Annotated in this window: 110 protein-coding genes (2 of these 110 cut by a window edge); 38 read left to right on the top strand and 72 right to left on the bottom strand. The window is 33.0% G+C overall.

All coding sequences use genetic code 11. From position 1 onward, the window contains the following. From thrC to thrA, 3 genes are all read right to left on the bottom strand, one after another. Window positions 1-255 carry the 5' portion of a threonine synthase gene (gene thrC / locus ABD859_RS12235; protein ID WP_345144661.1) on the bottom strand. The gene continues 1035 nt to the left of window position 1, outside the view, so the window shows 255 of its 1290 coding nt (coding positions 1-255); it begins with the start codon at window positions 253-255; its stop codon lies off the left edge, out of view. A gap of 409 nt (window positions 256-664) precedes the next feature. Beyond that, window positions 665-1585, bottom strand: a complete 921-nt coding sequence (locus ABD859_RS12230) for a homoserine kinase (RefSeq protein WP_345144659.1) — start codon at window positions 1583-1585, stop codon at window positions 665-667. A 175-nt stretch (window positions 1586-1760) separates the two neighbouring features. Next, window positions 1761-4208 (bottom strand): bifunctional aspartate kinase/homoserine dehydrogenase I, encoded by a 2448-nt coding sequence (gene thrA, locus ABD859_RS12225; protein WP_345144655.1) that lies wholly within the window; start codon window positions 4206-4208, stop codon window positions 1761-1763. A gap of 641 nt (window positions 4209-4849) precedes the next feature. Between thrA and hutH the strand changes: the two genes are divergently transcribed. The 5 genes from hutH (at window position 4850) to ABD859_RS12200 (ending at window position 10622) form a co-directional block, all read left to right on the top strand. Then, entirely contained in the window at window positions 4850-6364 is a 1515-nt protein-coding gene (gene hutH / locus ABD859_RS12220; protein ID WP_345144653.1) for a histidine ammonia-lyase, read from the top strand. 49 nt (window positions 6365-6413) lie between these two features. Then, complete coding sequence (locus ABD859_RS12215) at window positions 6414-7058, top strand: DUF47 domain-containing protein (RefSeq protein ID WP_345144652.1); 645 nt, start codon at window positions 6414-6416, stop codon at window positions 7056-7058. Between the two features lie 30 nt (window positions 7059-7088). Beyond that, window positions 7089-8420: an inorganic phosphate transporter gene (locus tag ABD859_RS12210; protein ID WP_345144650.1), complete on the top strand. Its 1332-nt coding sequence runs from the start codon at window positions 7089-7091 to the stop codon at window positions 8418-8420. A 213-nt stretch (window positions 8421-8633) separates the two neighbouring features. Further along, window positions 8634-9152, top strand: coding sequence for a hypothetical protein (locus ABD859_RS12205; RefSeq protein ID WP_345144648.1), 519 nt, complete (start codon window positions 8634-8636; stop codon window positions 9150-9152). Between the two features lie 99 nt (window positions 9153-9251). Next, entirely contained in the window at window positions 9252-10622 is a 1371-nt protein-coding gene (locus tag ABD859_RS12200) for an SMI1/KNR4 family protein (RefSeq protein WP_345144646.1), read from the top strand. Window positions 10623-10673: 51 nt separating this feature from the next. On the opposite strand, the gene ABD859_RS12195 is transcribed toward ABD859_RS12200, so the two are convergent. Then, window positions 10674-10991 (bottom strand): YetF domain-containing protein, encoded by a 318-nt coding sequence (locus ABD859_RS12195; RefSeq protein WP_345144644.1) that lies wholly within the window; start codon window positions 10989-10991, stop codon window positions 10674-10676. 248 nt (window positions 10992-11239) lie between these two features. Here ABD859_RS12195 and ABD859_RS12190 point away from each other — a divergent pair, with 248 nt between their 5' ends. Further along, the gene (locus ABD859_RS12190; RefSeq protein WP_345144642.1) at window positions 11240-12610 is read left to right on the top strand and encodes an SMI1/KNR4 family protein; all 1371 of its coding nucleotides are present in this window, start codon (window positions 11240-11242) and stop codon (window positions 12608-12610) included. Window positions 12611-12654: 44 nt separating this feature from the next. Here ABD859_RS12190 and ABD859_RS12185 read toward each other — a convergent pair whose 3' ends face one another. The 3 genes from ABD859_RS12185 to ABD859_RS12175 all read right to left on the bottom strand — a co-directional run bounded on the left by ABD859_RS12185 (window position 12655) and on the right by ABD859_RS12175 (window position 17328). Then, window positions 12655-13173 carry a DUF421 domain-containing protein gene (locus ABD859_RS12185; RefSeq protein ID WP_345144640.1) on the bottom strand — a complete coding sequence of 173 codons (519 nt, stop codon included), beginning with the start codon at window positions 13171-13173 and terminating at the stop codon, window positions 12655-12657. Window positions 13174-13273: 100 nt separating this feature from the next. Beyond that, on the bottom strand, window positions 13274-14641 hold the full coding sequence (gene rimK / locus ABD859_RS12180) for a 30S ribosomal protein S6--L-glutamate ligase (protein ID WP_345144638.1): 1368 nt from the start codon (window positions 14639-14641) through the stop codon (window positions 13274-13276). 140 nt (window positions 14642-14781) lie between these two features. Next, window positions 14782-17328 (bottom strand): ATP-dependent Clp protease ATP-binding subunit, encoded by a 2547-nt coding sequence (locus ABD859_RS12175; RefSeq protein ID WP_345144636.1) that lies wholly within the window; start codon window positions 17326-17328, stop codon window positions 14782-14784. A 258-nt stretch (window positions 17329-17586) separates the two neighbouring features. Here ABD859_RS12175 and gyrA point away from each other — a divergent pair, with 258 nt between their 5' ends. Continuing rightward, entirely contained in the window at window positions 17587-20229 is a 2643-nt protein-coding gene (gene gyrA / locus ABD859_RS12170) for a DNA gyrase subunit A (protein WP_345144634.1), read from the top strand. A gap of 45 nt (window positions 20230-20274) precedes the next feature. Next, complete coding sequence (locus tag ABD859_RS12165) at window positions 20275-21549, top strand: tetratricopeptide repeat protein (protein WP_345144632.1); 1275 nt, start codon at window positions 20275-20277, stop codon at window positions 21547-21549. Between the two features lie 67 nt (window positions 21550-21616). On the opposite strand, the gene ABD859_RS12160 is transcribed toward ABD859_RS12165, so the two are convergent. The 7 genes from ABD859_RS12160 to ABD859_RS12130 form a co-directional block, all read right to left on the bottom strand. Next, window positions 21617-22033, bottom strand: a complete 417-nt coding sequence (locus tag ABD859_RS12160) for an OsmC family protein (protein WP_345144630.1) — start codon at window positions 22031-22033, stop codon at window positions 21617-21619. 245 nt (window positions 22034-22278) lie between these two features. Continuing rightward, on the bottom strand, window positions 22279-24243 hold the full coding sequence (locus tag ABD859_RS12155; protein ID WP_345144628.1) for a DUF349 domain-containing protein: 1965 nt from the start codon (window positions 24241-24243) through the stop codon (window positions 22279-22281). A gap of 248 nt (window positions 24244-24491) precedes the next feature. Next, entirely contained in the window at window positions 24492-25238 is a 747-nt protein-coding gene (locus tag ABD859_RS12150) for a lipid A phosphoethanolamine transferase (RefSeq protein WP_345144626.1), read from the bottom strand. A 69-nt stretch (window positions 25239-25307) separates the two neighbouring features. Next, entirely contained in the window at window positions 25308-26057 is a 750-nt protein-coding gene (locus ABD859_RS12145) for a shikimate dehydrogenase family protein (RefSeq protein WP_345144624.1), read from the bottom strand. 2 nt (window positions 26058-26059) lie between these two features. Then, a complete protein-coding gene (locus tag ABD859_RS12140) occupies window positions 26060-27454 on the bottom strand; it encodes a tetratricopeptide repeat protein (RefSeq protein WP_345144622.1) in 1395 nt (464 codons plus the stop codon). 166 nt (window positions 27455-27620) lie between these two features. Continuing rightward, entirely contained in the window at window positions 27621-28814 is a 1194-nt protein-coding gene (locus ABD859_RS12135; RefSeq protein WP_345144620.1) for an aspartate aminotransferase family protein, read from the bottom strand. A gap of 111 nt (window positions 28815-28925) precedes the next feature. After that, a complete protein-coding gene (locus ABD859_RS12130; RefSeq protein WP_345144618.1) occupies window positions 28926-30605 on the bottom strand; it encodes an OstA-like protein in 1680 nt (559 codons plus the stop codon). A gap of 276 nt (window positions 30606-30881) precedes the next feature. Here ABD859_RS12130 and ABD859_RS12125 point away from each other — a divergent pair, with 276 nt between their 5' ends. Continuing rightward, entirely contained in the window at window positions 30882-32756 is a 1875-nt protein-coding gene (locus ABD859_RS12125; protein ID WP_345144616.1) for an alpha-amylase family protein, read from the top strand. On the opposite strand, the gene ABD859_RS12120 is transcribed toward ABD859_RS12125, so the two are convergent. The 8 genes from ABD859_RS12120 to rsfS form a co-directional block, all read right to left on the bottom strand. After that, the gene (locus ABD859_RS12120) at window positions 32745-33086 is read right to left on the bottom strand and encodes a hypothetical protein (protein ID WP_345144614.1); all 342 of its coding nucleotides are present in this window, start codon (window positions 33084-33086) and stop codon (window positions 32745-32747) included. The genes ABD859_RS12125 and ABD859_RS12120 overlap by 12 nt on opposite strands. A 12-nt stretch (window positions 33087-33098) precedes the next feature. After that, entirely contained in the window at window positions 33099-33881 is a 783-nt protein-coding gene (locus ABD859_RS12115; RefSeq protein WP_345144613.1) for a superoxide dismutase, read from the bottom strand. A 9-nt stretch (window positions 33882-33890) separates the two neighbouring features. Beyond that, window positions 33891-34160, bottom strand: a complete 270-nt coding sequence (locus ABD859_RS12110) for an acyl-CoA-binding protein (RefSeq protein ID WP_345144611.1) — start codon at window positions 34158-34160, stop codon at window positions 33891-33893. Continuing rightward, entirely contained in the window at window positions 34161-34814 is a 654-nt protein-coding gene (locus ABD859_RS12105; protein ID WP_345144609.1) for a phosphatidylserine decarboxylase family protein, read from the bottom strand. Beyond that, on the bottom strand, window positions 34804-35694 hold the full coding sequence (locus ABD859_RS12100; protein WP_345144607.1) for a phosphatidate cytidylyltransferase: 891 nt from the start codon (window positions 35692-35694) through the stop codon (window positions 34804-34806). Before ABD859_RS12100 ends, ABD859_RS12105 begins: the two co-directional genes overlap by 11 nt. A gap of 1 nt (window position 35695) precedes the next feature. Further along, window positions 35696-36304 carry a lactate utilization protein B/C gene (locus tag ABD859_RS12095; protein WP_345144605.1) on the bottom strand — a complete coding sequence of 203 codons (609 nt, stop codon included), beginning with the start codon at window positions 36302-36304 and terminating at the stop codon, window positions 35696-35698. A gap of 116 nt (window positions 36305-36420) precedes the next feature. Continuing rightward, entirely contained in the window at window positions 36421-38346 is a 1926-nt protein-coding gene (gene ftsH, locus ABD859_RS12090; RefSeq protein ID WP_345144604.1) for an ATP-dependent zinc metalloprotease FtsH, read from the bottom strand. Window positions 38347-38363: 17 nt separating this feature from the next. After that, complete coding sequence (rsfS, locus tag ABD859_RS12085) at window positions 38364-38735, bottom strand: ribosome silencing factor (protein ID WP_055098058.1); 372 nt, start codon at window positions 38733-38735, stop codon at window positions 38364-38366. 92 nt (window positions 38736-38827) lie between these two features. Here rsfS and ABD859_RS12080 point away from each other — a divergent pair, with 92 nt between their 5' ends. Then, window positions 38828-39556 (top strand): biotin--[acetyl-CoA-carboxylase] ligase, encoded by a 729-nt coding sequence (locus tag ABD859_RS12080; RefSeq protein ID WP_345144600.1) that lies wholly within the window; start codon window positions 38828-38830, stop codon window positions 39554-39556. Between the two features lie 185 nt (window positions 39557-39741). On the opposite strand, the gene ABD859_RS12075 is transcribed toward ABD859_RS12080, so the two are convergent. Both ABD859_RS12075 and pyrE read right to left on the bottom strand, forming a co-directional pair. Further along, a complete protein-coding gene (locus tag ABD859_RS12075) occupies window positions 39742-40134 on the bottom strand; it encodes an SRPBCC family protein (protein ID WP_345144598.1) in 393 nt (130 codons plus the stop codon). A gap of 279 nt (window positions 40135-40413) precedes the next feature. Then, window positions 40414-41061, bottom strand: a complete 648-nt coding sequence (gene pyrE / locus ABD859_RS12070) for an orotate phosphoribosyltransferase (protein ID WP_345144595.1) — start codon at window positions 41059-41061, stop codon at window positions 40414-40416. Window positions 41062-41068: 7 nt separating this feature from the next. On the opposite strand from pyrE, the gene ABD859_RS12065 reads away from it, so the two are divergent. After that, complete coding sequence (locus tag ABD859_RS12065; protein ID WP_345144593.1) at window positions 41069-41707, top strand: NUDIX hydrolase; 639 nt, start codon at window positions 41069-41071, stop codon at window positions 41705-41707. A 351-nt stretch (window positions 41708-42058) separates the two neighbouring features. Further along, the gene (locus ABD859_RS12060) at window positions 42059-42466 is read left to right on the top strand and encodes a helix-turn-helix domain-containing protein (protein WP_345144591.1); all 408 of its coding nucleotides are present in this window, start codon (window positions 42059-42061) and stop codon (window positions 42464-42466) included. 272 nt (window positions 42467-42738) lie between these two features. Here the strand turns inward: ABD859_RS12060 and ABD859_RS12055 are convergent, their stop codons facing one another. Continuing rightward, on the bottom strand, window positions 42739-43248 hold the full coding sequence (locus ABD859_RS12055) for a hypothetical protein (RefSeq protein ID WP_345144589.1): 510 nt from the start codon (window positions 43246-43248) through the stop codon (window positions 42739-42741). An 86-nt stretch (window positions 43249-43334) separates the two neighbouring features. Beyond that, window positions 43335-45062 carry a M14 family metallopeptidase gene (locus ABD859_RS12050; RefSeq protein ID WP_345144587.1) on the bottom strand — a complete coding sequence of 576 codons (1728 nt, stop codon included), beginning with the start codon at window positions 45060-45062 and terminating at the stop codon, window positions 43335-43337. Between the two features lie 263 nt (window positions 45063-45325). Here ABD859_RS12050 and ABD859_RS12045 point away from each other — a divergent pair, with 263 nt between their 5' ends. Both ABD859_RS12045 and ABD859_RS12040 read left to right on the top strand, forming a co-directional pair. Further along, complete coding sequence (locus tag ABD859_RS12045; protein ID WP_345144585.1) at window positions 45326-46687, top strand: DEAD/DEAH box helicase; 1362 nt, start codon at window positions 45326-45328, stop codon at window positions 46685-46687. A gap of 176 nt (window positions 46688-46863) precedes the next feature. Next, window positions 46864-47307, top strand: coding sequence for a hypothetical protein (locus ABD859_RS12040; protein ID WP_345144583.1), 444 nt, complete (start codon window positions 46864-46866; stop codon window positions 47305-47307). A 292-nt stretch (window positions 47308-47599) separates the two neighbouring features. On the opposite strand, the gene ABD859_RS12035 is transcribed toward ABD859_RS12040, so the two are convergent. From ABD859_RS12035 to ABD859_RS12020, 4 genes are all read right to left on the bottom strand, one after another. Continuing rightward, the gene (locus ABD859_RS12035; RefSeq protein ID WP_345144581.1) at window positions 47600-48178 is read right to left on the bottom strand and encodes a PhnA domain-containing protein; all 579 of its coding nucleotides are present in this window, start codon (window positions 48176-48178) and stop codon (window positions 47600-47602) included. A 172-nt stretch (window positions 48179-48350) separates the two neighbouring features. Then, window positions 48351-48809 (bottom strand): pantetheine-phosphate adenylyltransferase, encoded by a 459-nt coding sequence (gene coaD, locus ABD859_RS12030; RefSeq protein WP_078008057.1) that lies wholly within the window; start codon window positions 48807-48809, stop codon window positions 48351-48353. A 132-nt stretch (window positions 48810-48941) separates the two neighbouring features. Then, window positions 48942-49634, bottom strand: coding sequence for a DUF421 domain-containing protein (locus ABD859_RS12025; RefSeq protein ID WP_345144578.1), 693 nt, complete (start codon window positions 49632-49634; stop codon window positions 48942-48944). 186 nt (window positions 49635-49820) lie between these two features. Then, window positions 49821-50792, bottom strand: a complete 972-nt coding sequence (locus ABD859_RS12020; RefSeq protein WP_345144576.1) for a D-alanine--D-alanine ligase — start codon at window positions 50790-50792, stop codon at window positions 49821-49823. A gap of 157 nt (window positions 50793-50949) precedes the next feature. On the opposite strand from ABD859_RS12020, the gene ABD859_RS12015 reads away from it, so the two are divergent. After that, a complete protein-coding gene (locus tag ABD859_RS12015) occupies window positions 50950-51567 on the top strand; it encodes a PASTA domain-containing protein (RefSeq protein WP_345144574.1) in 618 nt (205 codons plus the stop codon). After that, entirely contained in the window at window positions 51557-52603 is a 1047-nt protein-coding gene (locus tag ABD859_RS12010) for an RluA family pseudouridine synthase (RefSeq protein ID WP_345144572.1), read from the top strand. The genes ABD859_RS12015 and ABD859_RS12010 overlap by 11 nt, the downstream gene beginning before the upstream one ends. A gap of 125 nt (window positions 52604-52728) precedes the next feature. Here the strand turns inward: ABD859_RS12010 and ABD859_RS12005 are convergent, their stop codons facing one another. The 13 genes from ABD859_RS12005 to ABD859_RS11945 form a co-directional block, all read right to left on the bottom strand. After that, entirely contained in the window at window positions 52729-53340 is a 612-nt protein-coding gene (locus ABD859_RS12005; protein ID WP_345144570.1) for a 3-keto-alpha-glucoside-1,2-lyase-like domain-containing protein, read from the bottom strand. Between the two features lie 7 nt (window positions 53341-53347). Further along, the gene (locus ABD859_RS12000; RefSeq protein WP_345144568.1) at window positions 53348-54589 is read right to left on the bottom strand and encodes an ATP-binding cassette domain-containing protein; all 1242 of its coding nucleotides are present in this window, start codon (window positions 54587-54589) and stop codon (window positions 53348-53350) included. 32 nt (window positions 54590-54621) lie between these two features. After that, window positions 54622-55473, bottom strand: coding sequence for a sulfurtransferase (locus tag ABD859_RS11995; RefSeq protein WP_345144566.1), 852 nt, complete (start codon window positions 55471-55473; stop codon window positions 54622-54624). Between the two features lie 7 nt (window positions 55474-55480). Continuing rightward, a complete protein-coding gene (locus ABD859_RS11990) occupies window positions 55481-56281 on the bottom strand; it encodes a ThuA domain-containing protein (protein ID WP_345144565.1) in 801 nt (266 codons plus the stop codon). 67 nt (window positions 56282-56348) lie between these two features. After that, a complete protein-coding gene (locus tag ABD859_RS11985; protein WP_345144563.1) occupies window positions 56349-56738 on the bottom strand; it encodes a DUF1398 domain-containing protein in 390 nt (129 codons plus the stop codon). A 113-nt stretch (window positions 56739-56851) separates the two neighbouring features. Then, the gene (locus ABD859_RS11980) at window positions 56852-57841 is read right to left on the bottom strand and encodes an alpha/beta fold hydrolase (protein WP_345144561.1); all 990 of its coding nucleotides are present in this window, start codon (window positions 57839-57841) and stop codon (window positions 56852-56854) included. Window positions 57842-57942: 101 nt separating this feature from the next. Then, window positions 57943-58785, bottom strand: a complete 843-nt coding sequence (locus tag ABD859_RS11975; RefSeq protein ID WP_345144559.1) for a maleylpyruvate isomerase N-terminal domain-containing protein — start codon at window positions 58783-58785, stop codon at window positions 57943-57945. A gap of 1 nt (window position 58786) precedes the next feature. Continuing rightward, a complete protein-coding gene (locus ABD859_RS11970) occupies window positions 58787-59173 on the bottom strand; it encodes a hypothetical protein (RefSeq protein ID WP_345144557.1) in 387 nt (128 codons plus the stop codon). Window positions 59174-59186: 13 nt separating this feature from the next. Further along, window positions 59187-59624, bottom strand: coding sequence for an acyl-CoA thioesterase (locus ABD859_RS11965; RefSeq protein ID WP_057122622.1), 438 nt, complete (start codon window positions 59622-59624; stop codon window positions 59187-59189). 107 nt (window positions 59625-59731) lie between these two features. Further along, the gene (locus ABD859_RS11960; RefSeq protein ID WP_345144554.1) at window positions 59732-60349 is read right to left on the bottom strand and encodes a hypothetical protein; all 618 of its coding nucleotides are present in this window, start codon (window positions 60347-60349) and stop codon (window positions 59732-59734) included. Window positions 60350-60563: 214 nt separating this feature from the next. Next, window positions 60564-61832 (bottom strand): Na+/H+ antiporter, encoded by a 1269-nt coding sequence (locus ABD859_RS11955; protein WP_345144552.1) that lies wholly within the window; start codon window positions 61830-61832, stop codon window positions 60564-60566. Window positions 61833-61865: 33 nt separating this feature from the next. Then, entirely contained in the window at window positions 61866-62606 is a 741-nt protein-coding gene (locus ABD859_RS11950; protein WP_345144550.1) for a hypothetical protein, read from the bottom strand. Window positions 62607-62736: 130 nt separating this feature from the next. After that, a complete protein-coding gene (locus ABD859_RS11945) occupies window positions 62737-62859 on the bottom strand; it encodes a hypothetical protein (protein ID WP_345144548.1) in 123 nt (40 codons plus the stop codon). 150 nt (window positions 62860-63009) lie between these two features. Here ABD859_RS11945 and dnaK point away from each other — a divergent pair, with 150 nt between their 5' ends. From dnaK to ABD859_RS11870, 15 genes are all read left to right on the top strand, one after another. Beyond that, window positions 63010-64896, top strand: a complete 1887-nt coding sequence (gene dnaK / locus ABD859_RS11940; RefSeq protein WP_345144546.1) for a molecular chaperone DnaK — start codon at window positions 63010-63012, stop codon at window positions 64894-64896. A gap of 197 nt (window positions 64897-65093) precedes the next feature. Then, the gene (gene corA, locus ABD859_RS11935) at window positions 65094-66167 is read left to right on the top strand and encodes a magnesium/cobalt transporter CorA (RefSeq protein ID WP_345144544.1); all 1074 of its coding nucleotides are present in this window, start codon (window positions 65094-65096) and stop codon (window positions 66165-66167) included. A gap of 66 nt (window positions 66168-66233) precedes the next feature. Further along, window positions 66234-68327, top strand: a complete 2094-nt coding sequence (pta, locus tag ABD859_RS11930) for a phosphate acetyltransferase (RefSeq protein WP_345144543.1) — start codon at window positions 66234-66236, stop codon at window positions 68325-68327. A 61-nt stretch (window positions 68328-68388) separates the two neighbouring features. Beyond that, window positions 68389-69573: an acetate/propionate family kinase gene (locus ABD859_RS11925; protein ID WP_345144541.1), complete on the top strand. Its 1185-nt coding sequence runs from the start codon at window positions 68389-68391 to the stop codon at window positions 69571-69573. Between the two features lie 23 nt (window positions 69574-69596). After that, window positions 69597-70022: a DUF3995 domain-containing protein gene (locus ABD859_RS11920; RefSeq protein WP_345144539.1), complete on the top strand. Its 426-nt coding sequence runs from the start codon at window positions 69597-69599 to the stop codon at window positions 70020-70022. Between the two features lie 69 nt (window positions 70023-70091). Then, window positions 70092-72836: a helix-turn-helix and ligand-binding sensor domain-containing protein gene (locus tag ABD859_RS11915; RefSeq protein WP_345144537.1), complete on the top strand. Its 2745-nt coding sequence runs from the start codon at window positions 70092-70094 to the stop codon at window positions 72834-72836. Between the two features lie 244 nt (window positions 72837-73080). Then, window positions 73081-76104 carry a SusC/RagA family TonB-linked outer membrane protein gene (locus ABD859_RS11910; RefSeq protein WP_345144535.1) on the top strand — a complete coding sequence of 1008 codons (3024 nt, stop codon included), beginning with the start codon at window positions 73081-73083 and terminating at the stop codon, window positions 76102-76104. Window positions 76105-76108: 4 nt separating this feature from the next. Further along, entirely contained in the window at window positions 76109-77563 is a 1455-nt protein-coding gene (locus ABD859_RS11905) for a RagB/SusD family nutrient uptake outer membrane protein (protein WP_345144532.1), read from the top strand. An 18-nt stretch (window positions 77564-77581) separates the two neighbouring features. Next, entirely contained in the window at window positions 77582-78526 is a 945-nt protein-coding gene (locus ABD859_RS11900; protein WP_345144530.1) for a LamG domain-containing protein, read from the top strand. 71 nt (window positions 78527-78597) lie between these two features. Further along, window positions 78598-79986 carry a glucoamylase family protein gene (locus ABD859_RS11895; protein ID WP_345144529.1) on the top strand — a complete coding sequence of 463 codons (1389 nt, stop codon included), beginning with the start codon at window positions 78598-78600 and terminating at the stop codon, window positions 79984-79986. A 98-nt stretch (window positions 79987-80084) separates the two neighbouring features. Then, window positions 80085-80708: a carboxylesterase family protein gene (locus tag ABD859_RS11890; RefSeq protein WP_345144527.1), complete on the top strand. Its 624-nt coding sequence runs from the start codon at window positions 80085-80087 to the stop codon at window positions 80706-80708. A gap of 10 nt (window positions 80709-80718) precedes the next feature. After that, a complete protein-coding gene (bglX, locus tag ABD859_RS11885) occupies window positions 80719-83019 on the top strand; it encodes a beta-glucosidase BglX (RefSeq protein ID WP_345144525.1) in 2301 nt (766 codons plus the stop codon). Between the two features lie 90 nt (window positions 83020-83109). Then, the gene (locus tag ABD859_RS11880; protein ID WP_345144523.1) at window positions 83110-83883 is read left to right on the top strand and encodes a glycerophosphodiester phosphodiesterase family protein; all 774 of its coding nucleotides are present in this window, start codon (window positions 83110-83112) and stop codon (window positions 83881-83883) included. Window positions 83884-83910: 27 nt separating this feature from the next. Continuing rightward, entirely contained in the window at window positions 83911-85833 is a 1923-nt protein-coding gene (locus ABD859_RS11875; protein ID WP_345144521.1) for a discoidin domain-containing protein, read from the top strand. Window positions 85834-86000: 167 nt separating this feature from the next. After that, window positions 86001-87392, top strand: coding sequence for a M20/M25/M40 family metallo-hydrolase (locus ABD859_RS11870; protein WP_345144519.1), 1392 nt, complete (start codon window positions 86001-86003; stop codon window positions 87390-87392). A 125-nt stretch (window positions 87393-87517) separates the two neighbouring features. Here ABD859_RS11870 and ABD859_RS11865 read toward each other — a convergent pair whose 3' ends face one another. The 14 genes from ABD859_RS11865 to prmA form a co-directional block, all read right to left on the bottom strand. After that, a complete protein-coding gene (locus ABD859_RS11865) occupies window positions 87518-88159 on the bottom strand; it encodes a hypothetical protein (protein ID WP_345144517.1) in 642 nt (213 codons plus the stop codon). A 113-nt stretch (window positions 88160-88272) separates the two neighbouring features. Next, window positions 88273-88578 carry a hypothetical protein gene (locus tag ABD859_RS11860; protein ID WP_345144515.1) on the bottom strand — a complete coding sequence of 102 codons (306 nt, stop codon included), beginning with the start codon at window positions 88576-88578 and terminating at the stop codon, window positions 88273-88275. A 5-nt stretch (window positions 88579-88583) separates the two neighbouring features. After that, on the bottom strand, window positions 88584-89036 hold the full coding sequence (locus tag ABD859_RS11855; protein WP_345144513.1) for a hypothetical protein: 453 nt from the start codon (window positions 89034-89036) through the stop codon (window positions 88584-88586). Window positions 89037-89124: 88 nt separating this feature from the next. Next, the gene (locus ABD859_RS11850) at window positions 89125-89808 is read right to left on the bottom strand and encodes a YiiX family permuted papain-like enzyme (protein WP_345144511.1); all 684 of its coding nucleotides are present in this window, start codon (window positions 89806-89808) and stop codon (window positions 89125-89127) included. A 106-nt stretch (window positions 89809-89914) separates the two neighbouring features. Next, entirely contained in the window at window positions 89915-90808 is an 894-nt protein-coding gene (locus ABD859_RS11845; protein WP_345144509.1) for a hypothetical protein, read from the bottom strand. Window positions 90809-90829: 21 nt separating this feature from the next. Further along, entirely contained in the window at window positions 90830-91648 is an 819-nt protein-coding gene (kdsA, locus tag ABD859_RS11840) for a 3-deoxy-8-phosphooctulonate synthase (protein ID WP_132990404.1), read from the bottom strand. Between the two features lie 114 nt (window positions 91649-91762). After that, complete coding sequence (locus ABD859_RS11835; RefSeq protein ID WP_345144506.1) at window positions 91763-92230, bottom strand: Imm26 family immunity protein; 468 nt, start codon at window positions 92228-92230, stop codon at window positions 91763-91765. Window positions 92231-92383: 153 nt separating this feature from the next. Beyond that, on the bottom strand, window positions 92384-92653 hold the full coding sequence (locus tag ABD859_RS11830) for a hypothetical protein (RefSeq protein WP_345144504.1): 270 nt from the start codon (window positions 92651-92653) through the stop codon (window positions 92384-92386). 61 nt (window positions 92654-92714) lie between these two features. Next, window positions 92715-92900 (bottom strand): Imm43 family immunity protein, encoded by a 186-nt coding sequence (locus ABD859_RS24165; protein WP_425554246.1) that lies wholly within the window; start codon window positions 92898-92900, stop codon window positions 92715-92717. Window positions 92901-93048: 148 nt separating this feature from the next. Beyond that, on the bottom strand, window positions 93049-93501 hold the full coding sequence (locus ABD859_RS11825) for a 2-dehydro-3-deoxyphosphooctonate aldolase (RefSeq protein WP_345144502.1): 453 nt from the start codon (window positions 93499-93501) through the stop codon (window positions 93049-93051). 117 nt (window positions 93502-93618) lie between these two features. Next, complete coding sequence (locus tag ABD859_RS11820) at window positions 93619-94302, bottom strand: lysoplasmalogenase (protein ID WP_345144500.1); 684 nt, start codon at window positions 94300-94302, stop codon at window positions 93619-93621. Then, a complete protein-coding gene (locus tag ABD859_RS11815) occupies window positions 94302-95582 on the bottom strand; it encodes a sterol desaturase family protein (protein WP_345144498.1) in 1281 nt (426 codons plus the stop codon). Before ABD859_RS11815 ends, ABD859_RS11820 begins: the two co-directional genes overlap by 1 nt. 65 nt (window positions 95583-95647) lie before the next feature. Next, window positions 95648-95923 (bottom strand): ATP-dependent Clp protease adaptor ClpS, encoded by a 276-nt coding sequence (locus ABD859_RS11810; protein ID WP_012025489.1) that lies wholly within the window; start codon window positions 95921-95923, stop codon window positions 95648-95650. 34 nt (window positions 95924-95957) lie between these two features. After that, window positions 95958-96791 carry a 50S ribosomal protein L11 methyltransferase gene (prmA, locus tag ABD859_RS11805; protein ID WP_345144496.1) on the bottom strand — a complete coding sequence of 278 codons (834 nt, stop codon included), beginning with the start codon at window positions 96789-96791 and terminating at the stop codon, window positions 95958-95960. Window positions 96792-96906: 115 nt separating this feature from the next. On the opposite strand from prmA, the gene ABD859_RS11800 reads away from it, so the two are divergent. Both ABD859_RS11800 and ABD859_RS11795 read left to right on the top strand, forming a co-directional pair. Continuing rightward, window positions 96907-98043 carry a hypothetical protein gene (locus tag ABD859_RS11800; RefSeq protein ID WP_345144494.1) on the top strand — a complete coding sequence of 379 codons (1137 nt, stop codon included), beginning with the start codon at window positions 96907-96909 and terminating at the stop codon, window positions 98041-98043. Continuing rightward, window positions 98003-100327, top strand: a complete 2325-nt coding sequence (locus ABD859_RS11795; protein ID WP_345144492.1) for a hypothetical protein — start codon at window positions 98003-98005, stop codon at window positions 100325-100327. Before ABD859_RS11800 ends, ABD859_RS11795 begins: the two co-directional genes overlap by 41 nt. Before the next feature lie 93 nt (window positions 100328-100420). On the opposite strand, the gene tpiA is transcribed toward ABD859_RS11795, so the two are convergent. From tpiA to ABD859_RS11755, 8 genes are all read right to left on the bottom strand, one after another. After that, window positions 100421-101173 (bottom strand): triose-phosphate isomerase, encoded by a 753-nt coding sequence (tpiA, locus tag ABD859_RS11790; protein ID WP_345144490.1) that lies wholly within the window; start codon window positions 101171-101173, stop codon window positions 100421-100423. Between the two features lie 99 nt (window positions 101174-101272). Next, window positions 101273-101770, bottom strand: coding sequence for a TlpA family protein disulfide reductase (locus tag ABD859_RS11785; protein ID WP_345144488.1), 498 nt, complete (start codon window positions 101768-101770; stop codon window positions 101273-101275). Between the two features lie 332 nt (window positions 101771-102102). Next, window positions 102103-102567 (bottom strand): hypothetical protein, encoded by a 465-nt coding sequence (locus tag ABD859_RS11780; protein WP_345144486.1) that lies wholly within the window; start codon window positions 102565-102567, stop codon window positions 102103-102105. Between the two features lie 79 nt (window positions 102568-102646). Continuing rightward, a complete protein-coding gene (locus ABD859_RS11775) occupies window positions 102647-103315 on the bottom strand; it encodes a dienelactone hydrolase family protein (protein WP_345144484.1) in 669 nt (222 codons plus the stop codon). Between the two features lie 82 nt (window positions 103316-103397). Then, window positions 103398-103550, bottom strand: coding sequence for a hypothetical protein (locus ABD859_RS11770; protein WP_345144482.1), 153 nt, complete (start codon window positions 103548-103550; stop codon window positions 103398-103400). Next, window positions 103547-104020 (bottom strand): DUF6934 family protein, encoded by a 474-nt coding sequence (locus ABD859_RS11765; RefSeq protein ID WP_345144480.1) that lies wholly within the window; start codon window positions 104018-104020, stop codon window positions 103547-103549. The genes ABD859_RS11770 and ABD859_RS11765 overlap by 4 nt, the downstream gene beginning before the upstream one ends. An 88-nt stretch (window positions 104021-104108) precedes the next feature. Further along, window positions 104109-105230, bottom strand: a complete 1122-nt coding sequence (locus ABD859_RS11760; protein ID WP_345144477.1) for a BT_3928 family protein — start codon at window positions 105228-105230, stop codon at window positions 104109-104111. 84 nt (window positions 105231-105314) lie between these two features. After that, window positions 105315-105857 (bottom strand): DUF1599 domain-containing protein, encoded by a 543-nt coding sequence (locus ABD859_RS11755; RefSeq protein WP_345144475.1) that lies wholly within the window; start codon window positions 105855-105857, stop codon window positions 105315-105317. A gap of 148 nt (window positions 105858-106005) precedes the next feature. Here ABD859_RS11755 and folP point away from each other — a divergent pair, with 148 nt between their 5' ends. Next, window positions 106006-106830 (top strand): dihydropteroate synthase, encoded by an 825-nt coding sequence (folP, locus tag ABD859_RS11750; RefSeq protein WP_345144473.1) that lies wholly within the window; start codon window positions 106006-106008, stop codon window positions 106828-106830. 66 nt (window positions 106831-106896) lie between these two features. Beyond that, on the top strand, window positions 106897-107532 hold the full coding sequence (locus ABD859_RS11745) for a hypothetical protein (RefSeq protein ID WP_345144471.1): 636 nt from the start codon (window positions 106897-106899) through the stop codon (window positions 107530-107532). A 16-nt stretch (window positions 107533-107548) separates the two neighbouring features. Here ABD859_RS11745 and rlmH read toward each other — a convergent pair whose 3' ends face one another. The 7 genes from rlmH to ABD859_RS11710 all read right to left on the bottom strand — a co-directional run bounded on the left by rlmH (window position 107549) and on the right by ABD859_RS11710 (window position 113158). Further along, window positions 107549-108022, bottom strand: a complete 474-nt coding sequence (gene rlmH / locus ABD859_RS11740; RefSeq protein ID WP_026729408.1) for a 23S rRNA (pseudouridine(1915)-N(3))-methyltransferase RlmH — start codon at window positions 108020-108022, stop codon at window positions 107549-107551. Between the two features lie 170 nt (window positions 108023-108192). Then, window positions 108193-108495, bottom strand: a complete 303-nt coding sequence (locus tag ABD859_RS11735) for an antibiotic biosynthesis monooxygenase family protein (protein WP_345144469.1) — start codon at window positions 108493-108495, stop codon at window positions 108193-108195. Window positions 108496-108591: 96 nt separating this feature from the next. After that, window positions 108592-110007, bottom strand: a complete 1416-nt coding sequence (locus ABD859_RS11730) for an adenosine deaminase (RefSeq protein ID WP_345144468.1) — start codon at window positions 110005-110007, stop codon at window positions 108592-108594. A gap of 229 nt (window positions 110008-110236) precedes the next feature. Further along, a complete protein-coding gene (locus ABD859_RS11725; protein WP_345144466.1) occupies window positions 110237-110518 on the bottom strand; it encodes a GNAT family N-acetyltransferase in 282 nt (93 codons plus the stop codon). Window positions 110519-110526: 8 nt separating this feature from the next. Further along, entirely contained in the window at window positions 110527-110922 is a 396-nt protein-coding gene (locus ABD859_RS11720; RefSeq protein ID WP_345144464.1) for an OsmC family protein, read from the bottom strand. A 2-nt stretch (window positions 110923-110924) separates the two neighbouring features. Then, window positions 110925-111806, bottom strand: coding sequence for a pirin family protein (locus ABD859_RS11715; protein WP_345144462.1), 882 nt, complete (start codon window positions 111804-111806; stop codon window positions 110925-110927). Between the two features lie 251 nt (window positions 111807-112057). Continuing rightward, window positions 112058-113158, bottom strand: coding sequence for a DNA alkylation repair protein (locus ABD859_RS11710; RefSeq protein ID WP_345144460.1), 1101 nt, complete (start codon window positions 113156-113158; stop codon window positions 112058-112060). 268 nt (window positions 113159-113426) lie between these two features. On the opposite strand from ABD859_RS11710, the gene nadC reads away from it, so the two are divergent. The 3 genes from nadC to ABD859_RS11695 form a co-directional block, all read left to right on the top strand. Continuing rightward, a complete protein-coding gene (gene nadC / locus ABD859_RS11705) occupies window positions 113427-114284 on the top strand; it encodes a carboxylating nicotinate-nucleotide diphosphorylase (RefSeq protein ID WP_345144458.1) in 858 nt (285 codons plus the stop codon). Window positions 114285-114359: 75 nt separating this feature from the next. Beyond that, window positions 114360-115283, top strand: a complete 924-nt coding sequence (locus tag ABD859_RS11700; protein ID WP_345144456.1) for a YihY/virulence factor BrkB family protein — start codon at window positions 114360-114362, stop codon at window positions 115281-115283. Window position 115284: 1 nt separating this feature from the next. Then, window positions 115285-115343 carry the 5' portion of a DUF2147 domain-containing protein gene (locus ABD859_RS11695; RefSeq protein ID WP_345144454.1) on the top strand. The gene runs 370 nt beyond the window's last position, so the window shows 59 of its 429 coding nt (coding positions 1-59); its start codon is at window positions 115285-115287; the stop codon falls past the right edge of the window.

Genomic DNA, 115343 nt, shown 5'->3' with positions numbered 1-115343 from the left:
AGGGAAATCAAAAACCAAAGTTTCGGCAATGATTTCTTTTAGTTTTGCTTCTGGTATTTCGTCGCCAACGAATTGTTTAATCGCTTCAAAAGCAATTTCTTCGTGGCTTAAACTTTCGATTTTATCAAAAAATGAAGCATCAAGAGGCGTAATGTTTTCCGGGAAATATAATCCTTTGTCACTCGCTAATCCTTGTATTACAGCTTCCTGAAAAGAAACTTTTGGGGCATTATGGTTTAAACTGTAGTATTTCATTATTTTAGATTTTTGATTTTTGATTTTAGATTTGAAAAGAAAATTCCAAATTTTAAATCCCAAATTCCAATGGTTTATGTTTTTTAACCGCAAAGAGCGCAAGGTTTTTGTTTCTTTTGAAAACGCAGAGAACGCAAAGCTTTGTGGTACTATTTTTATTTCAATAATTATTTAAACGCATTTTTTGTCATTTCGACGTTAGGAGAAATCTCCACGAGAAGCTCGACAAAGATTGGATTCGCATTGCGGAGTTACTTGCGAAGATTTCTCCTCCGTCGAAATGACAAACTGTACTTGCTATACTTTGCGTCTTCACTTTGCGCGGGCTTCTCCCGAAGTCTCGGGACACTCAGCCTGACAAACGTTACTTTTAAATGAACTTATATTACTTATATGGTTTTATTTTCTTTTATAAAATCCTTACACCATCAGGATTAATCTTCGAAACGTGAATTTCATATGGTAAATTCATTTTTTCGTAGACATCGCTCATGGCTTTGGCGATTTGGTCTGCTGTTTCTTTTCCTTTGCTTAAAGCGAAAATCGACGGACCAGAACCTGAAATTCCAGAACCTAAAGCGCCGTTTTCGTAAGCGGTTTTTTTGATTTGGTCGAAACCTGGAATTAAAACACTTCTAAGTGGTTCTACGATTTCGTCATGAAGCGAACGTCCGATTAATTCGTAATCTTTGGTGTAAAGACCAGCGACTAATCCGCCTACATTTCCCCATTGCGTGATGGCGCTTTTTAGGGAAACATTTTGTTTTAAAACCGAACGAGCATCAGACGTTTTCAATTCAATCTGTGGATGAACCACCGTTGCGAATAATTCTTCCGGACTGTCGATTCTGATAATATCTAGTGGCGCGTAACTTCTTACCAAAGTAAATCCGCCAAGAAGGGCAGGAGCAACGTTGTCGGCGTGGGCATTTCCGCTGGCTAATTTCTCGCCCTGCATCGCAAACTGAACCAAATCTTTACGAGAATAAGGTCTTCCTAATAATTCATTAATTCCGAAAACCGCTCCGGCAGAACTTGCTGCACTGCTTCCGATTCCGCTTCCGGCTTTGATATGTTTGTAAATTTCGATTTCGAAACCAAAATCTAATTCGTCAAGAGTTGCTAACATTGCTAAAGCTGCCACACCAGAAACGTTTTTCTCTGTTTCAAGCGGTAAATCGGCACCAACGATTTTAGTAATTCGAACGCCTTTTTGATCTGATTTTCGAACAATCATTTCATCACCCGCATTGTCTAAGCAAAGTCCCAAAACGTCAAATCCACACGAAAGATTGGCGATAGTTGCTGGGCAAAATAATTTTATTTCCATTTTTTGTTGTTTCAGGTTTCAGGTTTAAAGTTTCAAGTTGCTAAACTTTGTGAGCTTAACCGCAAAGTTCGCAAGGGTTTTTCGCAAAGCACACAAGGAAAAAAAACAAGACTTTGCGAACCTTGCGTAATCCTTTGCGTGCTTTGCGGTTAAAATTTAAACCCGAAACAAAAATTTATATATTTCCTACACGGATCACATCAGCAAAAATTCCTGAAGCGGTTACGGCTGCACCGGCTCCGGCTCCTTTGATTAATAACGGCTGATCTACGTAACGATCGGTGTAGAAAAGCACGATATTATCTTTTCCTTCTAAATTATAGAAAGGATGATCTTTCGGGATGAACTGCAGACCAACGCTTGCTTTTCCGTTTTCGAATTGCGCTACGTATTTCAATCTTGAATCTTTTGCTAAAGCTTCTTTGTAAATATTTTCAAAATGAGAAGCGTGTTTAATTAACGAAGCAAAAAAGTCATCGTTGTTTGTTGTTGCCAGACATTCTGCAGGCAGGAACGATTCGTTTGCAATGGCGTCAATATCCATTTCATAACCACTTTCACGAATTAAAATCAGGATTTTACGCGCAACGTCGATTCCGCTTAAGTCGATTTTTGGATCTGGTTCTGTGAAACCTTGAACTCCCGCTTCTTTTACCACATCGTGGAAAGAATTGTTTTCATCAAAATTGTTGAAAATAAAGTTCAGACTTCCCGATAAAACCGCTTGAATTTTATGCACTTTATCTCCAGATGCAATAAGGTTTTTTACGGTATCTATAATTGGTAATCCCGCACCAACATTCGTTTCAAATAAAAACGGAGCGTTGTACTGACGCGATAAGCTTTTTAGTTTTTTATAATTGTCATAAGCCGATGAACACGCAATTTTATTACACGTTACAACCGCAATACTTTCTTTTAGGAATTTCTCGTACATTTCAGAAACGCTTGCATTTGCTGTAATATCTACGAAAATACTGTTACGTAAATTTAGTTCTTTGGCACGTGCGATAAATTCTGTGGCAACGGCATGTTCTCCTTTTTCAAGAGTCGACTGCCAATCTTTTAAAGAGATTCCGTCTTCATCAAAAACCATTTTTCTTGAATTTGATAAAGCAATTACGCGAACATTAATCTTTAAAACATCTTTCAAGAATTTCTTCTGGCTGTGAATCTGCTCGATGAATTTTTCACCCACATTTCCAACACCCATTACAAATAAATTCAGCTGTTTGGTGTTTTCTTCAAAGAAGTTTTCGTGTAAAGTATTCAACGCTTTCTTAACGTCTCTTTCGTTAATTACAGTCGAAATATTTCTTTCAGAAGCACCTTGTGCAATCGCGCGGATGTTTACGTTGTTTTTTCCTAAAGTACTGAACATTCTTCCGCTTAAACCCTGGTGATTTTTCATGTTTTCGCCAACCAAAGCAATAATGCAAAGGTCTTTTTCTACATAACAAGGATCGATTTTATTCTGCGAAATTTCGATTTCAAAAGCTTTGTTGATTGCAGCTTCGGCATTATCAGCATCAGAATTCAGGATTCCGATACAAATTGAATGTTCAGAAGAAGCCTGAGTAATAAAAATAACGTTGATTTTTTCCTGAGACAATACTTCAAACAAACGTCTTGACGAACCCGCAACACCAATCATTCCCGGACCTTCAAGCGTTAAAAGCGAAATATTATCGATATGGCTGATTCCTTTTACAACTGTATCTTTTGAAGAAGGTTGACTAGAAATCAATGTTCCTTCGGCTTCCGGCTCAAAAGTATTTTTAATTAAAATTGGAATGTTTTTTCTTAAAACCGGCTGAATTGTAGGCGGATATAAAACTTTCGCTCCAAAGTGCGATAATTCCATAGCTTCCTGATATGAAATAGTTGCAATTGGCTGTGCTTGTTTTACGATTTTTGGGTTGGCAGTAAACATTCCGTTTACGTCAGTCCAGATTTCCAATTGTTCCGCATCAAGCGCTCCGGCAATAATTGCTGCAGTATAATCAGAACCACCGCGTCCTAAAGTTGTAGTGATTCCATCTTGAGTCTGAGAAATAAATCCAGGTAAAATATTGATTTGCGCTTCGTTATTTTTGAAATATTCCTGAATTAAATTATTAGAAATTTCAAAGTTTACAACCGCTTTTCCGTAGTTATGGTCTGTTTTAATTAATTCGCGGCTGTCTTTGTAAACCGCATTTTTTTCAATCTGCTGAAATGCCTGTGCGATGATAAATGAAGAAAGTAATTCTCCAAAACTTAAAATAGTATCGGCAGTTCTTGGTGATAATTCGCCTAAAAGGAAACAGCCGTCAAGTAAAGTTTCTAAATGGTTGATGATTCTTTTTACGTGGCTTAAAAGACTGCTTTGCTCGCTTACCGGAATCAGTTCTTTTAAAGTATCAAGGTGTTTTTTCTCGATTTCGGCAACAATTTCTCTAAAGCTTTCGTCGTTTGCTGCTGCTTTTGCCGCTGCCGACTGTAGTAAGTCAGTCACTTTGCTTAAAGCCGAAACTACTACAGCAACTTTATCCTGCTGCGATTTTTGTTTAACAATTTCGAGAACGAGTTTTATATTTTGAGCATTGGCTACAGAAGTTCCGCCAAATTTTAATACTTTCATTTTTTTTGTTTTTAGGTGCAAAGGTTTTGAGTGACAAAGGTTCAAAGTTGATCAACTGTGAACTGAAACTGAAAACTGCGACTTTTTTTTTTCTTCTTTGTAAATGTTTCTATGTATCCATTACCTTTCTTCTTTTGCGAAAAAAGTATAGACAATCAGGATTATATGTAAAAATGTATACCCCTAAGGGGTAGTAGTTGTTGTAGTAGAAATTGTGGTAGCAGCAATTGCAGCTCTTGTTTGAGCTGTAATAATTGTAGATTGATATTTTATGCTGTTACTTTTCATTTTTGATTTTCCAAAAGTACAGCTTTTTATAAAAGTTAAAAACTTCAAAAGCCTTTTTACGAATATTTTAATAATTCAAATCTCAACAATTCAATATTGAGTATTTGTTAAAATTAAATATGTTAAGTTGCCGTTTTAATATATTTATGATTATGATTTATTGACTTTTGCCCAAACAAGGGTTTGATTTTTAAGGGAAATTTGAACTAAAATTACCAGCTGCTCACTTTTTTATGATTGAGAAATAAATAAAAGGCAAGAATCTCTTTTGAAGAAATTTTAATTATTGTGATAAAATGTTGCTTTTTAATATTGATTTGTTGAATTTTGACGTTTTAAAATTTGAAATCATCATGAGAGAAATCCATTATATAAGTACAGATACCATAACTTTAGAAACGCTTCATGAAATTTTGGCAAACAACAAAATGCTCGAATTATCAGAAGAAGCTAAAGTAAACGTTCAAAAATGCCGTGATTATTTAGATAAAAAAATGGCATCGCATACGGCACCTATATATGGAATTAATACTGGTTTTGGATCGCTTTACAGCGTAAAAATCTCAAATGAAAATTTATCTAAGCTTCAGGAAAACTTAGTAAAATCGCATGCCTGCGGAACAGGAGAAGAAGTTCCTGCCGAGATTGTAAAAATGATGCTTTTGCTTAAGATTCAATCTTTAAGCTACGGACATTCTGGAGTTCAGTTAAAAACTCTGGAGCGTTTGGTTGATTTCTATAATAATGATATTCTGCCGATAATTTATACTCAGGGTTCACTTGGAGCTTCTGGAGATTTGGCGCCTCTGGCACATATGTCGTTACCGTTAATAGGTGAGGGAAAGGTGCTTTTTGAAGGAAAACAAATGGCTTCTGCCGATGTTTTAAAACATTTTAACTGGGAACCAATTGTTTTAATGTCAAAAGAAGGTTTGGCTTTATTAAACGGAACTCAGTTTATGAGTGCTTACGGAGCTCATATTTTAATTAAAGCCTATAAATATTCGTATCTGGCGGATTTAATTGGAACGATTTCCTTGGAAGGTTTTGATGGAAGAATCGAACCATTTAACGAATTGATACATTATATACGTCCGCATAAAGGACAAATCGTGACCGCACAGCGTATTACTGAATTTCTAGACGGAAGCGAAATTATCGCGCAGGAAAAGAAACACGTTCAGGATCCGTATTCTTTCCGTTGTATGCCTCAGGTTCACGGTGCTTCAAAAGATGCCATTGATTATGTTCGAAAAGTATTTAAAACCGAAATCAATTCAGTTACTGATAACCCTAATATATTTATAGAAGCTGATCAGATTATTTCTGGCGGAAATTTCCACGGACAGCCTTTGGCTCTTGCTTTAGACTTTTTAGCAATTGCTCTGGCAGAATTAGGAAGTATTTCAGAAAGAAGAACCTATCAGTTAATTTCGGGATTGCGTAATCTTCCTGCATTTTTAGTAGATAATCCGGGATTGAATTCAGGATTTATGATTCCGCAATACACTGCAGCAAGTATTGCCAGCCAAAACAAACAATTGGCAACTCCGGCGAGTATTGATAGTATCGTCTCAAGTAATGGCCAAGAAGATCATGTAAGTATGGGAGCCAACGGAGCGACAAAAGCCTTACGAATTTTAGATAATTTAGAGCGTATTCTGGCTATTGAATTATTGAATGCATCGCAGGCAATTGCTTACAGAGAGCCTTTAAAATCCAGTGATTTTATTGAAATGTTCCTAAGCAGCTACAGAGAAGTTGTGCCTTTGGTTAAAGAAGACAGAATCTTACATAATGACATAGAAAACACAGTGTTATTCTTGAAGAGTTTCCAAATAGAAAACGATTTGTTAACAATGGCTTAACATTGCAAAGTATTAATGGGAGTAATTTTGCACTATCAAAAATAAAAAAATGTCAATAAACAGTATTTTCCAATTTTTAGTGCCGAAAGACAAGAAATTCTTTCCACTTTTTGAAGAAGCTTCAAGCAATTTAATTGAATTAGCTTCTAACCTTCACGAAGCTGTAAACCTTCCATTAAAAGAAAGAGAAGTTCTTTTTCAAAAAATTGACGAATTAGAACAAAAAGGCGAAGACATAACACGTCAGACCAATTTAGAATTAAGCAGAAACTTTATTACTCCATTTGATAGAGAGGATATTCATACATTAATTACGTCTATCGATAACGTTGCTGATTACCTTCACGGTGCAGCAAGCCGTATGAGATTGTATCAGGTTGATAAGATTACAAAATCAATCAGAAAGATGACAGAAATTAACCTTGAAGCTTGTCAAAACATTGACAGTGCTGTAAAAGAGTTAAGAAATTTAAAGAATTTCAAAGTCATTAAAGATGCTTGTGCAAGAATTAATAAGCTTGAGAACAAATCTGATAATGTTTATAATAAAGCAGTTTTTGAAATATTTGAAAACGAAACAGACGCTAAAAGTATTATTAAATACAAAGAAGTGTTATCTGTTTTAGAATCAGCAACAGACAAATGTAAAAGTGTTGCCAACATACTAGAATCTATTTCTGTAAAACATTCTTAATTCAATCTTTCATTCTGAAGTTATAATTTTATGACGCTACTTATATTAATTATAGTACTGGCCTTAATTTTTGATTACATCAATGGTTTTCATGATGCGGCAAATGCTATAGCGACTGTTGTTGCCACAAAGGTTTTGACACCTTTTCAGGCCGTTGTCTGGGCAGCATTTTTTAACTTTTTGGCTTATTGGGTTTTTGGGTTTGGTGTTGCTGATACTGTTGCTAAAACAGCGCACACCATGGAAATAAACCTGGTTGTAATTCTCGCAGGAGTAATTGCAGCAATTTGTTGGAATTTATTGACTTGGTGGTTAGGAATACCTTCAAGTTCTTCACATACTTTAATTGGAGGTTTTGCCGGAGCAGCCGTTGCACACGCAATTGCAGTTCATGGTTTTTCTGGTTATGTTGGAGAAGACGGAGCAACACATTACTGGTACGAAATTGTAAGCTGGTATAAGGCAGGAAAAGACGGGGCGATGCCTTCGGGAGTTCTTATTATTATTGCCTTTATTGTTCTTGCGCCATTATTAGGAGCTTTGGCTTCGTATTTAATTTCTATCTGGTTGTTAAATGCTTCTCGTAAAACAATTGGACCTAAAATTTTTACTGCAGCTTTAATGATCGCTACGATTGTTTTTGTGTATTATCAAATGGTACCTTACGATAAGATCGATAAACCAAGATTTGATTCTCATTTTTGGAGTGTTGCTTTTGAGGCTCACAATATTAAATGGTTTTTAGTTGCTTTTATTATCCTGACAGTTAGTGCATTTTGTTTAATATTCAGTAGTTTAAATCTTCATCAGGCCGATGCTGCTTTAAAGAAAATGCAGTTATTATCTTCTGCGGCATTTAGTTTAGGTCACGGGGGTAACGATTCGCAAAAAGTAATGGGTATTATTGCTGCAGCTGTAGCGGTTTATATCAACACAAATCATGGCGTACATATGGACGAATGGCTCGATGTTGTTTTACCAAATGAAGACTTAGGTATTAAAGGACAAATGCCAAGCTGGATTCCGTTAGCATGTTATTCTGCTATTGCAGCAGGAACATTAAGCGGCGGATGGAAAATCGTAAAAACGATGGGTTCTAAAATTACTAAAGTAAGTTCGTTTGAAGGTGTTGCAGCAGAAACTGCAGGAGCTTTGACACTTTACTTTACAGAGCACTTAAAAATTCCGGTAAGTACAACGCATACTATTACAGGTTCTATTATTGGTGTTGGATTAACAAAACGTGTGTCTGCAGTTCGCTGGGGAGTTACAGTAAGTTTAATCTGGGCTTGGATTTTAACTATTCCAATTTCGGCTATATTGGCAGGTTTGGTTTACTTTATTCTAAGTATTTTTATGTAATAAACTGATGTTTTAAAATGGGAGATAATCACATTTTATCTGCATATAAAAGCCGGTTTCAATTTTGAAATCGGCTTTTTTTATATGTTATTATTGTCTTTTATTGAAAGTTTTATAATTTTTAGGGGATATTTTTTAAATGAAATAATAAGACCTTTGCCGAAAAATGAGCGGTAATTTTTAGCTCAATATGTTTAATTTAAAATAAAAAAAGTGCAAAGATTTAATGGTTATGCAGCAGTAATAATCACTGTATTATTTACAAGTATTACTTTTTATTCATGTAATAGTAAACCTGATGATATGAGAGAGGTTCATTTACAAGAAGATCAAAAAAAAGTTACTGACAATCCGGATCAAAAAACAGATTCTATTTCCTATTTCCTAAAAGACTGTGTAATAAAATCATTAACAGGTATTAAAACAGATGAATTGAAATATTATTCAAAAGAAAAAAACGATACTATAATGATAATCGTAAAAGTAGGAGATATGAAAGGAATTGAAAAATCTTCAAGAAAAGAATTATTATTTGCTGTTGAAGATTGTTTAAAAGCTGTTGACTATTTTGCGAATAAGAAAATTTACATTGATGTTGAAGGAAGGTATAATACCTTATTAGTAAAAACTCCTGTAGAATCTGATTTAGATGGTAAATTTGCTGAAAAAAGCCTTCTTTTGCCGTTTTACGGGAAATCAGTAATACCAAATAAAGAAACTGAAAATCACTAAGTTTATAACATAAACTAAATAGAAAAGAATGGCTGAGAAGCTGTTCTTTTTTATTTTTGAAAAACTATAATTATTGACATTAAAACTATAAGGATTATTATGGACTTTAAGGTAACAAACCAAATAGAAAGAATTAAGAAAAAGCTTATTCTGGCAAAAGAAGCAGATCCTGAATTTAAAGTATTTGGAGCTAGTTCTCATAAATATGAAATTGGACCGCCAGTTACTGTTGACGATATTTTAAAATTTGAAAAAGAATATAATTTAGAATTTCCGGAATGTTATAAAACGTTTCTACTGCATATTGGAAATGGTGGTGTATCGTATCAAAATTCTGCAGCCGGACCTTCTTATGGTATTTATCCTCTTGGAGTAGGTCTCGATGAATTGATTTATGAAAATACCAGAGATTATTTAAAAGAAAGCTGTAAAATATATCCTGAGATGACAAGTGAGTTTTGGGATGATCTTACTCAAAATATCGAAAATGAAAGCAATATTTCTGAGGAAGAATACTATGTTGAATTGGGGAAAATATATTCAGGAATACTTCCCATTGGATCTTTAGGTTGTACGGGATATCAAACTATTTTATTAAATGGAGAATTTAAAGGCAGAATAGTTTATGCTAATAGCGAAGGTTATATGCCTGTGTTTACAATCGAATCTAATTTTTTAGATTGGTATGAAAAATGGCTTGACGAGATAATCCCGGAAAGTATAATAAGTAAAGATCCGGATTTGTTTAATTATACTCTGGCTGGAAACGCTGAGTATATTTTGAATGAATATTTCTCGGTGTCTGAAATTAGAACTAAAATAGAATGTTTGAGAAGTTTACTAAAAAAGGACGCTCTGGATTCAAAAACGCTCGATGTTTTAGAAAAAGATTACATCAAAAGTTCAGAAATGGAGAAAGATTTGATTCTTCAAATATTTACCAAGTTTGATTATAATCGTGCCTTTAATTATTTAATAGAAATATCCAAAGATAATCTGCTTAAAGTTTTTCAGTTTGTATTTTGGTATGCAAAAGATAAAAGTACAGATTGGCTTGAAGTAATTGAGAAAAATGCTTCAAGAATAAATGATCCTAATACTTTTAGTTTCTGCACTTATTTATTGAAAGAAATGAATATTGATTACGCACCAATTATTATTCCGTTTACTTCTCACGCTGATGAAAGTATAAGAGTGAATGCCTATTATTCTTTAGGACTTTTGAAAAACAAAAAAGATTATTTAGAGACTTTTATTATAGGTCTAAATGATAAAGCCAATAAAGTTATTCATATTACTTTACAGGCTTTGGATGGCATCAACGATAAAATGCTATTAAAGTATTATAAAAAAATTGCCGAACAATTTCCTGTAGAACAAGATTACATTTTAATCAATCTTAATCACAGGCTTAAAGAATTTGGATTAACAAATGAAAAAATAAAGAATATTGATCCGGAAAATTATTAAAATCTGAAATATAAAAGACCGAGTTCAAGCGAATTCGGTCTTTTTTGTATGTCAAAACTTCTGCAGATTTTTTCGGTTATGTCTGCGTTTATAATGCGTTTGTTTTAATTTTTTTTGATCCTCAGAAATGATGCTGATTGTTCCGTCGATTTCAAGCATGGCCAGTTTTACGTTTTTGAAAAATTCAATGCCGTGTTCTCTCATGGCTTCTTTTAATTCTTCATCAGAAATGTCAAGCTTGCTTAAAGTTTTGAAATCTAATTTGCCGTCGTGAATTAAAATTTGAGGTTTGTCTAATAGTAAGTCTCCAAAAATCTTATATCTGTGCGTTAATTTTTTAATGATATAATTAATTACAAATAATACCAAAGCAGCGATCTCAGCTATATGGGCAGGTTTGTTTTACTTTATTCTAAGTGTTTTTATGTAATAAATTGATGTTTTAAAATGTGAGATAATCACATTTTGTCTGCATATAAAAGCCGGTTTTCAATTTTGAAATCGGCTTTTTTAATATATTATTATTGTCTTTTATTGAAAGTTTTATAATTTTTAGCGGATATTTTTTTAATGAAATAACGGGATCTTTACATCATATAAGTTTATAAGATTGATAAATGGATGCTCAAATAGCAAATCAAATAGAAAGAATTAAAAAGAAACTTATTCTGGCAAAAGAATCAGATCTTGATTTTAAAGTTTTTGGAGCCAGTTCTCATAAATATGAAATTGGGCCGACTGTTACTACTGATGAAGTTTTAAAATTTGAAAAAGAATACGATTTAGATCTCCCGGAATGTTATAAAGCATTTTTACTGCATATTGGGAATGGCGGAATATCTTATGAAAATTCCGCTGCTGGCCCTTGTTATGGGATATTTCCTTTTGGAGAAAATGTTGATGATCTCATGTATCAAATTACTAAGGAATATCTGAAACAAGATTGTATAATTTATCCAAATATGAGTGATGAATTCTGGTACGAATTAACTAAACATATTGAAGAAAATGAAGATATCGAAGAAGGAGAGTTGTATGAAGAATTAAGTATTCTTTTTTCAGGAATTTTACCTATCAGTTCTCAGGGATGTTCATATTATTATGGACTCGTATTACATGGGTTTTTCAAAGGAAGAATTGTAAATATTGATATAAATGGACAAAAGCCTTATTTTGTTTATGAACAGAATTTTTTAGACTGGTATGAACGTTGGCTTGGCGGTATTATAAATGAAAATATAAAATATGAAAACCCGGATTTGTTTAGCTACACCTTAAGCGGAACTGCAGAACATATTTTAGATATTTATTTCTCAACTGATGATATTGAAACTAAAATAGAATGTTTGAAAGGTTTATTTGGTAAAAAGAATATTGATATAAAGACCTTAGATGCTTTAGCAAACGAATACAATTTAAGTTCTGGAGAGATAAAAAAAAGTATCATTTCTATATTGACAAAGAATGATTATAATTATGCTTTTGATTATTTAGTGGATTATTCAAAAGAAAATCTACTAGATGTTCTTGAATCAGTGTTTTGGTATGCAGAAGATAAAAGTAATGATTGGCTTGAAGTAATTGAAGAAAATGCTTCAAAAATAAATGATGGTGAAAGTTTTAGTTATTTTACTTATTTACTACAAGAAATGAATATTGATTACGCGTCAATTATTATTCCTTTTACTTCTCATCCTGATAAAAACATAAGAGTAAGTGCTTATTATTCTTTAGGACTTTTAAAGAATAAAAAAGATTATCTTGAAACTTTTATTTCAGCATTACATGATAAAGAAAACTGCGTAATTCATACCTCATTGAAAGCTTTACATGGCGTTAACGATAAAAGGCTTTTAAAGCATTATAAAAAAATTGCTGAACAATTTCCTGTAGAACAAGATTATATTTTGGTCAATCTTAATTACAGACTTAAAGAATTTGGATTGACAAATGAAACAATAAAACATATTGATCCGGATAATTATTAAAAAACAAAAGACCGATTTCATTTGAAGTCGGTCTTTTGTTTTTATCAAAACTTCTGCAGATTTTTTCGATTGTGTCTGCGTTTGTAATGTGTCTGTTTTAGTTTTTCCTGATCTTCAGAAATGATACTGATTGTTCCGTCAATTTCAAGCATTGCCAGTTTTACGTTTTTGAAAAATTCAATACCGTGTTCTCTCATGGCTTCTTTTAATTCTTCATCAGAAATGTCAAGCTTGCTTAAAGTTTTGAAATCTAATTTGCCGTCGTGAATTAAAATTTGAGGTTTGTCTAATAGTAAGTCTCCAAAAATCTTATATCTGTGCGTTAATTTTTTAATGATATAATTAATTACAAATAATACCAAAGCAGCGATTAAACCGCCTGTTAAACTGGTATCGGGACCAACCATAGCATTTTGGACAGAATTGCTAATAAGTAAAATTAAAATTACATCGGCAGTATTTAATTGTGAAAGTTCTTTTTTGCCAAATATGCGAAGTGCAATTGTCATGAAAAAATAGACAGCTATACTTCTTAAAACAATATCTAGATACGGAAAAGTCATGTTTTTATTTTAAAGTTAAATAAAAAAGCTTTGCCAAAGTTTTAAAACCTCGACAAAGCTGCTAAAATATTTATCTGTTATTAAGTTTAAATGAACTTAATTATAATTTGAAATTCTTTTCAATCGCTTTAATCATTTCTCCGGCAACATCTTTATTAGTTGCACCTTCGATTCCTTCAAGACCTGGAGAAGAATTAACTTCAAGCAATAAAGGTCCTTTAGAAGAACGAATAATATCTACACCGGCAACTTTTAAATCCATTGCTTTTGCGGCTTTAATAGCGATCTTTTTTTCTTCAGGAGTGACTTTGATTACAGAAGCTGTTCCGCCAAGGTGAATATTAGCTCTAAATTCGCCCGGCATGGCTTCACGCTGAATCGCAGCAACTACTTTTCCGTCAATTACAAAGCAGCGAATATCTTTTCCGTTAGCTTCTTTAATAAATTCCTGAACTAAAATGTTAGCGTTTAAGCTTTTAAAAGCATTAATTACACTTTCTGCGGCTTTTTTGGTTTCGGCTAAAACAACGCCTTTTCCTTGTGTTCCTTCTAATAGTTTTACAATTAAAGGTGAACCGCCTACCATTTTAATTAAATTGTCTGTATCAAGCGGAGAATTGGCAAATCCGGTTGTTGGTATATCTATACCGCTGTTTAAAAGTAGTTGTAAAGAATACAGCTTATCTCTTGATTGTGTAATGGCAGTTGCTGAATTTAAAACAAAAACCTTCAAAGCCTCAAACTGACGTGTTAAGGCACAGCCGTAAAAGGTAATACTCGGACGGATTCTTGGAATAATGGCATCAAATTCGTTTAATATTTTTCCGCCTCTGTAATGGATTTCGGGTTTTTTAGCATCAAGTTTCATGTAGCATTCCTTGATATTAAGGAAATGCATTTCATGGCCGCGCATTTCGCCGGCTTCCATAATACGTTTATTGCTGTATAATTCAGGATTGCTGGCCAAAAGTCCAATGCGTAAACCTGTTGTGGCTTTTTCTGAATTTTGGTATAATTCTTTTAAAGTTTCGGGAGAAGGCTGTCCTAAAAGATACTTTTCTTCAGGATCTACTAATACACGTCCGCTCATGGCTTCGCGCCCTAAAAGCATTCTAAAACCCATCGAATCACGATTGGTTAAAGTCATTTCGATAGGCCATTTTGCATCGCCTATTTTCAAATGAGTTTGAATTACGTAACGATGTTCTCTATAACCGCTTGAACTTTTTACAATTCGTTTGTCAACCAGCGGTGCTTCACAATGAATAATGGTTTTAATGTTATTCTGAATTGGATTAATGTCAAATTTTACCCAATTAGCATCATTTTTTATAAAAGGCGCTATGTTGATTGCGTGCATTGCCGAAGTTTTGGCACCGGAATCTACACGAGCTTTAATTGTCGGGATTCCAAGTTCTGGAAATGAGCACCATTCTTCACTGCCTAAAATGACTTTGTTTTGAAGCATATTTTGTTTTTTTATTATAGAATTTAAATTCAAAAATAGCTATTTGCTTTTACTAAAGATAGTGATTTCTTTAAAAAAAATACCCGTTATGTTATGAAAACGTAACGGGTAAATTATTTTTGTTATAAATTTTGACTAATTTATTGATTAGTCGGCTCTTCGGCTTTATGAATTTCTACTGATAATTCTTGTGAGTCATCTTTTAAATCCATCATGATTTCGTCTCCGGAATGTATTTTTGAAGTAATGATTTCTTCGGCTAACAAATCTTCAACATATTTCTGGATTGCTCTTTTAAGCGGTCTTGCTCCAAATTGTTTGTCGAAACCTTTTTCGGCAATAAATGCTTTTGCTTTATCAGTTAAGCTTAATTTGTAACCTAACTCTGCAATACGAGAATATAGTTTTTTCAATTCGATTTCGATAATCAAATCGATGTCAGCTTTTTCTAATGCGTTAAATACAATTACGTCATCAATTCTGTTTAAGAACTCAGGAGCAAAAGTTTTCTTTAAAGCGTTTTCGATAATGCTTTTTGAGTTTTCATCAGCCTGAGCTGTTCTAGCAGCAGTTCCAAATCCAACGCCTTGTCCGAAATCTTTCAATTGACGTGCACCAACGTTAGATGTCATGATAATAATAGTGTTTTTAAAGTCAATTTTACGACCTAAACTATCTGTTAAATATCCGTCATCTAAAACCTGAAGCATCATGTTAAATACATCTGGGTGTGCTTTTTCGATCTCATCTAAAAGAACCACACAGTAAGGTTTTCTACGAACTTTCTCAGTCAATTGACCACCTTCTTCATACCCGACATATCCAGGAGGCGCTCCAACTAAACGAGAAATCGCAAATTTCTCCATGTATTCACTCATATCGATACGAACTAATGCATCTTCAGAATCAAATAATTCTTTTGCTAATACTTTAGCTAACTGCGTTTTACCAACCCCAGTCTGACCTAAGAAAATGAACGAACCAATTGGTTTGTTTGGATCTTTAAGTCCGGCTCTGTTACGCTGAATAGAACGTGCAATTTTAAGAACAGCTTCATTTTGACCAATTACTTTATTCTGAATTAAATCAGGAAGTTTGGCTAGTTTGTTGCTTTCTGTTTGTGCAATTCTGTTTACAGGAATACCGGTCATCATAGAAACTACATCGGCTACATTATCTTCTGTAACTTCAATTCTGTTGTTTTTAGAATCTTCTTCCCATTGTTCCTGCGCAACAGCTAGATCTTTTTCAATACGTTTTTCATCATCGCGAAGTTTGGCTGCTTCTTCATATTTTTGTTTTTTAACAACCATGTTTTTCATTTCGCGAACTTCTTCTAACTGACGCTCTAAATCTAAAATTTGTTTAGGAACATCAATATTAGTAATGTGTACACGAGATCCGGCTTCGTCAAGAGCATCAATCGCTTTGTCTGGTAAGAAACGCTCAGACATATAACGGTCAGTTAACTTAACGCAGGCTTCAATAGCTTCCGGCGTATAAGTTACATTATGGTGATCTTCGTATTTATCTTTTACATTGTTCAAAATAGCGATTGTTTCTTCAACAGAAGTCGGCTCAACAATTACTTTTTGGAAACGTCTTTCTAAAGCACCGTCTTTTTCAATATATTGTCTGTACTCGTCGAGAGTTGTTGCACCAATACATTGAATTTCACCTCTTGCTAATGCAGGTTTAAACATGTTTGAAGCATCAAGAGATCCTGTTGCTCCTCCGGCACCAACAATAGTATGAATTTCATCAATAAAAAGAATGATATCGTCATTTTTCTCAAGCTCGTTCATAACGGCTTTCATTCTTTCTTCAAATTGTCCTCTGTATTTTGTTCCGGCAACTAAACTTGCCAAATCAAGAGTTACAACTCGTTTGTGAAAAAGAATACGAGATACTTTCTTTTGAATAATGCGCAATGCTAATCCTTCTGCAATTGCAGATTTACCAACTCCGGGTTCTCCAATAAGAAGCGGGTTGTTCTTTTTTCTTCGGCTTAAAATCTGCGAAACACGCTCAATTTCTTTTTCGCGTCCCACAACAGGATCAAGTTTACCTTCCTCAGCCATTTCTGTTAAATCTCTCCCAAAATTATCTAAAACCGGAGTCTTGGATTTTTTGTTTGACTTATTGGCGGGATTATTAAAACTACTTTCCTTTAAACTGTCATCTTGTCCTGAATCGTCATTGTAAGATTCGTTTCTTGGCAAGTTTTCTAAGAATTCTTCTTCGTTTGGCGTCATATTTAAGTATTGTTCTTTAGCTACGTCATAATCTATTTTCAGCTTATTCAGTAACTTGGTTGTTGGATCGTTTTCGTTTCGTAAGATACACAAAAGCAGGTGAGCGGTGCTTATCGACGAACTTTGAAATACTTTAGCTTCAAGAAAAGTGGTCTTCAGGGCTCTTTCGGCCTGTCGGGTAAGATGAAGGTTTTTCTTTTCAGTGTTTATTTCAACGCTGTGATTGGCTGGACTCAGTATTTCTACTTTCCTGCGTAAATGATCTAAATCAACTGCTAGGTTATTAAGTATATGAATAGCTTTTCCGTTACCATCTCTTAAAATGCCTAGCATAAGATGTTCGGTACCAATAAAGTCGTGTCCTAAACGAAGGGCTTCTTCCTTACTGTACGTAATAACATCTTTTACTCTTGGTGAAAAATTATCATCCATAATATATAATTGGTAGTGTAAATTTAATTATTTACTGATTGAAAAACAAAAATCATACCTAGTGAGATCTGCTGTCAGCTAATTGACAAAAAAAATAACAATAAAAGCGTTAAAAAACGCTTAATTTATTAACTAAAAGCGAAAACAAAGTTGTTAATAAATCATTTAAATAAGTGTAAGGAAATAGCTGAAAAAATTTTAAAAAAACGTATCTTGGCACGCTTTGAAACTAATATAATTATTTAAACATAACAACTTATGTCTGAAGGAGAAAAGTTAATTCCTATTAACATTGAAGATGAAATGAAATCTGCTTACATCGATTATTCGATGTCAGTAATTGTATCGAGAGCGCTTCCTGATGTTAGAGATGGCTTGAAACCAGTTCACCGAAGAGTTCTTTACGGAATGTATGATTTAGGTGTAACTTCAAGATCTGCCCACAAAAAATCTGCGAGAATCGTGGGAGAGGTTCTGGGTAAGTATCACCCTCACGGAGATACCTCTGTTTATGATGCAATGGTACGTATGGCGCAGGAATGGAGTATGCGTTATTTATTAGTGGATGGTCAAGGTAACTTTGGGTCTGTTGATGGTGACAGTCCGGCAGCGATGCGTTATACTGAGGCCAGAATGCGAAAAATTTCTGAAGATATTATGGCAGATATCGAAAAAGAGACAGTTGATTTTCAACTTAACTTTGACGATACATTATATGAGCCAAAAGTAATGCCTACAAGAGTTCCTACTTTATTAGTAAACGGAGCTACTGGTATTGCAGTTGGTATGGCGACTAATATGCCGCCACACAATTTAACTGAGGTTATTAATGGTACTTTAGCGTATCTGGATAATAACGATATTGAGGTTGATGAATTAATGACACATATTAAAGCACCTGATTTTCCAACAGGAGGTGTAATATATGGTTATGAAGGAGTTCGTGAAGCTTTTAAAACTGGTAGAGGACGTATTGTCATGCGTGCAAAAGTTGGTTTTGAAGAAGTTGATGGTAGAGAATGTATTATTGTTACTGAAATTCCTTATCAGGTTAACAAAGCCGAAATGATTAAACGTACGGCTGATTTAGTTAACGAGAAAAAAATTGAAGGTATTGCTAATATACGTGATGAGTCGGATAGAAACGGTATGCGTATCGTTTATATTCTGAAACGTGATGCTACACCAAACGTAGTTTTAAATACCTTATATAAGTATACGTCATTACAATCTTCTTTTAGTGTTAATAATATTGCATTAGTGAAAGGTCGTCCGCAAATGTTGAATCTAAAGGATATGATTCACTATTTCATCGAACACCGTCATGAAGTTGTGGTACGAAGAACACAATTTGAATTACGCAAAGCTGAGGAAAGAGCACACATTTTAGAAGGTTTAATTATTGCTTCTGACAATATCGACGAAGTAATTGCGTTAATTAGAGGTTCTAAAAACACAGACGAAGCCAGAGAAAAATTAATCGAAAGGTTTAAATTATCAGATATTCAGGCACGTGCCATTGTAGAAATGCGTCTGCGTCAGTTAACAGGTCTGGAGCAAGATAAGTTAAGAGCTGAGTTTGAAGAATTAATGAAGTTAATTGAGCACTTAAAAGCTTTATTAGCAGACATTAATTTAAGAACAAACTTAATTAAAGAAGAGCTTGTCGAAATTCGCGATAAATATGGCGATGACCGTCGTTCTCAAATTGAATATTCTGGAGGTGATGTTAGTATCGAAGACTTAATTGCCGATGAAAATGTGGTAATCACAATTTCTCATGCTGGTTATATTAAACGTACAAACTTAACAGAATACAAAACTCAAAACAGAGGAGGAGTAGGACAGAAAAGTGCTGGAACAAGAGATCAGGATTTCTTAGAGCATATGTTTGTGGCAACAAACCACCAATATATGATGTTCTTTACACAAAAAGGGAAATGTTTCTGGATGCGTGTTTATGAAATACCGGAAGGAAGCAAAACGGCAAAAGGAAGAGCAATTCAAAACCTTATCAATATCGAAAGCGATGATAAAGTAAAAGCTTTCATTTGTACGCAAGACTTAAAAGACAAAGATTATATCAATACACATAACCTTGTAATGGTAACTAAGCAAGGACAGGTTAAGAAAACTTCTTTAGAGAAATATTCTAAACCTCGTGCAAATGGAGTAGCGGCAATTACAATTAAAGAAGGTGATGAATTACTTGAAGCAAAATTAACCGACGGAGAAAGCCAGATTATCTTGGCGGTTAAGTCAGGAAAATTAGTTCGTTTTGAGGAAACAAAAACACGTCCTATGGGAAGAACAGCTTCTGGAGTTCGTGGTATTACCTTAAAAGATAGTACTGATGAAGTAATTGGTATGGTTACTGTTGCTAAAAATGATATTGCAGATTCTCAAATACTTGTTGTTACTGAAAATGGATACGGTAAACGTACTAAATTAGTTGACGATGACGGAGAAGATGTATACAGAATTACAAACCGTGGAGGTAAAGGTGTTAAAACGCTTAATATTACAGATAAAACAGGAAAACTGATTTCGATCAACGCTGTAACAGATTCTGACGATTTAATGATCATTAACAAGTCTGGATTAACAATTAGAATGGCAATTGAGGATTTACGTGTTATGGGACGTGCAACTCAAGGTGTTAGATTAATTAACCTTAAAGGAAAAGATTCTATCGCTGCTGTTACAAAAGTAATGAAAGATGATGCAGAAGAGGTTGTAGTTGATGAAGATGGTAACGTTGTAGAGTCTGCTATCGAAAGAGTTAAACCGGATATGGAAGTTCTTGAAGACGACGGAACTGTTGAAGAGGACGACGATGACTCTGATGATGTAGTTGAAGACGAAGATGATTCTAGTGACGAAGAAGAGTCTGAGGAATAAAATAGAACCACAAGAAAATTAAATTAAATATACAAATTGAACATTATGAAAAGTAAATATGTTATACTAGCATCAGCATTACTGATTTCTGTAGCTACATTTGCTCAAAAAGATCAAATTAAAAATGCAGAGAAAGCGCTTAAAGGCGGTGATGCACAAGGAGCTCTTGCACAATTAAAAGATGCTGAGAACTTAATTGTGAATGCAAAAGATACTGAACAGGCACAATACTATTTTGTACAAGGAAATGCTTACTTAGACCTTGCAAACAAAAAAGTAGAGGAAAGTAAAAACCTATCTGCAGCTGCTGACAGTTACAAAAAATTAATTGAGGTTGAAAAAACGTCTGGAAAACAAAAATATTCTACTCAGGCTGCAGCTTCAATTACTAACATCAAAGGATTGTTAATTAATTCTGCAATTGCAGATACTCAGGCTAACAAACATTCTGAAGGAGCTAAAAAATTGTATGACGCTTACGCATTAGATAAAAACGATACAATTAACCTTTACTATGCTGCTTCTACAGCTGTAAATGCTCAGGATTTTGATACTGCACTTCCTATGTACGAAGAGTTGAAAAAATTGAACTATTCTGGAAAAGGAACTTTGTATTTAGCGATAAACAAATCAAACGGAAACGAAGATAACTTCGCAAACGCAAAAGAAAGAGATTTAGCTGTAAAATTAGGAACTCACGAAAAACCTAAAACAGAAGCTATTCCTTCTAAAAGAGGTGAGATCTACAAAAACTTAGCTTTAATCTTAGTTCAAAAAGGACGTACAGAAGATGCTAAAAAAGCAATCGCTGACGCTAGAAAAACAAATCCAGATGATTCTTCTTTAATTTTAACAGAAGCAAATCTTTATTTAGAAACTAAAGACTACGATAAATACAAACAATTAGTTGGTGAAGCTTTACAAAAAGATCCAAACAATGCTGATTTAGTATTTAATTTAGGGGTATTAAGTGCTAATGCAAAAAACAATGCAGATGCAGAGAAATACTATTTAAAAGCTATCGAAATCAATCCTAACTATACAAATGCTTACTTAAATCTTGCTGCGTTAAAGTTAGATGCTGAAAAACCAATCATCGACGAGATGAATAAATTAGGTACTTCTGCAAAAGACATGAAACGTTACGATGTATTAAAAGCACAAAGAGAAGATGTTTTTAAAGGTGTTATTCCTTACCTTAAAAAAGCAAATGAGTTAGATCCTAAAAATGAAGATGTTGCAAAAACATTATTAGGAGTTTACAAAGCATTAGAAATGACTGCTGAAGCAAAAGCTCTAAAAGCTACAATGAACCAATAATAATTTGGTAAATGCATAAAAAAACCATCCGCGAAACGGATGGTTTTTTTATGCTTAAAAAATACTTTTAAACTAAAGAAGCTGATAAAGTAATCGTAGTATTTAAAAGCTTAGAAATCGGACAGATTTCTTTTGCTTTTGCAGCTGTTTTTTCAAATTCTTCCGCAGATATTGAAGGTACTTTTCCTTTTAAATCCAAATGAATTAAAGTGATAGAACCGTCTTCAAAAGTTACTGTTGCTTCTGTAGATAAATCATCTGCGGTAAATCCGGCTTCGTTAAGCAAAAAACTTAACTGCATTGTAAAACAGCCCGAATGCGCTGCTGCAACAAGTTCTTCCGGGTTTGTACCTACGCCGTCTGCAAATCTTGTTTTAAAAGATAATTGAGCGTTATCTAAAGTTGTACTCTGTGTACTAATAGTTCCTTTTCCTTCCATACCGGTTCCTTTCCAGTTGGCATTTGCTTTTCTTGTAAATTTCATGATTTGTAGTAATTTAAAATTAAAATTGTATTTTGTTGATTGTCAATAATAAGTGGTTACTCAAATATAAAAAATATTTTCCAGTATTAATTTACGGATTTGTTATTTGAAAGTAAATTCATAAAAAAAAAAGACACAATGAATTGGTATGCGTCTTTTTGAAATGGTAGAAAAAGAAAATTCCAAATCCCAATTGTATGTAATTAATTGGAATTTGGAATTTATAAAATTTGAAACTTTGAAGTTTACTCCTGATTCAAGTTTCTTAATTGTTTTAGTTTATCTTTCCAGACTTCAAGGCTTTCTTTGTGTATTGCAATGTTTTTGCGTACTTCGGTAACAATTGAATTCTCTTTTTTAGCGTTTTTAGTATTGGTAAAGAACTGAATGTTGTTTTCTAACTGGAAAATTTCATTCTGAACCTCTTCAATTTTACGCATAATAAAGATCTTTTCATTGTCTAATTTGCGAGTATCGTTGCTGTCAGATAAAGAATCGATTCTGTTAGTGAAACGCATCATTTCTGATTCTTTTTTACTTAAGCTAAGTTTTTCAAAAAGAGCATCTAAAATTTTATTGAATTTACCTTCAATATGACGTCTCGAAAAAGGAACTTTTCCGTAACCTTTCCAGATTTCAATGTGCTGTTTAATAGCGTCAAGATCAGTTTTATGGTCACCTGTTAATTGGAAAGCTCTTAAAGTTTCTAAATACGCTTTTTTGTTATCAAAAGCGGCAACCTCATCAGCATTTTCTTCTGATTTGTGTTCTTTTAGTTTATCAAAATAATGATTGCAGGCATCTTTAAACTCCTTCCAGATTTTATCTGAATATTTTTTAGGTACGTGTCCAATCTGTTTCCATTCTTCCTGAATTTGTTTCATGACTGGCGTAGTAGCGCTAAAATCAGTGCTTTCCTGTAACTCTTTTGCTTTTGCAACAAGAGCCATTTTTTTGCTTAAATTATCGTTTTGATCTTTTTTAATGTCTTTGTAAAACGAATTTTTAAAAGCATTAAAGTTTCTAACGGCAGTTTTAAAAGAAGCCCAGGTTTCTTCATTTACTTCAGAAGGAACTTTTCCTGCTGCGAAAAATTCATTACGTAAAGCTTCTACTTTTTGAATCTGAACCAGCCATTGCGAATGTGAATTTACTTTTTCAGTTCCTAAAACTTCAATTTTAGCAATAATATCTTTTTTAACTTCAAGATTTTGCTGTTCGTTAGCTCTTTGGCTTTCAAACAAAACTTCTCTTTTATCGTGAATTTTTTTAGTTAATTCACTGAATTTATTCCATATAGTATCACGGTGTTCTTTAGAAACCGGACCAATGTCTTCTTTCCAAAGTCTGTGTAAATCCTGCAATTCACGGAAAGCTTTGTTTACATCATTTTCGTTTACAAGCTCTTCAACTCTTGCAATAATTTTTTGCTTTTGATCCAGATTATGTTTGAAGTCTAAGTCGCGCGCTTCACGGTCTAAATGCAGATAATCATAGAAATTTTCTACATGAAAATGGTAATTATTCCAAACGTGATTGTATTTGTCCTTTGGAATTGCTCCTGCATTTTTCCATCTTTCTCTTAAATCATTAAAATGTTTAAGGGTATCTTTTATATTTTCCTGAGGATTAATAAGTTCTTTTAGTTCCTCAACAATCGCAAGTCTGTTGTCTAAGTTCGCTTTTAGATTGGTTTGTAAATGTTTAAAGTGGGCATTTCTTTTCTCTCTAAAAACATTATAATATTCATCAAATTTAGATTTTAAAGGAGAATGATATTCGAACTCTTCATTTTGATCTTCTTTTGAAGCATTAAATTCTTCTCTTTTTTCATCTATAAGATGATTGTATTGTAGTAAAAATGATTTTTTGATTTCTTCAATATGATCTTTTACAGACATAACTTTGTCTGTATTAATCAGCTTTTTAAGTTCATCAACAAGAGCATCAAGAGAAAAAGTATGATAATCCTTCATAGGAATATCATGACGCTCTTTTAATGTCTCATCTTCGCCTTCTTCAGCATTTGAATTTGTTATGGCATCTAATGCATTTTGATGATCAGCTGTTTCATCTGCTGTATTTTCAACAGTTTCTGCAGTGGTTTCAGAATCTGTATTTTCAATTGCATTGTTTTGCGTAGAATCGCTTATTTCGATTCCTGATTTTCCGTCTGCTTCCTGCAGGTTATCATTCTTTTCTTCTAACATTTTTAAATGTATAAGGTTTTTACTTTAAACAGAGCGAAAGATAGTAAAGGTGTTTCTAAATACAAAATAAATCGTTTGTTTATGCAGTATTTTACGATGAAATTCTTATTTAATCCAGTATTATACAAGTTGTATCGATGTTTTTTTACTTCTTTTTTGAAAGATATAAAAAATTAAAATTATTGTGTTTTTTAGAAAAAAAGGTATAAAATGATGTTTTAGCGGCTAATTCTTATGTTTTACATCAATCAAAACAAAATCAAAATCCCCACTTCTAATCCGTAATTGTATGTTTTTTGACCTCCAAAAGCCACGCTTGGATGAATGTACACTAAATTATCTGGTGTAATTTTTCTTCCAAATTCTAAAAAAGCATTGTTTTGAAATCCTTTAGCGGTATTATTGTATCGAAAGGCTGCATCAGCTCCAATCCAGTTTTTTCCAAAGAACCATAAAATGACATTTTCAAAAGCAGTGGTATTAATATCGTTGCGATTGCTGTCGCCTGCAAAGCTTTTTTGATATTCAAGCGAGGCAATCCATAAATATTTTTTTGATTTTAAATAACGTCCGTAAAAAACGGTTGGAATAAATACCCATTTTCCAGAGCCAAAGGCGGGATCAGAAGCAGCATTAGAAACTACTCTTGCGCGTACAGCAATGGCGTTATGATTTTCCATGTAAGGAATATAACTGATTCCGGCGCTTACATCACCAATACTGGTTTTGTTAACAGAGGTGGTATTTGCCGAAATTAAAGGAAGATCAAAACGAAGATTCCAGGCTTTGTTTCCTATTGGGTAAAGAAAACGTAACTGGGTTGTGTTGTATGATCCATTTTCAGTATCTAAATATTCATTAAAAAGTAAAATAGTTTTTAAAAAATAATGATATCTGGCTTCTGAAAATGGATTATTATATTGAATAGTATCTTGTGCTTTGACAGCATATGAAAAAAGAAAAATTATGCAGATGTAAAAGCGGAAATTTTTCATAACTATCTACAAATGAGTAGACTAATTTATGAAAAAAAAATACTTTAACTTCTTGAAAATCAGTTTTTTTTATTTGTTCCAGATCTTCCAGGCTTTTTCTGCCTGAAAAATCAGCATATCATATCCGTTTTTAATTACGGCGCCTCTTTCTTTTGCATTTTTTAAAAACTGGGTTTCCGCAGGATTGTAAATCAAATCGTAAGCGATGTGTTTTTCTGTAAAAAACTCATAAGGTAAATCAGGACAAGCCTCGATATTTGGACTAGTACCAACCGGAGTACAATTAATGATTATTTGAAAATTATCAAAAGTAGTAGCGTTGATTAAGTTGTAATCAATAATATTTTCTTTTGCTTCTCTAGATACAAAAGTATACGGAATGTCTAATTCATCAAGCGCAAATGCAACCCCTTTTGATGCACCGCCTGTTCCCAGAATCAAAGCTTTTTTATGATGTGGCTCTAATAATGGTTTTAATGATTTTTTAAAGCCGTAATAATCAGTGTTGTAGCCTTTTAGTTTTCCGTTTTTGGTAAATTTAATAGTGTTTACGGCGCCAATTAAAGCAGCTTTTTTTGAAAGTTTATCTAAAAAAGGAATAACTTGTTCTTTATAAGGAATGGTAACATTTAACCCCTTTAAATCCGGATTGTTTTTAAGTAATCCGTTAAAATGGCTGATTTCAGAAATATCGAAGTTTTCGTAGCTGTTGCCGGCAAAAATTTCGTTGTTGAATTTTTCTGTAAAATAACCTTTTGAAAATGAGTAACTAATATTACGGCCTAATAAACCAAATCGTCTTTTTAGAGTATCAATCATTATTATTTTCTGTGTTTTTCTATGTAATTTTTAACTGTTTTTTTAGTCCACACAACCGGAAACAAATCTTCGATAATAATATAATTATCAAAGTTTAAGCGCAAACCATTACTTAAATGGAATTTTGCTTTTGTGTTATCCTGAATCATAAAATACAATCCGGCTAAACGATATTCGATTTCGTTTTCTTCCGGAAAATATTCTGTGGCCTGTAATAAAGTCTGAATGGCGCTTTCAAATTCTCCAAGAAACTGAAGAATATCAACCCAATATAACCAGGTATCCAGAGCATAATCACCAAATTCTACTGCTTTACGATATCCAAATTCTGCTTCTTCAAAAAAGTTCATTTGTTTGTTAATCGTTGCATAGCGTTTCCAGTACATACGATTTTGATTATCGATTGCTAAAGCTTTGTTTACAAAAAATAAAGCTTTCTGGAAGTTTTTCTGGCGAACGTGGAAATCCGTAATAGCAATCCATCCTTTGTCTAAAAGCGGATCTTCGTGTACAGTTTGATTGTAATATTGAAGTGCTTTTACAGCATTTCCTAATTTTTCATAACATTTACCAATACGTAGAAGGGCATAAGAAGTGGCATCGTCCAGTTCAATTGTACGATTGTAGCTTTCAATGGCTTCATTGTATTTTTTAAGACGCTCATAAGCTTTTGCTTTTTCCATAAAAGCGCCTAAAAATTCGTCGTCGATTAATGTTGCATAATCAAAGGCACGAATTGCATTTTCATATTCTTTTACGCCATAGTGAAGACGCCCAAGCTGATGCCAGGCAATCTCGCTGTAAGGGTTTTTGTTTATATAATCGTTTAAATATAAAATAGCTTCCTGATTTTGGTCTAAAAACTCAAAACAATACACTACGTTATATAAGGCAGATTGATCTTCTAAATCTTCTTCAAGACATTTAATGAAGTTTTCTTTTGCCAGTTCAAGACTATCCATAAAAAGATATTCCATTCCAATCAAGTTATACACATCAGCGTAGTCATCTGTATATTGCAAAGCAATTTTAAGTAATTCTACGGCTTTTTCGTGCTGATCTCTTTTAGAACAGATATTGGCTTTTTGGATATAAATTTCCTCGTTGTTCGGTTCAATTGCATACAACTCGTTTAAAAGCTTCTCAGCAATATCAAGTTTGTCTTCGTAAACCAGCATTTCTACTTGTACTAATTTTAAGCCCGTAGATTTTGGATGCTGATCTAATGCAAGTTTTAAGGCCTTTTTTGCTAAATTAGCCTTACCTATATCTAAATAATGAAGAATAATTTCTTCAAATTCTTCAGAATCAAAAAAGAGTACTTTGTTAGTTTTTAACATCGACTCAAATTTTGATAAGGATCGGTTATAATCTTCTTCTTCGTTGCTTAATTGCATACTTTGTTTTATTTGAAATTAGCCTGTTATAAATTTAGGCAACCATATTATTGATGTGGGAAGGTAAATTAATTGTTTTGAACAATTTAATTAACAATATGCACAGGATTTTTTATTCTCTTTTTAAGTTAATAGTTTGATTTTTATACTATTAAATTAAGTTAAATTATGCTTTTTCCTGTTTCATAATTTCGTCCATAACTTCTAAAATTACAGCGCATCCTTCCTTTATTTCTTCTTCAGAAATGGTTAATGGCGGTGTTATTCGGATGGCACATCCTTCAAACAATAACCAGAAAAGTATCAGGCCTTTATCCTGACAATTTAAAATTACCTGATTGGTAATATCTGCCGTTTCGGTCATCGCAGCCAGCATTAAACCTTTTCCTCTAACTTCTTTTATCAAAGGATGTACCAAAAGCGATCTAAAGAGCTTTTCCTTCTCAAGTGCTTCTTCCATTAAATTTGTTTCAGTTAATTCCTGCAAAGTGGCTAAACAGGCTGACGCAATGACAGGGTGGCCACCAAAAGTGGTTATATGTCCCAGTTTTGGGTTTTCTGTTAAAAGATCCATTTTTTCTGCCGAAGCTGTAAAAGCTCCCACAGGCATTCCGCCTCCCATGCCTTTTCCCATTACTACAATATCAGGAACAACATCGTAGTTTTGAAAGCCAAAAAGTTTTCCTGTTCTTCCAAATCCGGGCTGGATTTCATCTACAATCATTAATGCTCCAACTTCATCGCAGCGTTTACGGACTTTTTGCAGAAAGTTATTTTCCGGCTGAATAAATCCTGCACCGCCCTGAATTGTTTCTAAAAGAATAGCAGCAGTTCTTGTTGTGATTTTTTCTAAATCGGCTTCGTTGTTAAAGGTGATAAAGTCTACATCTGGAAGCAGTGGACGAAAAGCCTGCTTGCGTTCTTCGAATCCCATAACACTCATAGAACCCATTGTGTTGCCATGATAAGCGTTATGACATGAAATAAGCTGACTGCGTCCTGTTGTTCTTTTTGCGAGTTTTAAAGCGCCTTCAATTGCTTCTGTACCAGAATTTACTAAATACGTTTTGTTTAGAGAATCAGGCAGGAGAGAAGCCATTAGTTTGCAATATTCTACAGCGGGACTTTGTGAATATTCTCCGTAAACCATTACATGCGAATATTTATCCAGCTGGTCTTTTATGGCCTGATTTACTCTTGGATGCTGATGCCCAAGCGTACAAGCCGAAACTCCGGCAACAAAATCCAGATATTTTTTATTATTTGTGTCGTATATGTAAGATCCAATGGCGTGCGAAACTTCCATTCCTAAAGGATAAGGAGAAGTTTGAGCCTGGTATTTTATAAAATCTGGATTCATTTTTTTAAGGTTCAAAGTGGCAAAGGTACTAAGATTCAAAGGTTTCTACTTTAGCCTTAGGTTAAGATTTATAAACCTTTGAGTGCTGAAAACTGAGATTGCGGCTAAAAACTACTTCTTTTTAGGTTTCGTATCTTCCTTAACAGCAGGTTTTTTCTTATCGTAATTTAAAGTCTCTTTTCTGACTCTCAGCGGTACGTTTTTATTTTTTTCTTCCTGATCTTTGCCTTCTTTAATTAATTTTTCATTGAGTTCATTGTCTTCAGCTGTAAAAATATCATCTTTTGATTTTATTCTTTCATCACCGCGCCAAACAAAGCCTCTCAGCTTGCGTGCGTTTTCAGGCAGATCTGTTTCGGGATAAATATCTCCGTCAACTTTATTGAAGAATGTAATGGTTTCAATTAGATTATTTTCTAAAATCAAATTGATTTTACTACTCACATTTTTATTAATTCCAATAAGTTCATTGTCGTCATTCCGCATAAAATAGACGACTTCCGTATTTTTAATAACGTCTACATCGTGCAGTTTTCCTTCTTTAAATTTCCCGAATAAATTGAGCCCTTTGACCTGATTATATCCCGTGCCGAGGGTATCTTTAGATATGACAAAAGTATTATTGAGGACTTTTAACGAATCTAATTTTTTGGTATTATTATCACCAATTAAGTGCATTACGTCTCCCGTAATCTGGCTGTCTCCATTCCATATAATTGGTTTTCCAATTAATTTGGTCAATGCCGTTTTAGAATTTGAATGTATCGAATCGCATTTACCGCTCATATCGGTTTTATAAAAACGAACGTTATTAAAAGCTCTTAAAATTCTTTCGCCTTCTTTTCCGGTTACCATTAATTTTTTTCCATGAATATAAACTGAATCGTTTTCAACTAAGTTAATTGCAACGGCTCTTTTAGTAACAAACATCGAATCTTTTAGTTTGAAAATTTCGGCATAATGACCTTTTACAATTCCGCGGTTTATAGAATCTGTAATCTTTACATTCCTCGTTGCCGAAGCAAATTCAGTATTTCGGTTGTAATACAGACTATCGCCTTCAATAAGCCTGTCATCATATTTTATATACGATTTCCGTAAAAAATGGGCGAGGTTTTTCTTCGTATCATAAAAACCTCTTTCGGTATAAATATAATTAGCTTTACTTGTAATAGTCGATGGGCCAAGCAGATAAGTGTGTCCAGAATTGCTGTAATAATCTAAATGGTTTGATTTTATAACATATTTTGGATTCGTAATAGTAACTTCTGTCAGGAATTGAAACTTTTTCTCTTCTGCAAAATATCTTCCTGATTTACTTACTAAAGTATTGTCTTTATTAATAATAGTTCCTTTTGTGTTATAATAAGCCTGTTGAATGTTTCGGTCAAAATGAATCGTATCTGTCTGCAAAGTCGCATCTGGAGAAGTCATAACAGCATCTCCGGTTGCAAAAGCTTGTTTTAAATTACCGCTGTATTCAGCATATTTACTGTTTAAAAATAAAGTATCGCCCTGTACCAGTTGTACATTTCCGAACGCTTTAAGATAATTTTCATTTTCAAAAATATAAGCTCTGTTGCAAGTAAGCACAATACCGTCATGATCTACTTTTACATTTCCGCTCAAAAGTACTGCCCCCGGTACTAAAGGTTCATTTCGTTCAAAATTATCGGCATGTTCTACGTGAATCTGTTTTGGGGCTGTTTTTGCTGTTTTTGCCGCTTGCGCAAAAGTTGATTGAACGCTTAAAACAAGCACACAAAATATAAAAAAGAGTGATTTCTTCAAGTGATTAAATTTTTGTCAAATTTATGAAAAAGGAAATAACCTTAGATTGTTATTAGGATTAATTTATAAAATCAAAATTTACATGTTAACGGCGAACAAGTTCCGTTTTAATTTATCAACAAAACTCAGAACTCTCACGTTGTAGTTTATGATTTTACAATGGTAAATAAACAAATCATTACTGCGGTATTCCGGGTTTTAAAAAATAAACTAAATTTAAGAATTGGTTTTGAAATTAAAGTTTCATTTCCATATTGTTAAGTTAGATTAAATAATATGATAAAAAGTAAATTTATTGCCACAGGAATTGCTGTGACAATGTTGTTTTCGGCTTGCAAAACAAAAGATTTAAAAATGAGTGAAGTAAAAGAAGAAAATTCAAAAGAACACAAAGTTGTAGTCTATCAGGTTTTTACCCGTTTATTTGGAAATAAAAACAAAACCAATAAAGCTTGGGGAACTATTGAAGAAAACGGAGTTGGAAAGTTTAATGATTTTACAGATAAAGCACTTCACGAAATTAAAGATTTAGGCGTAACTTATATTTGGTACACTGGCGTTCCTCATCACGCTTTAGTTCGCGATTATACAGCTTACGGAATTTCAAATGACGATCCCGAAGTAGTAAAAGGACGCGCCGGATCGCCTTACGCCGTTAAGGATTATTATAATGTAAATCCTGATCTTGCTGTAAATCCGGCAAACAGACTTCAGGAATTTGAAGATTTAATTGCCCGAACGCATAAAGCAGGATTAAAACTGATTATTGATATTGTTCCCAATCATATTGCTCGTAAATATGAAGGAAAAAATAATCCGCAGGGAGTAAAAGATTTTGGTGCCGATGATGATGTAACAGTTGAATATAAAAGAGACAATAATTTTTATTATATCCCAAAATCACATTTTGAAATTCCGGACGGAGACATTCCTTTAAATGGAGAAAAGAATCCTCTTGTTGATGGTTTTTTTGATGAAAATCCGGCAAAATGGACGGGAAATGGATCTCGTAAAGTAAAACCGGATCAAAATGACTGGTATGAAACGGTAAAAGTAAATTATGGTGTTCGCCCTGATGGAACTAAGGATTTTCCAGAACTTCCGGCTGGTTTTGACCAAAAAACGTATCAGGAACATTTTGCATTCTGGCAGGATAAAGACGTTCCAAATTCTTGGAAAAAATTCAGAGATATTGCTTTGTATTGGACAGCTAAGGGAGTTGACGGATTCCGTTATGATATGGCAGAAATGGTTCCGTATGAATTTTGGAGTTACATGAATTCATCAATTAAAATGAAAAACCCGAACGCATTTTTGCTTGCAGAAGTTTATAACCCAAATGAATACAGAAATTATATTCGTTTAGGAAAAATGGATTATTTGTATGATAAAGTTGAAACGTATGATAAATTAAAAGATGTTATTCGTGGTAAATCTTCTCCAGATGGTTTATCAGATATTCAAAAAGGAATGGCAGATATTGAGCATCACATGCTTCATTTTTTAGATAATCACGACGAACAGCGTTTAGCTTCGCCAGAATTTGCAGGAACTCCGGAAAGAGGAAAACCTTTGATGGTAGTTTCAACAACTTTAAGTACATCGCCGACTATGGTTTATTTTGGACAGGAAGTAGGAGAGGCCGGAAACGAAAATGCCGGTTTTGGAACACATTCCAGAACTTCAATTTTTGATTACATTGGTGTTCCAAATCATCAGAAATGGATGAACGAAGGAAAGTTTGATGGTGGTCAGTTGTCTGATTCAGAAAAAGCTCTCCGTGATTTTTACAAACGATTATTGAATTTCTCTTTAAAAAGTTCTGCTTTAATGGGAAGTTTTCAGGAAATTCAATCAATTAATCGTCAAAGTACGGCAGGTTATGACGAATTGATTTATTCTTATGTGCGCTGGTCAGAAAATCAAAAACTGGTTATAACGGTTAATTTCTCTTCTGAAAAAACAAGTGAATTTGATTTGAAAATACCTTCAGATATTATTTCAAAGTGGAATTTAAAAGACGGAGAATATCAGCTTACGGATCAATTATATAATAAAACCTCTGTGAAACTCATTATAAGTAACGGAGAAGGAACGGCAAGAATTAAACTGCTTCCATCTGAATCGTTTATATTTGAATTAAAAATCTAAATATAAATAATCATCAATTATATTCCCTTCTATATCAACATCAAGGGAATAATATCCTGAACGAAAAGTTTTTATTTTTTCTAAAGATAAATCGTAGGTTGTTCTAATTATTAAATGACCCTCATTATCTGAATCGGGAAATACAATTACAGATTGATTTCTTTTAAAAAACACAAAATCATCTAAAGTAATATTAGATGATTTTGTGTTTATATTATCTCCATTATCTTCAAGATAATTTTCGATGCATTGTATGCCACGATTTTTTGTAAGATTCCAAAGGTCATTTTTTTGTGAAAAATTCTTTAAGATATCTTTTACTGTATTCATTTGTATTTTATTTTAGACTTTCTTGACTTTTTTGAGGGCTTCGACGTAATATTCGTTTACTTTTTCCCAGTTTATATGTTCGTAAAAAGCATCAATATAACTTCCTTTTCTATTTTGGTAATCCAGATAATAAGCATGTTCCCATAAATCAATTCCCATAATTGGAGTTCCGGGAATCAAAGCATTTTTCATTAAAGGATTATCCTGATCTTCTGTTGTTGTAACCTGCAGTTTTCCGTAGCGGTCAACAACTAACCAAACCCAGCCAGAACCAAATTGTTTTTCAGCCTGACCTTTAAACTGAGAGGTTAAATTTTTAAAAGAACCAAATTCTTTATCAATTGAACTCGCAAGAGTATCTTTTGGAGTCTGCTCTTTTGGAGTTAAAATATTAAAATAAAGTGTATGGTTGTAATATCCTCCTGCATTCTGACGAAGTTTAGCATTATTAAGATCTAATTTCTTTAAAATATCCTCAATAGGCATATTTTCAAATTCAGTCGAAACAATCGCTTTATTAAAATTATTCGTGTACGATAAATAATGTTTCGAATAATGCGTTTCCATTGTAAGTGATCGCAATGCAGGACTTAAACCATCATACGCAAAAGGCAGTTTGGTCATTTCAAAAGAACCCGGATCTGCTTTTACATCATTTGGTGATCCAATTACTATTTTTTCCTCTTTAGTAGGCAGAGGAACTTCTACAACTTCGGTCAGCTTATTGTTATCATTACAAGAAAATAATAGTATGAATGAAGGCAAAATGCTGAAAAGAACAATGATTTTCTTCATAATATTAATTTATTTAGATATTAGCGAATTGATAATCTCAATATAATTTTCTTTGGCTTCATCTGTAGATAAATGACTTATCTGCATCCACGCATTTGTTTTGAATGCATTTCTCAAGTCAAAATTCTCTGACTGATTGTAAACGGCAGTCCCAAAAGTGGCCTGTTTGTAAAATGCATAAAGTCTTAGCTGCACATCCTGCGGCAGCGAAGCCTGAGTCATTTTCATTGCATTCTCTACAGCTTCAGAAAAACGTTTGTCTAAATCTTTGTCCGCCATTTAAGCTTTTGTCGCAATAATAGTCTTTCCACCAATTGCTTTTTGTCCTAAAACAACATTAATTGGTGTACCTAAAGGTAAAAATAAATCTACTCTCGATCCAAATTTAATAAAACCTGCATCAGTACCTTGTACAACCTGCATTCCTTCTTTTGCATAATTTACAATTCTGCGTGCAAGAGCTCCTGCAATTTGTCTGTAAAGAATTGCTCCAAAAGTATCATTTTCGATAACTACAGTTGTTCTTTCGTTTTCCTCGCTTGCTTTTGGATGCCACGCTACCAAAAATTTACCAGGATGATATTTACTGAATTTTATAATTCCGTCCATTGCATAACGTGTAACGTGAACGTTAATTGGAGACATAAAAATAGAAACCTGTAAACGTTTATCTTTGAAATATTCACCTTCGTAAACTTCTTCAATTACAACAACTTTTCCGTCAACTGGAGCAAGAACATGCTCGATATTACGAATTGCAATCCTTTTTGGATTTCTAAAAAATTGTAGAATAATAATTAAAATTACCAGTGCTGCTATCTGAACAAGCATTCTCAGCCAATAGATATCAATAAATTTATCGGCTAATAAAACCACAACAACAGTAAAAATTACACCTATTAAAATAGACGGGCCTCCTTCTTTATGAAACATAATATAAAATTTGATAAAATAAAAATATAATTGGTGCTACAAATATAACACTATCTAATCGATCTAAGATACCTCCGTGGCCAGGCATTATTGAACCACTGTCTTTTACGCCTGCAATTCGCTTAAATTTGGATTCAATCAAATCACCGATTGTTCCGAAAAAGCTTACAATAAGAGCAATAATCATCCAGATTAAAATTGATTTGTCGCTGAATTCCGGTTTTGGCTGAATGTAAAATTTTGAAATTAAAAATCCGGCAAAGGCTGCGAAGACCATTCCGCCAACAAAACCTTCAATTGTTTTTTTAGGAGAAACGCGTTCAAAAAGTTTGTGTTTTCCCATTGATTTTCCTACCAGATAAGCAAATGTATCATTGGTCCAGATTAAAACAAATAAACCAATAATAATTTTTGGGTTATAATCATTAGTTCCAAAGGAAATTTTTACAGTAAAAATAAAGGGAAGCGTAATGTATCCTAGTAAATATAAATATTTTGATGAAGTACTGATTTTTTGAACCGAATCATAAAACAGGAAGATGATGCATTTAATAGATACTACAAGCGTAACGGCAAGAAGTACCAAATCTAACTGTTTAATGTTTGCGTTTAAAGTCAGGTTTGAATTAAAAGTATTGTTTAAAAAGAGTTCAGACTGCTTATTATAATGACTGACTAGTATTACTGATGAATATATCAGTACACCAAATAAAATTGAAAAGACTTTATTAAGGTTTACAATATTGCTGAATTCGTAAATGGTAATAATAAGGAAGATACCAAAAAGAATGATGAAGCTCTCAGTAGAAAACAGGATTGAAGTTAACAACAGAGCAATATAAACAGCACCAGAAATGGTTCTCTTAAGCGTTTCGTTCATCTTAAAGATCTTCTAAGAGCAGTAAATAAAGGTTTTTAGCAACACTTCCGTATTGAGTAAAATCTTCTTCTTTTGCTTTTTCGAAATATTTTATTGTGGTGATATTAGTTGGAATATCTCTTTCGTATTTGCGTTTAATGGCGCTTAAGCCATCACTTTTCATTGGGAGAATCTGGCTTGTTGTAGCAAGAATAACAATATTTGCCGGTAAATCGTTTGGTTTGTTTTGTCTGATTTGTTTAGATGAAAACAAAATTGAACCTTCATCTGCAATTAAATTTTCACAGCTTGCCAAAAGAAATTTTGGGTGAGAAGGAGCGATATAAAATAATTTGTTTTCTTCTAATAAAGGGAAAAGTGCCGATTCGTAGCATAAAACTTCATTTTCAAACCAGTCGTTTTCTTCTAATATGTTTTCAAATTGCTCAGCAACCTCGGTTCTATTTTCACAGTATAAAAACTTTCCTCCATTTTTCTTGAAATTGAAAATGAATTGCTCATCTAAAGACAAATGACTATTCGAAGCAGAAGAAGTTCCTGCGTACTCGCTTTCGTGCTCTTCGTCAGAAGCCGATTCGCCGGAACCAAATATTTTTTTGAAAAAATTCATTTTTTATATGAAATACTTTACATGTTAATTGAAAACGTTCAAAGATAAAAAAATCTTAATTCAAAAGGGTGTTTTGAATTAAGATTTTAAAAAATATTACTTATTTACTGAATAATTTACGAAACGACCTCTTCTAAATTTTTATCCCAGGTACGTTTTCCAAAAATTGTTTCAAGGTCATCTTTAAAGATTACTTCTTTTTCGATTAAGATGTCAGCAAGCTGATTTAACTTATCCTTATTTTCTTCAAGAATTTGAATAGCTCTTTGGTATTGGCCTTCAATTAATTCTGAAATCTCAGCATCAATAATTTTTGCTGTTTCGTCAGAATATGGTTTAGAGAAATTATATTCGCTTTGTCCTGTTGAATCGTAATACGTAACGTTTCCAATTTTATCATTTAAACCGTAAATCGTTACCATAGCACGAGCCTGACGTGTTACTTTTTCTAAATCGCTTAATGCACCAGTCGAAATTCTGTCAAAAGTTACTTTTTCAGCAGCTCTTCCTCCCATAGTAGCACACATTTCGTCTAACATTTGATCTGTTCTTACGATTTGTCTTTCTTCTGGTAAATACCATGCAGCTCCTAAACTTTGTCCGCGAGGAACAATAGTTACTTTAATAAGTGGTGCAGCATGCTCTAACATCCAGCTTACAGTAGCGTGACCCGCTTCGTGAATTGCGATTGCTCTTTTTTCTTCTGGAGTAATGATTTTATTTTTCTTTTCAAGACCACCAATGATTCTGTCAACTGCATCAAGGAAATCTTGTCTGTCAACAGCCGGTTTGTTGTTACGGGCAGCGATAAGAGCGGCTTCGTTACAAACGTTTGCAATATCAGCACCAGAGAATCCCGGAGTTTGTTTTGCTAAGAAATCAAGGTCAAGACCTTCAACTTTTTTAATAGGAGCTAAGTGTACTTTAAAGATTTCAGCTCTTTCGCGAATGTCTGGTAAGTCAACAAAAATTTGTCTGTCAAAACGTCCGGCACGCATTAAAGCTTTGTCTAGAACGTCAGCTCTGTTTGTTGCTGCTAAAACAATTACGTTAGAGTTTGTACCAAAACCGTCCATTTCTGTTAGTAATTGGTTCAAAGTGTTTTCTCTTTCGTCGTTTCCGCCAGACATATTGCTTTTTCCTCTTGCTCTACCTACGGCATCAATCTCATCGATGAAAATGATTGCCGGAGATTTTTCTTTTGCCTGTTTGAATAAGTCACGTACACGAGATGCACCAACTCCCACAAACATTTCAACGAAATCAGAACCTGAAAGTGAGAAAAACGGAACTTGTGCTTCTCCTGCAACTGCTTTTGCTAATAATGTTTTACCAGTTCCCGGAGGCCCTACAAGTAAAGCTCCTTTAGGAATTTTACCTCCAAGATTTGTGTATTTTTCTGGGTTTTTAAGGAATTCAACGATTTCCTGAATTTCTTCTTTTGCACCTTCTAAACCAGCAACATCTTTAAAAGTAGTTTTAATATCTGTTTTTTCATCAAACAATTTAGCTTTAGATTTTCCAATGTTGAAAATCTGTCCGCCTCCGCCAGCGCCTCCGCCAGACATTTTACGCATAATGAAAATCCATACACCAATGATAATGATGATAGGAAGAAGACTGATAAGAATATCGCTCCAGTTATTTTTCTGAATGAAATTAAAATCTTTTAATTTTCCTTCATTAACTGCTTTTTCTAGTTTTGTTTGAAAGATCTGGTCATTACCAATTTCTAATGTAAAGTGCGGACCTTTATTTTCTCTGTCAAAAATATCCTTTGAAACTTTTTTATTTGAAGGATCTTTAAGGGCTGCTTTAGTTAAATAAACTTCAGCTTCAGCTTTATTATAAACGATAACTTTTTCAATTTGTCCTTTTTCTAATAAAGTATTGAATTTAGAAGAAGTTAATTGAGCAGGTTCGCTTAAGTTAGATCCACCGGTAGCAAAACTTATAAATAAAAAAACTAAAAGTATTGCGGTATATATTAACCAGGGACTTATTTTAAATTTACTCGGATTTGGATTATTATCTTTAGCCATTTAGAAAAATTTTTCTTTTAGTATTTGTTTTCGATTGTAGTTATTTTGGCGTCACCCCAAAGGCTTTCGATATTATAGTATTCACGAATGTGTTTTTGGAAAACATGTACCACGATATGCACATAATCCATAAGAACCCATTCTGCATTATCGGTTCCTTCTACGTGCCAAGGTTTGTCTTTTAAGTCTTTGGATACTGTTTTTTGAATTGAGTTTACAATGGCGTTAACTTGGGTATTTGAGTTACCGTTGCAAATAACAAAATAGTCGCAAACTGCAGTGTCTATATCTCTTAAGTCAAGAATATCGATATCATTTCCTTTTACTTCCTCAATCCCTTTGATTATGTTCGCCAGTAGAACATCATTATTAATAGTCTTTTTCGCCATGAATTATTTTATATGAATTTGTAAAGTTACCAAATTTTGTGATTATTTTTGAACCTTAACAAAATATTAAATTAAGTTATTTCAATTATTTAATGAAACTAATCAAACTCGATGCCATAGATTCGACAAATGACTTCTTAAAAGCATTATCAAGTCAGGATGAACAGGAGAATTTTACGGTGGTAACGGCTGAAAATCAGACAAAAGGCAAAGGCCAAATGGGAGAGAGATGGAGCTCTGAGGCTGGTAAAAACTTAATTATGAGTGTTTTGGTAAAGGATTTTCTTTTCGATAATGAAAAGGTTTTTGATCTAAGCATTGTAGTTTCTTTATCGGTTATAGAAGTTTTAAAATCGTTAAATATTCCCAACATATGTGTAAAGTGGCCAAACGACATTATGTCATACAATAAAAAACTTGGTGGCATATTAATCGAAAATACCATAAAAAGTGATGGCAGAATCATGTCAGTTGTCGGGATTGGGCTAAATGTTAATCAAACCAACTATACTGATCTGCCAAATGCTTCTTCGCTTGCCGTAATTTCGGGTGAAACTTTTAATAAAAACGAATTGGCGGTTTTAATCGTCGAAAAAATCAAAGAAAAAATTGATTTATGGCAGACTTCGGTTCAAAGTTTCTGGACAGATTACTTTGATTCTCTGTTTAAAAAAGGTGTTCCAATGCCTTTTAGAAACTTAAATAACGAAAACTTTATGGGAATAATTCAGGGCGTTTCTCCAATAGGAAAACTACAGATTTTACTTGAAGATGATTCTGTTGCTGAATTTGATATAAAAGAAGTTAAGATGCTTTATTGAGAGGAGCAAAGTGACAAAGATTCAAAGTTACAAAGGTTCACTTTTGTAAATGAAAATTTTAGTTTGTCATTTCGACGAAGGAGAAATGACAAAAATGTGGTTAAAACTTTGTGATTAAGCAAAAAAAATACCCGGCAAAAGCCAGGCATCTTAATTTATAATTCACAATTTATAATTTACCATTATTAAAGTTTGTGCATATTGTTTGCTAAAGTTTCGATAAACTTGCTGATTGGACCTTTAACCATCATAGCCATCATGGCGTTGAATTCGCCTTCAAAAAATAACTGAACTGCACTTTCTGAATCAGAAACACTATCAATGTTTGAAGTCAGCATAAACGGAAGTTTATCGCTTGCAGCACCCAGAACAATTTTGTTTGGAGCTGTTTTTTCTTTCATTTTTAATTTGATTTCCGGCATCCCTTTCAATCCAAAAATAAAAGCGTCTTCGCCAGTCACTTCAAATTTAGCAATGTTATCCGGCATTAATTTTTCGAAATTCTTTACATCAGTCAGTTGATCGAATAGATCCTGAGCTGATTTCTGAACTGTAACTTTTGGACTTTCTAAGTTCATATGTTTTGTTTTTTATTTAACCGCAAAGTGCGCAAAGTTTTTTTAATATACAAGGTTTTAAAAAGTTCGCAAAGCTAAAACTTTAATAAAATTCCAATTTTTGTAAATCCCAAATTCCAAAAAGAGCGAAGCGATTTTTAGAAAATCTAAAATCTAAAATCTAAAATCTAAAATCTAAAATCTAAAATCTAAAATCTAAAATCTAAAATCTAAAATCTAAAATCTAAAATCTAAAATCTAAAATCTAAAATCTAAAATCTAAAATCTAAAATCTAAAATCTACTCTTCCTGTCCCCAAGTCGATGGGCTTTCGCTCCATTCAAGCAGGGTAGACTGCTGGTCTTCTGTAATATATTGTTTTTGAACAGCTAAGCTAAGAAGGTTTTCGTAGTTGCTTAAAGTGAATAAATCAATATTAGCTTCTTTAAAATTTTCTTCGGCAACACCAAAACCGTAAGTAAAAATAGCGGCCATACCTTTTATGTTAGCGCCTTCGTTACGTAAAGCTTCTACAGCAAGTAAACTGCTTTTTCCGGTGCTGATTAAATCTTCAACCACCACAACATTTTGTCCTTTTTGTAAAAAACCTTCAACCTGGTTTTGTCTTCCGTGTTTTTTTGGCTCCGGACGCACATATACAAACGGAAGTCCTAGACTTTCGGCAACCAGAATACCAACTCCAATGGCGCCAGTAGCAACACCGGCAATGACATCGGGCTTTCCAAATTGTTTTTCGATGTTCTTAGCAAATTCATCACGAACATAGTTTCTGATGCTCGGAAATGAAAGAATTAACCTATTATCGCAATAAATAGGAGATTTCCAACCAGAAGCCCATGTAAAAGGATTTTCGGGATTCAATTTAATTGCATTTATTTGCAAAAGCAATTCGGCTGTTTTTTCGGCAGTATCTTTATTAAAAATCATAGTACAAATGTATAAAGTTTTTGTAAACGACAAACCACTTTTTTTGACAAATGAAATCTCAAAAGAAACAGATTTTCAATTGTTCTTGTTGGAAAGTATTGATATCGAACAGCTTATTATAAAAATTTTTCAAAATAAAATTCAAAAAGCGATTCTGTATCATCCAGATGAAAGTGAGATCATGAAAACCCTTAAAGCCAAGATTCCGGTGAATAAAGCGGGCGGTGGTTTTGTATACAACAAGAAAGGCGAAGTCTTATTTATCTTTAGAAACGGAAAATGGGACCTGCCAAAAGGAGGAATCGAGAAGGGGGAAGACATTGAAGCGACGGCTATGCGTGAGGTAGAGGAGGAGACAGGAGTAAACCAGCTTCGTATTACGAATAAACTTCAAAAAACCTATCATATCTTTAAACGCAACGGAAAGTACAAACTCAAAATCACGCATTGGTTCGAAATGCAGTCTGATTTTGAAGGAACTCCGCACGGACAAATAGAAGAAGGAATTGAGAAAGTAGCGTGGCTAAATCCAGAGCAGATTAAAGAAGCGCTTACAAACTCGTATGAAAACATTAAATTGTTGTTTCAGGAAGAAATTAGCGTTCCAGCAGATTTAAAAGTAAAAAAAGAAAACACACAATCTTAAGAAGCTAAAAACTCAGTATCTTAAAACCTCATCACCTCAGAGTCTTAGAATTATGGCGTGCCACCAATTAAAAAAAGACCCAATAAACTTTGCGTTCATTGGGTCTTTTTTTAATTGCTGTCGGGCTATCCGCGTTACTTCGGTAACTTGCTTCTATCCCTCACGCGAGCAGCACTTTTTTGTAAAAATCTAATTTTATTTTTTTTGAGATTTAAAAATTTTTCGTGTCTCAAAAATCGTACTTTTGTTTAATGTAAAAACAAATTTTTATACTAATGTGATTTGTACGATACAAGTCAAGTTTGTTTTTTACCAGTTACTCGTTAACACCATAAATAGTATTTTTGAATTATGAACACACTTACAAAATCAAACCATATAGGGCGAAAAATAAGCCGAATTCGTGAACTTAGAGACATGAAACAAGAAGCTTTGGCTCAGGCTTTAGGCACAAACCAACAGGCAATTTCTATTTTGGAAAATAGTGAAACCATAGAGGATGAAAAGCTTAAAGATATCGCAAAGGCTTTGGGAGTAAGTGTTGAAGCAATTAAGAATTTTTCAGAAGAAAGTGTGTTTAACTATTTTAATACTTTTACTGATCACAGCGCTGGAACTTTTAATAATAACTGTACTTTCAATCCATTAGATAAGTTAATGGAGTCAGTAGAAGAAAATAAAAAACTTTACGAACGTTTAATTCAGGCTGAAAAAGATAAAGTTGAGTTTTTAGAGAAGATATTGAAGGATAAAAAATAATTTTTTTGTTCTTTCTAGAATATTGAAAAGCCTAATAAAATTTGATGTTTTTATTAGGCTTTTTATTTTCAATTTATGTCGCTGGCGCGAGCGTCCCGCTCGTGGCTCTTTATGTATTGATTTAGATTGCGTTCACAAGCGAGACGCTCGCGCTAGCAAAGTGACTCGCGTTAAATCTGCTTCCTTTTGTTGACCAAATTTTATAATTTAATTCTTCTAAAAAAGTCTTGTTTAGATAATCTTTATACGTTATTTTCCATGTCTTAATTTTTTCATTTCGATGCATTAATAAGTTTTTCAGCATCTTTGATGAATTTATCATTTTCTTTAATCAAAGTTTCAACATCTTTATAAATTGTATCTCCAATATTATCTTTCAGATAAATCAATTTGTATGTGCTATCCGCTTCAAATGAATATTCTGCTAAAATTTTAGCACCGAATTTGTTGTTGCCTCGAAAGGAAAATATTCCTTTATACTTATTTTTATTTAATAAATTATAAAATTGATTTTGTGATTTTAAAAACTCAATTCTTTTTTTTGATTTTGCATTATTTTGATTTTGTAAATTCTCTATTTCTTTTAAATTTTCTGCTGTCATTTGTTTGTTAACGATGTGTTCTACAGAATCTAAATGAAAATAATTGAATTCATAACTACTTGGGTCGTTCAAATTAGTTTTAATTTCATTCTCAATTTCGTTTTTAAGATTTTCTTCTTTACTTTTTTTACAAGAAATTATTATGAAGAAAATACCAAAAAAAAATGTTATTCTTTTCATGCTTACTATATATTTAGATTTAATTCTTCAAAATTAGATACTCAAATTAACAGACATTTACGGAAAACCATATTTCCATAAAAAAACTACAAAACACGATAAACAGGATACTGCATATGCGCCTTTTCATAATAAACAGAATTCTTATAAATCCAATTTAACTGCGCCTCAGCATTTTTAGCAAATTCGCGGTCATTTTGTTTTTTGGTTTCTAATTCTGCTTTTAAGGCTGGATTATCTTTTAGAAGTTTTGCAGCGGTATCTTCAAAAATATATTCAGAATAATGTTCTTTTTGCTGTAAAATAGCATCGAAGAAATTCCAGTTAAAAAACGAATCAACACCTTCCTGTTCAAAAGCTTCAAGAAGATATTTTACGCCTTTTTGATTGGTTGGAACATAATAATCTCCTTTGGCAAAATTTATTTTAACCATTTTAGAAGTTATGTTTGTATTTCGGTGTAAATAATGTCCTTCGTAAGCAGACGGAACGGTTTTAAAATCAGCAATTTTATAGCTTTCGACTTCGATAATTGTGTCATTTTTAAATTGTCTAAACGTGATATTATTGTTTTTTAAAAGATCAATAATATTCCAATAACCTCTTGGAATAATATAAGCCGTTGGAATCACAACTTCTTTAACTGATTTGAATTCTTTAATATAAGGAACGTCTTTTTTGTACGATTTGCTTCGGTCATAATACAAACGATCGCCTGTTGTGGCTTCACTTTTTTTATAACCCGCTTCGTAGCCTAAAAATGTGAATTTTGTTGCTTTTGTGCTGTCCATTTCCCATTTTAAAGTATAGGATTTTTTAGGCTGATACTGCTCTAAGTTTTTTACACGAAATTCTTTGATTTTGAGATAATTGGCATCGGTAAAATCCATTGTCGTTTTCATGTATTCGTACGTCATTTTTACACGTTCGGCATATTTTTTCAGCATGTGTGTTTCGACCACAAAACCAATTGTATTAAACAAAGAAGTATAACCCGTTGTATATCGCGGACTATCGACAAACTGCCCGAAACCTTTATCCGGCGTGTCTTTAAACGAATCGACATAAGGCGTGGTTTCGATTTTCTTTTTTTGAAGATCTTTTACCAAAGCCGGCATCATTTCGTTATTCATAAAATCGCCCAAAACAGTTCCCAATTTGTTGTGCTGTGTCATGATATACGTCAGTTTGTATTGATAATCAGAACCATTGCTTACGTGATTATCGATAAAAACATCAGCATTTATTTTCTGAAAAATCTCGACAAAACTTTTGGTGTTTCTTGTGTCGGATTTCATTAAATCACGGTTTAAATCGTAGTTTCTGGCATTTCCTCTAAAACCGTAAATCTCAGGTCCGTCCTGATTGACGCGCGTTGTCGAATTTCGGTTTAAAGCACCGCCAATATTGTAAACCGGAATAGTAACCAAAACGGTATTTTTTGGCGCTTTCATTTTTCCGGTTGCTAAATCTCTGTAAAACTGCATTGTGGCGTCGATTCCGTCTGGTTCTCCGGCGTGGATTCCGTTATTGACAAACAAAACGGCTTTTGTTTTCTGGATTTTATCAAAATCAAATGTTAAGTCAGGATTAAAAGTAATCATGTGCAAAGGTTCACCAGAATCTGTCAGTCCCATTTCTTTAACTTGAATCGTTGGAAAATCATTTGCCAGCATTTTGAAATAACGAATAGTTTCGTAATAATCTGCTGATTGGTTTCCGTTTCCTTTCTCGAAAAACGTGTCGTATTTTGTGTTGTTCTGCGCGAAAAGGGAGATTGTGAAAAGTGAAATGAAAATGGTAAAAAGTTTCATGGTTTTGGTTTTTATGGAAATCAAATATAGTGTTTTGTTTCAAGTTTCAGGTTTCAAGTTGATATGCTTTGTCTATATTTTCTTAACCGCAAAGTGCGCTAAGGTTTACGCAAAGAACACAAAGTTTTTATTCGTAAAGCTTTGCGTTCTAAACTCAATCAAAAAGCAAAAAAAACTCAGCGTGCTTTGCGGTTAAATCGCCGGTATTCAAACTTGAAACTTGAAACAGGAGAAACTTGAAACCTTTTAATTACTTTTGCAGCATGAAAAATCACCATTCCAATACTATACTTTCGAATTTAGGGATTCAGAACCTCAACGAAATGCAGGAAACCGCACAAGATGCGATTCTGAATGATAATAATGTTTTACTGCTTTCGCCAACCGGATCTGGAAAAACGCTGGCTTTTTTACTGCCGGTTTTAGAATTATTACAGCCCGAAATTTTATCGGTTCAATGTTTGATTTTGGTTCCGTCGCGCGAACTTGGACTTCAGATTGAACAGGTTTGGAAAAAAATGGGAACGCAGTACAAAGTCAATATCTGCTACGGCGGACATTCGATTGATACAGAAATTAAAAATTTAAGCAATCCGCCGGCGGTTTTAATTGGAACTCCGGGAAGAATTGCAGATCATATTGACCGCGAAACTTTTAGAACTGATAAAATTCAGACTTTGATTTTAGATGAGTTTGATAAATCGCTTCAATTAGGATTTCACGAGCAAATGTCTTTTATAATTGGCAGACTTTCTAAAGTGAATAAAAGAGTTTTGGTTTCGGCAACTTCTGATATTGAAATTCCAAAATATACAAAAGTTGTAAATCCTACTGTTTTGGATTTTATTCCGGAAGAAGAGGAAAAAGCGAATCTTTCTATGAAAATGGTGATTTCGCCAACGAAAGATAAACTGCAGAGTTTGTTTAATTTGATTTGTTCGCTGAAATCACAGTCGGCTATTATTTTTTGCAACCATCGCGATGCTGCAGAACGAATCAGCGATACTTTAAATGAAAAAGGCATTTATTCGGTGTATTATCATGGGGGAATGGATCAGGAAGAACGTGAAAGGGCTTTGATTCAGTTTAGAAACGGAAGTATCAGTTATTTAGTTACAACAGATTTGGCAGCGCGAGGTTTGGATATTCCCGAAATGAATCACGTTATTCATTATCATTTACCTTTAAAGGAAGACGAATTTACACACCGTAACGGACGTACAGCGCGTATGCAGGCTTCTGGAACGGCATATATAATTGTTCACGAAAGTGAAAAACAACTGGATTATATTGATTATGAAATGGAAGTTTTAAATGTTGAAGGAAATGTTTCGTTACCAAAACCGCCTCAGTTTCAAACTATTTATATTAGCGGCGGGAAGAAAACAAAATTGAACAAGTTTGATATTGTTGGTTTCTTTTCTCAAAAAGGGAAATTAGAAAAAGACGATTTAGGATTAATTGAGGTAAAGGATTTTGTATCATTTGCTGCCGTAAAATACCACAAGGTAAAAGATTTGCTTAAAAACATTCGGGACGAAAAAATGAAAGGGAAGAAGTTCAAAATCGAGATTGCCCGAAATGTGATTAAAAAAGAAGAAGAAGATAAAAAGGAAAGATATTAGAACTTGTAAGACAAATTTTGGACTTAAATTATTGGTTATTTATTTGAAATTCAAGTGTTTGTAAAATATCAACTAAGTTTAACAAATTTATGTTAAAAAAATAATCAATTGATAGCTGTTTTTTCAATATTTCTGTGTTTTTTTGTGATCGTAAAATTGTAAACCCCAAATTCCATATGAAAAAGATTATTACTCTTGCTGCATTGTTCTTTAGTTTTGTTTCGTTTGCACAGGTTAAGGTTCTTGAAACTGTTCCTGTTGAAAAATTAGGAAAAGTAAATAACAATTACATTCAAAAAATTGGTGACGAATACACTGTGTATTACACTATTGTTCAAAGTGATGATGATTCTACTTTGAGAAAATTTTCATTTAAAAACATCGATAATGCTTACAACTCTTTATACAGCATTATTATGGGTGGATTTACAGCTACTCCATTGTACGATATCAAATTAGAGTTACCTAACAACTACATTTGGTTACACTACACAGGAAATGTTGTTCCAGACAAAGCTACAGTTCAGTTTATGGTTTCTGGTAAAGAAAGAGACGCTGCTACAAACAACGTTTCTGAGCCATTCGTAAAAGATCAAATCAATAAATTATTCCAAAAGTAATTTTTTAGGTTAAAGCTTCTAAGCTACTAAGTTTCTAAGTTTTTAACCTTTATCTATAAATTAAAAAAGCTGTTCTAATCGAACAGCTTTTTTTGTTTTGTGTTTTTTACCGCAAAGCACGCAAAGTTTTTATTTTTTAGAGACTTTATAAAAGCGCAAAGTTCGCAAAGCTTTGTGTAAAAAACTTTGCGAACTTTGCGTAAATCTTTGTGTTCTTTGCGTTTAAACTTTTTAAGCCTTCAAAATAAAAACTTAAAAACTTAGAAACTTAGCAGCTTAGAACCTCAGAAGCTTAAATCTTTTTCACATACTGCGTAATAATCACAATCTGCTGTCCGTCTACTTTTCCTTCTATATATTCAGCATTTTCGTGGTCAAGACGAATGTTTCTAACAGCAGTTCCTTGTTTGGCAACCATGCTTGAACCTTTTACTTTAAGGTCTTTAATTAAAACTACAGAATCTCCGTGTTGTAAAACAACGCCGTTGCTGTCGCGGTGAACCAGTTTGTTTTCATCATCTTCGCCTTCGCCTGTAGCTTTTGCCCATTCAAGAATATCTTCTTCTAAGTACATCATATCAAGTAATTCCTGAGGCCATCCTGCAGAACGCATACGGCTTAACATTCTCCATGCAACAACCTGAACCGGAATATTTTCATTCCACATACTGTCGTTAAGACATCTCCAGTGATTTAAATCTACGTTATCTGGATTTTCAATTTGGTCAATACAAGTGTTACAGGCTAATATAGCTTCATCAAGACCACCTTTTTTGGTTGGCAGTACTTGGTAAACTTTTAAATTTTCTTCGGCACCACAAAGCTCACATTTTGATCCGCTTCGTTTGCTTAATTCTCTTTCGATACTCATTATTGGTTGTTTATTTTAAAAATGCGAAATTACTTATAATTAGTAAGGGTTGCAAATTTATGTATTTGATTGTTGTGTATTGTCATTGCGAGGTACGAAGCAATCTCACGAGGATATGCTTTGTGCAATGTAAATTTGATTACTTCATACCTCGCAATGAGTTTTAGGGTGTTTATTTTTTTACTCTAACAGCATCCGGAACCAGCATTTCATATTCGCCTCCATGACGCAATACATCGCGCACAATACTCGAACTAATAAATGAAGTACTTGCAGCTGTCAATAAGAAAACTGTTTCTATTTTAGAAAGCTTTCTGTTGGTGTGTGCGATTGCTTTTTCAAATTCGAAATCGGCTGGGTTGCGCAGACCTCTTAATATAAAATTGGCTTTTTCTTTTTTGGCAAGATCAATCGTAAGGCCTTCATAGGTAATAACTGAGATTTTTGGCTCGTCTTTAAAAGTTTCTTCAATAAAGCGTTTTCTTTCTTCGAGTGAAAACATGTATTTTTTTTCGGCGTTGACACCAATTGCAATTACAATTTCATCAAATAGAGGTATTCCTCTTTTAATAATGTCTTCGTGCCCAAGTGTAATTGGGTCAAATGATCCCGGAAATATGGCTTTACGCATCTTTTTAAAGTTTCTAAGTTTCTGAGCTGCTAAGCTACTAAGATTTTTTCTTTTAAGGTCAAAAGTTATAAAGATACAAGGAGTAAAGACGTAAAGTTTTAGAATTTGGGATTTGAATACTTGAAATTTAGATTAAGTGATTCTCTTCGTATTGATAGATTCTACCCATTCCTCTTTTTTACATACTTTACATACAGCGGTTCCACTTTTTTGTTCTTGTGTGTGACCGCAGAAAGTACAGGAATAGATACCATCTTTTGGAATGAATTTACTTTTATCATAAAATAAAGAAGGAAGAATAGGGAGGCCATATCCTACTTTTTCATCTTCATAGAAATACACACTAATTTCACCGCTCGTTTCAATATAAGCATGTTTTACCTGTCCTAAATGTTCAATTGACCGAATTCGTAATTCTGCAAAAAATTCGTCCTGCGCTAAACTTTCCTTTTTAAAGGTTGAAACAGAGAACTTCCCGTCGTTGATTAAACATTCGGTTTTGCCTTCAATAAATTCTTCAAATTTTTTACTTTTCCCTGTAAGCCAGGTAACTGATCGGTATAAAACAATAATTACGGTAAATACAATGACAGCAGGAATAATGCCGACATCTTCATAAAACATTGGATCGCCGGCAGCAGATCCCAGAGCAATAATAATAACAGTTTCGAAAATAGATAATTGTTTAACACCGCGTTTTCCTGCCAACTTAAGTGTCAGCAATAGAATAATAAACATGATGGTTGAACGAAAAATAACTTCGAAAATAAAGCTTTCCGGAAGATTGTTAAAAAGTAGTCTTTCCCATTCAAATATTTGTTTCATTTTTTTAAGCTGCTAAGGTTTTGAGATACTAAGATACTAAGTTTTGATGTTTGAGATGTATCTTAATTTCCATGTCAGATCGCAATTTTTAATGTAAATTTTGATAAACTATGATTGAATAACAGATATAAAAAAAGGTGCTAAAATCTTAGAATCTTAGCACCTTAGTATCGTAGAGGCTTTTTATTAGGCTAAGGCCAGCTCAATTGCATTTGTAAATAAATCTTCAAGTGAAATTCCTGCTGCTTTTGCCTGCTGCGGAATCAAACTTTCTGTTGTTAAACCCGGAATTGTGTTCATTTCGAGCATATACGGTTCGTTGTCTACGATAATAAATTCGCTTCTTGAGAAACCTTTCATTTTTAAAACTTCGTAAGCACGTTTTGCTGTTTCACCCACTTTTTGTGTCAGCTCATCAGAGATTCTTGCCGGAGTGATTTCCTGCGATTTTCCTTCATATTTAGCTTCATAATCAAAGAAATCATTGTCTGATACGATTTCTGTAATTGGCAGTACTTTAATTTCGCCTTTGTAATTAATTACACCCACAGAAACTTCAGTTCCGTCAAGGAAACTTTCTATGATAATTTCGTTGTCTTCTTTGTAGGCTACTTCAATAGCAATTGGAAGTTCGGCTTCCGTTTTTACTTTAGAGATTCCAAAACTAGAACCCGCTTTGTTTGGTTTTACGAAACATGGCAGCCCGACTTTTTTAACGATTTCTGCGGTATTAATTTCGTCGCCTTTGTTTAAATAATACGAAATCGCTGTTTTGATTCCGTATGGTTTTAAAACAGATAATAAGTCTCGTTTATTGAAAGTCAAAGCCGATTGGTAATAATCACAAGATGATTGAGGTAATCCAATTAGTTCAAAATAAGCCTGCATTAAACCATCTTCTCCCGGAGTTCCGTGAATAGCGTTGAAAACACAGTCAAAAGTGATTTTTTCGCCGTTTACCGTGACAGAAAAATCGTTTCTGTCTATTGGAAATTCAGCGTCATTGGCGTCTACATAAACCCATTTATCTTTAAGGATATGAATTCTGAATCCGTTGTATTTTGTTTTGTCAAGATATTGATACACAACGTTTCCGCTGATAAGCGAAATTTTGTATTCGCTGGAATATCCGCCCATGATAATGGCAATGTTTTTCATTGACTTTTTTGTTTATTTGTTTAATCGTTAATTTGTTTAGTCGAAAATGGCGAAAGCGGGAAAATGCTGCTGATTATTGGCTTTCTTGTTTTAAACAAAATTATCATTTTTTTTGAAATGAAATACTTTATCTTTGCGTTCATCTAAAAATAAATTTATGAGTTTACGTAAGTATTTAACAAGCCGTGTGTTTTTTTTACAAGTATTGGGTGCCGCTGCTATTATAGCAGTTTTGGGTTATTTGTTTATGCACTGGCTGACGTTTACAACAGATCACGGACACGAAATTGCGGTTCCAAATTTAGCCAGATTAACTGAAGAACAAGTTGAGCAAAAACTGGACGAACTTGACTTAGATTATGTGCTTTTGGACAGTGTTGATTACAGAAGTGAATATCCGAAGTTTAGTGTTGTTGAGCAGGATCCGCTGCCGGGAACTAAAGTTAAAGTAGGAAGAAAAATATATATTAAAATTAATTCATCTGGATTTTCATCAGTTAAAATTCCTGATTTAATTGAAAAAACATATCGTGAAGCGGTTCCAACCTTAAAAGCTTTAGGACTTGAACCGGGAACTATTACTTATATTCCAAATCTTGGAAAAGATATGGTTCTTGAAATGCGTTTAAAAGGCAGAAATTTAAAAGTAGGAGATCGTGTTTTAAAGGCATCTAAAATTGATTTGGTTTTAGGTGACGGAAAAGCGAGTTATGTAGATGACAGCCAGGCAGACAGTACTGCGGTGCCTGTAGAAACCCCACAAGATGAACAATAATATTGAAGAAAATTTAGATCTGGAAGACGAATTATTTGAGCATTACAGATTTGAAGTCCCAAAAGGTCAGGCGTTTTTGCGTATTGACAAATATTTAATGTATTTGATTCCGAATGCCACGCGAAATAAAATTCAGAACGCGGCTACAAACGGAAACATTTTTGTAAATGATATTCCGGTAAAATCAAACTACAAAGTAAAACCTTTTGATGTAATAACGGTTATGTTATCGCATCCGCCGTATGAAAACCATATTCTGCCGGAAGATATTCCGCTGAATATTGTATATGAAGATGATGCTTTACTGCTTATTAATAAAGAGCCGGGAATGGTTGTGCATCCTGGACACGGAAATTATACCGGAACACTGGTAAATGCTTTGGCACATCATTTTGATAATCTGCCAATGAACAGCAGTGAACGACCAGGGTTGGTACATAGAATTGACAAGGACACATCCGGACTGTTGATTATTGCCAAAACCGAAGCTGCAATGACGCATTTAGCAAAACAGTTTGAAGCTAAAACTACTGAACGCGAATATATTGCGCTTGTTTGGGGAAATGTAGCTGCTGATGCGGGAACTATTGAAGGAAACCTTGCTAGACATTTAAAAGATCGCATGCAGATGGCTGTTTTTGCTGATCCTGAAATTGGAAAACCTGCCATTACACATTATAAAGTTTTGGAACGTTTTGGATATGTTACTTTAATTTCATGTAAACTAGAAACAGGAAGAACGCACCAGATTCGTGCGCATATGAAACATATTGGTCATCCGTTATTTAATGATGAGCGTTACGGCGGTCATTTGATTTTAAAGGGAACGACTTTTACAAAATACAAACAGTTTATTGAAAATTGTTTTAAAGCACTGCCACGTCAGGCGCTGCATGCTAAAACGCTTGGATTTGTTCATCCTAATACAGGAGAAATGATGCGTTTTGATACTGAATTACCTCAGGATTTTCAGGATTGTTTAGATAAATGGCGCAATTATTCTAAATCGCATCAGATTGATGAAGAAGAGGATTAATTAGATAATTTTTTATAACCAGAAAGATAATAAGAAAAATAAGTCCTTAGATTTGATTTTCTTTTAAATAGTTAAGAGATTAAGTTAGTTAAGCAGTGCTTAATTTTCTTAATCTCTTAATGGTTTTATAATGTTTTAATAACTAGATTCTTAATTTGTGATTTTCCATTCGTTAAGAAACCAATTTTTCCTTTTTGACTTAGATTTTGTTTTTCCAGTGAACACTCTAAAGACGTATTTTCGTCTACAATAAACTTGAGCTGTTTGTTTTGAACTTGTATTTTGACTTTATGCCACACATTTGAAGAAAAATCAAATGGTTTCTTTAAAACAGTTGGACCGCCCCGTTTGCCATATTCGTCACTATTTTTAATGTAAGTTCCTCTGCCAATTACAATATTCTGGTCGATGTTGTATAAATAGGTTCTAATATAGTTTTGACCTTCAAAATTGAGCATTACTTCAAATAAATTACCGCTTGTAAGGTTAACATCGAAAGTGATTTGATAATTTTCAGGAAGCTGTTTTTTTGATGTAATTGCAGCCCAATGTTCTGCAGAACCCGTTCCGTTAAAGATTTGATTTTCTAACGACCATTCTTTCGTATCGAATTTCCAATCAGATTCTGGTTTAGATTCTTTTGTCAATTGATATTCTTTTTTAGAACTTGAAATAGTGCCGGAGCACGAAATTAAAAACAATTGTAATAGTACAATTGCGGTAACCTTCATTTTCATTTTTTTTTTAATTTAATTCTGAATGGTATTTTATTTTACCAATTGATCCGGTTTCGGCAGGTAAAAGTTCAAAAACAGAAGTAGGAGCAAGGCCTTCTTCAATTCGGTGTGAAACATAAACAATACTAACACTGGTTTCTTGTTTTATGGTATTAATGAGCTGAATTACCAAATCAACATTTTCATCATCTAAACCTTCAACCGGTTCGTCTAAGATTAATAACGGCGGATGTTTTAAAACGGCACGAACGATTAATGCAACTCTTTGCTGTCCAATAGAAAGATCTATGAAACGTTTTTTGCGTAAATGTGTCATTTCAATTACTTCCAGCCATTGTGAAACAATTTGCTGCTGATGAGTAGTTGGTTCGGTATAAAGCCCGATAGAATCAAAAAATCCAGATAAAATCATTTGTTCTAAAGTGTGCCCTTTTTGAAACAAATCAGTCATAGAAGTGGCGAAAATTCCAATTTGTTTTTTGATATCCCAAACGCTTTCTCCGGTTCCTTTTTTTCTTCCAAACAAAAATAAATCCTGTCCAAAACCTTTCGGATTATCTCCTGTGATTAGTGATAAAATAGTACTTTTTCCTGAGCCATTCGGGCCAATTAACTGCCAGAATTCGCCTTGTTTTATAGTCCATGAAATGTTGTTCAGAATTTTTCGTTCTTCATAACTTACAGATACGTTTTCCAGTTTAATTAATACACTTTCGTGGAAGGTATGTGGTTCTAAAGCTTTTGGAATTGCAGCCGTATTTAGCGTTTTAAAGTGGCTTTCAGTTTTTGAAATAGGATGCAGTTCAAATGAGTTGTCTTTGATTTGTGCTTTGTTTGGAACAAATTCCAGGACATCTGTTATTCGGTTTAAAAGCTGAATAATGGCAATGTCTTTCGTTAAATCTTTTAAAGAATCGGCCAATATTACTCTCGAAGCCTGATCTAAATGATCGAACGGATTATCAAAAATGATAAAATCCGGTTTTTGATTGATGCAGTATTTTAAAAACTCTTTTTTACGTTCGCCCGAAGAAAAAGTTCTTAACTGACGGTGAGATTCTGGCGATGCCTCAACACTGTCATATTGAAATTCTTTTTCTATAAATTTTTCAATTGCAATATCAGAGAAAAGAATTCCTTTTTGATTGTTAAAAACGGCTAATTCTCCTTTTATTTCGCCGTTTAGTATATTTTCTATGAAAGCTTTTTTATTTACCTGATTTGAAAGAAGTATGTCCCAATGCTGCATTTTTGGTATTTTAATATTGTTTAGTGTTGTTTTTATTTTATTTTTTTTAAAGCCATTTCGCGGTCATTCCTTGACCATTCGCTCCATGAACCTACATAAAGTTTTGGAATTTCTATTTCGGCATAATCCATTGCCAGTAAAGTATGGCAGGCTGTAACTCCAGAACCGCAATGTACGATTACGGCATTTGATGTTTTGTTTTTTAAAACTTCTTTATATTTCTCATTTAAAATTTCAGGAGATTTAAAAAGTCCGTTTTCATCCAGATTTTCGCTAAACGGAACATTTACAGCACCCGGAATATGTCCGGCAATTAAATCCAGCGGTTCTGTAAGACCATCAAAACGATTTTTATCCCGTACATCAATTACAATGCTTTCATTGTTATTTCTTGCTGTTTCTACATCGTCAATGTAAGCTGTTTTTAATTTCCATTCAGAAACAGGATATTCTGTGTTCTCAAAATTTACGGTTTCAGAACTTACAGGAAAACCTGCTTTTACAGCATCTTGTAAACCACCGTTTAAAACCTGTACCTTTTCATGTCCAATTGAACGAAGCATCCACCAAAATCGCGACGCAGCGTTTGAACCGTTTTTGTCATCATAAACAATAATATGTGATGAAGGAGAAATTCCAAGTTTAGAAAGCACCTCAGAGAATTTAGAAAGTGAAGGCAAAGGGTGTCTGCCACCGTTTGAGGGATCATTTTCGACAGATGCCAAATCTTTATTTAGATCAACATAGCGGGCATTTTTTAAATGCTGCGCTTTATAATTTTCTTCGGCATTTACTCCGGCTCTGGCGTCTATTACTATTATTTCAGATAAATTTAGTTTTAGTAATTCATCTGCATTGATGATAGGAGAAAATTTTGATGCCATTTTGATTTTATTTTTTAGAATTTCCTAACCAAAGCAAACTGTTTATAATTAACTGGCTTTGTGTTTTATTTTTAAATGTATATGAAAGCGTTTTATTAGTGCCGCCTTCGTAATCAATATCATTATGACCCATGTTTACATAGACCATTTTGTAGTTTTTATTTGTCCAAACAACAGGATAATAACCGTTGTGCCATATTTCGTGTGCTTTTGGACCGGTTCCCAGTGGAAAACTGCTTTCGTCTATAGCCAAAAGAATTTTTATATCGGGATTTTTCGTCAGATCATTGCTCCATCTGTACCATTCGTTTGGAGCTGAAGTAAAAGTTTTGGGCAGATTTTTGGTAATCGTATGCTGGTTTTCAACTCTCAATACAGCCGATGTTGGTCTCCATGTATTGCTTCCGTATTCGCCGGAACCTAGAAAAGTGTTATGATACCAGTTCCAGTTTTGCGTATAAGTAGAACCATTTAAGGCAAAGGCAGAAAAATGGAATCCCATAAAGCCGCCCCCTTTTTCCATGTACTTTTGAAAAGCTTCTCTTTGTTCCTGAATTTCCGGTCTTGTGTCTAAAAATAAAACAACCTGATAATCAGCAAGAAATTTAGCATTTAGATTATTCCAATTGCTTGTTGAATCATATACAAAGTGATTTTCTTCGGCTATTTTTGGAAACCATTTATTTGCTTCATGCACAAAACTTATATGAGCCTGATCATTTTTGGCGGTATAAAAAGCTATTACTTTAAATTTAGCTTTTTCTTTTTTATGCTGAGAAAATCCTGTAAAACAAACTAAAAAAAGCATCAAAAAGACACTTTTTTTAGTTGCAAAATTTATTCGATTGGAATTTTTCATTGGTGAAAAAAAACTATTATTCAGGAATTTTCTCGATTAAAATTTCGTTTTGAGAACTATCAAAATAAGTGCAGGTCATTTCGATAATATCTACTCTCCATTTTGCGATACCGCATTGTCCGGCATGATTGCAAAAGGTAATATAATCAGTTTCGCCCTGCTGGTGTTTTACAAGAAATTCAATAAAAAGTTCTTTGTTTACCGTAGAAGCAACAGAAATTGGATTGTATTTTTCGTCTGATGTTACTGAATAACCATTTACACCATAATATTCGACGTGTCCGTCATTTACGAATGTGTCGTATCCTTTTACGCCCAGAATAATTAAGTCTTGTATATAATTTGGAAAATCGGCACCGCTTTTTACTTTAGCATGAGCTTCTTTAATTTGGTCGACTGTAAACATAATATTTATAATTTTAGATTGTTGATTTTAAGTTAATTTAGCAGCGAATTGCACAGATTTTTCTTTAGATTTCAAAAAAATAATTCGTAGAAATTCGCGCCCGTGAAAAAATATTATTTCAAAAATACGATTAATGGTTTTATAAAAGCATCAAAAGATTCAATATGCGGCAAATGTCCTGTATTGGCAATTTCAACTAATTTTGAATTTGGAATTGATTTTTGAGTTTTTTTACCCAGCTCAGCATAATTTCCCATTGTTTTTTGAACTTCTGCAGAAACTAAAGGTTTTCCTAAGGCAGTTTTATCTCTTGTTCCAATAATTAAAAGTGTGGGACTTTTAATATTTTTAAATTCATATAAAACGGGCTGTGTAAAAATCATGTCGTACAAAAGTGCTGAATTCCAGGCTACTCTGTCATAATTAGGAGCCGTTGTCCAGCCCGCTCCAAGTTCTGCCCATTTTTGATAATCAGCATTCCATTTTCCGTCATAATAATTAGCCATTTGGTATTTTTTAATGGCTTCGTAATTTTGTTTTAATTCAGATTCGTACCACCAGTCAACAGATTTGTAAGGAACAATCAGCTTCCAGTCTTCTAAACCAATTGGGTTTTCTAAAATTAATTTTTCGGTTGTTTCAGGATACAGTAATGCGAAACGTGCAGCAAGCATACCGCCCATAGAATGCCCTAAAACCGCTGTTTTTTCGATTCCTAAATGATCTAGAAGTTTTTTTGTGTTTTCTGCTAACTGCTGAAAAGTATATTGAAAATTGTCTGGTTTTGTCGATTTTCCAAAACCAATCTGATCCGGAACTATAACACGAAAACCTTCTTTTGTAAGCGCTTTTATAGTAGATTCCCAATAAGCGCCGTTAAAATTTTTTCCGTGAAGAAGTACAATGTTTTTCTTGTTGTAATTTTCGGGAATAATATCCATATATCCCATTTTTAAATTCTGGCGCTGATTGCTTAGTTCTAAAAATTTTACTGGAAACGGATATTCATAATTCGTTAAATTGATATCTAACTGCTTTATCTTTTCTTCCTGAGAAAAGCAAAGTAACGGTAATATTAGTATGAAGAGTTTTATAAATTTCATTTTGATATGCTTTTTGGGTATGAACTATAAAATTACGTCATGCATTTTGAAAAGCAAGAATTAAACTCTTAAAATTATCAGAAAAAAAGTAAAGCCAATCTTTATGCCATTACAGAAATAATATAAAGAGCCTGTTCGGCAAGAGGTATGTTTCCTGTTATTTCTACTTTTTGTTTTGCTTCTTCCGGCGACATTCCTTTAGAAAATAATAACCAGGCATCATACGGATCGATTTTTAAAACTGCATCAGGTTCTGTTTCAGGAATATCAATAAATTTCCAATTCTCTTTTTCTTTAATAATATGCCATTCACCGCCAATTTCTGTTTTAATAACTAATGTAAAAACACTGTCAGCCGGGGCGTTGATTTTTTTATAAGTATATGGCAGAGCCTGAAGAAAAGTATGAATAAATGGGTGAAATAATTCGCGGGTTAAAAGCGCTTGTTTTCCAACGGCATCTCTTATTTGCTGCTGATGCAGAAATTTTTCGGTGTATTCGCGCGCTATGTGAAAAGAGTTTAACGAAGTTTCTTCTCCGGCCCAAGCCACAGGAAATATGGCATTTTCATTAGGATGTAAAGTTTGCAAATGAGCATAATATTCTTTTCCTGTAATTTCGAGTAAGTTTATAATAACATTTGGACTGAGCCTTTTTGCAGCATTTGTCCATGTCATGTTTAATTGATTCAGAAAATCAACCAAATCCTGATAAGAGTTTATATTTTCTGGCTTTTCTCCAAAATAATGATCTCTGGAAATCGATAATCCTCTTAGATTTCCGTCGAGTAAATGTGATGCAATATCTTTAACAAGCCATTTTTTGCAAACCGTTTGTGCATGCCATTCTTCCTCTGTTAATGATTTTAAAAGATCAATTAATAGCTCGTCTAAAATAGGGAAGAGGTGAACAGTTTCGATTGGTTTGCTTTCTAAAGATTCCATTTTATAATTCTGTAATGGATTGTATCAGCCAAATGTTGTTGGTCTTTTTTAAGCTAAATTCAAATGGCATTGCAATTTCTTGTGATGAAACGATAATTACAGCTGTAGATTGGGTTATTTCTTTTTCAGTATAAACAGCATTTTTTTCTTTATTGAGAAATTCCGCTTTTCGATTATCGGGAATGCTTTTCTCCATCTTTTTTAGTGTTTCCAGAACCATTAGATTTTGGTTGTTTAAAATCAATAATTCCTTTGCTGCATCACTATCAAAACGGTTTGTTGCTGCCAAATAAGCTTCAACAGTTTCTTTTGGAGATAGTGTTTCTTTTGGAGATTTACAGCTTCCTAAAAACGTTAGGATAATCAAAAAAGAAAAAAAATGCTTCATGTTAGTTTATATTTTAAAGTCCGACAAAATCATCACTTTTTGGAAAAATGCTTAAAGCCTGAATTGCAATTTCCGGAGTTGGCGAAGCCAGTTTTCTAAGTTTGGTATCCATCCATGCTCCGTCAACGGTAATTGTGGCGCAAAGCGTGTCATCTTCTCTTCTAAATTCATGAATAATGGACCAGCGCGAAGCATCGGCTTTCATTTTTGAAGTTTTGGTATGAATAAATATTTTGTCTGAAAGTTTTAATTCTTTTCTAAAAACACATTCTTCTCTAAATAAAACCGGACCAAAACCTTGTGTCTGCATTACTTTTAATGTTAAGCCTAATTCTTCTAGAATTTCAATACGATGCTGTGCACCAAAATCGTAATAAGCACTGTGACGAACATGAAAGTTTGGGTCAAGATCTGACCAGCGAAAAGATATTTCTTTTGTAAATGAAGCCATTTTGTAGTTGTAATTTTAATGATAAATCGAAATTACGAATAAAACAAATGTTTACATTAGAAATTCCGAAAATAAGTTTAATTGATTTTAATGTGAAAAATTATTTATCACTTCCCAATTAATACATTATACTCAGCAGGAATTCTTACACCATGAAAATAATTTGTCAAACCCAATATGATTAGTAAAGTGAAAGAAAGTCCACAAAATAAAATGATTTTGGATTGTTGATTAGGAGTTAAATGTAATATTTTGCGTTTCATTTTTTTATAATGAACTCCTGCGATATGCCCAAAAAAAGAAATTATTGCAAGTCCATAATATGGTATGAAAAATATATTGAAAGGAAAAGTGTTTAGTCCGGCTGTTCCGAAATAAAAATTAGTATTAAGATGTAAAATGAATCTTCCGCTTAAAATTGCACTTAAATGTATGATTAGGAAAAGAGCAAGATAAAGTCCTGACCATATATGTATTTTTTCAAAACCCGAAATTACTCCTTTTCTTTTTTTTTTGAAAAGTGTTAGCCCTGAAATAATTTGTATAAAAACAGCAGATATTACAATAGTCTCAATGAAGATATTTCGATAGAAAATTCTTAAAGATTCCATTACAGAAATATGTAAATCCTCTCCAAACAAACTACAAATATGATTAAATAAATGCAGTACTATAAAAATTGTAATAGTTATTCCTGAAATGTAATGAATTTTAGTTGTGCTCATTTTAAATGCAAATATTATTGATTAAGCATTCGTTTAATATTTGTGTAAAAATAAGTTTTCTTTTTATTTTTTATAGGTTTTTTAATGTTAAATATATTTTTTAACCGTCATTTTTAGACTTTATTTTTCTTAGCGATGTATATTTTAAGTCTATTTACCGCCTTCGAGAAAATCAAACTTGTTGAAAAGTATTAATGAAATTTTTTGTTCTTCACTAGTTTTTTTTAATGGCCTCTTTATCATTCAGTTTTTTTACAACCCACGGCAATGTAAGACCTTGCCCAATTAATGTTAATAAAACCACAGCCACAGAAATAAAGATTATAGCATTTCGTTCAGGAAACGGATTTCCATTTTCAAGAACTTTTGGAAGTCCAATTGCAATGGCAAGTGAAACAATACCGCGCATTCCGGACCAGCTTAAAATAATGCTGTTTTTGGTGTCGAGAAGTGCATGTTCGCTGACTTTTCTTTTTCCTCTAGTATTCTGAAAAGCTTTTTGGAGATTAATTTTCTGGAGAAATATCCTGACCATTCTAATTAAAAGTGCGACAATAGTGATAATGAAAGCATAACCAATGTAAGGAAGAATCATTTGATCGTCTATATCTTTTAATACATAACGGAAATTAAGTCCAATTAAAATAAAGATTAATCCGTTTAGGAGGAAAATAATAACATCCCAAAGGTTTCTGGAATTGTTTTTCAGGCTTTCGGGGAAAATTTTATTGCTGAATCTGGCAATAGATAATCCTAAAATAACAACCGCAATAACGCCCGAAACATGCAGATGTTCTGCAACTAGGTAAGCCACAAAAGGCATTAAAAGCATAAAACTAATTGTGACATTTACGTTTTTGTGGACTTTGGTTAATATGAAAGCGAGAATTTTTGCTATTACGAAACCCACTAAAAAACCGCCTCCTAATAAAAACATGAATTCTAAGGTGGCTTTCCAGATTATAAAAGAAGATCCCATAACGGCAGCGACGGCAAATCGGTAAGCGACAAGTGCCGAAGCATCATTAATGAGACTTTCGCCTTCTAAAATGGTTATCGTTTTATGTGATATTTTTAAACCTTTTGTAATGCTTATTGCCGCAACCGCATCTGTTGCAGAAAGTATGGCGCCTAGTACAAAGGCGAGAGGCCAGGTCATACCTGGAATTATGAAATACGCCACAACGGCTATTCCGGCAGCGGTCATGAATACCAGTGAAACGGCTAATGCTCCAATTGTATTTATATTGGTTTTAAAATCCTTTGGAGAAATATTAAAAGAAGCGTCATATAATAGTGGCGGCAGAAAAATCAGGAAAATAATTTCGGGATTAATTTCTATTTCGGTCATTGTTGGAATAAAACCAATAGCAACTCCAACAATCACTAAAAGAATAGGATAGGGTAGTTTTGATTTTTCAGCAAATGCAGAAAGACCTATAACAATTGCCAGAATGAAAATGATGATGGTGTAATTCTCCATTATTGTAAAAGCGAGTTTTTAAGAATGATTCGCCTAATTATAAAAATCAGTAATCGAAGTGTTTTCAAATAAATACTTTTTTGTTTTTGCCTTTGAAGTCTGAGATGTTGTAGGTTCGTCTTCCTTCATTGTATTGGTTTCGGTTTCTGTGATTTCTCCTTTTTCATAATCATAATAAAGTCCAGATCGACCACCAGCACCTCTAAAATATGTTTCCATGTAATAAAGTATAAAATCATTTTCAACATATTTAAATTTACTCAAAAATGTACCGCTGGGTCCGTAACTATATAGGTCAATTGTTAGTTCTCCGTTTTCGATATTGATACTTTCTGTATCATAAAGTTTAAAATCATGATCATTGTATTCAGCTGGCATTACAACATCTGAAAGTTTATCTAAATGATATGATTTGTCTTCGTTTTGCAAAAGAATCAGCATGGGTCTTTTTAAAGTATTGCCTTGTTTGTGTTTCAAAACAGCTGCAATATCAGCCAAACCGTCGTTATTTAAATCTCCCTCAGCCTCATATTGTACTTCGTAAATGTCAAGTTTGGGAAGGAAGTCTGCAATTTTATTTCCTCTCTTTGGAAATGTTACATCGGGTTCAACAGGATCGTTTTCTTCTATTTCTTCGTTCGTTTCTTCAATTTCCTGATGTGGAAGACTGTCTACAACCGTAGTATTGTTTTGGTTTGTTTGCTTCTTGTCGTTACAAGATTGAATTGCTATTGAAAGCAGTATGAATAAAATAAGTGAGATGCTTTTTTTCATTTGAATATGGATTCAGTCCGGAAACTTTTTTTTACTCTTAAAATTAGCGTTTTACAAATGTAATAGAATTCTTTACAAACTTAGAGAAGACTTATAATTCTTTAAAAATAGTAAATCATATATTTTCTTGTCATAACGATTGCTCTAGCCCTGATGGAAGCGGCATCCTTTTTCCTGCTTCTTTAACAGGAAAAAGATATAGCGTACAGCAGGAATCAGCTCCTAAATGACAGCTAAAGTATTGATATGCCATGGTTGTCAGGTTTTAAAAATGTCATGTTGGCAGATTTTTTTGGCATGCCAATAGCAAACTGACAATTTATATTGGTTTTTTATATTGGCATAATGATTGACTTATGCCACATGAGTTTAAAAATTAAATCAAAAATTAAATATATAAAAAATGGGTAAAATAATCGGAATTGACTTAGGTACGACGAACTCTTGTGTTTCTGTAATGGAAGGTAACGAAGCAGTTGTTATCCCTAACGCAGAAGGAAAAAGAACTACTCCTTCTATCATCGCTTTTGTTGAAGGTGGAGAGATTAAAGTAGGTGATCCTGCAAAAAGACAAGCAGTAACGAATCCTACAAAAACGATTGCTTCTATTAAACGTTTTATGGGACACACTTTTGCTGAAACTCAAGAAGAAGCGAAAAGAGTTCCTTACAGTGTTGTAAAAGGTGACAACAATACTCCACGTGTGGATATTGACGGTCGTTTATACACTGCTCAAGAATTGTCTGCTATGACACTTCAAAAAATGAAAAAAACTGCTGAAGACTATTTAGGTCAAACAGTAACTGAGGCAGTTATTACAGTTCCTGCTTACTTTAACGATGCGCAACGTCAAGCTACAAAAGAAGCTGGAGAAATCGCTGGTCTTAAAGTTATGCGTATCATCAACGAGCCAACTGCTGCTGCACTTGCTTACGGATTAGATAAAAAAGGAAATGATCAAAAAATTGCTGTTTACGATTTAGGTGGAGGTACTTTTGATATCTCTGTTCTTGAATTAGGAGATGGTGTATTTGAAGTATTATCTACAAATGGTGATACTCACTTAGGTGGTGATGATTTTGACCAAGTTATTATTGACTGGTTAGCTGACGAATTCAAATCTGAAGAAGGTATTGACTTACGTTTAGACCCAATGTCATTACAGCGTTTGAAAGAAGCTGCTGAGAAAGCTAAGATTGAATTATCTTCTTCTGCAGAAACTGAAATCAACTTACCTTACGTAACTGCTACTGCTTCTGGACCAAAACACTTAGTGAAAAAATTATCTAGAGCTAAATTTGAGCAATTATCTGACGCATTAGTAAAACGTTCTATGGAACCAGTTGCTAAAGCATTAAAAGATGCAGGTTTATCTACATCTGATATCGACGAAGTAATCCTTGTAGGAGGTTCTACTCGTATGCCAAGAATTGCTGACGAAGTTGAAAAATTCTTCGGTAAAAAAGCTTCTAAAGGTGTTAACCCTGATGAGGTTGTTGCTATTGGAGCTGCTATTCAAGGTGGAGTTTTATCTGGAGATGTAAAAGATGTATTGTTACTTGACGTAACACCTCTTTCTTTAGGTATCGAAACTATGGGTGGCGTATTGACTAAATTAATTGAGTCTAACACAACTATCCCAACTAAAAAATCTCAAGTATTCTCTACTGCTGCTGATTCTCAACCATCTGTTGAAATCCACGTATTACAAGGAGAAAGAGCAATGGCAGCTGATAACAAAACTATCGGTCGTTTCCACTTAGATGGTATTCCACCAGCACCAAGAGGAGTTCCTCAAATCGAAGTTACTTTCGATATTGATGCTAACGGTATCATCAAAGTTTCTGCAACTGACAAAGGAACTGGAAAATCTCACGATATTCGTATCGAAGCTTCTTCTGGTTTAACAGCTGAAGAAATCGAAAAAATGAAAAAAGACGCTGAAGCTAACGCTGATGCAGATAGAATCGCTAAAGAAAGAGCTGAGAAATTGAACGAAGCTGATAGTACTATCTTCCAAACTGAATCTCAATTGAAAGAATTAGGAGATAAATTAACAGACGATCAAAAAACAGCTATCGAGTACGCTTTAACTGAATTGAGAATGGCTCACCAATCTCAAGATCTTGACGCTATCCAAAAAGGATTAGACAACGTAAATGCAGCTTGGAAAACAGCTACAGAAGCAATGTATGCTCAAGGTGGTGACCAAGCAGGTCAGCAAGCTGCTCCACAACAAGAGCAGTCTGGAGACAATGTTGAAGACGTTGAATTTGAAGAAGTAAAATAATTCTTTAGTGCTAATTAATTAGTACAAAGTATTAAGATAGAAAACCGAGTCAGAAATGGCTCGGTTTTTTTATGTCCAATTGTTATGAATGCAAAGCCCCATTACAATGCGTCTATTTTAACGATTTTCACAAACTGACAATTGTCATTTCCTGTTCAAATTCTTTTTCGTAATATTACTATTGTAAATTTTTTTGAATGAGAAAGATCAAATACAAAAAGGGACGAAAGCTTCAGCATATTACATTAGAGTACACGGGAACACATAAAGAACATGAAACTGAGATGCAGCTTTTTGTGTATGACGATGCCGATGTTGTTGAATATGATAAATTTACAGTTCTGGCATTGAATTCCTGTTTTGATTATACAAAAAATAACTGGCTCAATATTCATGGCTTAAATGATATTAATTTAATAAAAACAATTGGTGCACATTTTAAGCTGGATGATTTCCTTTTAGCTGATATTTTGAATACAACCAAAAGAACAAAGCTTGAAGAACAGAAAGATGTTCTTTTCTTTAATATAAAATCACTTCTTCCTTCGGAATATTCAGATAATATAAGCGTTGAGCAAATAAGTTTTATTCTGAAAGACGGAATTTTAATCTCTTTTCAGGAAAAACGAAGTGACTTTTTTACACATATTCGTGAAAGGCTGCGTACACATGCGGGAATCGTTAGAACTAAGAGAGTAGATTATTTACTATATCTGCTTTTAGACGCTGTGATGGAGAATTTTTATATCACATTAGAAGATGAAGAAGATAAAGTCGAAGAATTGATTAATCTCACGAAGAAAGACGCTAAGCCCATTATCTTAGAAAAAATTGAGAATCACAGAGATAATTTAAACTTTTTAAAGCGTTCAATTGTACCGCTTAGAGATTCACTTTACTATTTGAAAACGAAGAAAGATGATGATGACGATAATGGCTTAATTCAGAAAGAAACATTCAATTTTTTTATTAGACTTCATCAAAAGAGTTTAGAGCTTTTAGAGCAGATAGAATCAGATATGAGCGCGCTGGAAAGCGCATCCAACTTTTATTTTTCGGAACAAAGCCGAAAAATGAACGAAATCATGAAAACACTGACTATTATTTCAGCCATATTTATTCCGCTTACTTTTATTGTTGGAGTTTACGGAATGAACTTTGAAAACATGCCGGAACTAAAAACACAAAACGGTTATTTTATCGTAATGGGAATCATGTTTTTGCTGGTAATAGCCTTAATCATTTATTTCAAGAAAAGACGCTGGTTTTAACGTTTGTTTGTCTTCGGGAAATTTGATTTTGTATAAATTTGTTATTTAGAATAAATATAAATAATTATGAGTAAAGCAATATATATTGCCACTAGTGATCATAATAGTGGTAAATCAATTATTACGCTGGGTTTAATGAGTATCTTAATTGGTAAAACAGCCAAAGTAGGGTATTTTAGACCTATAATTGAAGATTTTGTTGATGGCGAGGTAGATAATCATATTCAAACCGTTTTGTCGTATTTTAACCTTGATATTCATTTTGACGATGCTTACGCAATTACCAAAAGCAAACTCATCAAGAAAAAGAATAAAGGTAAAATTGGCGAAGTTCTTGATTTAATTATTGAGAAGTACAAAAGACTGGAAGAACGTTTTGATTTTGTATTGGTTGAAGGAACAAGTTTTACCGGAGAAGGAACTTCAATTGAATTAGACTTAAACGTTTTAATAGCTAAAAACCTTGGTATTCCTACTATAATTGTAGGTTCTGGTGTTGGAAAAACTTTAGAAGAGCTTTTAGACAGCTTGTATTTGGTATATGATTCTTTTAAAGTAAAAGAGGTTGAGGTTTTATCAGTCTTTGCTAATAAAGTACAGCCGGAAAATATTGAATTAGTTACAAAAAGCCTGAAAAAAAGTCTGCCTTCAAATGTATTGATCAATACTATTCCACTTATTTCAACTCTGAACAATCCAACGATGCAGGAAATTGTAAATGAGCTTGACGCAAAAGTTCTTTTTGGCGAAAATTATTTAAATAATGAAATTGGTCATTACAGCGTTGGAGCCATGCAGCTTCATAACTATTTGGTGCATTTAAATGACAACGCTTTGGTAATTACGCCTGGAGATCGTTCGGATATTATTTTAGGTGCTTTACAAGCGAATGAGTCGGCTAATTATCCAACCATTTCCGGAATTATCTTAACTGGAAATATTGTTCCTGAGGAAAGCATTTTAAAACTTATAGAAGGGCTTTCGGCAATTGTTCCTATTATTGCTGTTGATGGCGGAACTTATCATATAACCAATAAAATTGGATCGATAAAATCTCAAATTTACGCGAACAATACCCATAAAATTGAAACTTCGATTACAACATTCGAAAAATATGTTGATAACGATGCGCTGTCTGAAAAATTAATCACTTTTGAAGCAGAAGGTATGACGCCGAAAATGTTTCAATACAACATGGTTAAAAGGGCAAAGCAGCATAGAAAACACATTGTTCTTCCGGAAGGAAATGATGATAGAATTATTACAGCGGCTTCGAGATTACTGGATATGGATGTGGTTGATATTTCAATCATTGGAGATAAAAAACAAATTGAAAATAAAGTTGTTGAACTTGGAATTACTTTAGATTTTTCAAAAGTGAATATTATTAATCCTAAAGAATCAGAACTTTATGAAGATTATGCTAATACTTACTACGAGCTTAGAAAAGCTAAAAACGTAAGTATTACCATGGCAAGAGATTTAATGGAAGATGTTTCGTATTTTGGGACTATGATGGTTTATAAAGGCCATGCAGACGGAATGGTTTCTGGAGCAGCGCATACAACACAACATACAATTCTGCCAGCGTTACAATTCATTAAAACAAAACCGAATTCATCTGTAGTTTCATCAGTATTTTTTATGTGTTTAGAAGATAGGGTTTCTGTTTTTGGAGATTGTGCAATTAATCCAAATCCAACAGCAGAACAACTGGCAGAAATCGCGATTTCATCTGCAGAATCTAGTTTGGCTTTCGGAATCGAACCAAAAATAGCGATGCTTTCGTATTCATCAGGATCTTCGGGAAAAGGAGATGAAGTAGACAAAGTAAGAACAGCTACAGCTATTGTAAAAGAGAAAAGACCGGATTTAAAAATTGAAGGACCAATTCAGTACGATGCGGCGGTTGATTTAAGTGTTGGAAAAAGCAAAATGCCAGATTCTGAAGTAGCAGGGCAGGCAAGTGTATTAATTTTTCCTGACTTAAATACCGGAAACAATACTTACAAAGCCGTTCAAAGAGAAACCGGAGCTTTAGCCATTGGTCCAATGCTACAAGGCTTAAACAAACCAGTAAATGACTTAAGCCGAGGATGTACAGTTGATGATATTATCAATACAGTAGTAATTACGGCTATCCAGGCACAGGGAATGTAAATTCAATTAAAATTAAAAATCTAAAAGACTTAGCGTCTTAGTATCTCAGAAACTTAATAAAATGAAAATATTAATTATAAACTCAGGAAGTTCTTCAATTAAATATCAATTAATGGTTATGCCGACAAATGAAGTCATTTGTTCAGGAATGATTGACAGAATTGGCTTAGAAACTTCAAATATTACTTTTAAAACAGCTTCAAATTCATTTGAAGAAATACTGCCAGTCCCAACTCACAAAGTAGGATTACAAAAGGTAGCCGATATGCTTTTGGATCCTGAAACAGGTGTAATCAAAACGACTTCAGAAATTGCAGCAGTTGGACACAGGGTGGTTCACGGAGGAAGTTATTTTTCAAATACAACAGAAATTACCGAAGAAGTAAAAGAGAAAATTAAAGAACTATCAGAACTGGCACCGCTTCATAATCCGGCGCATTTGGTTGGAATTAATGTAGCAGAAGAAATTTTCTCTGAGGCAAAACAAGTAGCCGTTTTTGATACAGCATTTCACCAGACTATTCCGGTTGAAGCACACAAATATGCTATTCCAAATTTTCTTCTAACAGAACATAAAGTTCGTGTATATGGTTTCCACGGAACAAGTCATAAATACGTTTCAGAAAAAGCGATTAGTTATTTACAGAAAAATTCTAAAATAATTACCATTCACTTAGGTAATGGCTGCAGTATGACAGCAGTAAAAGACGGACAAAGTATAGATACCACAATGGGATTCTCGCCTGCAAACGGTTTGGTTATGGGAACCCGTGCAGGAGATATCGATCAGTCGGTTATTTTTTACATGGTTAAAAGCCTTGGGTACACGCCAGATGAAGTGAATTCTATACTGCTGAAACAAAGCGGTATGCTTGGATTAACAGGTTACAGCGATTTAAGAGATATTGAAGCAAAAGCGCAGGAAGGGAACAAAGATTGTCAGCTGGCTTTATTAATGAATGCTTACAGAATCAGGAAAACAATTGGTGCCTATGCTGCGGCTTTAAACGGATTAGATGCCATAGTTTTTACGGCTGGTATTGGCGAAAATTCCTCATTTATGCGTAATTTAATCTGTGCCGATATGGATTATTTTGGGATTGAAATTGATACATCAAAAAATCAAATCCGTTCTAAAGAATTAAGAGAAATCAATTCAGAAAATTCAATTGTAAAAGTTTTGGTTGTTCCTACAGATGAAGAATATGAAATTGCAAATCAGGTTTATCATTTATTAGAAGTATAATTTCTTAAAACATATTCAAACCAATGGCAAAAATCATTGCAGTTGTATTATTTTCGATATTTCTTTTTCTTTCATTAGTTCATTTTTATTGGGCTTTTGGAGGAAAATGGGGAACTGAAGGTGTTTATCCAACTCCGGATTCACAGACTCCACCCAAAAATCCCGGAATAATATCAACATTGATTGTTGCCATTGTGTTATTTACTTTTGCTCTTTTTTATTTAATAAAAGTTAGCATCATTTTATTTGAATTACCTTTTTGGATTCAAAAATACGGTCTTTGGATTTTAACCTCAATATTTGCTGTAAGAGCAATAGGAGATTTTAAATATCTTGGCTTTTTCAAAAAAATAAAAAACACCAAATTTGGGCAGAATGACACTAAATATTTTGCTCCATTGTGTTTGGTGATAAGTATTCTAACTTTTTTTATTATAGTGTCAAACTAAATGACTTCTAGTTTTTTAAAATAGAAAATTAAATATTTGTGAGTATCTTTGGATTTAAATCCGAATATCTTGAAATCGATACTTTTAAAATCAGTTTTCTTCTTTTTCATTGCTTTTCAAATTCAAGCACAAGAATTACTTCCTTTCGTAGAAAATTACAATAAATCAGACTATCAGGGTGACAATCAAATCTGGAATGTTGCTCAGGGTAAAGATAAGGCCATGTATTTTGCCAATAACCATTATTTATTGCGTTATGACGGCGTCGTCTGGGAAAAATATTCTCTGCCAAATAAAACCATTATCCGTTCGATATTAATCGAAGGCGACCGAATTTATTCTGGCTCTTATAAAGAATTTGGTTATTGGTATCGAAAAAATGGAAAAATGCATTATGTTTCAATCACCAAAAAATTGAGACTGTTTGATGAAAAAGATAACGAAGAAATCTGGAAAATTTTTAGATTCAAGGGTTCGCTGTATTTTCAATCTTTTAATGATGTGTTTATTTACAACGGAAAACATATTCAAAAAATAAAGTTTCCGTTTTTAATTTCGTATTGTTTTGTAGTAGACAATCATGTCTATGCGGCATCTGTAGATAAAGGACTTTTTAGAATGGACGGTTCTAAAATTTCAAACCCCAAAGGCTGGGATATTCTCAAAAATACAGTTGTGCATGCCATTGAAAAGTATAAAAATCAAACTTATATTTTTACCCAAAAAAAGGGAATTTTCATAGTCGAAAAAAATGGTCTAAGACCATGGGAAAATCCTTTAAATGAAACTCTCAAATCAAATGGAATCAATGTAGCAAAATTTATTAAAAATAATAAGCTCGTTGTGGGAACAGGAAATAAGGGAGTTTTTATTTATGATTTTAATACTAATACTTATAAAAATATTGATCGAAACAATGTTTTAATGAACAATTCGGTTTTAAGCATTGGTTTTGATAAAGAAGAAGATTTATGGCTTGGACTCGATAACGGAATTGCTCATGTTGAGGTAAATTCACCAATTTCATTTTTTTATGATAATTCAGGAATTTTAGGATCAGTTTATTCTGTTGCGACAATAGATAAAGGATATTTAATTGCTTCAAATCATGGAATCTTTGAATTTGATTCTGGTAATTTTAAAATGATGCCTGGTACACAAGGCCAAGGATGGAATATTACCAAAATAGGAGAGAAGTACGTTATAGGTCATAATGACGGAACATTTTGTTATGAAAATGGTGTTTTGACTAAAACTAACAATGTTAGCGGAGGTTGGAATTTATCTAAAAGTATGATAAATGAAACGTATTTTCAATCAACTTACAGTGGCGTTTTGGTATATAATGATGATTCAAATCTAAAGCAGAGTATTAAAATTAATGATCTCACTAAACCCATAAAGTATGTTGCACAAAATAAGAAAAATGAAATTTGGGCAGCTGATAATTATCGCGGTTTATATCGAGTGCTTTTTGATGACAACTTTAAAACCAAAAAAGTTGAAAATATTACACAGCAAAGTAAAATTACAAATGATTTTGGAGTAAAGGTTTTTGAATTTAGAAATGAAATACTTTTTTTAATTAATAATGTCTGGTACACTTTTAATTCGATTTCTAACAAATTAGAAGAAAATGAATTGTTTAATACCAATTTTAAAAATATTACCGATGTTGTAGCTATTGATAAAGATCATTTCATTGTACTTCAGGATGGAATTTTATATCACATATATTCGCACGACAATAAGTTTGTCTGGAATATGATTCAGGAAAAATATTATAAAGGGAAGCTGATTAATGAAAATTTGAGAATTTTTAGAAGTCACAACCATTATTTGATGAATCTTGATGATGGGTTTATTTCACTTCAGCTGGGTTATGAAAACGAACAAAATAAAGGAGTAAAAGTTGAAGCTTACAATGAAGGCGAATTATTACCAAATGATGGAAAAATAAAACACAACACAGAACTTCGTGTAAACGTTATCTCGGGGATTTACGGGGCCAGCAAGCCTAATTTATTTTATCAAATTAATAAAGGAAAAAACTACATTCCTATTTCAAACGGTTCAGTTGTTTTAAATAATTTAAGCAGCGGATCGCATTCTGTTGTAATCTTTAAAAATGACGGAGCTAATTATGATAAAGTTTCCAGTTTTGATTTTAGAGTTGCACAGCCTTGGTATTTTTCATTTTGGATGATTTTCCTTTATTTTTCAGTAATTGGTGCAGTGCTGTTTTTCTATTATAAATGGAACAAGCTTCGTTACACCCAAAAATTAAAACTTCAGGCTGAAGAATTGAAACATCAGCGCGAAATTCTGGAAATGGAATTGAAAAAAGAAAATGAGTTAAATGTTCAGGAATATGAAAAACATATTCTAGAACTCGAACTTCAGAGTAAATCATCAGAAGTTGCCGGAAAATCATTATCTATAGCCAAACAAAGTGAAATGATTGAGAATATTCAAAACATTCTTAATTCTGAAAAGGATTTCAATAAACTCAAAAGCGAAATCAAAAAAGCAATTAAAATAAACGAAGTAAATAAACACGAATGGGAAATATTTGAAACAAATCTGAATCAAATACATAATGAGTTTATTATTAATCTTTCTAAAAAATACCCTCACTTAACTCCTAAGGACATAAAACTTTGTGTTTACCTTAAAATGAACCTTTCTTCTAAAGAAATTGCCCCTATGATGAATATTTCTTTTAGAGGCGTAGAATTGCATAGATACCGCCTTAGAAAGAAATTAAATCTTACTCAGGACGATAACCTATCAAAGTTTTTATTAAGTCTATAAGATTTGATTTTGTTTTTTACGGAATTTATATTTTTTACCATCAATTTTTACATAATTGTAACACATCATTACTACATCATAACGTTGTGTTAAAGGAATTTATTTAACATTTAATGTATTGATATTCATTAATGTATAGTAAAAAATTAACACAATGATGTAGTTGTGTTGTAGTGGTATTTGATGTACTACAACGTTGTAATTGCTTAATTTGGCTCTACTAACTTAAACGATTACAAACTGTATGAAAAATTTTATTTTTAGCTTATTTGTGCTCTTATTGCTTCCAGCATATATGTCTGGACAGGCACAAGCGATTAAAGGAAAAGTAGTTGACAGCAGTGGAATGGGAATTCCGGGAGCAATTATTGCTTCATCTGATGCCAGAGCTACAGCCGACGCAGATTTCGACGGAAACTTTACAATTAATGCAAAACCAGGAGACATTTTAAAAGTTTCTATGTTAGGCTTTGATGCAGTTTCTGTACCGGCAACTGCCGCACCAATGACTATTACTTTAAAAGAAGCGGGTGATACTGCTTTAAAAGAGGTTGTAGTAATTGGATACGGAACGAGAAAGAAAGTGGATAACACCACAGCAATATCTTCAATTAAATCAGAAGAAATTACGAAAACAAAAGTTTTGAATGCCTCTCAAGCAATTCAAGGTAAAGCTGCAGGTGTTCAGGTGGTTTCTTCAGATGTTCCAGGAAGCACTCCATCTGTTGTTATTAGAGGTTTGGGTACCGCTTTGGGAGGAAGAAATCCTCTTTATATCGTTGATGGTATGCAAACGGAAAACATCAATAATATTAATACAAATGACATTACTTCTTACGAAGTTTTAAAAGATGCATCTGCACTTGCTATTTATGGTACCAGAGCAGCAAATGGGGTTATTATTATTACCACAAAAAAAGGTAAAAGTGGAGCGGTATCTGTTGAAATAGAAAGTTTTGCAGGATTTAGACAGCCATTACAGAAAGTAAAAATGGCAGGAAGTAATAAGTTTTCTTATTATACCAACTCTGCTTTACAGTCAACAACTTATTCACAAGATCAGCCAGTAAATACTGATTGGTTTGATGCTATTACAAGAACGGGGTCTTATACACAAAATAATATTTCTGTTTCAGGAGGTAGTGAAAATATTAAATATTTTTTTAGTTTAGGAAATTATGAAGAGAAAGGAGTTTTAAATGGTTTAGATTACGGTCGTACCACATTTAGAAATAATAATGAATATAAGATTTCTAAAAAACTTACTTTAAACCAAAATTTTAGTTTTACTTCTACAAATTCAACTCCAAAACCTTTAAGTGCTTTTACTACAGCTTACAAGCAATCTTCAATTGTTCCAGTACGTTTTGCAAATGGCCAATACGGAGTAGCAAGAGTTGGAGAAAATGGTTTTGCAAGTACAACTGGTACTGCTATTAATAATGTCGGAAATCCTGTTGCTCAACTAGATCTTTTTGATGAACAACAGAGAAGTGTTACATTACAAGGAGGTCTAAAATTAGATTATGAAATTTTACCTTCTTTAAAGTTTACTTCACAGTTTAATGGAGAGTATTATACTTGGAAACAATACAATTTTTCAGATTCTGAAAGTATTTGGTTAGCTGCTAATCCAGATAAAACAGCTGCTGATTATGATCAAAGAGTAGATAATGAAAAAATACCATACAATTTATTAACAAAAGGAAGAGAAGAATATTTTAATTGGAATTTATCAAATTATTTAACCTTTAATAAAGTATTTAGTAAAATTCATGATGTTGAATTAACTGCTGGTATTGAAACATCGGTAAGAGGTCCTAGACAAAAGCTGACTATTATTAGAAAAAATGCAAATACAGATTCTAATTACTGGTCATTAAAAGATGTAGATTATGTTGCCAATGTGACTAGTTATAAAGACGAAGTATTTAATGAAACAAAATTAGCCTCTTATTTTGGCCGTTTTCAATATAAGTTAATGGACAAATATCTTTTAACAGGTACAATCAGACGAGACGGTTCTTCAAATTTTGCAAGTGACTATCGTTGGGGAACTTTTCCAGCTTTCGGTGCGGGATGGGTTATTAGTAAAGAAAATTTTATGGCCGACGTAAAAGCAATAAACTTATTAAAATTAAGAGGAGGTTGGGGTAAATTAGGTAATCAAAACGTACCTCTTAACAGACAAGGATATGCTTCTGGACTGACTTCATATTTAGGAGGATCTATCTTGTACGAAGGGACAACAATTAGCTCTCAAATTGACCCAAGTTTGTCATGGGAGGTTACAGAAGAGACTTCTGTAGGATTAGATTTTGAATTGTTAGATAATAGATTGAAAGGAACTTTTGATTTATATAATAAAAACACAAACAACGTTATTTTAAACGTAATGCCATATATGGCTTCTGGTATTACTACTGCTTCGCCTGCTCATGTTGGAGAAGTTTCTAACAAAGGATATGAAATTTCGCTTCGTTGGGATGATAAAATCAATGATAATTTATCTTACTGGATTGGTGGTAACTTTTCAAATAACAAAAACGAACTTACAGGTTTAAAAAATGTTGTTCTTTCTCCTATTGAAGGTGGAAGTTTAGGAAATGGTCAAATTACTAAATTTCTAGATAACTCATCAATTGGACAACCATTAGGAAGTTTCTTTTTATATGAATACGCTGGTTTTGACGCGGACAATGGAAAAATGCTTTATTATAAGGCAGATGGCACAAAAGTAACTCAAGATGCTTTAGCTGTTGCAGACAAAAAATATGTAGGTTCAATTCTGCCAAAATCTAATTACGGCGTTACACTTGGAGTTAATTATAAAAACTTCGATTTCTCGGTAGATGGATATGGTACGTCAGGAGCCAAAGTTTACAATGGTAAAAAAGCACAACGTTTTGGAGGTGAAAATATTGAAAATTCAGTTGCAACCGATTTCTGGACACCAAATAATAAGACAGCTTCTAATCCTGGTGCTTTTAATTCAACGCCTATTGCTTCTACATTTTATTTAGAATCGGGTGATTTTTTTAGAATTAATAATATTACGTTAGGTTACAAGCTTCCTTTAGAAGAAAATAGTTTTATCAGCTATTGTAGATTATATGTAAATGCGATTAACCCATTTATTACTCAAAAATTCTCAGGATTTTCACCAGAATTAAATGGAGATGGGAATCCATATGGTACCCAAGGTGTTGAGCTAGATGCTTATCCAACTTTAAGATCATTTGTTATTGGTGCTAATTTAAAATTTTAATAGTATGAAAAAGTTATATATATCAATCTTTGTATTAACAGCATTTTTCTTTGTAGGCTGTGCAGATGATTATTTAGATGTAGACCAAACAGAGTCTATTTCTACCGGTGACATTGAATTATTTAATAATGACGCTGGTGCGACAACATTTGTTACCGCTATTTACAGTAAGTTTTTGGATTGGGACATGACATCTTTTGGATGGATTGGATTAACTAGTATTACCTCAGATGATGCAGATAAAGGATCAACGCCAAGTGATTTAGGTACTGATAAAGATGTATTGGACGCTTTAACTTATAATGCGTCAAATATATCAGTAAGAGACAATTTTAAAGCATATTATGCTGGAATTAACAGATGTAATCAAGCTTTAAATATTATTCCTCAACTAAATAAAGCAAACGCTGGTTTAAGAGAGAGATTAATAGGTGAAGCCAAATTTATGAGAGCTTTTATGCATTTTACTTTGGTAAAACTGTATGGTGGAGTACCAATTGTTGATCACCTGCCAAATCCGTCATCTGCAGAAGATAATGCAATGTTACTTACACGTAAACCGGTTGCAGAGGTTTATTCCTTTATAGAAAAAGATTTAGCAGACGCTATAGCAGCTTTACCATTAAAGTCAGCATATTCGGCTGATGAGAAAGCCCGAGTATCAAAAGGTTCTGCCTATGCACTTTTGGCTAAAGTAAATTTATATCAAAAAAACTGGCAAAAAGTGGTAGATAATTGTAATCTAGTTACAGGTTATAGCCTAGTTCCTGATTATGCCACAATGTTTAGATTAGAAGGAGAAAATGGACCAGAATCTATATTTGAAATTAACGGTGTAGGTTCTGTTCCGGCAAAAGGTATTAGACAATTTTCACAAGTTCAGGCACCGCAAGGAACTGGCGGATGGGGATGGGGTTTTAATACACCATCACAAAGTTTGCTTAATGCCTATGAGCCTGGTGATGTTAGAAAAGCGGCAACAATTATTTTCAGAGGCCAAACTTTATATGATGGAAAATTAGTTCCCACAACAGTAGGAAATGAAAGATATAGTTATAAAGCGTATTCGTCAAACTATAGCGGAGCAGATGATAGTGATGCTAACGTTATTTTCTTAAGATATGCAGAGGTTCTTTTAATGAAAGCGGAAGCATTAAACGAGTTGGGACAAACAAGCGAGGCTATTCCATTGTTAAACCAAATTAGAAACAGAGCAGGATTAGCAAATACAACTTTTACGTCACAAGATGATATTAGAAAGGCTATTTGGAGAGAAAGAAGAGTTGAATTGGCTTTTGAATTTGATAGATTTTTTGACTTAGTGAGAACAGGTCAGGCAAAAGCAGCTTTTGAGGTAGACGGTAAAGTGTTTACTGAAGGAAAAAACGAGTTGTTCCCAATTCCTGAATCATTCTTAAATGAAGCAAAAGGTTTATCTTCTCAAAATCCTGGTTACTAATCTTTAATAATAATTAAAATGAAAACAAATAAATCTATTTTATTACTTTCTTTTGTTTTGGCTTCATCATTTTTGATTAGCTGCGAGGATAGTATTGATAAAGTAAATAGCCCAATTCCATATGAGTCAATCGGCGGATATGAAAGTTCTGATGAAGTTGCAGCTTCACACTTAGTTTCTAAATTTAGTTTTGATGGAAATTTAGAAGATAGTAAAAACAATATTGCAGGCCTAGAAGGTATGAATATCTCATATGCTGATGGTATTAAAGGGAGTGCTTATCAGGGTTCAAGTTCTGTTAGTCGATATGCTGTAGGAAATGCAACTTCGAAAATTACGTCTTTAAATGATTATACAATTTCATTTTGGATGAATACTGCTAACACAGTAGCAGCCGGAGAAAGTCCCGGGCAGGGAAAAGGAGCACAAGGTATTTTTTCAATTGTTAGACCAACTGAGTTTTGGGGCGCTATTAATTTATTTTTAGAAAATCCTGATAGTGCATTTCCAAACAGATTAAGATTAAAACTTTCGGTTGAAAATGGAAGAGAGGGAGTTGTTTGGAGATCACAAAGTATTATCATGAATATTGATCAAGGTATAAACACTTGGGTACATGTAGTTTTAGCGTATGATTCTAAAGCAAGCACTATTTCTTGTTATACAAATGGCGCTGCAAGTACAAATTTAAGTGGTAATACTTTGTGGTATGCCAATGATCCTGGAGGTGCCAATAATCCAAATAATGCACCTAAATATGGAGTGTTTGAAATGACTGGTACAAATGGTAAAGTTGTTTTTGGAAATCATCAGTTCGAAACTACTCCTCCATTAAATAATGGTTCTCAACAAGATTGGGCAACAAGTTATGCAGGATTAATGGATGAATTTAGAATTTATGATGCAGCACTTACAGACAACGAAGTTACGGCTCTTTATAAATTAGAAAAAGATAAGAGATAAAGTTTTTAAACATACACCTGAATTGTATTTCAGGTGTATGTTTTAGTTAATAATTATTAGTAAGAGATAAAATGAAGTTAGGTTTATATATTTTAATGTTTTTAAGCGCTGTTAGCTCTTGTTCTTCATCTTCTCCAGAAGGAGGAAGTAATGGAGGAACCCCATTGCCGACTAATCCGGTAACACCAACCACACCATTGACTGATATTGAGGCGATGGATCAGGTTCAAAAAGATGCAATTAAATATTTTTGGGAATATGCAGAGTCTAATTCAAAATTAGGAAGAGAGCGTTATCATACAGATCAACCTGAATTTGAAGCCAATAAAGTAGCTGTTGGAGGTTCTGGTTTTGGATTAATGTCACTGATTGTTGGAATAGAAAGAGGTTTTATACCAAGAGAAGAAGCTGTCAATCGAATGACTACATCTATGAACTTTCTTGCAAAAGCAGATCGTTTTCATGGAGCATGGTCACATTGGATAGATGGAAATACAGGAAAAGCTATCACTTTTGGAAATAAGGATGATGGTGGAGATATTGTAGAAACGGCTTTTTTATGTCAAGGCTTAATTGCTGTCAGAGAATATTTTAAAAATGGTAACGCCAATGAAAAAGCATTATCTGTAAAAGCTGATGAATTGTGGAAAGGAGTAGAATGGAGCTGGTACACAAACGGTGAAAACGCAATGTATTGGCATTGGTCTCCCACTTATAATTGGGAAATGAAATTCAAATTAGAAGGATATAATGAGTGTTTGATTGCTTATATTCTAGGAGCATCTTCATCAACTTATCCAATTCCTGCGGCTGCTTATCATGAAGGATGGACCCGAAACGGAAATATTACAACTTCAAAAACACAATATGGAATTCCGTTAATATTCAAATACAATACTGTTAGCGGAAATGTTGGACCATTGTTTTGGGCACAATATTCATATCTGGGATTAGATCCTTCTCAATTATCTGATAAATACGCAAATTACTGGGACTTAACTCAAAATCAGGCTAAAATTGTTAATAAATATTGTATTGATAATCCTAAAAAGTGGAAAGGATATTCTGAAAAATGCTGGGGTTTAACTGCTAGCTATTCTAGAAATCCTGATGGAACAATAGGGTATTCTGCTCATGATACTGACAATGATTTGGGCGTAATTACACCAACGGCAGCATTATCATCTTTTCCATATACACCAAAAGAAAGTATGGAGTTTTTGCACTTTTTATATGACGAAAATAAAAATACTTACATTGGAATTGCAGGTCCCTATGACGCTTTTTCACCTCATTATAATTGGGTTGCACCTCGTTATTTGGGAATAGATCAGGGAACTATAGCTCCAATGATCGAAAATTACCGTACGGGATTATTGTGGAAATTATTCATGAATGCACCAGAAGTAAAACAAGGATTAACAAAACTTGGATTTAAATCCGGAAAATACGGAATTTAAGAAGCAGTATGAAATATAAATTATTCCTTCTATCTCTTTTGTTTTCAGTTTTTGGCTTTAGCCAAAGTGAAACAACCGGAAAAATTAATACAGTGATAATGGCAAAGTATGAACTTGGTTATGTTTTGCATAAGCCAGCGAATACAAAAGATAAAAAGCCTTTAATAGTGTTTATTTCCGGAGATGGAGAAAAGGGAACGGATATCGAAAAGGTAAAAATCAACGGTCCTTTAAAATATCTAAAAACGCATCAGTTAGATGCTTATGTTCTGGCACCGCAATGCAAAGAAGACGAAAATTGGGATATAGAATCGATTTATCAGCTGATTCAAAAAATTCAGAAAGAAAATAAAATTGATCCCGACAGAATATATGTTACTGGTTTGAGCTCAGGAGGCTGGGCATCATGGAATTTGGCTTTTGCACATCCGGATCTATTTGCCACAAACGTACCTGTAGCCGGTTTTGTAGATTTAATTCAGTTAGAACACGCTTGTGAAATAGCCAATATTCCAACCAGAATTTACCACGGATTGTTAGATGATGTAGTAAATGTGAATTATGCAATCACAATTTATAAAGAATTGAAGAAATGTAATGCCAAAGATGTAAAGCTCACCATTTTTGATGATGCAAATCACGACAGCTGGACAAGGGTTTATGATAACACAGCAATTTATGACTGGATGTTTCAGCAGAAAAAAACAAATACAAACAAATAAATAAAATAGAATGAAAAACAAATTAGTCTTACTTTTTTTAGGATGCGCTGTTTTGGGTTATGCTCAGAAGAAGACACCTAAAAATACAGTGAAAATTAAACCAAAGTCTGAATTTGTGGCGGAGTTGATGTCAAAAATGACTTTAGACGAGAAATTGGGTCAGTTAAATTTGCCAACATCTGGAGATATTACTACAGGTCAGGCAAACAGCTCAAATGTGGCAAAAAATATTGCTGAAGGAAAAGTGGGTGGTTTGTTTAACATTAAATCAGTTCAAAAAATTAAAGAAGTACAGAAAATTGCGGTTGAGAAAAGCCGTTTAAAAATTCCGTTACTTTTTGGTATGGATGTAATTCACGGTTACGAAACCACATTCCCAATTCCGTTAGGATTATCTTGTACTTGGGATATGGGATTAATCGAAAGAAGCGCGCAGATTGCAGCAAAAGAAGCAAGTGCAGACGGAATCAACTGGACATTCTCTCCAATGGTTGACGTTTCCCGCGACCCAAGATGGGGAAGAGTTTCTGAAGGTTCAGGAGAAGATCCGTACTTAGGAAGCCAGATTGCTAAAGCAATGGTAAACGGTTACCAACAGCACGATCTTTCAAAAAATAATTCAATTTTAGCATGTGTTAAACACTTTGCATTATACGGAGCTCCAGAAGGTGGACGTGATTACAATACTGTAGACATGAGCCACATTAGAATGTTTAATGATTATTTCCCACCATATAAAGCTGCAGTTGATGCCGGAGTAGGTTCTGTTATGGCGTCTTTCAACGAAGTTGACGGAATTCCTGCAACAGGAAACAAATGGTTGATGACAGATGTTTTAAGAAAACAATGGGGATTCAAAGGATTTGTAGTAACCGATTTTACAGGTATTCCTGAAATGATCGAACACGGAATGGGAAATCTTCAGGATGTTTCGGCATTAGCTATGAATGCTGGTGTTGAAATGGATATGGTTGGAGAAGGTTTCTTAACAACTTTGAAAAAATCTTTAGATGAAGGAAGAGTAAAAATCGAAACTATCGACAATGCTGTAAAACTTATTTTAGAAGCAAAATACGATTTAGGTTTATTTCAGGATCCATACAAATACTGTGATGAAAAAAGAGCTAAAACTGAAATCTTTACAACAGACAGCAGAAAAGAAGCTCGTTCAATCGCAGCACAATCTTTAGTATTATTAAAAAATCAAAACCAGCTTTTACCACTTAAAAAATCGGGAACTATTGGTTTAATCGGACCATTAGCAGATGCTAAAGAAAACATGCCGGGAACTTGGTCTGTAGCTACAAAAATGGAAAACGCAGTTTCATTATTGGCAGGTATTAAAGAAGTTGCCGGAGCAGGAACAAAAGTTTTATATGCAAAAGGAAGTAACTTAGATTACGATGAAACTTTTGAAACAAACGCTACAATGTTTGGAAAAACATTACACCGAGATTCACGTTCTAAAGAAGATTTACTGGCTGAAGCTTTAAAAGTAGCGGAGCAATCAGATGTAATTGTGGCTGCCTTAGGAGAATCTGCAGAAATGAGTGGAGAATCTAGTAGCCGTACGAATTTAGAAATTCCACAAGCGCAAAAAGATTTATTAAATGCTTTATTAAAAACAGGAAAACCAGTTGTTTTAGTTTTATTTGACGGACGTCCGTTAGTAATTACTGATGAAGAAAAAACAGTTCCTGCGATTTTAAATGCTTGGTTTGCTGGTACAGAGGCAGGTTACGCTATTGCTGATGTATTATTTGGAGATGTAAATCCTTCTGGAAAATTGACTTCAACTTTCCCAAGAAGCGTTGGACAATTACCAATTTACTATGCACACAAAAATACAGGAAGACCACTTTCTAATTCAGAAGGGAAATTCGAAAAATTCAGATCAAATTATATTGACGAAAGGAATGAGCCGTTATTTCCATTTGGATTTGGATTAAGCTACACGACTTTTGATTATTCAAACATCAAAATTTCTTCTGATAAAATGAACCCAACAGGAAAATTGAAAGTAACGGTTGATGTAACGAATACTGGAAATTTCGACGGAAAAGAAACCGTTCAATTATACATTAGAGATATTGTAGGTTCTGTAACAAGACCAGTTAGAGAATTAAAAGGTTTCCAAAAAATAACACTTAAAAAAGGTGAAAAACAAACAGTAAGTTTCGACATTACTGTTGAAGATTTAAAATTTTATAACTCTGATTTACAATTCGTAGCAGAGCCTGGACAGTTTGATATTTTCATTGGAGGAAATTCAACTGCCGACAAGAAAGTTAGTTTTGAGTTAACTAAATAGTTGGTTTATTGATTAGTTAAAAGCCCTTCGTTTGGAGGGCTTTTTTTTAAACCGAAAAGACCTTTTTGTAATTTTTTAACTACTATTTATATGAATACTTTAAAAATATTTAGTGCAGTGTGTCTAATCGTTTTTTCATCTGGCCATGCACAAAAAAACGCAATTGTAGCACATCGCGGTGCATGGAAAAAGAATAACCTGCCAGAAAACTCAATTGCATCATTAAGACATGCGATAGATTTAAAACTTCCGGGTTCAGAATTTGATGTATGGAGAACTGCAGATGATTCACTTGTAATAAACCATGATGCACATTACAACAAACTGCTTATTGAAGAAACCAATTATGCAGATTTGATAAAGTTTAAACTTTCGAATGGAGAAAAACTTCCAACACTTCATGAATATATTTCAGAAGGAATGCGAAATAATAAACACACTCTTTTAGTCTGTGAAATTAAACCTTCAGAAATTAGTAAAGAGAGAGGGCAAAAAACGGGTGTAGCAGCAGTCGAAACCATTAAAAAATTAAAAGCCAATAAAAATGTCTGCTACATCAGTTTTGATTATGATATTCTAAAGACAATCAGGGCGATAGATCCAAAAACTTCTCTGCAGTATTTAGAAGGAAATAAATCTCCAAAAGAAATAAAAGCAGATAAAATTAACGGAGTCGATTATCATTATTCTGTTTTTCAAAAACATCCGGAATGGATAAAAGAAGCAAAGGATAACAAGATAATTTTAAACGCTTGGACTGTAAATGAAGCATCTGATATGGATTGGCTTATCGATCAGAAATTCAATTATATCACAACAAACGAACCAGAACTTTTAAGTGAAAGATTAAAAGCTAAAAAATAAACTTTACACTTTACAAACAATCTTACCATGAAAAATATATATAAACACTTTACACTGCCTATTTCATTGTTTTTGATACTTTTCGGAAACAGTATTTCGGCACAAAATTCTGGTAAAACAGAATGGTTTGACCCTGCAAAACCAGCGACCACTTATTGTAACCCTATTAATATTGGTTATAATTATACAACATTCAATCACAACAGAATTCCAGAATCACGTCGTTCAAGCGCAGATCCTGTAATTATTACTTATAAAGGCGAATATTATTTGTTTGCAACCAATCAGGCTGGTTTCTTCTGGAGTAAAGACATGTCTGACTGGAACTTTGTTTACGGAAGTTTTCAAAGAGAACCAGGTGATGACGATCAATGTGCGCCTGCTGCATGGGTGGTAAACGATACTTTATTCTACGTTGGTTCTACTTGGAAAAGAGATCATCCAATCTGGAAAACAGCCGATCCAAAATCAGGAAGATGGACACGTCACGTAAACAAAGCGATGCTTCCAACTTGGGATCCTGCAATTTTTCAGGATGATGATAAAAAAGTATACATGTATTATGGTTCAAGCGGAAAATTACCGCTTGTTGGTGTTGAGGTAGATTACAAAACATGGCTTCCAAAAGGAAATCAGGCCGATTATGCAACATTGTATAAAGCAACAGAAGTTGAGGATATTCAAAAACCTTACGGACAAATCAAAGAGGTTGCTATTCTGGATCCTTCAGCTCATGGCTGGGAACGTTTTGGTCCAAACAATGATATGGAACCTGCGCCATGGGGGAATTTTATTGAAGGGGCTTGGATGACAAAACACAACGGAAAATATTATATGCAGTACGGAGCGCCTGCAACAGAATTTAAAGGCTATGCAAATGGAGTTCATGTGGGTGATAATCCGTTAGGACCTTTTACCTATCAAAAACACAATCCAATGTCTTATAAACCGGGTGGATTTGTAATTGGAGCCGGACACGGAAATACTTTTGCAGATAATTACGGAAATTACTGGAATACAGGAACCTGTAAAATTTCTATTAAAGATCGTTTTGAGCGTCGTATAGATATGTTTCCTGCCGGATTCGACAAAGATGATGTAATGTATTCTATTACAGCTTATGGAGATTTTCCAATTGTACTGCCAACAAGTCAGCGCGATCAGACAAAAGGCGCAGCTTCTGGATGGATGTTACTTTCGTATAAAAAGCCTGTAACCGTTTCTTCTTCAGAAGAATGCATGGAAGTTGAAACACACAGAATGGATAATGGAGGTAAAAAAGTATACGAGAAATTCTGTTACGGACCAGAAAACCTTACTGATGAAAATATTCAAACCTATTGGTCTGCAAAAACTGATAATCCGGGCGAATGGCTTCAAATGGATTTAGGAAGACCAATGGAAATTAACGCTTTACAAATTAATTACGCCGATCATAAAGCAACTCAGTTCAATAAAGCCATGGATATTTATTACCAATATAAAATCTATATGTCTAATGATGCTCAAAACTGGACTTTGGTTGTAGATAAATCTAAAAACGATAAAGACGCTCCGCACGATTATGTAGAGCTTTCAAAAGCATTTAAAGCGCGTTATATTAAAATGGAAAACATTCATAATGCATCTGGATTGTTTGCAATTTCAGATTTTAGAGTTTTTGGAAACGGATTAGAATCAAAACCAAAAGCTGTTGCATCGTTTAAAGTTGATAGAAACAAAGCAGATTCCAGAAATGCTATGATTTCATGGAAAAAACAAGCTGATGCAGTTGGATACAATATTTATTACGGAATTGAGCCGGACAAATTATATAACAGCATTATGGTTTACGGCGACAATACTTATGACTTTAGAGGTTTAGACAAAGGAACAAAGTATTATTTTACAATTGAACCTTTTAATGAAAATGGAATAGGAGCAAAGAATAAGATTATCGAAGTAAAATAGTTTTATTTTATATAAATCATAAAAACTCTAATTATAAACTAACAGGTTTGTAATTAGAGTTTTTTTTTGAGAAAGGTTATCTAAAAACTCTGACAATTTTATAGATTTTTTGTTTCTTTGTGAAATAAGCCAAGAAATTGGAACAAACCCAAAATGCTATAAAAATTATGAAAAAAACGATTCTTTTAACTGCTTTAGTTTTAAACGGATTGACATTGTTTGCGCAGTCAAATGATGAAAAAAACATTAAATTATTTTACAAAAAAGCTTTAACCGAAGCTAAATGTTATTCCTGGCTGGAATATTTATCTAATGATATCGGCGCTCGTTTATCTGGATCGAAAGGTGCTGCAGAAGCTGTAGAATACACTAAAAGACAATTAGAAAACCTTGGATTAGATAAAGTATATTTGCAAGAAGTAATGGTGCCTCACTGGGTTCGAGGCGAAAAAGAAACTGCTTTTATCCTTGACGGAAAAGTAAAAACGACAGTGCCAATCTGTGCATTAGGAGGTTCTGTAGCTACACCAAAAACAGGTTTAACAGCAGAAATAATCGAAGTTCAGGGAATAAAAGAATTAAACGAACTTGGTGCCGATAAAGTAAAAGGAAAAATTGTTTTCTATAACAGACCAATGAATCCTGAAAACATTGAAACTTTTACTTCATACGGAGCTTGTGTTGACCAAAGATATGCGGGAGCAAAAGAAGCAGCAAAATTAGGAGCTTTGGGAACAATCGTTCGTTCTATGAATTTACGTCTTGATGATTTTCCTCATACAGGAGCACAAAGCTACGGTGATCTTCCAAAAGAGCAATATATTCCAACAGCTGCAATCAGCACAAACGGAGCTGAGTTATTAAGCAAAACCTTAAAAAGAAATCCTGCTTTGAAATTTTATTTCAAACAATCTTGCGAAACTTTGCCAGATGTATTATCACATAACGTGATTGGAGAATTAACAGGAACTGTAAGCCCTGAAAATATTATGGTTGTTGGGGGACACTTAGATTCTTGGGATTTAGCCGATGGTTCTCACGACGACGGAGCAGGAGTGGTACAAAGTATGGAAGCCGTTCGTATTCTTAAAAACTTAAACTATAAACCAAAAAATACTATTCGTGTAGTATTGTTTATGAATGAAGAAAACGGCGGAAAAGGTGGTGCTAAATACGAAGAAGTTTCAAAACAAAAGAACGAAAATCACATTTTTGCTTTAGAAAGTGATTCAGGAGGATTTTCTCCAAGAGGATTTTCTATCGAAGCAGATGATGTAAACCTGAAAAAGATACAAGGATACAAAGATCTTTTTGAGCCTTATTTAGTTCACAGTTTTACAATTGGGCACGCGGGTTCAGATATTAATCATTTAACGTCTAAAGCAATTGTAAAAGCAGGTTTAAAACCAGATTCTCAGCGTTATTTTGATTATCACCATGCAGCAAACGACAAATTTGATGCAATCAACAAAAGGGAGCTTGAACTTGGAGCTGCTACAATGACAACATTATTATATTTAGTAGATCAAAACGGAATTGAACTTCCAAAAGCAAATTAATATTTCAAATAAAATTTATTTTAAAAAAAAGGCATTTTCAATTTTTTGAAACTGCCTTTTTTATTTTTATCTACGAAATGTTCCTATGGAATATAATCCAATATCTAAAAAAGCTTTTAGACTTATTAAATGTAGCTTTTCATTTTGAATTTGAATTCAGTAAAAAGCCAGCTATCTCCAAAATCATCCGCAGCCTGTTTACTTATTCGTACTGGTGGTTTTACTTCTTCTATGGCTTCTACGCCCTGAGCATTAAAACGTAATGGCTTAGTAATGCTTTTAATATAATACGTTAATTTCTGGTACAACGGATAAGATTGTGGAGAGTGAAGCTTAATATCTTCATATACAAAATATTTACCCTGAGAATTTTCTACATTTAGACTAACGCCTTTTTGCAATGTTATTTGTACTGCCCAATCCGAGATTCTTACCGCTCCATCATTATAGAGCCAATGCACCATATTAGCCGGATTTATAATAAATCCTATGGAATTTTCCGGCCTCAGTTTACAGACAAAACTTCTTAAATCAATAAATGAAATATTGTCGCATTTCATGTAGTTTGAGGGCTTCGTTTTACTTATAAGCGCACTATAAAAAATTTCGTATTGCTCATAAATAGTCTCTCTGTCCCGATATATATTTAAGCCGATAGCATATTCCGGATATATATTTAAGTCGATAACATATTCTATAAATTGCTTAAACTCATCAGGAGTTATTATGAAAGCCAATTTCCAAAAACCTGTTTTTATTGTACCCATTTTTTGTGTCAAATAAAAACAAAACTACAAAAAACAGCTGTGAATAAAATCATTAAATGAAAAAAAATACAGAATTATTGTGTTAAAACTTTAAAAAACAGATGCAATATAAATCAATTAGAATGCATTATAACGGTATAATAAAAAAAGGTAATGGGAATATTTGAAAGCAGAATCAAAATTTTAACCGCAATATCTCTTCGCTGTAATGGTAAATGAATAAATTTTTCAGTTAAATGAAAAAGCATTATAGTATTTACAATTATTGCCGAAAGAGCAAACGGCCACGCAATAATAAGAACGTTTGGATTTTGATTCGAAAAAATGTAAAGTATAAACAAAAGCGTAATAATGATAAAAGATCCAATCGCCAGTTCTGTAGATTGTTTTTCTTCAAAAGGTTCGTTATGAATTTTCATGATTTTTAAATTTTAAAAGTTTGCTGAATAGTTTGTACAGGCATAAAAAGCATTTTTGAAAAATCGAGATAATAAAACGGAAGAGCTTCTCTGCCTCTTTTATACTGATGAAGGAAATATTTTATTTGTTTTGGATAAAAAATGGTACCCGATAGAATAACCATAAATAAATACAAACTTCTTTTTCCGTTTCCAAGCAAATAGTACTGCATTCCAATTTCTTCATAAACAGAAATTCCTGTATTCGTCAGGACATGAATGATGTCATGATCTTCGAGTTTTTCCTGAATATCAAATTGATTTTGATATAGAAAATTCCCCAAACCATATCCCAGACTATCTTTAGGAAAATCAAACAATTTGTTTTTATCGATATTCCACGGTTCGTTCTTTTTAAAATATTTTTGATACGGCTTTTTAGTGCTTTCGTATAATTTTTCAATTAAATAATCTCTCATATTTTGTCTAGTTAAAAGTTCTTTGAATTTCAAAGTAAATAGTTAAAATAAAAAGCTAATGGAGTTAAGATTAGCTTTTATTGATTTCTTAATAATTATCTATTACAGTTACAAGTAAATTAGAATCAGCAAGATCAGAAGGGACAACCACTTTCTCTTTAAGCGGAATATTATTGCCATATCTTTCTTTTAATACTTTTTTTACTCTTGGATCTTCCAGATTAAATTCTTTTAATTCTCGTAGTTTAGAAAGTTCTATATCTGCTGCGTTTTTGTATATTTTCCAAACCAGTTCTGAACAGTAAATTCTGTTATCTGTCCATTCAAAATAAGCATCATATTCTTTTCCGTCAAACTGTTGGCCATAGTTCTCCATTTTTTGAAGAATTTCCGGAGTTAAAACAGCTTTTGCATTTTTCAGTCTTTTTACAACATATTTATTATCTTTTCCGTGTTGAATCCATTCATCAAAAGGAGTCAGTTTAACTGGTTGTACAGCTTCATAAACAAACCATTTTCCGTTTAGGTTAAAAATAATACCGCAATGCGAAAATTTTGAATTTGTAGCAATTCGTACCGCTTCACATTGTGGCGACTGTGATGTTTGAAATATAATATCGCCGCTCTCGATTTTATTTGACATCACTTTATCTGTTTCTGTTTTTGTTTTAGAAAACGGATTATTTGGAAATACCTTCATTGCCACAAATAGAGCCAAACCAAAGCTTAGGACAAATGTGATGATTAGGAAAATATATTTTTGCTTTTTCATACTATGTAAATTGATTATTAAAGTACTTTGAGTTACAAAGTAAATAATAAAAAAAATAGTTACCAAATTAATGATAACTATTTTTAATATATTTTCTAAATCGATATTAGATTCTAAAGATTCCTCCAACAGCAATAATTCGTTGAAAGAAATAAAAATGCTGAGAAGCTTTGTCTTCGCTGCTTACAGTTGTTCTAATGTCTTTCATATCGATATAACCGCCTTTTAATTCACCCTGAAGATAGAAATGTTTAAAGAAAGTAATATTTAAACCCGCTTTTGCAGAAACTCCAAAACCAGAAACGTGAAAATCATCGTGACGTTCTTTACCTAAAAGCGTAGTATTTGTTTTTGGATATAAAACACCCGCTCCTAATCCTTCAGTTAAATTGATTTGAACTTTATCAATATTAGGTAATCCAAACCATTTTGAAACATCATCAAATCTTGAAACTTCAGTATTAATGTAGTTCAATCCATCAGTATGCTCATAAATTAAAAAAGGAGTACCGCCTGTTGAGCTTCCGCCGCCTTCCTGAGCACCGCCTATAGACATGTCTACAGGTCTGTTGTTGTACTCTCCGTTATAAATAGAACCAGGCTGATCTGCTGGTAAATTAATGTTTCCGGTAACATTTGCAGTTTGATTTTGTGTCATTACATATTTCATGTGATCGACACCAATTGTAACGCTGTAATGATCGCTAAAGAAATATCCTAATCTTAAATTAGTCTGCGGAATAGTCATATTTGCAGGATTAATATAATCTACATGCCATCCTTTTGGTTTGTCATGAGCAGCCATATTATCTACAGTAAAGTTGTAATCCTTACCTCTAAAGTTTACATCAGATTTTGAGTAACTTTCTCTGTTACCACCCCACATAACAAAGAATTTTCCTTTATTGTGAGCAGCGTATTTTTGTACTGGTATTTCTTCCTGAGCAAATGTGTTTAAAGAAACACAAGTCAGTAAGAAAAATAAAAATTTTGTTTTCAAAGAACTTGAGTATTATAATTATTAGAATGAGTTAACTGTTTTTCTAATAGCAACTAATTTATTCATTAAGCCTTCGAAATAATCTAAATGAAGCATATTAGCGCCATCACTTTTTGCGTTTGCAGGGTCAAAGTGTGTTTCAATAAAAATACCATCGACACCTACTGCAATACCCGCTTTTGCAACAGTTTCGATCATATCTGGTCTTCCTCCTGTAACTCCCGCAGTTTGATTTGGCTGTTGTAAAGAGTGTGTTACATCCAAAACAGTAGAAGCATATTGCTGCATAGTTGGAATTCCTCTAAAGTCAACGATCATGTCCTGATACCCAAACATAGTACCACGGTCTGTAACCATTACGTTTTCGTTATTACAGTCTAAAACCTTTTGTACAGCATGTTTCATGCTTTCCGGACTCATAAATTGTCCTTTTTTAAGGTTAACTGTTTTTCCTGTATTAGCCGCCGCAACAACTAAATCAGTCTGGCGTACTAAGAAAGCAGGAATTTGTAAAACGTCAACGTATTGAGCAGCCATATCGGCATCTTCATTAGTATGGATATCTGTTACAGTTGGAACGTGAAAAGTTTCAGAAACTTTTCTTAAAATTTTTAAAGCTTTTTCGTCTCCAATTCCTGAGAAACTGTCAATTCTAGAACGGTTTGCTTTTTTAAAAGATCCTTTAAATACATAAGGAATCTGAAGATTGTCGGTAATACCAACTAATTTTTCAGCAATTCTAAGAGCCATTTCTTCTCCTTCGATAGCGCAAGGTCCCGCCAGTAAAAAGAAATTTCCGCTGTCAGTATGCTTGATTTGTGGAATATGTTGTAAGTTCATAAAATTATTTTTTTGCACTGCAAAGGTAGTTATGATTTATGAATAGCAGATGAAGATTTAAGATTATTTTAAGACCATTACTTTTATTAAAAGTCAAGGCTGAAGCGAATAAATTTATTCTGATGGCATTTTATAATTAGGCCAGTTAAGTATGTTATCCATTATCCAAAAAGTTAAAGGTTCAGGTTTATTAAAAACACTCAAAACAAGACCTTTTTTGACAAGAGAAATATAATATTCTTTATTTGTGTACTCATGCTGACCTCTTTTATTACGGATAGCTCTTGTTTTTACACTATCATCCGGCGACCATTCTGCATACCAGGCTAAATCCGGAGGATAAATTTCCTCATTTATTAAATCTATTTCCCCTATAATCGTGAAAGGTCTTTTTTTTAAATATGTATCATCAATAGCGATATAAATTTCAACTTGATTTTGAATAATATCGCTAATTTGTAATTTTTTGGAACTCATAATTTTATATATTCCAATTATTACACTGTCAAGTTTTAAACCATAAGCAAGTCTTCCATCGGGAAGAGAGATTTCTATTATTAAACCAGGCTCTATTTTATACATTAAATTTTGTAAAAAAAAGTTAGTGATGCTAAATTAGCTTGTATTTAATATTATAATATCCTCAATAAATTATAATTGTATTAAAATAGGATAAATTTATTTCAATGCAATCTTCTTTTTTTTTGATATATTATTTTTGTTTATTTAGAAATCTTAATTCTTTTTATCTCTAAATTTTTTTATCAGAAACTGAATCAAAATAATAATAAGAAGAATACAAAATAAAAAGAAACATGCCATTGCTGCTCCAAGAAGCGGCATTCCGCATCGGACAGGATTGGCAGATTGTTCATATTGTTGTGTGAAATTGTAATCGGCAATTTTAAAAGAAACAATTGAGAATACAATGTGTGAAATAATACTAACAAGGCAGACTTGTCCAAACATAAGAGAATCGATACGATAAAGTGATCTTGTACCCATTATCAATTGAAATAGGAGAGGCAGCAAAATGAGTATTAAAGATATAGTGTGAAGCATATTTTTACGGATTTATTACTACATTTAGTTTACATTTTTCCCAATTTTTAACTTCAAAATCATCCATTAAAGAAAGTAGTCTTTCACTAACAATATAACCATTAAAGGCTTGTCTGAAATCAAATGAGTAGAGACGATCTTTACTTATTAACCACAGTTTTTGTAAGTGTATTTGATTGCATTTAGTCACAATTGTTCACAAAATTAAATTGTGATGATTTATTAAATTACCACAATAAAGTATTATTATATTAAAATAAGACACAATTAAGAATATCCTGCAGCAAGATTTTAAAATCGTTATTTAAAAGTTTGTCTCAATTACTGATTAATGTACATTATTCTTTTTTCAAAGTCAATCCCATCGGAACCATTAAAATTCCTTTTTCATAGATGTTCAAATAAAGTGTGACAGGCTTTTTTTGACCTTCCCAGGTTAATTGGTAAACATTTAAAAATCCGGCGCCCATATCACTTCTTTTAGTTGGAAAAGGACAGCAGGTTTCTAAACGTTTAAACGTAATTTTTTCGCCGTTTGGTCCGGCAAGGGCATTTAAAAAACGAAGTTCATTTTCGGCTTCATTGCGGGTATTTCTAAAAAATATATTTATTGGATAATCAGGATCATAGCCATACTTTTTGTCTTTGCTGAACAATGAAATTATAAACGTATTATTTTTACCTAAAACTAAATCGGGAGCATTATCATCTACATTTTTTAAAGTAGATCTTGTGCTTATACAAGAGGCGGTAACAAGTAATATAGTTATAAAAAGAACTATTTTTTTCATAGTTGAGGTTTATTTTGGTGGCACAAATGTAAAAGGTTTTTATTACGAAATTTAAACTCAAATAAAAAAGAATCAAAAATTATTCTATGATAATCTTTTTAAAAAAGTGTTGTTATATTACTGTTGTTCTTCTTTTTTTGAATTCAGTTTTAATATACCAATTACAATCAGATATTGTGCCACAAGATAAGTCAGCATAATAATAAACGAACTTTTTTTGAGCGGTGTGTGAAATTTGTTTAATGCCAAAATACTATCTGAAATAACAAAAAACAAGGCTCCGAAAAAAACAAGCTGATTGGCTGGTTTTTTCCAGATCAGGAGACCGTTATATGCAAATAAAAGCATTATAGAAATTACACTGGCATAAACCATAACAGGAATTTTTAAATCGCCTAAAGAGGGCAGTAATACAGAAAGCATTCCAATTAAGTAACAGGCAATCAGAATACTTCCGGTCATAAAAAATGCGACGTTTCTTTTTATCTTCTCTTTTATCTGCCAGTTAAAAAGCACGCAGTAAAGAATGTGAGAAATTAAAAAAGAAACTAATCCTAGAATAAAATAAATCTCGGCAATATCTGCAAAAAGCAAAATTACATCTCCAATCCAAGAAAAAAGCAATGCTGTAAGCAGAATATTCTGAGTTGGGAATTTTTTAGAAAAATAAACACCTAAAATTAATAGCGGAATTAATACGGGTTTTAAATAACAGTCCAGGCTTTCATATCCCAAATATAAAAGCAGCAAATAAATAAAGCAGAATGCTGTATAAATTTTAAAAAATAGAACTTTTTTCATTATGCGGTTTGTGAATTTATGGTTTGGTTTTGGTTAGTTTTAAAATCAACGGTAACAAAGTAAATCGTTATTAAAAGTGATAAACTTAGATACCCTAATAGTATATAATTGCTAAATGAGAAAACTGAGTTAAGACCAAACCAATCGCCATAGAATGAAATAATTCCTGCTGCGAGCATTAATCTGAAACCTTCCCAAATAACAGCAAATTTGCTTTTATCCATAAGTTCAGAATTGCTGTAGATGGTTATAAAGATAAAAAATCCGTAGACAAAAATATTAGGCAGACCAATTTTGGCGATGTTTTCAAATAAATAACTCACAAACAAAAGCGTAATTAGAATTTGTGTTACAGACCAATAAATAAGCTTTTGAGAGTTTTGCATGCCGTATTTTTCAAAATCAAATACATTTTCGATTTTGTGTACAGGATATTTTTCTTCAAAATTTTCTGGCCGCCATCCAGTTGGTTTAAACCAAATAGTTAGTTTGTCTTTCCATTTTTCGGCACGCCAGGCATCTTTTATTAATAAAGTTAAATGCTGAAAATTAATTTTTATAGGATTCCAAGTGTTGGCAGGTCTTGTAATGCCAAATACTGGAGGGACATCATCTAGTTCTTCCTGAAAGGTTCCGAAAAGTTTATCCCAAAAAATAAAAATCTGCGAATGGTTTTTGTCTAAATATTCAGGGTTTATAGCGTGATGTACACGATGATGAGAAGGCGTAACAAGAATTTTTTCTACAAATCCCATTTTTTTAATGTGTTTGGTATGATACCAAAATTGTAAAAATAAATGGAGTGGAAGAGTAATAGCAATAACAGTGGCAGGAACGCCCAATAATGCTGCCGGAATAAGCAGAAAAGTAAATAAATTAACCAAACTCGCAATAGGCTGGCGAAGCGCACAGGCCAGATTAAACTCTTCACTGCTGTGATGTATGGCGTGTTTGTTCCAAAGAAAATTTATTTGATGTGCCAGACGATGACTCCAATAACCATAAAAGTCAATAACAAAAAAGGCGATAATGTAAGAGAGGATGCTGGCTTCCTGGTGAAAAAGAGCGATTTTAGATACCATCCATTCATAGGAAAGAAAAGTAACGCTCAGGCCTAAAACATCTTTTACAGAATTTGTAATTCCGGAGCTGATACTGGAAACGCTGTCTATTAATGGTGCAGTATCATTCTTTTTGTAAATGCCGTAAAGTTTTTCGATTACGATTAAAACCAGAAAAACAGGCATTGCAATAATTAATATTTTTCCATACTCTTCCATAAAAAAACATTCTATTTTATTTCAAATATAAAATAAAATAGAATGTTTTTTAAATTATTGGTAAATTAAACAATCTCAGCGCTTAGTCCAGCTTCCAAAAGTTGTGTACATTGAGGTTTAAGTTTTTCTATAGGGCCTGTTTTTACAGTGCATTTTCCATTGTAATGTACAATTAAGGAACATTGTTCGGCTTGTTCTGCCGTGTGGTCACAAACGCGCATTAAAGTATCAATAACATGGTCAAACGTATTTACATCATCGTTATACATAATGATTTCGTTATTGAACACAGCCGCTTCTTTCTCGCGGACTTTTTCTCTTACTTTCTCTTTAGTACTCATCTTAATTTAGTTTTTTGTACTTTGTAATTACTATCTAATTTACGTATTTTAGTGATACCCAGTTATTTCTTTGTAACTTTTTAACATACGTTAAACCTTTTTCTGTGCACGAAGCATCGATAAAAGGAATGTCTTCTTCATAGAAACCGCTGAATAATATAATTCCCTTTGGATTTAAACTATCAACATAAGCCTGCATGTCGTTTAGCAGAATATTTCGGTTGATATTGGCAATAATCAAATCATATTTTTTTCCTGCCAATAAAGCTGCATCGCCCTCATAAACGCTTATATGTTTGCAATTATTGCGCTCAGCATTTTCGATAGAGTTAAGATAACACCAGTTATCAATATCAATCGCATCAATAGGTTCAGCGCCTTTCATTTCGGCAAGAATAGCCAAAATTGCAGTTCCGCAACCCATATCAAGAGTTTTTAAACCTTTTACATCCATTTCAAGCAAATGCTGAATCATCATGTGTGTCGTTTCATGATGTCCTGTTCCAAAACTCATTTTTGGTTCAATCAAAATATCAAATTCAGCATCTGTTTTTGGATGAAACGGCGCGCGAACGTGGCATTTACCGTCAACATCAATTGGTTCAAAGTTTTTTTCCCATTCTTCGTTCCAGTTTACCTGATCGATTTCTTCAATTGTATACTCAATTTTAAACTCTTCAGACTGTAGAATATAAATATCATCCAGAATATTTTCATCCCATAAATCTTTTTTCACAAAAGCCGAAATTCCGTTTTCTGTTTCTGTGAAGCTTTCAAACGCTTTTTCGCCCAGTTCAGCTACTAAAATTTCTGATCCAAGTTCTTTTGGTTCAATTGTAAAGTGATATCCTAAATATATATTCGACATAAATAAAAAATTTTTGCAAAGGTAAGAATCAAATACAAAAGTTGTTCATAAATAAATTAAAAACTGGAATTATGAATGCCAACTTTTACTTATTTTTGTAGGAATTTTATATATTATGAAGAATATGCTTATTGTTGTACTCTTTCTGTTTTTAAACGGAATGGGCTGTGTGAAAGATCATGAAATTGTAAGGTCTTTTTGTTACTGGAAAACGGATTTATATTTTCAGAAAGAAGATGATTCTATGATGAATAAATTGGGTGTAAAACACATGTATGTTCGCTTTTTTGATGTCGATTGGAATCCATATTCGAAACAAGCTCTCCCTGTAGCAACCATTAACAATGTTTCGTTTAATAAAAACTATCCGGAAATTACGCCGTCTGTTTTTATTACTAATGATGTTGTTTTAAATACCAATAAAAAACAATTAGACACTTTAGCGCTCCGAATCTCAATGCGCATAAAGGAAATAGGGCAGAAGATTATTCAAAGCAAGGCAGAAAAAATTGCTTACGGAATTGTGTATCCTAAAGATTATTACAAACAAAAAGATTACAAAAATCTCAATTATGATTCGGTAAAATCGCTGGAGTTAGCAAAATTAAAAATCGATTTTAAAGAAATTTTGATTGATTGTGACTGGACAGAAAAATCAAAGAAAAACTACTTTTATCTCCTTGAAAAAATTAAGAATCAGTTTCCAAACGCTCAAATTGCCGCTACAATTCGTCTTTGGCAATATAAATATGCCACCAAAGCCGGAACACCTCCCGTAGATAAAGGTCTGCTGATGTGTTATAATATCACAAAACCAGATGATTTTCAAACCAAAAATTCTATCGGAACCAGTGATGAATTAAAACAATATATTACCCACAGTGATTATAAATTAAAACTCGATGTTGCACTGCCACTATACAGCTGGGCAGTTGTTTTTCGGGGAGGTAAGTTTAAAGGAATTTTGTCTAATTATGAAAATATAATGGACGATACCGTTAAACTCAAGAAAATAAACGATAGTAAATACGTATTGCAAGATGATATTCTGGTTGGGCAGACTTATCTGCGAAATGGAGATGAGGTAAGGATAGAGAAAATTTCTGATGCTGAACTCGAAAAGATGATTTCTATTATAAAAAGTAAAATCCCAATTGATAATCAGACCAAAGTAACGTTTTTCTCTTTTGATAAAAAATACATTAAAGAATATGGAATCAATAACATATCAAAATATTATGAAAGTTTTTAGCAGTTTGTTTTTACTGTTAAGTTTTCAATTTTCTTCTGCCTGCGGATGGAGCGTTTCGCCGGAAACATCTCGTCTGGCTTTGTTTAAAGCACAAAGAGAAGGCTTTTTTAGACTAACGCCCTTTTATTATTCGGCAGATTGGTATTACTCTACAAATACTTTTTCTACAGCCGACTGGGAAGTGAATTGCAAAGAATGGCAGCAAAAAATAGGCAGTAATGTTAAGACCGAAGATATTCATGCCATTTTATATGAAACTAATTCTGAGGATTTTGACAATGCTTTTAAAAAGAAAGCATTAAAAGAAGTATTTCCTAATAATACTTTCGTGCAGGCATTGTTGCAGTCTAAAAATAAATCCCTGCTCACATATATTTTATTTGCCAAAAAGATGGAATACAGTGGCAGCCAGGATGTAAAATGGGAATCTTGGCGAAATATTGGATACAGTCAAAATCATCCAACTGCTGATATAGAGAGCTTTGATAAAAAAATAAAATCCGCCAAAGATGAATTTTTAAAACAACGATATGCATTTCTATATTTAAGATACAATTTTTATGCTGAAAATAAACAAGAAGTAATTAGGCTCTATGATACTTATTTTGATAAAGAAACAAACACTATTTTAAAGCCATGGGCTTTGTATTATAAAGCTTTGTGTATTGATAATTTTGCAATGCAAAACTATTTGCTTAGTAAAGTGTTTACATCGTGCGAAGAAAAAACATTTGCCGTTTTACAGCATTACAACTGGAAATTAACAGCAGAAACTTTGGCGTTGGCACAAAATAATGAAGAAAGAAGCACAATTTTAGCCATAGAAAGTCTTCGAAATCCCGCTCCGGATTTAAAAACAATTCAAAAAGTTTATAAGCTGAACCCAAATAGTCTGCTTTTAAGTTTTTTGATAGGAAGAGAAGTCAATAAGCTGGAAGATTGGCTTTTAACACCGGAATACTCAAACGCCGGATCACCTTCGATAGTTTTTGACCGAGAAATTTGGTATGATGATTATGATAAAGCCAAAGCTGAAAATTATACTAAAGATATTTTTTACTTACGACAAGTGCGTGATTTCTTAATCAGTATTCACAGTAAGGCCTCAGGAGAACAGAAAGATTATTTAAGCGCTGCAATTGCCCAGATTTTATTTTTAAATGACGAAATTGATTTAGGAAAGAAATACACAGATATGATTTCTGCCAATGCTAATCAGTCGATACAAATGCAAAAAAATATGCTGCTGGCTTTAGTCTCTTTAAAACAAGATGATTTGAAAAACGAGAAAGTTAAAAATCAATTGTTTACTTATTTTTCTTCAATCGAAAATTTGATTGAAAAAGACAGTGGATTATTTAAAAATCTCTACAGTTTGTATCGAATTGCCAGTGAAGAATTTTATAAAAAAGGAGATACCGTTTCGGCAGGTTTGTTTTTTATGAAATCAGATATTAAAAATGAGGGAGAGTATTCTGCCTACAACAATCTTTATTATTATAGTTATATTGGTTATTTTGACCGTCATGCCACGTTAGAAGACGTTGATCGTTTAATTGCTTTACAGAAAAAGGAAAACAAAACGCCTTTTGAAAAATACCTTTGTGCCGGAACACTTGCGCCAAACAGTAACTATTACAAAGATTTAAAAGGAACAATTGCCTTTAGAAACAATAATCTAGAATTGGCTTATGAGACTTTTGCCAGTATGCCAAAGGATTTTTGGGATAAAAATTATGAGTTTAAAAGCTATTTGAATGAAGATCCTTTTAAACCAAAGATTTTACAAAAATATGAAGAACGTAAATTTGATTATCATTTTAATAAAGCAGATTTTATTGCCAAACTTATTGAGTTGAAAAAACAAAATACAGCTTCAAGTAATTTACAGCTGGCAAATGCTTATTTTAATGTTTCATATTTAGGAAATTCATGGATGATGAGCGCCTACGACTGGACGTCAGGAGAATCTTATACTGATTATGTTTACGGAGATAATACAGAGAATAAGAAGAAGTATCAAAATGGAAATTACTTTCATTTAAATACCGCAAAAATGTATTATCAAAAAGCACTCAAAATGTCTAAAAACAATAACGAGAAAGCAATGGCAAGCTTAATGCTTTTTGAATGTAATTATTACGCATATTATGCTGATTTTATAGATGATAAAAGGCCGGCCTTTAAAGCTGGAAAAGAACTTCGTGATTTTTATTCTGTGTATAAAACAACATCAACGTTTAAACAATACAATTGCCCGCTTTTGAAATCATTTATTAATTAGTCGAAAGTAAAAGAAGCTAAAAAAAGCGTTCGCTGTGCGAACGCTTTTTTTATATGATTTCAAAATCTAAAATCTAAAATCTAAAATCTAAAATTAGATAGCTGTAACAATTGCTAAGAAATCGTCAGCTTTTAAAGCAGCACCTCCAATTAAACCACCGTCTACGTCTGGTTTAGAGAAAATTTCCTTAGCGTTTTCTGGTTTTACAGAACCACCGTATAAAATAGAAACTTCGTCAGCGATTTCAGCTCCAAAAGCTTTACGGATAGTTTCTCTAATAAATTCGTGCATTTCCTGAGCTTGTTCTGGCGAAGCAGTTTCTCCCGTTCCAATAGCCCAAACTGGTTCGTAAGCTAATACGATTTTAGACCAAGATTCTTTTGCAATATGGAAAACTCCGTCACGTAATTGATTTTCAACAATGTTAAAGTGATTGTTAGACTGACGGTCTTTTAGTTCTTCTCCAAAACAGAAAATAACTGTCATGTCATGTTTTAAAGCAGTATCTACTTTGTTTGCGATTAAAGCATCAGTTTCGTGAAAAATAGCTCTGCGCTCAGAGTGACCTAAAATTACAGTATTTACGCCAATGCTTGTTAACATATCTGCAGATATTTCTCCTGTAAAAGCACCGCCTTCAGCTTGGTGAACATTTTGAGCAGAAACGCCTATAGTTGTGTTTTTTAATTTTGTCGCCGCCGCTTGTAAGTTTACAAAAGTTGGTGCTACAATAACTTGTGCATTTGTTTTTGCTGGAATTTTAGTAATTAATTCGTTTAATAATTCTTCAGTCTGCGCTGCGTTTTTATGCATTTTCCAGTTTCCTGCAACAATCGATTTTCTCATTTTGGTAGTTTTTGTTATTCTTTTAATTTTTTTTGTTTGAATGAAGTAGTCAGTGTCAAAATTAAAATTTGATTTTTGACATTGATATTGCTATTTAAATTATTTTAAGCTTTTTAGCGTTTCGTTAATTTTATCGAAATCAGTTTCGATAGCACGGTATAAAACAATTTTTCCCGTTTTGTCAACCACAATATATCTTGGAATCCAGTCCAGATCAATTGCTTTTCCAAAGAGGCCTTTCATACCGTCGTTCATCATAAAATGATCGCCTTTGTTTAATTCGTGTTTTTCGATTCCAGCTTTCCATTTCTCAGCCGTTTTATCAGCAGAAAGGAATAAATAAGAAACATCAGGATTATTTGCCTGTAGTTCTTTTAATTTTGGCATTGCTTTTACACAGTCGCCGCACCAAGATGCCCAAACTTCGATTACCAAAGTTTTTCCTTTATATTTTTTTAAAATGTTTTTAAAAGTAACCTGACTTCCGTCAATGGCAGATAATTTTTCAGATAAAGCTTCTTTAGAAAAACTTGTTTTTTGAGCCTGTGAACAAGAAAATGTAATAAAAGCAATAAATATTAAAGCTATTTGTTTCATAGAATTAGTGATTTTCAACAAAGTTAAACAAACAAATTGAAAGCCAAATGCGGATTAACAAAATTTCAAGAGTCCTTTATTTTGTAACAAAAAGACAGTTTTGGGTTAGAAAAACAGGATTGAAATCGTAATAGTTGGCTTCGAAATCGATTATTTTTCCAAGTTATATTTTTGAAAAACTATTGATCAGTATTTTTTTTGTAAAAAAGAGAAAAATTTGAAGGAGAAAAACGTCGTGAAAAGGCATTTTTATGTTTTATTTTTTTTGAAAATAAAGTATAAAAAAAGAGCTTAATTTTTAAGCTCTTTAAGATTTACACTTGTCTAAAAAATTAGATCTTAGTAGTAATACGAATTTTATAAACACCATTTGTTTTGTCTAATTCTGATTCAGCATTTTTAATTTCGAAAGAATTCACTTTACTGAAACTACAGCCATTTTTACTTAATCTTTCGGCAGAAACATGCAGTTCAAAAATACTTTTGTTTTCAATTTTTATTTCATAATTAAAAGTTCCTGATTGAAATCCTATGGCATCTATCGAAAGTCGGTTTAAATTATCACTTTTCATATAGGCATATTGCACAATTTTCTTTGTATCCATGTCAGTTACTGTAATAGCCTGTTTAGCATCAAAAGTACCGTTTGTGTATAAATTTTCACCAGAATCTTTATCTATAAATTCAAAAGCAAATGACACAGGCGGCGAAGTACAATCAATAATATTAGAATCGCTTGAGCAGCCAAAAGCAGTTATTAATAATAAAACAAATGATAATTGAATCAATCTTTTCATGGTTAGTTTTGTTTTTGGTACACGCCAAATGTAAGATTATTATTCATTTTTGCAAATTTTAAAAACGTATCTGAAATTTTTAATTCAGATCATAATTTTCATTTGCCCATTTTTTGCATGGAGCAATCCAATTATCTGCCGCTTTATATAAAAAACCATGTTTGAGTCCTGTATTTAATTCGATTTCTTTAAAATGATTTACTTTTAATTTTGATGTTTCTTTTCTTCTAATTGCTGACACACCATAGATATCTGATTTTTCATAAATAGTCAAAATGTTGCCACAGTAATTAATATCTTGAATTTCTTTTATGTCTGAATCTCTAAAACATCCAATAAAAACAAAATTAACATCGGGATTTGCCAAATAAGTCGAAACATACTGCGCAATATAACCGCCTTTTGAAGTTCCAATAACCGTAATTTTATTTGGTTTTACGCCTTTTTTTATGAGCTTTTGAATTTGCTTTACAACTTTTTCGGCATAATCTGCAGCGTTGGTATTTTTCTTTCTTTTTTCGCTGAAAACTATAAAATTATCTTTTCTAAAAGATTCTAAAATTTGATTATATTCTGCTTTCCCATATTCCGGATGAGAAACATTCAAATCATTTTCTTCGACAAATTTGTTGTGAAAGAAGAAAATATAACGTTGATTTTCATTTTGTTTTTTTTCTTGGCTAAATGCAATTGAAAACGAAAAGGCTGTAATTAAAAAAGCAAAAAATAATTTTAGTATTTGTTTCATAGAATTTTCGTTTTGAAAGATATTTTTCAGGCATAAAAAAAGCCCAATTTAATATGGACTTTATGTATTTAAAATAATAATGTTATATCTTTAATTTGAAAGTAAGTTTGCTTACTTCTTCTTGTTTGTCACATTCGATATTTTTTAAATCGTCTAATTTTTTATTAATCTTTGTCTTTGAATCAGTAGACAAATTTATATTTTTAGATAATTCTTTTTTTATTATCGTCTTCATAATTCTTTTCTTTTTAAAATGAATCCAAAAAAATCTTTATTTGATTTAAAAGGGACATTTATAACATTGCCAGTCTCATTCTTTATTGCTCCAAAGATAAGAAAAGTTTTGGATAATTCTTCTAAGTTAATGGTTATTACTCGTCTGTATAATCTGGTTCTTCCTAATGTACTTCCTTTAAAAAATACCATTTTTTCAGGATATTTTTCGGTAAAAATATATATCGATTGTGCGACAGTGGCAAGAATAACATTTCTATCGCCGTTATTAGTAATTACTGAATCGTCTAAAAGATATTTTTGTTCAGTTTCATTATATATCAGATCTCCAAATGCCAAATTGTAAATTTGTTCAGATTGAAGTGCTTTAAAAAGTATAACTTTTTTTATTTCTCCATTTCTGCTAATGCTTTTAAATTCGAAAATGGTAGTGTTGCTATTTTTATACAGATCGTATTTCTGATAATTCATTACCTTAATTTAAGAATGCAAAAATAAATAATTATGTAAAAAAAAAACCACAATTTATATTGTGGCTTTTTTGATTTTATATTTGATTTTAAATTCCGTATGCAACGTCTGATAATTTTAAATCATCAATATCATTATAATGAACTTTTTGTGCTACAGTTCCTTTGTGAAGGACTACAATACTAGGATTTGCTCTTTCGATGGTTTTTAAAGTTGTAGCATCGCAGAAATAAAAATCAACATTTAAATTGTATTCTTTTTTAGCTTTTGCAATTTCATCGGCTCCAGAAGCAGTCATAGCGATAACTTTGTAGCCTTTTGCTTTTGCATCAGCAGAAACTTTTGCTAGTTTCTTCATTCCGTCAGGATTTGATTTTGTTAAATCGTAAGTAACAAAAACAACTAATTTTGGTTCTTTCAGTAATTCGTCTTTGTAGTCAGAATCATCTTTTGTCATTGTAAAATCATGAATTGGCGGCACATAACCTTCAGAAATTACTTTGTCTTTCCTGTCAACAAAAACGGCACCTTCTGGAATATTCATTAAATCTTTTTCTTTAAATTCTTTGTCAACGCCGTTTACTTTGTAAATAAAAATCATTTCAACAACTGATTTTGGTGCGCCTTCCGGAATTTCCATTCCTTTCTCGATATTATTTCCAACTTTATACGGACGGAAATCTTTTATTGGATTGTGATTTAAAACCCAATACGCCATAAAAGCAGATAAAATGACACTTAAGTAAACAGCAAAATTTGTTTTTGCAGTTGAAAATAAAGGTTTTATTAATTTTTGATTGAAAAATAAAATCAGGATAAAGAATAATAAAACAACATCTTTTGTAAATGACTGCCAAGGTGTTAATTTTAAAGCATCGCCAAAACAGCCGCAATCTTTTACCACATCAAAATAAGCAGAGTAGAAGGTAAGGAAAGTAAAGAAAACAATTAAAAGTAATAAAGCCCAAATGGTTTGTGTGGCTTTGTAACCTACCAGTAACATTACACCTAAAACTACTTCTAAAATTACCAGAAAAACAGCCATACTCAGCGTAAAAGGCTCTAAAAAAGGCAGGTTAAAAACAGGCTCACTAAAATATTCAGTTAATTTATAAGAGAATCCAACCGGATCGTTTAATTTAATTAATCCTGAAATTATAAAAAGTACGCCGACAAATAATCGGGAGAATTGAGTAATGATGTTTTTCATGAGACTTATTTAGAAATTCCAATTTTTTAAATTCCAAATTCCAAGTTTTTAGTATTGGAATTTGGAATTTTATTTTTTGGAATTTTATTTAATGATTGGGTTTAAAATTAAGGCAAAAACAGAATAATTAATCATATCCTGATAATTAGCGTCGATACCTTCAGAAACGATTGTTTTTCCTTTATTATCTTCAATTTGCTTTACACGAAGGATCTTCTGCAGGATCAAATCAGTTAAAGAACTTACACGCATATCGCGCCACGCTTCGCCATAGTCATGGTTTTTGGCTTCCATTAGTTCTTTAGTCTGTTTTACTTTAGCATCATATAATTCAGTCGCTTTTTCAACGTCAAGATCCGGTTGTTCGACAACGCCAAGTTCTAACTGAATCAAAGCCATAATCGAATAATTGATAATTCCGATAAATTCGCCTTTTTCGTCTTCGTCAACTTTACGAACTTCGTTTTCCTGTAAACTTCTGATTCTTTGCGCTTTTATGAAAATCTGATCTGTAAGCGAAGGCAGTCTTAAAATACGCCATGCGCTGCCGTAATCGGTCATTTTATTAATAAACAAGGTTCTGCAAACCTCAATTACATTATCAAATTCTTGAGAAGTATTCTTCATTTATTGCTGTATATTTGCTAAAATTTCTTCAAAAATAGGGATTATATTAAATAGTTTCAAGTTTCAGGTTTTCTTTGTTTCAAGTTTTTTCCAAACAAATTGTTAACGCTAAGCCTGAAACCTGAAACAAATAAAACTTGAAACTAAAATGTTTATTAATTGCAAAGGCCGTTTGATCGATTTGGAGATTCCTAAAATAATGGGAATCTTAAATGTAACTCCAAATTCTTTTTTTGACGGCGGAAAATATAAAAACGAATCTGAAATCCTTTCACAAGTAGAAAAAATGCTTGCTGAAGGTGCTGATTTTATTGATATCGGCGCTTATTCAAGCAAGCCAAGCGCCGAATTTGTAACCGAACAAGAAGAAATCGACCGAATTGTTCCCGCAATCAAATTGATTTTAAAGCACTTTCCGGAAACATTATTATCAATTGATACTTTTAGAGCTGAGGTTGCAAAAGCCAGTATAGAAAGCGGTGCTGCAATTATAAATGATATTGCAGCCGGCGAATTAGACGATAAAATGTTTGATGTAATTGCGCATTACAACGTTCCATACATTATGATGCACATGCGTGGAAATCCGCAAACAATGCAGAGTCTGACGCAATACGATGATATTATAAAAGAAATGCTTTTTTATTTTTCAGAGAAAGTTGCAAAAGCAAGAAGTTTCGGAATCAACGATTTAATTCTCGATCCAGGTTTTGGTTTTGCAAAAACTACCGATCAGAATTATGAAGTTATGCAGAAAATGGAGCTTTTTAATGTTTTAGAATTGCCTGTTTTAGCTGGGATTTCAAGAAAATCGATGATATACAAAACATTAAATATTACACCTCAGGAAGCTTTGAATGCTACAACATTTTTAAACACGATTGCTTTGACAAAAGGAGCAAAAATTCTTCGCGTTCACGATGTAAAAGAAGCGGTAGAATGTGTTACTTTGTTTAATAAATTGAATTTGTAAACGAGTGATTGTCATTTCGACTGAAAGGAGAAATGACAAAAAAGTTTAAAATATTTAAAAACCATTATGAGATACCTTAGCCTTATTATTGCTTTACTTCTTTTTTCTTGCGGAAATAAGCAAGACGTTTTATTACCAAAATCAAATGTCTCAATCGTAAAAGATGTACAGGATCATTCGCCTATTTATATATTTTTTAAAGTTGAAGGAAAAGACACTCTGGCTGAACTAAATCGAAAAAGCGCTATTATTTCAACAAACTGGATTTTAAATATTGATAAACGTCTGCCGTTAAAACTGGTGATACCTCAGGTAATGAAGATGCAGGAAAAAAAGCGCAGCGAAAAAATGCATCAAAACGAAGAATCTGAAAACTATTATTCGTATGCAGATTCTGTTGGAAAGAATCTTGCTTTTTTGCCTTTTACAAAAGTGTTTTACAAAATGGAAAAACCAACAGAAAATGTGGGTTTTATATTTCATTTTAGAAAAGGAAATGATTTAGTTGTACTGAATAACAATTCTGAGGTAAAGAAAACCGATCTTTTAAAAGAATTTTCTAGAATTGATTTAGCGATTAATTCGCAGCTTATTTTTGTTTTTGATAAGAATATGAGTTACGAAGAATATATTCAAAATAAAATTTTGGTTCATGATTTAGATACTTTTAGCGATAAAGTTCCACTGGAATTTATCTATTAAAAAGCTGAACACTAAATTATTGATGATGATAAGGCTCGTTTCTTAAAATCGTAAATCCTCTATACAGCTGTTCAATAAAAAACAAACGCACCATTTGATGTGAAAACGTCATTAGTGAAAGCGAAACTTTTCCCTGCGCTTTTTTATAAACCGTTTCAGAAAATCCGTAAGGTCCGCCAATTACAAAAACTAAGGTTTTAACGCCTGAATTCATTTTCTTTTGCAATTCTTCAGAAAAACCAACGCTGGAAAAGTTTTTTCCATTTTCATCCAACAAAATCAATTGATCGGTTGCTGAAAGTTTAGAAAGAATCAATTCGCCTTCTTTTTCTTTTTGCTGACTTTCAGATAAGTTTTTTACGTTTTTGATGTCTGGAATTATCTCCAAATCAAATTTGATATAAAAAGACAAACGTTTTGTATAATCGTCAATCAAAGTTTGAAGCGATTTATTATCTGTTTTGCCAATGGCGATAAGTTTGATATTCATTGTATTGTTTTTTTCTTGCCACGAACTGCACTAATTCGCACAAATTTTAAATCGGCTTAATCTGCAATCCCGATAGCTATCGGGAGTGAGTGATTTTTTGCCGCAGATTAAAAAATTTAAAATGATTTTTTTAATCTGTGTTAATCTGTGAAATCTGTGGCGAAATAAAATTATTTCTTATTTTCAAAAACCGTTTCAAAATGTTCTACAATTGGAAACGGTTCATAATAATTATGTAAAATCTTTTTCCATTCTAAATACGCTTCAGAAGTTCGAAAACCTACTGTATGATCTTCAAGCGTATTCCAATCAACCAATAAAAGATATTTGTTTTCAACTTCAAGACATTTTTCTAATCGATGTCCCAAATAACCATCAATTGACGAAATATATTGACTTGCTTTTATAAAATCACCTTCAAATTGATTGGCCAATTCAGGCTTTACGTAAAGAAATGCGGCTTCTAGAATCATAATATTATTTGAATTATCTGCCAGATTTTATTTTTATTTAAAAGATCAGCGATTATCAGCTTAAACCTGTAAAATCTGCGTGAAACATTTTACAGTTTAATTTTTAGAAAACTTAGCTTCAAAAGTTTTAAAACGATTGTCCAAATCTTTCAATAATTGTTTTTTAACCGAAGCGTCTTGAATAAAACTGTAATTAATGCTGTTATAAACGTATTTTTTAATCGTTTCATAATTTACGTCAGGATATCTTTTTGCCAATAAAACATATTGCTCGGTCATATTGGTTCTTAAAATTCCTGCATCATCCGTACTGATCACGATTGGAACATTGAATTCTTTGTAAAGTGTAAAAGGATGCCTGTTTTCTTTTACTTTCAAAATGAATTCGTTACTCACTAAATTAATCTCAATCGGAATATTATTTTTAGACATATAACGCAATAAATCGTAAGAGTTTGCTTCGTAGGCCATATCAACTCCGTGGCCAATTCTGTTGGCTCCTGCAATGTAAATTGCATCATTAATATGCCAAGTCAGTTCTTCCGGCTGAACCAAACCTAAAGTTAGTTCGCCCGCATGAAGCGTATATTTTACATCTGGAAATTTAGAATGACAGTATTTAAACATCACCATATGAAGCCAGTAATCTTTCATCGAATTTTCGCCATGTTCTGGAGAAACGATATTTACACCCGCAGTTAATTTGCTTTCGCTTGACGAAATAAAAGCAATTGTCAGATTTTTAAACAAATCTACAGGTTCCATAAAACGAAGTACAAAGTTTTGATAACGCATTGTAAAACGTTCGTCATCCATTTTCAAATCTTTATGGAGTTTTGCTAAGAAATTGTTGTTGAAATCATCAGCATATTTTTTAGCATCTTTTTTCTGAAGCGCTTTATACAATTCGTCTAAAAGTTTAAAAACCGCTTTTTCATCTTTTTGAGCCGAAGCCTGTCGAAGTTTTGTATTGAAATCGGATAAATCTGAAACATTCATATCGCACGGAATTGTAGATAATTGGGTTTCGATGTAACTTACGTTTTCAGAAAGTGCGCGTTTTTTTAATTCCAACATTCCTTCTGCAAAATGACCTGCAATTGTGGGTTCGAATTTCATGAATGAATCAAAGAATTGATCATCAGAAGGTACTGATCCGTTATAATCTTTAATTGACCAAGTCTGCATAATTTGCTGCTGATAATAATCTAATTTATCGTTATTTTTTAGAGAAGAAAAAGTCTGCCAGTTTCCTTTTGCAGGTTTCGTTTTAGAGACCGCCATCGTTTCTACATTCAAATAAAAGTCTTCTGCGATGGCTCTTTCTAAAAGCGGTTCTGCATAAACGGATCCTGAAAAATGGTGGTGTAAATCGCCTCCTTTTGGCATTTGTTGAAAAAAAGCTGTTAAGAGAGCTTCATTATTTCTGATTTTTTCTAAATAACTTTCAGCCGATTGAGAAAAGCCGATTTGCGTCATAAAAATACAGAAAAGCGTAATTATCCTTGTCATACTCTAAGTTTAAATTACATGCAAATGTAAGAGTTTTGGAGGAGATTTCCAAAGAGGCAAAGTTTCAAAGAGACAAAGATGCAAAGTTTTTTTAACCGCAAAGAGCGCAAGGTTTTTTTATATGCTAACTTAGTATAAACGCAAAGTTCGCAAAGCTTTGTCTAAAACTTTGCGAACTTTGCGTAATCCTTAGCGTGCTTTGCGGTTAAAAAAAACTTAGAACCTTTTCTCAAGAAAGTACATCACGTATTTCCTCCACCTTATCAAAAACGCTTTTCGCGAAAGGACAAAGCGGAATAATTTTTACATTATTTTTTCGGGCGTAATCGACAGCTCCCATAAGCATTTTTTTACCGACACCTTTTCCATTGAATTCCGGACTTACTTCTGTGTGGTCAATAATAAATTGCGAATCTCCTGCCCAGGTATATGTCATTTTTCCGGCTTCTTTTCCGTCTTCTACCGCTTCAAAATAGCCTTTTTTAGTATCGTTTATTTGTTGAATTTCCATTATGTTTTTTAGATTAAAGTCGTTTTAATTTCGATGGTATGTGTCAATGTTTTATGAATCGGACAGCTGTTTGCTATTGTTTCTAAGCGTTGTCTTTGCGTTTCATCAACATCTCCGATTACTTCAATTTTTCTTGTGAAAACCGATACGCTTCGTTCAGAATTTCTGTCAAAATCTATTTTTACATTGATTTCTTCAACGTTCCATTGTTTTCTGTTAATGTACATTCGTAACGTAATTACGGTGCACGAAGCCAATGAAGCGGCTAAAAGTTCGGTCGGGTTCAAACCTAAATTTTTACCGCCCAATTCCTGCGGTTCATCAGAAATTAAAATATTATCAGATGCTGATTTTATTTCGGTACGATACAAACGCGTATCTATTTTTGCTGAAATGGTATCCATAATTATTTCATTCTTGGTTCTGGTAATGGAACAAATTCGGTTTCGCCAGGAACTTTCGGGAAAGTCTGAGCTGTCCAGTCTCTTTTTGCTTTTTCGATTAATTCTTTATCCGAAGAAACAAAATTCCAAAAGATAAAATGTTCTTCCGGAAACGGCTGTCCGCCAAAAATATAAACTGTAGAATTTGCAGTAATTTCAAATTCACAAAGCGTACTGTCATTCGTAATCAAAATTTGTTTCGGATCGTAAACGTGTTCACCGCTTTTGATGCTTCCTTCTAAAATGTACAAGCCGCTTTCGCCAAATAAATGGTTTCCAATATTAATTTTTTGTGTCGTTGGACTTTTAATTTCAATAAAATATAACGGACTGTAAACAGGAACTGGAGATTTTTTTCCGAAAGCTTCACCGGCAATTAGTTTATACGAAACGCCGTTTTCTTCCCAAGATGGAATATCATCTGCTTCAACATGCGTAAAATTCGGGTCCATTTGTTCCAATTCTTTAGGAAGTGCCACCCAAATCTGTAATCCATGAAGCATTTTGTCCGAATGTCTTAAATATTCAGGCGTTCTTTCAGAATGTACAATTCCTTTTCCGGCTGTCATCCAGTTTACCGCGCCGGGTTTTATTTCGAGTTCTGTTCCTAAACTGTCTCGATGCATAATGCTTCCTTCAAACAAAAAAGTAAGCGTAGAAAGTCCGATATGCGGATGCGGAGGAACATCCATATTTTCATGGTCACTTAAGTGTGCCGGTCCCATATGATCGATAAAAACAAATGGTCCAACGGCTCTTTTTTCGCGGAAAGGCAATAATCTCCCTACCATAAAATTGCCAATGTTGGCAGCGCGTTCTTCGATAATTAAACTGATATTTGACATGTGAAATTTTTTAGTTGAAACAAAATTAGAGAGGTTGTGTTGGTCTCTAACTTAATTTAGGTTAAGAAAGTTGTTTTTTGCTTTTTGTGTTATAAAAATAAGCAAAATACCCCGGAGGGGTAAAATATTTATAGAAATAATTAACAACCGCATAATAAAACCCCAGCGGGGTGAAATATGTCGCTCCGCTGGAGCTTTTTTTAATATGATGTTCTAATTTTCTATAAATATTTTACTCCTCCGGAGTATGGTTAATCAATCAATTCAAACTCTAAAACGTCACTTTCAGTTCCATTAATAATAATTGACAATTGATGAATTCCAGTGTGAAAAACACGTGTCGTAATAATCTTGAAAGATTGATTTCTTTCCACTTTGGTTAATTGATTGGGATGATAAATTTTCTCGCTGATTTTGAAAACCTTTTTTGCCAAATGACCTTTTGCTTTTTTATAATGAACCGCATATTCTAAACGTACCGTTTTCGCTTCTTCATTTTTATTATTTAAATGAAAGTGAAACTGCAGATATTCGCCGATTTTTACTTTTGGCGTTTTGATTTCGAAAGACGAAAGTTCAATATTTGTGCTTTCTAAACCATAATGACTTAGAATTTCAGGATGTCCTTGTTTTAATAACGTTCGGCAGCCGTGTTTGATAATTCCGTCAGTTTCTTTGGTGTGGCCTTTCCATCTTTTTGCGATTTCTAAAACAATTTCCGGATTATCTTTTACAATATCATTCAGATTATTGGCGACACTTCTTCGAACATATTCTGAAGGATCATTTTTGAGGTTTTCTAAAATTGGAAGAATAGAAGTAGGATCTTTTTTTAAGAAAGGAATCGCCATTGCCCACGGTAATCTTGGGCGTGAACCTTCGCTTGCTAATCTTCGAACGTGATGATTTTCATGCAAAGACCATTTGACCATTTCATCAATCATTTTTTCTTTGTATTTTAAAATGAAAGGACGAACGGCAAATTCACAACTGATAAATTGTGTGATTGAAACAAAGGCTTTCGCCGAAGTTTTAAAATCGTCTAAACCATACATTTCGATGTAATCGGCAAAAAAAATGAAAGCCAGATTGCTGTCTGCAAAATTGTTTTTCCTAAGATTTTTAATGATTTTATCAATTAAAGCTGTGGCTTCGGGAAAGTTTTGAGGCATAAATTGATGAAAGACAACTGTAGTATGTTTCATGCGTTCTTTCCATTCTTTTTGAGCAAAATCGCCTTCGTAAATGGTTTCAATAAATTTTTGTTTGTCGAATGAAGGATAAACTTCGGCGACAGCCTGACCAAATTTTTCGTAAAAAGAAACCGAGTAAATATCTTTAATTAGTGCCATGATTTTGTTTGAATGAACTTCAAAGGTATTTAATGTTTTTCTTTTTCAATCATTAAGAGATCAAGTTTATTAAGAAATTGAACTTAATCTTGATACGCTGTATTCAATTAGATAATCGAGTTTTGCTAACTAAATAAAAGCTTAATTTTTCTTAAAACCTTAATGGTTAAAAAAGAAAAATTTAATGTTTTAAATGATTTTTCATATTAACTGAACTTTTAAATCCCCGAAATATGTTCTAATTTAGCAATTCATAAAATTTAAAAATATGATAAGCGAAGCACAATTTCAAGCCGAATTACAACTGTTGATTACCAATGCAATACGCGAAGATGTGGGTACAGGCGATTACAGTTCGCTGGCATGTATTCCAGATACAGCACACGGACAAGCAAAATTATTGGTAAAAGATCAAGGGATTATTGCTGGTGTTGAGCTTGCTAAAATGATATTTGAACACGTTGATCCAAAATTAAAAGTAAAAACTTTTATCGAAGACGGAACGCATGTAGAATACGGCGAAGTTGTTTTTGAAGTTTCTGGAAGCTCACAGTCTATTTTAAAAGGCGAAAGAGTGGTTTTGAATACTATGCAGAGAATGTCGGCAATTGCTACGAAAACCAGTCAGTATGTTGACTTATTAGAAGGAACCGGCGCTAAAATTTTAGATACCCGAAAAACAACTCCAAATTTTAGAGCTGCAGAAAAATGGGCGGTAAAAATTGGAGGAGGTGAGAATCACCGTTTTGCTCTTTATGATATGGTAATGCTGAAAGACAACCATATTGATTTTGCCGGCGGGATTACACGCGCTATTTCTAAAACAAAAGAATATTTAAAAGAAAATAATCTTGATTTGAAAATTATTGTTGAAGCCAGAAGTTTAGACGAAATCAGAGAGATTTTGTTAAGCGATGGTGTTCACAGAATCCTGATTGATAATTTTAATTATGAAGATACAAAAACGGCAGTTCAATTAATTGGAACAAAATGCCAGACAGAATCTTCGGGTAATATTAACGAAAAAACAATTCGCGAATATGCTTTATGCGGTGTAAATTACATTTCATCTGGAGCTTTAACGCATTCTGTTTATAATATGGATTTGAGTTTGAAGGCTTTTTAAGCAAAAAGTTAGAAGTCAGGAGTTAGAAGTTAGAAATATTCTAAAATCTAAAATCAACAATCTAAAATTTAAAATATGTCGAAAGAAATAGAAGACCGGATTGATAAATTGCCTGTTATACGCAATCTGGCCGGACTTTTAAAAAAAATAAAGCTTCCGTGGCTGGAAGGTTTTTCATTGTATGATTTGCTGGAAATGTACACTTTAGGGATTCTTGAGGGGGCTTTTTCATATCATGCAAGTGCGGTTTCTTTCAGCTTTTTTATGGCTCTTTTTCCTTTCGCATTATTTATATTAAACTTAATTCCGTTTATTCCTATAGATAATTTTCAGGACGATTTTCTGCAGTTTGTGCAGCAGAGTGTTCCTCCAAATACTTATGATGCTATTAGTAAAATTATCAGCGATATTTTAAATAATAGTCATTCTGGCTTACTTTCTTCGGGATTTTTGCTTTCTATTTTTTTAATGGCAAACGGTATTAACGGAATTTTAAGCGGTTTTGAATCTTCTAAACACGTTTTTGATAAACGCGGTTTTTTCAGACAGTATTTAGTTGCACTGGCAATTTCGCTGGTTATGACTGTAATCCTCTTTGTAACTGTAGCAACAATTGTTGTTTTTGAGGTTTTTATTCAAAAAACTATTATTCAGGATGTGCTAAGTGATCGTATTCCTTTGATTATTTGGGGTCGATATTTGTTTGTAATGTTAATGATTTTGATAACATCTTCAATATTATTGCGTTATGGTACCAAACAGTACAATAAAGTGCCTTTTATAAGCATCGGCTCTGTTTTTACGACTGTCTTATTTGTTATATCTTCGTTCTTTTTTGGGATTTGGGTTATAAAATTTTCAAAATATAACGAACTTTATGGTTCTATTGGGACATTATTAATTCTAATGTTTTATATTTGGATAAACTGTATGATTCTGCTTTTAGGGTTCGAATTGAATGCTTCTATCAGAAAATTAAAACAAAAAAAAGAAAAATAATATGAAAAACTTGATGCTGACTATTGGAGTGCTCTTCTTTGCCCTGACCATGCAAAGCCA

Origin of the sequence: Flavobacterium ginsengiterrae (assembly GCF_039539785.1) — a bacterium.
GTDB lineage: Bacteria > Bacteroidota > Bacteroidia > Flavobacteriales > Flavobacteriaceae > Flavobacterium > Flavobacterium ginsengiterrae.
Note: the sequence above shows the minus strand (reverse complement) of the source record. Positions and strands in the feature narration are given on the sequence as shown.

Bases quoted from the DNA above. Each gene is read 5' to 3' on its own strand.
- ABD859_RS12230 (WP_345144659.1), bottom strand. From the start codon at position 1,585: ATGGAAATAAAATTATTTTGCCCAGCAACTATCGCCAATCTTTCGTGT.
- thrA (WP_345144655.1), bottom strand. From the start codon at position 4,208: ATGAAAGTATTAAAATTTGGCGGAACTTCTGTAGCCAATGCTCAAAAT.
- hutH (WP_345144653.1), top strand. From the start codon at position 4,850: ATGAGAGAAATCCATTATATAAGTACAGATACCATAACTTTAGAAACG.
- ABD859_RS12215 (WP_345144652.1), top strand. From the start codon at position 6,414: ATGTCAATAAACAGTATTTTCCAATTTTTAGTGCCGAAAGACAAGAAA.
- ABD859_RS12210 (WP_345144650.1), top strand. From the start codon at position 7,089: ATGACGCTACTTATATTAATTATAGTACTGGCCTTAATTTTTGATTAC.
- ABD859_RS12200 (WP_345144646.1), top strand. From the start codon at position 9,252: ATGGACTTTAAGGTAACAAACCAAATAGAAAGAATTAAGAAAAAGCTT.
- ABD859_RS12190 (WP_345144642.1), top strand. From the start codon at position 11,240: ATGGATGCTCAAATAGCAAATCAAATAGAAAGAATTAAAAAGAAACTT.
- ABD859_RS12185 (WP_345144640.1), bottom strand. From the start codon at position 13,173: ATGACTTTTCCGTATCTAGATATTGTTTTAAGAAGTATAGCTGTCTAT.
- rimK (WP_345144638.1), bottom strand. From the start codon at position 14,641: ATGCTTCAAAACAAAGTCATTTTAGGCAGTGAAGAATGGTGCTCATTT.
- ABD859_RS12175 (WP_345144636.1), bottom strand. From the start codon at position 17,328: ATGGATGATAATTTTTCACCAAGAGTAAAAGATGTTATTACGTACAGT.
- gyrA (WP_345144634.1), top strand. From the start codon at position 17,587: ATGTCTGAAGGAGAAAAGTTAATTCCTATTAACATTGAAGATGAAATG.
- ABD859_RS12165 (WP_345144632.1), top strand. From the start codon at position 20,275: ATGAAAAGTAAATATGTTATACTAGCATCAGCATTACTGATTTCTGTA.
- ABD859_RS12160 (WP_345144630.1), bottom strand. From the start codon at position 22,033: ATGAAATTTACAAGAAAAGCAAATGCCAACTGGAAAGGAACCGGTATG.
- ABD859_RS12155 (WP_345144628.1), bottom strand. From the start codon at position 24,243: ATGTTAGAAGAAAAGAATGATAACCTGCAGGAAGCAGACGGAAAATCA.
- ABD859_RS12150 (WP_345144626.1), bottom strand. From the start codon at position 25,238: ATGAAAAATTTCCGCTTTTACATCTGCATAATTTTTCTTTTTTCATAT.
- ABD859_RS12145 (WP_345144624.1), bottom strand. From the start codon at position 26,057: ATGATTGATACTCTAAAAAGACGATTTGGTTTATTAGGCCGTAATATT.
- ABD859_RS12140 (WP_345144622.1), bottom strand. From the start codon at position 27,454: ATGCAATTAAGCAACGAAGAAGAAGATTATAACCGATCCTTATCAAAA.
- ABD859_RS12135 (WP_345144620.1), bottom strand. From the start codon at position 28,814: ATGAATCCAGATTTTATAAAATACCAGGCTCAAACTTCTCCTTATCCT.
- ABD859_RS12125 (WP_345144616.1), top strand. From the start codon at position 30,882: ATGATAAAAAGTAAATTTATTGCCACAGGAATTGCTGTGACAATGTTG.
- ABD859_RS12120 (WP_345144614.1), bottom strand. From the start codon at position 33,086: ATGAATACAGTAAAAGATATCTTAAAGAATTTTTCACAAAAAAATGAC.
- ABD859_RS12115 (WP_345144613.1), bottom strand. From the start codon at position 33,881: ATGAAGAAAATCATTGTTCTTTTCAGCATTTTGCCTTCATTCATACTA.
- ABD859_RS12110 (WP_345144611.1), bottom strand. From the start codon at position 34,160: ATGGCGGACAAAGATTTAGACAAACGTTTTTCTGAAGCTGTAGAGAAT.
- ABD859_RS12105 (WP_345144609.1), bottom strand. From the start codon at position 34,814: ATGTTTCATAAAGAAGGAGGCCCGTCTATTTTAATAGGTGTAATTTTT.
- ABD859_RS12100 (WP_345144607.1), bottom strand. From the start codon at position 35,694: ATGAACGAAACGCTTAAGAGAACCATTTCTGGTGCTGTTTATATTGCT.
- ABD859_RS12095 (WP_345144605.1), bottom strand. From the start codon at position 36,304: ATGAATTTTTTCAAAAAAATATTTGGTTCCGGCGAATCGGCTTCTGAC.
- ftsH (WP_345144604.1), bottom strand. From the start codon at position 38,346: ATGGCTAAAGATAATAATCCAAATCCGAGTAAATTTAAAATAAGTCCC.
- rsfS (WP_055098058.1), bottom strand. From the start codon at position 38,735: ATGGCGAAAAAGACTATTAATAATGATGTTCTACTGGCGAACATAATC.
- ABD859_RS12080 (WP_345144600.1), top strand. From the start codon at position 38,828: ATGAAACTAATCAAACTCGATGCCATAGATTCGACAAATGACTTCTTA.
- ABD859_RS12075 (WP_345144598.1), bottom strand. From the start codon at position 40,134: ATGAACTTAGAAAGTCCAAAAGTTACAGTTCAGAAATCAGCTCAGGAT.
- pyrE (WP_345144595.1), bottom strand. From the start codon at position 41,061: ATGATTTTTAATAAAGATACTGCCGAAAAAACAGCCGAATTGCTTTTG.
- ABD859_RS12065 (WP_345144593.1), top strand. From the start codon at position 41,069: ATGTATAAAGTTTTTGTAAACGACAAACCACTTTTTTTGACAAATGAA.
- ABD859_RS12060 (WP_345144591.1), top strand. From the start codon at position 42,059: ATGAACACACTTACAAAATCAAACCATATAGGGCGAAAAATAAGCCGA.
- ABD859_RS12055 (WP_345144589.1), bottom strand. From the start codon at position 43,248: ATGAAAAGAATAACATTTTTTTTTGGTATTTTCTTCATAATAATTTCT.
- ABD859_RS12050 (WP_345144587.1), bottom strand. From the start codon at position 45,062: ATGAAACTTTTTACCATTTTCATTTCACTTTTCACAATCTCCCTTTTC.
- ABD859_RS12045 (WP_345144585.1), top strand. From the start codon at position 45,326: ATGAAAAATCACCATTCCAATACTATACTTTCGAATTTAGGGATTCAG.
- ABD859_RS12040 (WP_345144583.1), top strand. From the start codon at position 46,864: ATGAAAAAGATTATTACTCTTGCTGCATTGTTCTTTAGTTTTGTTTCG.
- ABD859_RS12035 (WP_345144581.1), bottom strand. From the start codon at position 48,178: ATGAGTATCGAAAGAGAATTAAGCAAACGAAGCGGATCAAAATGTGAG.
- coaD (WP_078008057.1), bottom strand. From the start codon at position 48,809: ATGCGTAAAGCCATATTTCCGGGATCATTTGACCCAATTACACTTGGG.
- ABD859_RS12025 (WP_345144578.1), bottom strand. From the start codon at position 49,634: ATGAAACAAATATTTGAATGGGAAAGACTACTTTTTAACAATCTTCCG.
- ABD859_RS12020 (WP_345144576.1), bottom strand. From the start codon at position 50,792: ATGAAAAACATTGCCATTATCATGGGCGGATATTCCAGCGAATACAAA.
- ABD859_RS12015 (WP_345144574.1), top strand. From the start codon at position 50,950: ATGAGTTTACGTAAGTATTTAACAAGCCGTGTGTTTTTTTTACAAGTA.
- ABD859_RS12010 (WP_345144572.1), top strand. From the start codon at position 51,557: ATGAACAATAATATTGAAGAAAATTTAGATCTGGAAGACGAATTATTT.
- ABD859_RS12005 (WP_345144570.1), bottom strand. From the start codon at position 53,340: ATGAAAATGAAGGTTACCGCAATTGTACTATTACAATTGTTTTTAATT.
- ABD859_RS12000 (WP_345144568.1), bottom strand. From the start codon at position 54,589: ATGCAGCATTGGGACATACTTCTTTCAAATCAGGTAAATAAAAAAGCT.
- ABD859_RS11995 (WP_345144566.1), bottom strand. From the start codon at position 55,473: ATGGCATCAAAATTTTCTCCTATCATCAATGCAGATGAATTACTAAAA.
- ABD859_RS11990 (WP_345144565.1), bottom strand. From the start codon at position 56,281: ATGCTTTTTTTAGTTTGTTTTACAGGATTTTCTCAGCATAAAAAAGAA.
- ABD859_RS11985 (WP_345144563.1), bottom strand. From the start codon at position 56,738: ATGTTTACAGTCGACCAAATTAAAGAAGCTCATGCTAAAGTAAAAAGC.
- ABD859_RS11980 (WP_345144561.1), bottom strand. From the start codon at position 57,841: ATGAAATTTATAAAACTCTTCATACTAATATTACCGTTACTTTGCTTT.
- ABD859_RS11975 (WP_345144559.1), bottom strand. From the start codon at position 58,785: ATGGAATCTTTAGAAAGCAAACCAATCGAAACTGTTCACCTCTTCCCT.
- ABD859_RS11970 (WP_345144557.1), bottom strand. From the start codon at position 59,173: ATGAAGCATTTTTTTTCTTTTTTGATTATCCTAACGTTTTTAGGAAGC.
- ABD859_RS11965 (WP_057122622.1), bottom strand. From the start codon at position 59,624: ATGGCTTCATTTACAAAAGAAATATCTTTTCGCTGGTCAGATCTTGAC.
- ABD859_RS11960 (WP_345144554.1), bottom strand. From the start codon at position 60,349: ATGAGCACAACTAAAATTCATTACATTTCAGGAATAACTATTACAATT.
- ABD859_RS11955 (WP_345144552.1), bottom strand. From the start codon at position 61,832: ATGGAGAATTACACCATCATCATTTTCATTCTGGCAATTGTTATAGGT.
- ABD859_RS11950 (WP_345144550.1), bottom strand. From the start codon at position 62,606: ATGAAAAAAAGCATCTCACTTATTTTATTCATACTGCTTTCAATAGCA.
- ABD859_RS11945 (WP_345144548.1), bottom strand. From the start codon at position 62,859: ATGGCATATCAATACTTTAGCTGTCATTTAGGAGCTGATTCCTGCTGT.
- dnaK (WP_345144546.1), top strand. From the start codon at position 63,010: ATGGGTAAAATAATCGGAATTGACTTAGGTACGACGAACTCTTGTGTT.
- corA (WP_345144544.1), top strand. From the start codon at position 65,094: ATGAGAAAGATCAAATACAAAAAGGGACGAAAGCTTCAGCATATTACA.
- pta (WP_345144543.1), top strand. From the start codon at position 66,234: ATGAGTAAAGCAATATATATTGCCACTAGTGATCATAATAGTGGTAAA.
- ABD859_RS11925 (WP_345144541.1), top strand. From the start codon at position 68,389: ATGAAAATATTAATTATAAACTCAGGAAGTTCTTCAATTAAATATCAA.
- ABD859_RS11920 (WP_345144539.1), top strand. From the start codon at position 69,597: ATGGCAAAAATCATTGCAGTTGTATTATTTTCGATATTTCTTTTTCTT.
- ABD859_RS11910 (WP_345144535.1), top strand. From the start codon at position 73,081: ATGAAAAATTTTATTTTTAGCTTATTTGTGCTCTTATTGCTTCCAGCA.
- ABD859_RS11905 (WP_345144532.1), top strand. From the start codon at position 76,109: ATGAAAAAGTTATATATATCAATCTTTGTATTAACAGCATTTTTCTTT.
- ABD859_RS11900 (WP_345144530.1), top strand. From the start codon at position 77,582: ATGAAAACAAATAAATCTATTTTATTACTTTCTTTTGTTTTGGCTTCA.
- ABD859_RS11895 (WP_345144529.1), top strand. From the start codon at position 78,598: ATGAAGTTAGGTTTATATATTTTAATGTTTTTAAGCGCTGTTAGCTCT.
- ABD859_RS11890 (WP_345144527.1), top strand. From the start codon at position 80,085: ATGGCAAAGTATGAACTTGGTTATGTTTTGCATAAGCCAGCGAATACA.
- bglX (WP_345144525.1), top strand. From the start codon at position 80,719: ATGAAAAACAAATTAGTCTTACTTTTTTTAGGATGCGCTGTTTTGGGT.
- ABD859_RS11880 (WP_345144523.1), top strand. From the start codon at position 83,110: ATGAATACTTTAAAAATATTTAGTGCAGTGTGTCTAATCGTTTTTTCA.
- ABD859_RS11875 (WP_345144521.1), top strand. From the start codon at position 83,911: ATGAAAAATATATATAAACACTTTACACTGCCTATTTCATTGTTTTTG.
- ABD859_RS11870 (WP_345144519.1), top strand. From the start codon at position 86,001: ATGAAAAAAACGATTCTTTTAACTGCTTTAGTTTTAAACGGATTGACA.
- ABD859_RS11865 (WP_345144517.1), bottom strand. From the start codon at position 88,159: ATGGGTACAATAAAAACAGGTTTTTGGAAATTGGCTTTCATAATAACT.
- ABD859_RS11860 (WP_345144515.1), bottom strand. From the start codon at position 88,578: ATGAAAATTCATAACGAACCTTTTGAAGAAAAACAATCTACAGAACTG.
- ABD859_RS11855 (WP_345144513.1), bottom strand. From the start codon at position 89,036: ATGAGAGATTATTTAATTGAAAAATTATACGAAAGCACTAAAAAGCCG.
- ABD859_RS11850 (WP_345144511.1), bottom strand. From the start codon at position 89,808: ATGAAAAAGCAAAAATATATTTTCCTAATCATCACATTTGTCCTAAGC.
- kdsA (WP_132990404.1), bottom strand. From the start codon at position 91,648: ATGAACTTACAACATATTCCACAAATCAAGCATACTGACAGCGGAAAT.
- ABD859_RS11835 (WP_345144506.1), bottom strand. From the start codon at position 92,230: ATGTATAAAATAGAGCCTGGTTTAATAATAGAAATCTCTCTTCCCGAT.
- ABD859_RS11830 (WP_345144504.1), bottom strand. From the start codon at position 92,653: ATGGGTACAAGATCACTTTATCGTATCGATTCTCTTATGTTTGGACAA.
- ABD859_RS11825 (WP_345144502.1), bottom strand. From the start codon at position 93,501: ATGAAAAAAATAGTTCTTTTTATAACTATATTACTTGTTACCGCCTCT.
- ABD859_RS11820 (WP_345144500.1), bottom strand. From the start codon at position 94,302: ATGAAAAAAGTTCTATTTTTTAAAATTTATACAGCATTCTGCTTTATT.
- ABD859_RS11815 (WP_345144498.1), bottom strand. From the start codon at position 95,582: ATGGAAGAGTATGGAAAAATATTAATTATTGCAATGCCTGTTTTTCTG.
- ABD859_RS11810 (WP_012025489.1), bottom strand. From the start codon at position 95,923: ATGAGTACTAAAGAGAAAGTAAGAGAAAAAGTCCGCGAGAAAGAAGCG.
- prmA (WP_345144496.1), bottom strand. From the start codon at position 96,791: ATGTCGAATATATATTTAGGATATCACTTTACAATTGAACCAAAAGAA.
- ABD859_RS11800 (WP_345144494.1), top strand. From the start codon at position 96,907: ATGAAGAATATGCTTATTGTTGTACTCTTTCTGTTTTTAAACGGAATG.
- ABD859_RS11795 (WP_345144492.1), top strand. From the start codon at position 98,003: ATGGAATCAATAACATATCAAAATATTATGAAAGTTTTTAGCAGTTTG.
- tpiA (WP_345144490.1), bottom strand. From the start codon at position 101,173: ATGAGAAAATCGATTGTTGCAGGAAACTGGAAAATGCATAAAAACGCA.
- ABD859_RS11785 (WP_345144488.1), bottom strand. From the start codon at position 101,770: ATGAAACAAATAGCTTTAATATTTATTGCTTTTATTACATTTTCTTGT.
- ABD859_RS11780 (WP_345144486.1), bottom strand. From the start codon at position 102,567: ATGAAAAGATTGATTCAATTATCATTTGTTTTATTATTAATAACTGCT.
- ABD859_RS11775 (WP_345144484.1), bottom strand. From the start codon at position 103,315: ATGAAACAAATACTAAAATTATTTTTTGCTTTTTTAATTACAGCCTTT.
- ABD859_RS11770 (WP_345144482.1), bottom strand. From the start codon at position 103,550: ATGAAGACGATAATAAAAAAAGAATTATCTAAAAATATAAATTTGTCT.
- ABD859_RS11765 (WP_345144480.1), bottom strand. From the start codon at position 104,020: ATGAATTATCAGAAATACGATCTGTATAAAAATAGCAACACTACCATT.
- ABD859_RS11760 (WP_345144477.1), bottom strand. From the start codon at position 105,230: ATGAAAAACATCATTACTCAATTCTCCCGATTATTTGTCGGCGTACTT.
- ABD859_RS11755 (WP_345144475.1), bottom strand. From the start codon at position 105,857: ATGAAGAATACTTCTCAAGAATTTGATAATGTAATTGAGGTTTGCAGA.
- folP (WP_345144473.1), top strand. From the start codon at position 106,006: ATGTTTATTAATTGCAAAGGCCGTTTGATCGATTTGGAGATTCCTAAA.
- ABD859_RS11745 (WP_345144471.1), top strand. From the start codon at position 106,897: ATGAGATACCTTAGCCTTATTATTGCTTTACTTCTTTTTTCTTGCGGA.
- rlmH (WP_026729408.1), bottom strand. From the start codon at position 108,022: ATGAATATCAAACTTATCGCCATTGGCAAAACAGATAATAAATCGCTT.
- ABD859_RS11735 (WP_345144469.1), bottom strand. From the start codon at position 108,495: ATGATTCTAGAAGCCGCATTTCTTTACGTAAAGCCTGAATTGGCCAAT.
- ABD859_RS11730 (WP_345144468.1), bottom strand. From the start codon at position 110,007: ATGACAAGGATAATTACGCTTTTCTGTATTTTTATGACGCAAATCGGC.
- ABD859_RS11725 (WP_345144466.1), bottom strand. From the start codon at position 110,518: ATGGAAATTCAACAAATAAACGATACTAAAAAAGGCTATTTTGAAGCG.
- ABD859_RS11720 (WP_345144464.1), bottom strand. From the start codon at position 110,922: ATGGATACCATTTCAGCAAAAATAGATACGCGTTTGTATCGTACCGAA.
- ABD859_RS11715 (WP_345144462.1), bottom strand. From the start codon at position 111,806: ATGTCAAATATCAGTTTAATTATCGAAGAACGCGCTGCCAACATTGGC.
- ABD859_RS11710 (WP_345144460.1), bottom strand. From the start codon at position 113,158: ATGGCACTAATTAAAGATATTTACTCGGTTTCTTTTTACGAAAAATTT.
- nadC (WP_345144458.1), top strand. From the start codon at position 113,427: ATGATAAGCGAAGCACAATTTCAAGCCGAATTACAACTGTTGATTACC.
- ABD859_RS11700 (WP_345144456.1), top strand. From the start codon at position 114,360: ATGTCGAAAGAAATAGAAGACCGGATTGATAAATTGCCTGTTATACGC.